This is a genomic window from Natronococcus sp. CG52 (assembly GCF_023913515.1).
Classification (GTDB): Archaea; Halobacteriota; Halobacteria; order Halobacteriales; family Natrialbaceae; genus Natronococcus; species Natronococcus zhouii.
Map to the genome: position 1 here is coordinate 2186182 of NZ_CP099391.1, position 111783 is coordinate 2297964.

Sequence of the window (111783 nt, forward strand, 5' to 3'; positions counted from 1 at the left end):
TCCGAATGGAGTTCCGGTACTGCGGTTGTTGAGAATCGGCTCGGACTGCATTTATCGATTAACTCCGGACAGTAACTAGTCGTTCGGAGTCCGGCGGTTCTCGAACGGCCGGGCGCTTCGGGAAATTGAAGGGGAATGATAAGCGGCGGACACTCGACGCACGATAGGGAGTCGTCGAGTCGGGAGCGGGTGGATAGTGGCTGGTGGGTGACGGTCGAACGACGCGGCAGGGTGTCGATCGGGTGGGTGCCTGATTTGGGGATTCCTGCCATCCATACCTAACAGGATATCTGTAAAATCATTCATTCCAAACTGTGTTGGTCCGCTTCTGAGAGTGTCATTTCGAGAGCGTGACAGCGAAACGAATCTCTCGACCGGATGGCTTCCTGATCGGGTTCGCGAGCGGTCCTGTGTTACGGATCCGAGAACGGCGAGACTGTCGTTCGGCTCGAGTCCCGTTTCGTCCGATCAGACCTCGGTTTCGGCGCAGGCGGCCAGGATCACGTCGGGGTCGTCGAGGAGCCGATTCTCCATGTAGTTGCCCTTCCCCTTGCCGGCCCACTTGCGCTCCTGATCGATGATCGAGAGGAACTCGAGTTCGGAGAGTATATCGCGGACCCGGCGGAGTTTGAGCGGGTCGGAGCTCTCTTGGGCGCAGACGCGCTGGTAGACGTCGTAGATCCCGGTGGTGCGGACGGCGGCGTCGTTGTCGTCCGCCTGCTGGACCAGAAACGCCATCGCCTCGAGTACCATCTTCGCGTGACTCGGCGACTTCGAGATGAGTTCCGCGAGCCGGCTGGTCTCCTCGCGCTCGTGTGCCTGGTCGACGCAGTCTTCGGTCACGGCGTCCATCCCCTCCTCTTCGGCGATCTCGCCGGCGAATCGGAGGATGTCGATCGCCTTACGAGCGTCGCCGTGCTCGCGCGCCGAGAGCGCCGCCACCCGCGGGATGACGCTCTCCGAAAGGACGTCCTCGTGGAAGGCATCCGAGCGAGAGGTGAGGATTTCCTGGATCTGCGTGGCGTCGTAGGGAGCGAACACGTACTCGCGTTCGCAGAGACTCGATTTGACGCGCTCGTTCAGCGACTCCTTGTACCGAACCTTGTTGCTGATTCCGATGACGCCGGCCTTGCTCGACTCGAGTTTGCCCGACTCGACGGCTCGCGAGAACTGCATCAGAACGTCGTCGTTTTCGATCTTGTCCACTTCGTCGAGGATGACGAGGACGACGTCGTACAACGCGTCGGAGATCTGCCAGAGACGCCGGTAGTACTCGGCCGTACTCAACCCCGAGTGTGGAATCGATACGTTGGTCCGGTCGCGATCGTTGAGTTGGTGGGCGATCGACTGAACGACCTGCGTCTCCGTCGAGTCCTGGAGGCAGTCGATGTAGGTGACACCGATCGTGATGTCGTTCTGGTCGGCGCGGTCGACCGCCTGGTTGGTGATAAACTTCGCACAGAGCGATTTTCCGGTACCGGTCTTCCCGTAGACGAGCACGTTGTTCGGCGTGTTCCCGGTGGTCGCCGGTTTGATCGCCGTGGCGAGATTCTCGAGTTCCGCCTGCCGGCCGATGATTCGATCACCGTCCGGCAGATGTGAGACCTGCAAGAGTTCCTTGTTCCGGAAGATCGCCGTTTCGCTCCCGAAATAATCAACCGAGTCGGACATTGCGTTGGCCGATCATTCCGCGGTACGATCTTAAAACGTTCGAACCGTGTTTCCGCTGTAAGAATTCGTGTCCGAGCGTCTCAGGCTCTCTCTCCCGTATAATACACCCCGCGTTGCCGCTGTATAGTGTGAGAGAGGACCCCTCAGTTCCGCTGTATCTCTGGAGCAGAGACCCCGGAGTGCCGCTGTATGGAACGGACGGTTTCGGTCAACCGTACTCTCGAGACACCTCACTTCCGCTGTATAGGGTCGAATTCCAGGTTCTGAGAGAGTGTACCACGGTAATCCCACCCCGGAATGCCGCTGTATCGGTCGCACACACACCCCGCGTTGCCGCTGTATGGCTCCGGTGATGGTCTCGAGTCGAACGGGAGGTGTAGACCGAGGGGTTGCACAATTATCGGCAGGCAGCGTACGGAAGAGCGGGCCAACGCTGAACGAGAGTGAGTGAGCACGCTCCTCCAGAGGGGTTTGAATTCACCTCGACTGGAAGAGCCGCGTTCGAGTCCGCTCGAACACATCTTTGTTCGAGATACTTAATGAGCTTTTACAAATCAGGTGTATTTATAAGTAACTATTACTCCGCGGTCTTACTACCCCGTCCGACCACGTCCGAAATCACGTGCCTACTGCTACACGTACTTGCCGTTCGACAGTCGCTCCGTCGGTCGAACCGCTGCTTCCGCCCCTAAACACTCAGATATCGGGTTTAGTTCCGGATGGGAGACAATCGAGTCGACGCGAGTCCCGCTCGGCGGACCCCACTTCCCCTTCGTATACAGCGGCAACGCGGGGTGTGTGCCACGGGTTTGCTAGAGGTGTTACCGAATCTGCCGGTCTGGTGCCCCTATAGTACCAACTGAAACGATTTACACCCGATCGCACGACAGGTGCGCGGTTCGGAGCAAAGCAAGCGAGAACCGCGGACAGTGCGATCGGGTGTGCATTGACTTTCAGCGGCTACTATAGAATCAGGAAGCGGCTCCGAACGGATTGGGGTCAACTGCGGTCGTCTCACGGAACTGCGGGCAATTCCTCGAGGCAGTGCCGACAGTACGTGTAGAACTGTTCGTTCTTCGTACCGCACTTTCTGCACGTGACTGGTTGGTCGATTGAATCACGCTGGGTAGCCATTACCGACGGTAGCAAATCCAGCCACATACCCCTCGGGCATACGACTGCAAGGATGCTGAATATGCCCATTATAAGCGCCCATTCGACAGTTTTCCTCACACTCTTGATTTCCCGGCTTGATTCGGCGATATCCTCAACGAGAGAGCGATATCCTCAACGATACCGCGGTAACGCACACTGGGACCAATACAGCGGCAACGCGGGGTGTGCCGGAGAAGCATTGCAGCAAGGATCGAACACGCTAGGCAGCTCACCTCGAGCGATGTGGATTAGAACGTGAAAACGGCAGGTTGTGGGGTACTCGGCGTGGGGTGGTCGCCGAGTGGGGAGCGAGCAGGGGTGGGAACGGATGGGTGACGGTCGAACGACGCGGCAGGGTGTCGATCGGGTGGCAGGGTGCCTCGGGAGGGAACTCCCGCCATCTCTGGTTAGCGGGGGAATAGTAAAAACATTCATTCCAAATTATGTTGGACCGGCGCCTCGATCGTCCCGCGTCTCTCGAGACGGCACGGAACCGCCAGCGAGCGCGCCGAGGTACCTCCCGATACTCAACAGGTGTTCGACATCTTCGTTCGCATCCCGGATTCTCGGAACGCGATTACCGTCCGCCCACAGTCATTCTCCGAGTGTTCGAGTGTCGTTTCGTTTCGCGCGCCGTCGGTGGTGACGACCGTCTCGTAAGTCCCCGGCTCGAGCAGCGTGAGAACGAGATACGCATCCGACGGGACAGTATCGGTCCGCTCGACCACCGTCTCGTCGTCGCGGGTAACGTGGACTTCGATCGAGCGCTCGTCGTCTCCGACGTTCCAGAGGTAGACGTTAGTTTCGCCGCTCTCGTCGGCCGCGTCGGCGTCGCCGATTGTGATATGCTCGAGCGGTTCGTCGGACTCCGAATCGGGAATCCCCGTCTCGTCGGCACTGTGCCCCGATTTCGACGATCCGTGTCCGTCGTCGGCGCCCGTAATCCCGATGAGTGTCCCGAGCCAGCCGGCGAGTGCGGCGAGTCCGCCACCGAGACCGAGCCAAACGAGGGTTCGTCGTTCCATATTCGTCGCCACATCGCCGTGACTGAAACGCTTTTTTCACGGGATGTGAACCGTCACAGTTCGATACTTCTGTATCCGGCTTCGGTTATCGAGTCTGATCTTCCATTCGTCCTCCGTTCTCGAGTAACCGATCGTCGTTCGTCGTGAACGGTCTACCAGACGAGCCACTCGAGTGCGAGCACGACTCCTGCCAGGAAGACGTGCTCGCCATCGACGACAAACCCGTAGAATAGCGGCCCGCGACTGCGACTTGCGAACGGAATGTAACAGCCGACGTAGCCGTGAAACGCGAACAGGGTCAAGAACGTCTCCGGAAGAGCCCCCACTGTGACGAGACCGACGACGATCGCCGCGGCGAGAAGATTGGCGGCCTGCGTGACGATCCGGGTCCGTCGCGGACCGTACCTGGTCGGGACGGTCGGAATCCCTTCCGCGCGATCGCCGACGATATCCTTGATATCGAAGATCACCGCGGCGATCGTGATCATCGCGGCGACGTACGCGGCCAGAAACTGGATCTCGAGCGTCCAGAGCCGGCCGTAGTAGATCCCGACACCGAGCGGAATCAGCCCCCAGGCCAGCCCGACGAACAGGTTCTTCACGAGAAAGACGCGTTTGATCCCACCTAGCGAGTAGACGACGGCGACGACCGGCGGAATCAACAGGAAGCCGGCACCTGGCAGCGAGAGGGCGACGGCTGCGCCGACCGTGGCGAGGTAGAGCCCGGCGCCGATCGCCAGCCAGTACCGGCCGTACCGTTTGATGAACGCTGCCCGCTGGGGGACGTTCTCCTCATCTTCCTCGAGGTCGGTGAATCGATTGACGGTGTAGACGAACAGCGTGACGGCGAAGACGATGAAAAACGGCACCGGATCGAGCGGGAAACCGGCGAGGACGACCGTCGTAATCACGACGCTCGCGGCGGCCAGCGAGATGAAGAGGTTACTGTGGACGAGCAGCCGAAGCCCTGCTGCGAGCGACGACAGCCAGCGCCGTCGCCGCCGCGCCGCGATCGAGTTCGTCACCACGTCACCGCCTCCACCGGTGCGAGCGGGGTTCGAACAACGGTGCGAACCGGGACGAGGGAGACTCGGGTCTCCTCCGCGATCAGATCGCGCTGACGGCCCCTCCGCTGAGAGCCACAGCGTTCGCGACTATCGACGCCGACGATTCCGGGGAGCACCGCTTGCCACTGGCTTGGAACTGTACGGAGTCAAGCGCTTCGGTGAGTGCGTCGTGACACTCGCGAGTGGCAACTCGTCGTGACACAGTTACCGCTCGCGAGCGCGATATATCGGGAGAATTCACGAAGGCGTGGTTACGGCGGGTGGCGTGGTTATGACGGGCGGCGAGCTGCTACTGGTACTGTGACTCTCTGCGGGCCTGATACATCAGCTCCCACACCGCGTCCTCGATCGACTCGGGGTTCTCTTCCTCGAGTTTCTTGTACAGGGACTCGGAGACGGTGACTTCGGGCATCACGTACTCGTATACCAGCGTTCCTAATAAAAGTACCCTAATACGAAACTGAGTTAATTTCCGCTCGAGCGCGGAGCGGCCGGCTATCGGGCGGAAGCGATGATTCTGCGCGGAGTCGCCGTCGCGCCGGCGAGAACGCGGCAAGCGCTGCCACGTGACGAACCGAAACTGGCAGGATTTAAGCAACGGCGGGACACCCGTTTGAATTGCTATGAAATTGCACGAGTACCAGGCGAAGCAGGTCTTCGCCGACGCCGGGATTCCGACGCCGGAGTCGCAACTCGCCTCCGACGTCGACGGCGTACTGACCGCGGCCCGGGAGATCGGTTATCCCGTCGCGGTCAAGGCGCAGGTACAGGTCGGCGGCCGGGGGAAAGCTGGCGGAATCGAACTCGTCGACGACGACGACGAAGCCCGCGAGGCGGCCGAGTCGATCATCGGGATGGATCTCAAGGGCTACCGCGTCGACCAGGTTCTCGTCGAGGGGGCCGTCGACTTCGTCGACGAACTCTACGTCGGGATCACGATGGACCGCGGCGAGGGCAAACCCGTCGCGATGGTCTCGACCAAGGGTGGCGTCAACATCGAGGAAGTCGCCGAGGAGGACCCCGACGCCATCGCGCGCGAGCACATCGATCCCTCCTTCGGGATGCACCCCTACCAGGCGCGCAAGGCCGTCTACGACGCAGGTGTCGACGGTGCCGTCGCGCGCGACGTCTCGAACGTCCTCATGACCCTCTACGATCTCTGGGAGAACCGCGACGGCTCCGACGCCGAGATCAACCCGCTGATGGTCACGGGCGACGACGAGGTCATTGCGGCCGACGCCGTGATGAACATCGACGAGGACGCGCTGTTCCGCCAGCCCGAACTCGCCGAGATGGAGGCCGAAGCGGCCGGCAGTGGCGACGAACTCGAGCAAAAGGCCGACGAGTACGGCTTCGACTACGTCCGCCTCGAGGGCAACACGGGTATCATCGGCAACGGCGCGGGCCTCGTGATGACCACGCTCGACCTCGTCGACCACTACGGCGGCGAACCCGCCAACTTCCTCGACGTCGGTGGCGGCGCGAAGGCCGAACGCATCGCGAACGCGCTCGATATGGTCTTCTCGGACGACAACGTCGACAGCGTCGTCTTCAACATCTTCGGCGGGATCACGCGCGGCGACGAGGTCGCCCGCGGGATCAACGAGGCGCTCGAGCAGTTCGACGAGATCCCGAAGCCGGTCGTCGTCCGACTGGCCGGGACCAACTGGGAGGAAGGCATGGAGATTCTGAACGAGGACCTCGTGACGGTCGAACAGACCCTCGAGGACGCGGTCCAGCGTGCTGTCGAGTACGCTGAGGAGGTGAACGACCAATGAGCGTACTAGTCGACGACGACACGCGCGTCGTGGTACAGGGCATCACCGGCGGGGAAGGGAAGTTCCACGCCGAGCAGATGATGGAGTACGGCACCAACATCGTGGCCGGCGCGGTCCCCGGCAAGGGCGGCCAGGAAGTCGAGGGTGTCCCCGTCTACGACACGGTTCACGAAGCCGTCGACGAAGAGAACGCCGACACGTCCGTGATCTTCGTCCCGCCGGCGTTCGCCGGCGACGCCGTCTTCGAGGCGCTCGACACCGACCTCGATCTCGCAGTCGCGATCACGGAGGGCATTCCGACCCAGGACATGGCCCGGGTCAACAAGCGCCTCTCCGAGACCGACACGCGACTCATCGGTCCGAACTGTCCCGGCCTCATCACGCCCGGCGAGGCCAAACTCGGCATCCTTCCCGGCAACATCTTCGCCGAGGGGAACGTCGGTCTGGTCTCCCGCTCCGGGACGCTGACCTACCAGGTCGTCGACAGCCTGACCAACCGCGGCATCGGCCAGACCACCGCGATCGGCATCGGCGGCGACCCGATTATCGGGACGGACTTCGTCGACGCCCTCGAACTGTTCGAGAACGACGACGATACCGACGCGATCGTCATGTGCGGCGAGATCGGCGGCGAGGACGAGGAGGAAGCCGCTGCGTTCATCGACGAAAACGTCGACACGCCCGTCGCCGGCTTCATCGCCGGCCGCACGGCCCCGCCAGGAAAGCGGATGGGCCACGCGGGTGCGATCGTCTCCGGTTCCGGAACCGGCACCGCGGAGAGCAAGATCAGCGCGCTCAACGACGCCGGCGTCCCCGTCGGCGACACCCCCGAAGAAGTCGCCGACCATATCGAAGAGTTCCTCGGGTAACGACGCCGTCACCCTCACGCGGGCGAGGGTCGTCGGATCGACGTTAGACATCCCCGAGTTTCGTTTTATTCGAGATCGACCAGAAGCGACGCGAAAGCGGCCAGCGGTCGATCGACGGTTCGATCGAAACCGTACTGGAGCACCCGATCGGGTGTACGGCCGTTCGAGCGAGAGCCAAGAGCGGCGGACGAGCAGTTTCCGGGCGGGAAATCATACGTCAGCGCGTCGTCGACGAGAGACAACCATGCCGGTTACCCTCGAGTGCGACGCCTGTGGCCACCGCCACACGATTCCGGAGCGGCCGGACGATCCGGACGGCGGGGGCACGGTCTGTCCGGAGTGTGGCGCCAAGCCGTACACGGTTCGCCGGGACGGGCTCACCTGGCACTCCGAATCGTAGCTCGCGGATCGGTACCCTCTATAGTAGCCGCTGAAAGTCAGTGCACACCCGATCGCACGACGGGAGCGCGGGTCGGAGCGAGCGAAGCAAGCGAGAACCGCGGACAGTGCGATCGGCGTGGAAACCGTTCCAGTTGGTACTATAGAAGCCGTACTTCCGGGTAGGTGCCGGACAAGCGTCGGTACCGCGGTCGTCCGTCTCGGTCATGTCCGCGTCACCCACTCCGGAAAGACCGTTACGAGAGACCGAGTTTCGACCGTAGCCAGCCCAGAATCCCGGTCGATCGCTCCTCGTCAACGTCCTCCGTGGTCGCGAGTTCGGACTCGGTGGGGACGACGAGCGAGTTCTCTCTCGAGGCCGCCTCAGACTCGACGGAAGCGAGATCGAGGGGGCCGGACCCGACGGAACCGGACTCGCTCGAGGCCGCGTCGTCGCGCTCGGCGGCGGGGTCCGCCTGTTCGGTGTTGTCACGTGAGACCGCCGCCTCGGTCTCGGCCCGTTCGCGGGAGCTGCGGGCCGCCGGCTCGTCAGCGCCGGTCGTCACCTCGAGTGTCTCGCCCATCGTTTCCGACTCCTCGCTGGCCGGCCCGTCTCCGGCGAGCGACGCATCGGCTGACGGTTCCAGCGGCGCGTCGCCGGTGTCGACCCAGCGGAACTCCTCGCCTTCGGTCCGGTCCGGAAGCAAGAGCGCCTCGAGCGCGTCCTCGTCGACGAGCAGCGCCGCGTCGAGTGCCGTCTCGTCCGTCGGCGGCTCCGACTCGTCCGCGCTCGCGATGATTTCGGTCGGTCGATCGTCGGCGAGAACCGCGTCGGCGTCGGCCGCACTATCGGTTTTGAGTCGATCGAAGACGGCCGTCGCCGTCTCGTCGTCGCATTTGTTGCCGCTCGCCTCCCAGGATGGATCGCGGCCGACCGGCCGCTCGTCGAGCGGTTCCTCGGCGACCGGCCCGAACAGTTCGTCGAGACTGGAGCCGACCTCGAGTCCACCGTCGCCCGCGGTGTCGTCCGTGGCACTGTCGGTCATGGTTCGTTCTTCGTCGATAGATTATCACACCCCTTTAACTTTTGGAATGTTTGATTATGCTCTGCAGTGACAAAAGTTTCGTATGAGTCTGACGGCCGTCTTCCATTCCGCTGATCGTCGCGTGTGACGATCGGTCACTTTTCCGTATTGAGGGCGTAAATTGTCAGATTGCGATTCCGAGCTGGTGAGCAGGCCGGGACTCTCGAGGGATGCCTCGGTCCCCTCCGCGGCGCGCTCATCTCCCGCGCTGTCGGCGTTAGCGGGCGTCTAGTAGAGTCTACTGCCGAAACGGTTCTCGAGAACGAGACCGTCAACGTAGCCGTCGACGAGTCACAGCCGACGAAACTCTCCCCAATCGTTATATACTCGTCAACTACCTCTTCGAATGTGGTTTACGAGACAGGCAATCCGACGATCGACGACGCACTCGAGCGAGTGCTGGCCGGCGAGCGACTCGACCGCACCGACGGCCTCGCGCTGATCGCACAGCCGGTCGAACCGCTCGCGGCGGCTGGAGCGGCCCTACGTGATCGCTTCGGTGACGGGACGGTCGACGCGTGTTCGATCGTCAACGCGAAGGCGGGCAACTGCGCCGAGGACTGCGGCTTCTGTGCCCAATCGGTCCACTTCGACACCGGCATTGACACCTACGGCTTCCTCGGCCCCGAGAAGATCCTCGAGGCGGCCAAACGCGCCGAACGCGACGGTGCCCAGCGCTTCGGCATCGTCGTCGCGGAGAAGGGCGTCTCGAAAGCGAACCGCCCCGAGGAGTGGGCGGAGGTCCTCGAGTCCATCCGCCTCGTCAGAGACGAGTGCGACCTCGAGGTCGACGCCTCGCTGGGCATCCTGACCGAGGAGGAGGCCGTGATCCTCGCCGACGAGGGGATCAACCACTACAATCATAACATCGAGACCTCGCCGCGATACTTTCCCGAAATCGTTAACACGCACAGTTTCGAGGATCGGGTGAAAACGCTCGAGGTCGCCAAGGAGGCCGGCATGGACCTCTGTGCCGGCGTCATCCTCGGGATGGGCGAGACGCCGACCGATCGCGTCGACGCCGCGATCGCACTGCAGGAGATCGGCATCTCCTCGCTGCCGGTGAACGTCCTCAACCCGGTCGAGGGGACGCCACTCGCTGAACGGGACGTCGAGATCAGCACCGAAGAAATCGTCAAGACGGTCGCGGTGTACAAACTGCTCCACCCCGAGTCGCGAGTGCGCCTCACCGGCGGCCGCGAGGTCAACCTCGAGCCCGAGGAGCAGCACCTGCCGCTCGAGGCGGGCGCCGACGGCCTGCTGACGGGAGATTACCTCACGACGGAGGGCCAGTCACCCGGCGAGGACATCGAGATCATCGAACGCGCTGGCCTCGAGCCGAATCGGGACGTGAACGACTTCGATCCCGACGAGGTCAAAGCCCGTTCCAGCGCGGACGGATCGAACGAGACGGCGACCGACTCGAGCGCGAGTACAGGTCCCGAACCGAGCGACGACTGACGACCAGCGATCGAGACGACGACAACACAGCTACACATGAACGAAACGACGTTTGCGGTACTCGGCACCGGTGGTATCGGACGACGAGCGCTCGAAGTGAGCCAGCACAAGGACGCCTTGACGCCAGTCGCGGCGTGTGACCGTCACGGCACCGCGATCAACTTCGACGGACTGGACGTCGACGAACTGCTGGCGGCGACGGAGGGGAATATCGACAGCGAGCCGCGAGACAACGAAGTCTCGACGGACGGGGGAACGACGGCCGTCGAAGGCGGCGTCAAACAGCACGGCGAGGACCGGGGCGTCGTCGCCTCCGAGCAGGCACGTCCCAGCGAGGACCCCATCCGGGACGTCATCGACCGCGGCGAACAGATCGACGCCGTGCTGCTCGCGCTGCCGAACTACGAACACGACTTCATCCCGCGCGTGGCCGATCGGTTCCTCGAGGGCGGCTACTCGGGCGTGCTGATCGACGTCCTCAAGCGCTCGCGCGTGATCGACATGCTCGACGAGCGCGGCGAGGCGTTCGAGGAGCAGGGGATCACGTTCGTCTGCGGCGCCGGTGCGACGCCCGGCTTCCTCACCGGCGCCGCCGCGCTGGCGGCCCAGTCGTTCGTCGAGGTCACGGACGTCGACATCTGGTGGGGCGTCGGCCTCAAGTCGGGCTACGAGGACAACCGCGGCACCGTCCGCGAAGACCTCGCCCACCTCCCCGAGTACGATATCGAGGCCGCGCGCGACCTCTCCGACGAGGAAATCGAGGAGATCATCGACGATCAGAACGGCGTCATCGAGTTCGAGGACATGGAACACGCCGACGACGTCCTGCTCGAGCGCGCCGGGGTCTGCGACGCCGAAGACGTGACCGTCGGCGGGGTTCTCGACGTTCGCAGTGACGAGAAGCCGACGACCACGACCGTCTCGGTGACGGGAACGACCTTCGACGGCGAGACGGCGACGAACACGTTCCGACTCGACGACGCGACGAGCATGGAAGCCAACGTCAACGGTCCGGCGCTAGGATACCTGAAAACCGGCGTTCGTCGCAACCGCGCGGGCGAGTACGGGGTCTTCGGACCTGCCGAACTGATGCCGGGCTTCTGAGTCCGCCGTCTCGTCGGCACCCACCCGGTTCCTCGCGGGGAACCGTTCCCGACGACGATGCACGCGGCTCGGACCGCGAGCTCGACGACAGAACCATCGGTCCGTTTCCGCCATCGCCGAACAGGGTAACATCTAGGAACGTCGGTGAAGAAATGTGCCGTTGACGACCAGCCAAATACCAGTATATGACACAGAAACCGCCGTCATCGGGCGCTCCGCATCTGGGAGATCGGAACCGTGACAGTGAAATCACACCGCTGTCACCGTTCACTCGAATGGAAGACCGCGGGTTCGATCTCGAGGGGCGACTCGACGCCCGTTCGAGGAACGACCTGAAACGATCGCTCGCACCCGTCGATCGGGTCGCAGAGCGTGGGTACTTCGCGGCGCCATCGGGCGGTGACCTGCCGGTACTCGGCGCAGAGGAGTCGCTCGTATTCGGATCGAACAACTACCTCGGATTCACCGACGACCAGCGCGTCCAGGACGCAGCGCGGCAGGCCGCCGCTACCGTTGGAACGGGCGCGGGCGCGAGTCGACTCGTTACGGGCGATACGCTCGTTCACCAGGACCTCGAGCGTGTGCTCGCCGAAACGAAGCGGACGGACCGCGCGCTCGCGTTCTCCTCCGGCTACGCCGTCAACGTCGGGACGATCGCGGCGATGGAGCCGGACGTCGTCTTCTCGGACGAACTGAACCACGCGAGCATCATCGACGGCTGCCGCCTCTCGAACGCGGAGACGGTCGTCTACGATCACTGTGACGCGGCGAGCCTGCGGGAGAAGCTGGCGGCTCGAGCCGATCGAGACGGCGCTGCCGAGGAGTCGTGGCTGATCGTCACGGACTCCGTGTTCAGCATGGACGGAACCGTCGCTCCCCTGAACGCGATCTGTGACGCCGCAGAGGCGTTCGGCGCCTGGGTGATGGTCGACGAAGCCCACGCGACCGGCCTCTACGCGGACGGCGGCGGAGTCGTACAGGCCGAGGGCCTCGAGGACCGGATTCAGATCCAGATGGGAACGCTCTCGAAGGCGCTGGCGAGCCAGGGCGGCTACGTCGCGGGAAGCGACACCCTGATCGAGTATCTGGTCAACGACGCGCGTTCGTTCGTCTTCTCGACCGGTCTCACGCCGCCGGCCGCCGCGGCCGCCAGCGAGTCACTTCACCTCGCCCGGCACAGCGACGCTCGCGAGCGCCTCTGGGAGAACGTCGCTCACCTCCGGGACGGCCTCGAGTCGATGGGGTTCGAGGTGCTCGGGGACTCCCAGATCCTCCCCGTTCTCGTCGGCGACCGTCGCGACGCGCTCGCCCTCGCCGCCGGCATCCGGGATCGGGACGTGGTCGCACCGGCGATCCGTCCGCCGACCGTTCCCGAGGGAACCTGCCGGCTTCGCGTCACGCCGATGGCGACGCACGATCAGGCGGACATCATCGCCTGCCTCGAGGCGTTCCGGACGGTCGGCGAGGAGGTCGGATTGCTGTGAGCGACGCACCGCCGATTGCCGTCGTCGGTACCGGGACCGGCGTCGGGAAGACCGTCGTCACCGCCGGTCTCACGTCGTGGTTTCGCGAGACCGGTCTCGACGCGCGAGCGATCAAACCCGCCCAGACCGGCTTCCCGCCGGACGACGACGCGGGATTCGTCGCCGAGGCCTGCGAGGACCCTGCGGCGGCGACGTGTCTCAGATATCTCGAGCCACCGCTCGCGCCTCGGGTTGCGGCCGAGCGGATGGACGAACGGCTCGAGTACGATGTCTTCCTCGAGGAGTGTCGACGCGAACTCGAACGCGCGCCCGTCTCGATCGTCGAGGGTATCGGCGGCCTGCGAGTCCCGCTGGCGGGCGAACACGAGGTGCTCGATCTGGTCGCCGACCTCTCGGCGGTCGCGGTCGTCGTCACGCGCTCCGGACTCGGAACGCTGAACCACACCGCGCTTACGGTCGACGCGCTCGAACGTCGCGGCATCGACGTTCACGGAATCGTCTGCAACGAGTACCAGGGGGCGTCGGTCGCCGAGCGAACGAACCCGCCGGAACTCGAGCGAATGACGGGACATCAGGTCGAGACGGTCCCGTCCCTCTCGAGCGACGATCCACGGGAACTCGCCGCGGGCGTTCGTAATGCACTATCGTCCTTCTGTAGTCGACTCGGAGAATACTAGTTTCTCGGTCAGGCCGGCGGGGCCGGCGACTCGTCCTCGAATGCGGGTTCGCCGTCGGCCGCTGGGTTACCCGTCTCCGCCGAATCCTCGACGAGATACGCGACGATCTCCGACTTCCGGTGGCTCACCTCGAGGTGTACGCGGAGGTCCGTGCGTTCCTCGTACGTCTCCGAACAGAGAGGGCAGTCGTGTGTACTCATGGTTGTTGGTCACCAACGAGTGTCGTCATCACACACCGACGTAGTAGTGTCGGTCAGTCTAGTTGTAGACAGGTCTCGACACGGTAACACGCAGTTCCGATACCTGTCAGCGCCGACGAACGGCGGTTCGTCTCAAAGGAAATCGGAGAGGCCCGACTGGTCGTCGTCCGCTTCCTCCACCGTCGACGCGGATTCCGCCGCCGCGTCGTCCGCCTCGGGGTCCGTGCTCGAGGCCTCGAGGGGTTGCTGGCCGCTATCCGCGGCCGTCTCGGTCTCGTCGTCGCTCGAGTCGTCGTCGCTGCCGCCGTCATCGCCGCCGTTGCTATCGCCGTTGCCGGACTCGCCCCCGAAGAAGGCGCTTCCGGAGTGTTCGACCGCTTCCTCCTCCCGGCGTTCCTCGGCGTCCTCGACGATCGACTGGATCTTGTTGGTGTCCTTTCCGCTGCCGGTGACGAACGACACCTCCGCCTCGTCGAGTTCGTAGATTGCGGCCATGCGCACGGTGAGATCGCGGTTCTTGCAGTGGTAAGTCATCGCCGAGAGGAACGGCAGGATCTCCCGGCGGGCCGTCGCGACGCTCGTCCCGTCGCGCTCGGCGATGCGCTCGGCGATGGCGTCGCGCGTGTTCCGCGTCCCCTTGGTGCGACCGAGCTTCGACCAGTAACTCGGCGGTCCGTAGCGGGTCCAGCCGCCCTTCGATCCCCGTCGCGAGGCGGCGACGCCGGCGGTCATGTTGTCCGTCGCGTACCGCCAGTAGGAGTAGTCCTGCGTGGCGCGAACCCGACCGAGCCAGCGGTCGGCGTTCGAGAGGAACTCGTAGGCGTCGGCCAGTTCCTCGCCCTCGTAATCCTTCGGGACGTTGTCCTCGATCCAGTTGAGCAGGTCGTCGGGCGTCTCGTCGACGTCGTAAGAGGATCGAAGAGCGCCCTCGGCGTCCTCCTCCTTGATGAGCGCGTCGAGGAAGTCGAAGATCCCCTCCGTCGTGTCGCGCTCGCTCGTGACGACGTCGTCGACGGTCAGCCGTTCCGCCTCCTCGGCGACCGCCTGGAGGTCGTTGACCGCCGACCGGAGGTCGCCGCTCGTGTTCTCGGCGATCTTCTCGAGGGCTTCCTCCTCGAACTCGACGCCCTCGCGACGGCAGATGTCCCGGAGCACGGGGACGATCGAGCGCTTCGAGACGTCGCGGAACTCGATCGTCTCGCAGGCGCTGCGCAGCGACTGGCTCATATCGTAGAACTCGTTCGCGACCAGGACGATCGGCTGATTCGCATCTTTGACGACGCGGGTAACCTCTCGCGAGCCGCCGTAGTCCGCGTTGCCGTGGAAGTTGTCCGCCTCGTCGAGGATGACCAGTCGTCGACCGGCGCCGCCCGCGGTGAGCGTGCCGCTCTTCGAAGCCTCGCCTGCGATGCGTTCGATCACGTCGGCCCCACGGCTGTCGCTCGCGTTGAGTTCCATCACGGGCCAGCCCATGTCGTTCGCCAGCGCGTGCGTCGCGGAGGTCTTTCCGACTCCGGGACTGCCGTGGACGATCACCGAGTCACGGTGGTCCTCCCAGGTTTCGGCCCACTCCTTCAACTTGTCGCGGGCCTTGTTGTTTCCGCGCACCTCCGACAGCGTGGTCGGGCGGTACGTCTCGGTCCAGTCGCTCATTGACGAATCGTTGGGGTGAGTCGCGTTTAGTGGTTGCGGAGCGTCACTCCTCGGTAACCGTTTTCGGCTCGGGATTCCGTCTCGGATGGAAAACGACCAAAATGAAGGACTGGAAAAACGTACCCGGAACACGAAAACGAGGCTGTGCGAGAGATAACGAGACCAAAATGAGTGATGGACAGAACACTACCGCGGCAGCCGGACCATCGGATCAGCAGTTGCGGTATGCTGCCGGAGCCGTCGCACTCCTCGTCGCGGGCCTTCACCTATTTCATCCACAGTACGGCCTCGAGCGACTGGTAATTCTGCTCTCGACGGACCCGTCGCTGCTCGTCGCCCACCCGCGTCCGGTCGCGTTCGTCCTCTCGGCAGTCGCGATCGTCGTCGGCATCTACCTGGTGCTGTTCGGTGTGCTGGTACGACCGATCTACCTCGTCGGAATGGTCCTCATGGTGACGTACGTCGCCGGCTACTTCGCGTGGCACTTCACCGGACACGGCGGATTCTTGCCCGGACGCATACCGCAGTACCACGGGCTGGGACCGTACGAAACCGTCGTCGCTCACCTCAGGGGTGATCCCTGGGCGCGGGCGGCGATCGTTCTCGAGAGCGTGTTACTCGTCCTCCTCGCGGTTCTCTATCGCCGGGTGTCGTAAACGGTACCGCGATCGGCGGTCTACTGCGATCGTATTCGACGGATGAACGACCGAACGGACGCGATGGTCAACGGCGCGCTGATGGTGACCGGCGCGGCGGCGGTCGTCGATACCATCGTCTTTCACTGGGTGCTCGAGTGACACCGGTCGATCGAGAGTGCACCCGCCCCCGAACTCCTCCCCCTCGAGGGCGGCGTGGTCCTCGTCGACGGGATCCTGTTCGCGATCGGCGCGGTGCGCGAACGGCGAGCGAGAAGCCGCTAAGGACGTGGTGAACCGCCTCGGGGTCGAGCCCCGAGGCACTCGCCCTGCTCAACCTATAGAACACCGCTCGCATCTCTCGTCGTGCCGGCGGAGCCGCTAACTGACTCGAGCTCGAACCGAACCCATGAACGTCGCGATCGTCACCGTCGGCGACGAACTGCTCGCCGGCACGACGACCAACACCAACGCCTCGTGGCTGGCCGAGCGGCTCACCGAGCGCGGAACGACCGTCGAGCGCATTCTAACGATCCCCGACCATCACGACCTCATCGCTGAGTACGTCGCCCGCTGGAGCGACGAGTTCGACGCTGTGATCGTCACCGGCGGTCTCGGCGGGACGCCCGACGACGTGACCCTCGAGGCGGTCGCCGACGGCCTCGAGCGCGACCTCGTCGTTCACGAGCGGATCCGCGACCGTCTGGTCGGCAAAGCGCGCGCGTTTCGCGAGGAGAACCCCGACCTCGTCGCGGAGTACGACCTCCAGATCGATCTCGACGCGGCCGCCTCGATCCCCGAGGGAGCGACCCCGATCGTCGTCGACGAGGCGTGGGCGCCGGGCTGTACCGTCGAAAACGTTCACGTCTTCGCCGGCATCCCCGAGGAGATGCGGGCGATGTTCCGCGAGGTGGCCGAGGAGTTCGCGGGTGAATCGACGACGCGGACGCTGTACACGCCCGCACCGGAGGGCGCGCTCACCGACGTCCTCGAGGGCGTGACCGACGAGTTCGACGTCGCCGTCGGGAGCTACCCGCGGAGCGAGGACCGACCGGGTCGAATCCGCCTCGTCGGTGCGGACGCGGAGACGCTCGACGCCGCGGCGGCCTGGATCGACGCGCGGATTACGACGGTCGAGTCGCCGGCGAGCGAGCCGTCCGACTGAGCGCAGTTCTGGCAGGAGTTCGAACGGAGTTCGGACCGGGCGTTCGCCACGGACGGTTTCCTCGAAGGATCGCCTCTCGAGCCGACGCGCTTTCTACCAGCGGGAACCGCGACTCCGGTAGCTACTTGGGCCGACCACACAACCGTCGCACATGGGCGGTCGTGGACCGAAGCGGGAACTCGCAGAGAAGATCGCGGGAGAGATCACGCTGAGTGACGACCCCGGGGCGACGTTACGCAAGTGGCGGACGGACTTCGACGTCTCCCAGACCGACCTGGCGAACGAACTGGACGTCTCCTCCTCGGTGATCTCCGACTACGAGAGCGGACGGCGGGAGAGCCCCGGGATCGGCGTCGTCGGCCGACTCGTAGAGGGCCTCCTCTCCATCGACGAGCGCCGCGGCGGCGACCGGATCCGCCAGTACGGTCGCGTCCTCTCGGCCGGCTTCGAGAGCGACGTCGTCTACGACCTGCGGGAGTACGCGACGTCGATGCCGCTGGTCAAACTCTACGACGATATCGATGCAACCGAGGTCACGACCGGAACCACGGATCGAATCAGCGGACACACGGTGATCGACAGCATCGGCGCCATCACCCGGCTCTCGAGCGAGGAGTTCTTTCGGCTGTACGGACAGAGCACGAACCGCGCTCTGGTCTTTACCGGCGTCACGCGCGGTGAGGCGGTCGCGGTCGCGCTGCGGGTCGTCAATCCGACGCCGAACGCCGTCATCCTCCACGGCATCGAGGAAGAAGACCTCTGGGAGCACGCCGCCGACCTGGCGCGGATCGACGGCTACTCGCTCGCCGTCACGACCGCGCCGCTCGAGGACATGCTCGACCACCTCGTCACGATCGAGTGACGAAGCGCACTCCCGAATACGTATGACGGACGATAGCACGCGTCGGAAGGATCGCTGGACGCTCGCGCTGACGCTCGTTTTCACCGCGTCGCTCGCCGTCGTCTACGCCGTCGACGAGCCGGCGCTCTGGCTGTTCTGGGCCGTCCTCACGGTCGTCGTTACGGGAACGTCGATGGCACTGCTCAATCGGGAGACGCCGCAGGAATCCTGAGCGCGCTCAGGCGATCTGGTCTTCGTACTCGTCGGCCGAGAGCAGGTTCTCGAGTTCGGTTTCGTCGGCGCCCTCGATCTCGAGCATCCAGCCCTCGCCGAACGGGTCGTCGTTGACGAGCTCGGGCGCGTCGAACAGTTCTTCGTTGATCGCGACGACCTCGCCGCCGACCGGCGCGTAGAGGTCGGATACCGCCTTTATCGATTCGATGACGCCGAACTCCTCTTCCTGGGCGACCGACTCGCCCTCGTCGGGGAGTTCGACGAAGACGACGTCGCCGAGTTCGTCCTGCGCGAAGTCGGAGATGCCGACGCGGATGACCCCGTCGGTCTCGAGTGCCCATTCGTGCGATTCCAGATACCGTCGATCGTCGGGTGTATCGAAGCTCATTGTTATTCTGTCTCGATGAACGGCGTGGTTTCAACTCTTGCCTTTTTCGACTGGCCGCGAACGACGACCTGTAGCGTCGTTCCCGGATCGGCGTACTCGACGGGGACGTACCCGAGCCCGATCGGTTTCTCGAGGGTCGGACTCATCGTTCCGCTCGTGACGGTGCCGACCACCCGGCCCTCGGTGTTCGTGATGTCGTAGCCGTGACGCGGAACGCCGCGGTCGATCAACTGGAAGCCGACGAGTTGCTCCTCGACGCCCGCCTCCTCGGCCGCCGCCAGCGCGTCTCGGCCGACGAACTCGGTGTCCAGATCGACCGTGAAGCCGATCCCTGCCTCGTACGGCGTCCGGGGGTCGGACTCGGCGTCGAAGTCCTGGCCTGCCAGCAGGAGTCCGGCCTCGATCCGAAGCGTGTCGCGGGCGCCGAGCCCGCAGGGCTGGCAGTCGAAGCGCGACCAGACCGTCTCGGCCGCCGACCGCGGCACGATGAGTTCGAAGCCGTCCTCGCCGGTGTACCCCGTTCGGGCGGTCCAGCACTCGGTATCGGCGACGGTCGCGTACGCCGCCTCGAACCGGCTCAACGCCGTCGGCGATCCGTCGGCGACCTGCTCGAGGAGGTCCGAAGCGTTCGGACCCTGGACGGCGAACATCGCGTACTCGTCGGTCTGGTTGTCGATAGTTGCCTCGAGATCCCACTCGTTGCGGTAGCTGATCCACCGCTCGTGGGTCGCCTCGTCGGTACCGGCGTTCGGAACGAAGAGATAGGTCGGATGGCCGGCCTCATCGGGAAGCCGGTAAATGACCGTGTCGTCGATGATGACTCCCTCCTCGTCGGTGATCGTCGCGTACTGCGAGTCACCGACGCCGAGGCGACTCACGTCGTTCGAGGTGAGCCGTTGCATCAACGTCGCGGCATCCGGTCCGGTGACGTGGATCTGGCCCATGTGCGAGACGTCGAAGATGCCGACGTCCTCGCGAACGGCCCGGTGTTCCGCCTGGATCGAGTCGAACTCGACGGGCATGTCCCAGCCACCGAACTCCGTAAACTTCGCTCCACGCTCGTCGTGGATCCCACGTAACGGCGGCGTCTGAAGCGGCATAGTCGGCTTGACACTCCGGGGGTAGTAATGTCTTTTCGTCGCTGGTGGCCGAATTCACTCGACGGCGGCGACCGTTCCGACGAAACGGCAAAAAACGAGCGGAGTGGTCGTCGGATCTAGCCGGCGTACTCGGTGATCGTCAGCGTGTACTCGCCGCTGCCGTCGTAGGAGTCGACGAGAATGTGGAGGTCGGCCCGCGTGTCGGGATCCTCGATGACGATCTCCTCGTCGCTGCCCCACGTGTAGGAGATGTGGTCGTAGTCGCTGGTCGTCGGACACTCGTCACGCTCGTTGGCGTAGAGGTCGAACGTAGCGTCGCTTGGCCCCTCGAGGTCGATGACGACCTTCCCTGGATCGGCGAACTCCCACGCGTACGCCCAGCAGTCGCTGTCCCAGGAACCGGCGAGGGAGTCGGTGACCGTGGTGGTCTCTTCGCCGTCCGGGTCGTCCGGGTCGTCCGGATCGTCCGGATTCTCGTCGGGAGCGGTATTGACGGCATTGTCGGCGTCGACCCGACCGTGGCCCTGTTCCTCGTCGGAGAGGCCGACGTCGACGGCGGTATTCTGCAGGTGCTCGCGGAGCTGCACGTTCGAGAGCCCCGAGTGCGCCGAGAGCGCGAGGCCGGCGACGCCGGCGGCGACCGGCGACGCCATCGACGTCCCGGAGAACTCGTCGTAGTCGTCCCAGGGAATCGCCGAGAGCACGTTGCTGCCGGGCGCGGCGAGTTCGATCTCGGGCCCGAGGTTCGAGAACGAGGAGAGGGACTCGTTCTCGTCGAGCGAGGAGACGGCCACGACCGTATCGTACGCCGCCGGGTAGGAGACGCTACCGCCGTAATCGTTGCCGGCCGCCGCGACCAGCAGGGAGCCCGCGTCGTACGCGTACTGGCAGGCGTCGTCCATCGTGCTCGAGTAGCCGCCACCGCCGAGAGACATGTTGATGACCTCGGCACCCTGGTCGGCCGACCACTGGATGGCGTCGGCGATGTCCGACAGCGAACCGCCGCCGCTGTCATCCAGCGCTCGGGCCGACAGCATCGAACAGTCCGAGATGCCGGCGTGACCCGTTCCGTTGTCGGTTCCGCCGGCTGCGATGCCGCCGACGTGCGTCCCGTGGTTTTCGTCTGCGCTCGCCGGATACGGGTCGTCGCTGTTGCCGGCGAAGTCGTAGCCGTAGTTCGAGACGCTCCCGTCCATGTTCTCCTCAAGGTTCGGGTGGTCGTACTGGATCCCCTGATCGATGATCGAGATCGTGACACCCGGGTCGCCGAGGGTCGTCTCCCAGGCACCCTCACAGTTGACCTGCTGTGGGGCGTACTGGTCGCCGTACCGCGGATCGTTCGGCGTGTAGAACGCCTCGACCGTCGCGTTGTCCTCGGCGTAGGCGATGTCTCGATCCTCCAGGACGTTTTCCTTGAAGTTCTCCTTCGCCCGGTCGTCGGCGTTTTCGGGGAACTTCACCGCCACGTAGCCGAGCGTCTCGTTCGCGTGGACGATCTCCGCATTGTTCGGGATCTTCGGCTCGACGGTCCCCTCGGCGTTCGAGACCGAGTCGTCGACGCCGACGAGAATTTCGTCCTTCCGCGGACCCGGTTCTCGGCCCGGTGTTGCCGTCGTGACACCGCTGAGACCGAAGAACGCACCCAGTGCGCCGGCCGCTTGCAGTACTGTTCGCCGATTCGCGTGCGGAATGCCATCTTCTGCCATGGTCCGAATATTCGGATGTCGGGAATGTATTAAATACTTATGGAACAAGGTACAATTTATTCTCCAGAGACAAATATGAGAGAGTATACTAGTATGAATTGCTCTATGTACGTCGTGGTAGGAACGGTTGCTTCTCGAGGGGCTCTCTCTTACAGAGTAAACTGATATAATGTTTTTCTGTGATTGCAATTCTTGCCAAGAGCTATAAACGCCGGCATTCGAGCTCGACGGAGGCGCCTGTTTCAGACCGAATAAACTCCTTCGTGGCCAACACTCCTTCCGAACAGAAATGGCCGATAGTAACTCAACCGAGAGTGTCGTATCGTACAGGCGACCGGAGTTGGCACGTAACTCCCGTCGAACTCGAGCGCTCCCCTCCCGCGGCGTTTCGTCACACCTTTTTCCGGATGCGCGAAAGCACAGCCATGTTCGACCGACTTCGGGGCCAGTTCGGCGACGAAAACGACGCATCAACGGTCGGTCTCTTCGTCGACGGGCCGAACGTCTTTCGCGACGAGTTCGACGTCGATCTGAACGACCTCCGGACTGCCGCCGAGGACCTCGGCCGGGTCGGCGTCCTCCGGCTGTACCTCGACGAGCACGCGACCCCCGGGCTCATCCAGGCGGCGGAGGCGCGCGGCTTCGAGGTGATCGTTACCAGCGGCGACGTCGACGTCAAACTCGCCGTCGACGCGACCGCACTGGTCGGCGACGGGAGTATCAACCGGCTGGCGATCGCGTCCCGAGACACCGATTTCAAGCCCGTTCTCGAGCACGCCGGCAGAGCTGGCGTCGAGACGGTCGCTATCGCGCCGGGTACCCACGGTCGCTCCGACGCGCTCCGCAACGCTGCCGACCGGACGCTGACGCTGGGAGACTGAGGCGGGGAGCGAGCGGGCGACGGCCGACACCTCGCGAGCGACGGAGTCGGTGACTTTTCACCTGCGGCGTCCCCACTTCGGTGTATGATCGACGACGAGACGCCGGTTCTCGACAACCACCTCCACCTCGATCCGGACAACAACCGCGGGATCGACGCCGTGCGCGACTTCGCTAACATGGGCGGGACGCACATGCTCGTGGTGAACAAACCATCCTGGCATCTCGGGGTCGAAGCCGACGCCGGCGACGATTTCCGTGCCGTATTCGAGCGCACGATCGAGATCGTCGCCGATGCCTCGGACGAACTCGAGGGACGGGCCTGGCCCGTTCTCGGCGTTCATCCGGGGCTGATCTCGCGGCTCGTCGAAGAGCGCGACTACGCGCCCGACGAGGCCCGGGAGATCATGCAGGGCGGGATCGACGTCGCCGCGGAGTACGTCGAGTCGGGCGACGCGCTGGCGCTGAAGTCCGGACGTCCGCACTACGAGATCGACGGCGACGTCTGGGACGCCTCGAACGCGGTGATGCGCCGCGCGTTCGAGCGCGGTGCGGAGCTGGACTGTGCCGTCCAGCTCCACGCCGAAGCCAGCGAGGACCTGACCGAGGTGACCGACTGGGCCGAGGAAGTAGGGTTACCCGCACACCGCGTCGTCAAACACTACGCGGGCGGCCGACTCGAGGGACCGATTCCGAGCGTCATCAGCGAGAAGGACGGGCTCGAACTCGCGGCCGAGCGCGGCGAGCCGTTCCTGATGGAGACCGACTACATCGACGATCCGGACCGTCCCGGGGCCGTTCTCGGTCCGAAGACGGTGCCCCGTCGGGTCGCGTGGCTGCTCGAGAACGGTCACGAGGAGGCCGTCCGGAACGCCCACGTCGAGACCCCGAAACGAGTGTACGAAATCGATACCGAAACGACGCTCGAGCGCGTCTGAAACGGCTCGTGCGGGCACAGTCGCGTCGACGTACAGGTAGAGAAAGGCATTTCAAGCGGCCGGTGTAGGTGTCTGTATGAGCAATCCCCCTACCGAGTACTACTCGGAGGAACGCTGGCAGAACTGGATCGATCGCATCAAAGACGAAGACATCGATCCGGAAGACGAATCGTCGGCGCGTCTCCTGTTGAACCTGCAGGACGACACCGCGATCGCGATCGCGAAGATCGTCGCCGCGTACGACGACGGCGAACTCGACCAGGAGGAGGCGCTCGCGGAGATAGAGGACGTCCGCAAGGTCGTCCTGGGCGAGGTCGACATCGAGGACGAGGAGAAGCTGATTCTCGTCGACGGCGTCCAGACGAGCCTGGTTTGCGTCTTCTTCGCGTCAGAGGAGTACATCGCCAACGGTCCCGCGGAGGAAGGGAACGTCGGCGACTACCTCGGCGCGGCGGCGAACGCGGAGGCCGAAGAGGACCTCGACGCGGCCCTCGGCTACGCCGCCCAGGCCGGCACGCTCATCATCGACGGCGAGGAACTCGACATGAGCGTCGCCGAGGACCTCGAGTACGGTCTCGTTACCGAGTGGATCAACGGCCTCGACAGCCTCCAGAGCGCGATGAGCGATCCGGAGGTCGTCGAGGAAGACGAATAACGTCGGACGCTCTCACGTTCTCGACCCCGGACGTCGATCGACAACTGATTCGGTCGTCGTGCGCCGACTCGACCGCTCTAAGAGACGGATAACTGTCACGTTCCCGGGAGCTCGAGCGCTCGATACGAATTTCGTCGATCGTCGAAAGCTCGAACGACAATATCATATAGATCGGACAATATTCGCATACCATGACCACCGTCGGTATCGACGCCGTCGAGATATGGACCGGGAATCTCAAACTCGACCTGCCCGGCACTTTCGCACCCGAGAAGGGCGAGGATCCCGAGAAGTACACGAAAGGGCTCGGTCTCAACGCCAGTTCGTTTCCCGACAGCTACGAGGACATCGTCACGATGGGGGCGAACGCTGCCTATCGGCTGATGGACCGAAAGGGGCTCGAGCCGAGCGATATCGGCCGCATCGACGTCGCGACCGAGAGCGCGTTCGACAACTCGAAGCCGGTTTCGACGTACATCGCCGGCTGTCTCGAGCAGGTCTACGAGAACGACTTCCACCACGCCAACAAGGGCGAGCGGAAGTTCGCCTGCATCGCGGGAACCCAGAGTCTGGACGACGCCTACAACTGGATCCGCGCGGGCCGCAACCGCGGTCGCGGTGCGCTCGTGATCGCGACCGATACGGCGCTGTACGCTCGCGGTGACGCCGGCGAGGCGACACAGGGCGCCGGTGCCGTTGCGATGCACATCTCCGAGGATCCGGACCTCGTCGAACTCTCCGCCGAACAGGGGTACGGCTCGGCCGACGAGACGGACTTCCTCAAGCCCAACCAGCAGTTCCCTTCGGTCGACGGCAAGCGCTCGGTGCAGGTGTATCTCGCCCGCATGCGCGAGGCCCTCGAGGACTACGAGAGCGTCGCGGGCGACGTCCACCCGGACGACGTCGCGTTCGCCCCGTTCCACACCCCGTTCCCGGGAATGGTTCGGAAGGCGGCGATGCTCGCGTACCGACACATCACGCGCGACACCGCGATCGAGGAGACGCTCGCCGAGGAGATCGGTCGCCAGCCTCGAGCCGAGGCGTTCGACGACGAGGAGTCGTTCCACGACGCCGTCCGCGAGTACATGGACGCGCTCAAGGAGACGGACCGCTACCAGGAGTGGTACGCCGAGACGATCGATCCGACGCTGACGATCGCGCGCGAGGTCGGTAACTGGTACACCGGCTCCGTTCACATCGCTCGCGTAAGCGCGATGAAACACGCCTTCGAAAACGGTCGCGACCTGACCGGCGAGCAGTTACTGGTCGGCTCCTACGGCAGCGGCGCCCAGGCGGAGATCCACGCGGAAACCGTCCAGGACACCTGGGCCGAGGAGATCGAGGCGCTGAACATCGACGGCCAGCTCGAGGCGCGCTACGATCTCAGCTGGGAGGACTACGAGGAGGTCCACGACGCCCACAACCACGAGATGGACGTCGACGTCGAGGAGTTCACGACCCCCGACGAGGAGTTCGTCTTCGACGGCTGGGGCCGCATGGGCGAGCGCAAGTACCGGTTCGTCGAGTAGCGATTTTTGGCGAGCGAGACATCGTACGTCTCGCGGCACTCGCAAACGCGAAGCGTTTGCAAGATCGATTTTTGCGAGCGAGTGCCGAGGCCGAGCGAGGAAAACGGTGCGTCTGTGTGGGCAGCGCGGAAGTCCCGATACGTCGAACGAATGCTCTACATAAACCGGGACCAGATCGATTCCCGTTCGACATCGCTCAGAATCGAGTGCATCTCCTCGAGATCAGTTTTGTCGGAACTCGGTGACTCGGCGTTCGACTCGTCTTGCGGATTGTGTCTGTAATCAGTCTCTCCGAACGGCTCCAGTTCGAGATCTGCGACCATCTCCGGAGGACTGATCGAATCGATCAGTCGCAGAATCGACTTATTTACTCCTTTCATGGCTCGTCGCATCCGACGGAGTTCCGCCAGTCGTTGCCGGGTTTCCTCCGAAAGATCTTCTTCGGAGAGGGCTGTACCCGGCTCGACGTCCAGATCAGACGGATCGATAACGATGTGTACATTTCCGATATCGTCGAAGTGAATCCGCTCTCTGTGCTCTCGCAATCGATTGATCCGATCGATAGTATCGTACAACTCGAATAACGAACGGCGAATTTCGGGTGAGAGTCGTAGAAACATGCCGGTGTGTTTTAATTGTCCGAACGCGGCGGTGGAGAGAGAGCTGGGGAACGAGACCACGTATCGAATCTCAATCTTCGTTCCCGGCGGCACCTCAATTGGTAGATCGACCTGCTGTTGCTGTAAGTCTCCCGCGAGGAGGCTGGAAAGTTCCCGTATCCGTTCAGTGTTCTGTTCAAGTTCCGTCTGGATTGCCCGGAGGGATTGAATCTCCTGCCACTGGTTCCGCAAATAAAACGTGAGAAAGACGGCGAACAGCGCGGTAACCACTCCGGCAAGAATCGAAACGACTGACTCCGTCTCCACCATATGCTAGTCAATCGGGATCGGCATACATATGCTTCGAGACCGACACCAGGGATGAACTGCTCTGGTACGGGCAGCAGGTACATGGCGCTTGCGCTACTCCGTAGCACATGGTCACGGAACGGTATCGTTTCGAGTGCCGCGACGTCGCGGATTGCGACGTGGTGGTCTACAGCGAGTTCAAGGAATCGATATACGAGGCTGCAAGATCCCACCTGAAAGACGTACATGGACGAGATGCGTCTGACGAAGACGTCGCACCGTATATTAAGGAGCTTTGATGGGTTTCCGCGCATGCGTGCAGTCTGGCGACGCTCCTGGTCACTGGTTATTCACTCGCCGGTGTGACCGCCACGTTACAGTTACGCTGACTATCAAAGTTTTACCGAATTCGGGCCGGTAAGCGTCCTTCCTGTACCCACCGCTTCGGGTGCCGATCCTCTCAAATACGGAGGGTTTCGATGGAGCCTGCAAACCGTATTTTTCAGCTGCAGTACTCTCTGCGCGCTGCATCCACCTTCTCTATTCAGCGCGCCGTTTTTAGCAGAGACTGGGTGGATTACGATCCGCAGCGTTACATCGTTCACCCGCACTGAACGGCAGGGTCTCACCCTCGGCTACGTCTCGAGGACCCGATAGCAGCCACTGAAAGTCGGTGCACATCCGATCGCACGACGGGAGCGCGGTTCGGAGCGAGCCAAGCAAGCGAGAACCGCGGACAGTGCGATCGGCGTGGAAACCGTTTCAGTTGGTACTATAGCAGCACCTCCCGAACAGGTACGGGAGTCACGACGACGACACCGCCAGCGAGGGGAGAAAGGGACCGAACACGTCTCGAGGCGAAACCGATTACCTTCTCGGGCCGATAGCTCGAGCAACGACAACCGGTCGCCAACCGCGCTCGACACTGATCACACATGGACCCGCTCACACTCTTCGGCATCGACGTGGCGCTCTTCCTCGTCATCGGCCTGCTGGCCGGAGCCCACTGTATCGGGATGTGTGGGCCGCTGGTCACCGTCTACGCGAGCCGGATGGACGGCGGGTCGACGACCGGGAAGCGCGACGCACATCTGACGACCTACGAGGTTCGCCAGCACGCGCTGTTCAACCTCGGACGGACGGCGAGTTACACGCTCCTAGGTGCGGTCTTCGGCGCGCTCGGCGGACTCCTGTTCGTGACGACCGAATCGCTGACGCCGGTCGTCGAACCGATTCGTGGTGGCGTCGGGCTCGCCGTCGGCGGGTTCGTCATCGCGACGGGCGTCTACTACCTGTTCGGGCGGACGACCGGCGGCGTCCACCTGCCCGGTCTCGAGCGCCTCACCGGCTGGCTCATGACACACGTCGATCGGCTCGCGAACGGCCCCGGAATCGTCGGCCTCGGCGCAGTCCACGGCCTGCTGCCCTGTCCGGTTCTCTACCCGGCGTTTCTGTACGCGTTCGCGACCGGCTCCCCGACCGGCGGTGCCCTCGCGCTGGCCGCACTCGGTATCGGGACGGTCCCTGCCGTCTTCGTCTACGGAACCGTGATCGACGCGGTGGACGTCGTCCACCGGCGTCGCGTCCACCGACTGCTCGGCGTCGCGTTCGTCGTCCTCGGCTACGTCCTCTTCGCGCACGGACTGATGAGTATCGGCGTCCACCTGCCGCACCCGGAGCTCCCGTTCTACGACGGGATCGACGTCCCGAGCGGCCACGATAACCACTGAGCACGATGACTGGCAACCAACCGACCGACGCCGGCTGTACGCTCTGCGAGCTCCCCGTCGAGGGCAGCGACGTCACCGACGACGATGGCAACCGCTTCTGCTGTGTGGGCTGTCGCGACGTCCACGACGCGCTCGGCGACGTCGACACCCTCGAGGCCGAGGACGTGCGTCGCAGGCGAGCGAACGCCGAACCGGAACGGACCGTGCCCGACGACCACGAGACGACGTTCCTCGAGGTCGACGGGATGCACTGTGCGACCTGCGAGGCGTTCATCGAGTCGGCCGCGACCGCGACCGAGGGCGTCAGCGACGCGAGCTCGAGTTACGTCACCGACACGGTGCGCATCGACCACGATCCGGACACCGTCTCGACGGACGAGCTCCAGGAGGCGATCAGCGGGCTCGGCTACAGCGCCTACTCGCGCGACGACTCGTTCAGCCGTCGCAAGGCCGACAACTGGATGATGGGCCGGGTCATCGTCGGCGTGCTCATGGGGATGATGGTAATGATGCAGTACTTGCTCATCATCTATCCCACCTACTTCGGCGGGCTGTTCTACGACGAGCGGACGACCGAGTTCTTCACGCAGGCGCTGGCGAGCGACCTCGCGACGCCGTTCTATCTCGCGATCGCCGCGCTCACCACGATCGTGCTGGGCGTGACCGGCAAGCCGATCCTGCAGGGCGCCTACGTCGGCGTCAAGACGCGTTCGCCGAACATGGACCTGCTCGTGGCGATCGCGGCCGTCAGCGCGTACCTCTACAGCACGCTGTCGGTCGCCGTCGGCGGCGACCACATCTACTACGACGTGACCGTCGCCATCATCGTCATCGTCTCCGTCGGGAACTACTACGAGTCCACGATCAAAGACCGAGCGACGGAGCGGCTCTCGGATCTCACCTCCGTCCAGATCGACGAGGCCCGACGCGTCCGCACGGACGGCAGTCACGAGGAGGTCGTCGTCGACGATCTCGAGCCCGACGATCGCGTCCTGGTGCGGGCCGGCGAGCGCGTTCCCGTCGACGGCGAGGTCGTCGACGGTGAGGTCGCCGTCGACGAGGCGGTTATCACCGGCGAGTCTCTCCCCGTCGGCAAGACCGTCGGGGACGCCGTCGTCGGCGGCTCGATGGTCACCGACGGGGCCGTCACCGTCCGCGTCGGCGAGGACGCCACGAGCAGCCTCGATCGCGTCACCGAACTCGTCTGGGACCTCCAGAGCGGCACGCACGGGATCCAGAAGCTCGCGGACAAACTGGCAACGATCTTCGTCCCACTCGTACTCGTACTCTCGATCGCCGTCACGAGCGTCTACCTCGCGCTCGGAACCGGTGTCACCGCCGCCCTGCTCGTCGGTCTGACCGTCCTGATCGTCTCCTGTCCGTGCGCGCTCGGGCTGGCGACACCGCTCGCGGTCGCCGCGGGGATTCGGGACGCGCTCGAGCGCTCGATCGTCGTCTTCGACGACAGCGTCTTCGAGCGGATTCGCGACGCCGACACCGTCGTCTTCGACAAGACCGGCACGCTGACGACCGGGGAGATGATCGTCGTCGACGCCGATCTCTCCGAGGAGTTGCTCGAGCGGGCGGCGCTGCTCGAGCGGCGCTCGTCCCATCCGGTCGGCCAGGCTATCGCCGCCGAGCGGCCGGTCGCCGACGGCGGTGCGGTCGAACCCGCGTCGGAGACGGATCCGGCGGCGATCGAGGAGGGGAGCGAGGGTGCCGAGGCTGACGGTGACGACGCCGTCGACTCGTTCGAAAGTCACCGCAACGGCGTCAGCGGCATCGTCGACGGCGAGGAGATCGTCGTCGGCCACCCGGACCTGTTCCGCGACCGCGGCTGGACGGTCCCCGACGAAATCGCCGGGAAAATCGACGAAAGCCGCGAGACCGGCCGAGTGCCGGTCGCGGTCGGACGCGACGGAACTGCCGAGGGAGTCATCGTCGTCGGCGACGACCTCCGCGAGGGGTGGGCGGAGACGCTGTCGGCGATCGCAGCGACCGACACCGACGTGGTCGTCCTCACCGGCGACGACGCTCGCGCGGCGAGTCGGTTCCGGGAGGAGCCGTCGATCGATCGGGTGTTCGCGGGCGTCCCGCCGGAGGGCAAGGCCGAGACCGTCGAGCGGCTCAAGCGCACGGGCCGCACGGTCATGATCGGCGACGGGACGAACGACGCACCGGCGCTGGCGGCCGCCGATCTGGGCATCGCACTCGGCGGCGGGACCGCGATGGCCGCGGACGCGGCCGACGTCGCGCTCGTCGACGACGACCTCTCCTCGGTCGACACCGTCTTCGAACTCGCGCGAGCGACCGACCGTCGCGTGAAGGGCAACATCGGCTGGGCCTTTTGCTACAACGGCATCGCGATTCCGCTCGCAATAACGGGACTGCTCAACCCGCTGTTCGCCGCGCTCGCGATGGGAGCGAGCAGCCTGCTCGTCGTCACGAACTCCTCCCGGCCGCTGCTCGAGGACTGAGCGCGTTCGACGGTCCAGTCGTTTTACCGCGGCGGCGACCGCGGTCGCGTCACCGACCGAGCCGACGATATTTCAGCCATGAAATAGTTAGTTCTGGACCGCCTATATCGAGTCATGTCTACTCGTCCGTCCCTGTCGGAGTGGCTCTCCGACCGACTCGGGTTGGCCGCGCTCACAGTGGTGAGCGTTCTCCTCGCGCTGCTCATCGTCCTGCCGTACCTCCAGTACGTGCTGCTCGGGGTGATCTTCGCGTACATCCTCATGCCCGTCCAGCGCCGCCTCGAGAACTACATGCGATCGATGACCGCCGCGCTCGTGCTCGTCGTCGTCGCCATCCTGACGATCCTGCTGCCGGTCATGTACGTCCTCACCGTCGCGTTCGGCCAGGCACTCGAGGTCGCCATAGCCGTCCAGGACGGCACGCTCAACGTCGAGGACATCGAACAGCGGATCGCGGAGACGGGGTACACCGTCGATCTCCAGGATACGTACAGTACCTACCAGGACCCGATCGCGACCGGGTTGCAGGGGCTCGCGACCGGCGCGATCGAGTTCGTCGGCGGGGTCCCGGCGATCCTCATCGGTCTGACGGTGACGGTGTTCGTTCTCTTCGCCCTCCTGCGAGACGGTGATCAGCTCGTGAACTGGATCCGGTACGTCCTCCCGCTCGAGGACCACGTCCAGCGCGAACTGCTCCGCGAACTCGACCAGCTCATGTGGGCGTCGGTCGTCGGCAACGTCGCAGTCGCGATTATCCAGGCCGTGCTGCTCGGCGTCGGGCTGGTGGCACTCGGCGTGCCGGCCGTCGTCCTCCTCACGGTCGGGGCGTTCGTCGCCGCGTTGCTCCCGCTGATCGGCGTCTTCGCCGTCTGGATGCCGATATCGCTCTACCTACTGGCTGTCGGTCAGCTCGTCCCCGCAGTGATCCTCGTCGGCTACGGCCTGCTCGTCAGCGCCTCGGACACGTACCTCCGGCCCGCCCTCATCGGCCGGACGAGCGCGTTCAACTCCGCGATCATCGTCGTCGGGATCTTCGGCGGCCTCGTCGTCTTCGGCGCGGTCGGCCTCTTCATCGGCCCGGTCGTTCTCGGCGGCGCGAAGATCACCCTCGACCTGTTCGCTCGAGAGTGGATGGCGAGCCAGGGGGCCCTTCCCGTCGCCCCCGAACCGGCAGCGGATCCCGCCGCCGATACGGCCGACGACACGGGAATCACTGACGAGTCGGCGACGCCCGACACCCCGACGGAGCAGCAGTCAGAGGCCGACGCGGACGTGAACGCGAACACGAGTGTCGACGAGATGGCCGGTACCGGCGCCGAAGACGCGGGAGCCGACGGCGAGCGCGCGGTCGATACCGGCGGAAACACTCCCGCCGACGGGACGGACACTACCGAATCCGACGGCACTGAATCCGACACCGACACCGATTTGACGCGCTGATCGAGACCACGGCGTGAACTGAACCCAGTGACCGCGTTCCGCGCGTCGACCTCACGAGCGAAGAGGTGCGTTCATTATCCCCTATCCGTAACTACCTCGTATCGTGTCTCGGAACGAAGCCCGTGCTCGGCGCGAGTCCGACCAGCGAGCACCGGTCGACCGAGGCCCCCTCTAGCCATGAACGGATTACACGCCACGGGGAGCCCGTACGCTCCTCACACGGACGACGAACGCGCGGCGATGCTCGAGGCGGTCGACATCGATGCGGTCGAGGACCTCTTCGACATCCCCGCTGACGTCCGGTTCGACGACGAGTTCGGGATCGACGCGCGAACAGAACGAGAGACGCGCCGGCTGGTACGCTCACTATTGGGTCGCAACGACGACCTGACGGAACTGCTCGGTCGCGGCCACTACGGCTACTACGTGCCCTCCCTGGTCGATCACCTAGCGGACCGCTCGGAGTTTCTCACCTCCTACACGCAGTACCAGCCCGAGGTCTCCCAGGGATTCCTCCAGGCGCTGTTCGAGTACCAGTCCCTGCTGGTCGAACTGACCGGACTCGAGGTCGCCAACTGTTCGATGTACGACGCGGCGACGGCGCTCGGCGAGGCCGCGACGCTCGCCGAGCGCGTTCGGAGTACGAGCGGCCACCGCGTCCTCGTCCCTGATCTCTTGCTCGAGGGGCGGCGTAGTACGCTCGAGAACTACGTCGCCGGCACGGACCTCGAGGTCGAAACGTACCCGACAGACGACGCGAACGTCGACCTCGACGCGCTCGCGGACGCCGTCGACGAGGACACAGTGATGGTGTACGCCGAGAACCCGACCGTCCGCGGAACGATCGAGGGGGGACTCGAGCGCGTCGGCGATCTCGCTCACGAGGCCGACGCGCTGTTCGTCCTCGGCTCCGATCCAGTCGCGCTCTCCCTGCTCCAGCGGCCCGCCGACGTCGGCGCCGACGCGGTCGTCGGCGACGCGAGCGTGCTCGGCCTGCCGACGAGCTACGGGATGGGTCTCGGACTCTTCGCCTGCCGCGAGGACTACCTGCGACAGGTCCCCGGCCGACTGGTCGGTGCGAGCGAAGACGCGACCGACCGACGGGCGTACACGTTGACGCTGCAGACCCGCGAGCAGCACATCCGACGGGAACGGGCGACGAGTAACATCTGCACGAACCAGGCCTGGGTCGCGCTGCGGACCGCGATGCACGCTGCATACCTCGGCCCGGACGGCATGGTCGACCTCGCGAAGCGCGGGGTGATGCGCGCGGAAGACCTCGCCGACCGGCTGGACGAGATCGTCGGCGTCACCGCGCCGATCCACGACCGGCATCACTTCCGAGAGTTCGTCGCCCACGTCGACCAGCCCGCGCGGGCCGTCGCCGACGATCTCGAGCAACTCGGCTTCGCGGTCCACGTCCTCGGTGAACACGAGATCCAGGTGTGCGTTGCAGGCGTCCCCGACGAGCAGATCGACCCGTTCGTCGACGCGTTCGCGGAGGTGGCACGATGACCGACGACGCTCGAAACCACGACGGAGACGACGCAGGAGACGGTCGAGTGCGATACGACCAGGCCCGTTACGTCGAGGATGGCCAGTACGAGCCGCTGCTCTCGGAGAAGGACCGGACCACGGTCGAAATCGGTGACAGCGACGATTCGCCGCTGCCTGAGGACCTCACCCGGGACTCCCTCGAACTGCCGGGGCTCTCCGAACCCGAACTGGCCCGCCACTACACCCGACTCTCCCAGATGGTCTACGGGATCGACAGCGGCCCCTATCCGCTGGGCTCGTGTACGATGAAGTACAACCCGAAGTTCACCGAGGACGTCGCGGCGCTACCGAAGGCGGCCGTCCACCCCGACCGCTCGGAGCGGTCGATCCAGGGCACCCTCGAGCTTCTGTACCGGCTGCAGGACTACCTCGGCCGGATCGGCGGGATGGACGCGGTGACGCTCCAGCCGCCCGCCGGCGCGGCCGGCGAGTTCGTCGGAATCCGCGTCGCCGCAGCCTACCACGAACACAACGGCGAGGGCCACCGTAACGAGGTGATCGTCCCCGAGAGCGCCCACGGGACGAACTTTGCGACCGCCGCGCTGGGCGGCTACGACGTCGTCTCCCTGCCCAGCGACGACGGCGGGCGGGTCGACCTCGAGGCGCTCGAGGCCGCTCTCTCGGAGAACACGGCGGCGCTCATGTTGACAAATCCGAACACGCTCGGGCTGTTCGAGCGCGATATCACCGAAATCGCCGAGATGGTCCACGACGTCGGCGGGTTGCTCTACTACGACGGCGCCAACCTCAACGCGCTGCTCGGCCGCGCCCGACCCGGCGACATGGGGTTCGACGTGATGCACTACAACGTCCACAAGACGTTCGCGACGCCCCACGGCGGCGGCGGCCCCGGTGCCGGCCCCGTCGGCGTCGCCGACGAACTCGCGCCGTTCCTGCCGGCGCCTCGCGTTCGGAAGAACGGCCCCGGCGGAAGCGAGCCGACGTACGAACTGTTCGATCCCGACCACACAATCGGCAAGGTCCACGGCTACCAGGGCAACTGGCTCGTCCTCGTAAAGGCGTTCGCCTACATCGCGCGACTGGGTGACGACGGCCTCAACGACGCCAGCGCGAAGGCGGTGCTCAACGCGAACTACCTCGCGAGCCAGATCGGCTACGACGTCCCCTACGAGCCGTTCCACCACGAGTTCGTCGCCAGCGCGGGCGACCAGGACGCGGCCGACGTCGCAAAGCGGATGCTCGACTACGGCGTCCACCCGCCGACGACCAAGTGGCCCGAGATCGTTCCCGAGGCGCTGATGACGGAGCCGACGGAGGTCGAGAGCAAGAAGACGCTCGATCGACTCGCCGCCGCGTTCAACGCCGTCGCGGAGGAGGACGACGAGACGCTCGAAGCCGCGCCCGAACGGACGACCGCTCGCCGGATCGACCAGACCAGCGCGGCGCGCAACCCGCAGCTGTCCTGGCACGCGCTCGAGGACGAGTCGTAGCGACCCGTCGTCTCGAAGGGTTAGTTGTAGGCCGACGGCCAACCCGCTGTGAACTGGACTGGTTGGCCAGTAGCTACCGTTCACCTGTTCTCGATCTTTGGCTGATACTACAGCCGACCGAATCGACATTCGGATACGCTGTCGGATTTCAACAGCGCCGGGCTACCGATTGTGGCTATCGTGCCCGCTTTCGAGGTGCTCGAGCAGCGCCGGATGGAGCGGTCCGTTCGATCCGAGCAGTGCTGCCCGACCGTCGTCGTCCTCGAGGTCGAAGACGAACGGCTCGCCGCGTTCGTCGGTGATCGTCGCCCCGGCGGCCCCGGCGATCACTAGTCCGGCGGCGATATCCCACGGGTAGGTATCGTACTCCCAGGTTGCGTCGGCGCTGCCGCTCGCGAGATAACAGAGATTGAGCGCGGCCGAACCGAGCCGGCGGACGCCGCGAGACTCCTGGTAGAACTGCGAGAGGAAGGAGCCGTCGGGGTCGTACCCCGAGATGAGCATGCTCTCGTCGAGCCGGTTGCGGTCGGTGGTCTCGATCGGCTCGCCGTCTCGACGGGCGCCCCGTCCGGCGATCGCGGTGAACAGCTCGTCCGTTTCGGGGACGTAGACGACGCCCATGACGGGCTCTCCGTCCTCGAGCAGAGCGATCGAGATCGAGTAGTTGGGGTTGCCGTGGGCGAAGTTCCCGGTCCCGTCGAGGGGGTCGACGACCCAGGTGTAGCCGTCCTCGCGAATTCGGCGGGGCTGTTCCTCGGAGACGATTCCGTGGTCGGGAAACTCGTTGTCGATGACGGTCGTGATGATCCGGTTCGCCTGGTGGTCGGCCTCGGTGACGATGTCGGATTTGTCGCTCTTGACCGCAATCGACTCGACCTGGCCGTGGAGTTCCCGGAGGGGCTCGCCGGCGGCTTCGGCCGCCTCCGTGGCGATCGTGAGCGCGTGCTTGAGGGTATCGGGCTCTCCGGCTTCGGAATCGGCGTTGCCCTCGCTCGGCGGATTCACGGGCACGCGCGGCGGCTCGTCCACCCCGCGAATGTTCCAGCCGAGTTTCCTCGAGATCGCGGTGAAAAAGTGATCGTCGTAGCTGGTGCGTACGATGTGGGCGAGTTTGTCGGCACCGGTTACCAAGATCTCCTCGCCGGTCTCGAGGATCACGTGGGCCCGCCCGCCGTCGACGAGGAGACTCGCGGGTCCGCGGGTGACGATCCGGAGCTCCGTCTCGGGTGAGACCACGATCGGTCGCACCCCCAGCTGGTGGGTGTGTAACGGAACGAGCTGAAGCGTGTGGTTGTTCGCCGGGTAGTGGATGGGGCCGTTGGCCGACAGCGAGACGCCGGTCGATCCGGTCGGCGTCGAGACGGCGAGCCCCGTCCCCTCGAACTCGCCGACGTACTCGTCGTCGGCGTAGACGTCGAGTCGCGTGATCTTTCGATCCGTCGGGTTCTCCGGCGGGACGTGTTCGACCATGACGTCGTTGATCCCCGTCGCGTCGATCCTGGGCCCCCGGACCGCCACCTGCTGGCGGCTGTCGACCGTCGCCCGACCGCGGATCACCTCGTCGAGTGCGGCCTCTAGATCTTCCGGTTCCACGCGGGCGAGAAACGAGAGCGTTCCGGTATTGACTCCCAGCTGCGGGACGTTGCGGGGAGCGAACGTCTTGATCCCCTCGAGAAAGGTGCCGTCGCCGCCGACCGTGACGCCCAGCGTCGCCCGATTCTCGTCGTAGACGTCGTCGATGTCGTCGCCTACGTCGACCGTCGACAGACCGATGCCGCGGTCGTCGGTCCAGGCTTCGAGGCGTGCGACGACGTCGTCGCTGTCGGGACTGACGATCGCGACGATCTCGTCCGTCGTCGCGAGCCTACGTCCTTGCATTGGTCGATTCGTCGGACCGGCCGACTATGGATCTTGGTGTTCGATCCGCGAAGAGAGGGTGACCCGCCCGTGGCTCGAGCGACGGAACGTCAAAGGCGAAGAAGTCGATCAGTGAACTGCGCTCGTCGGCGTATCCGGCCGATTCAGGCGCTAGCTTCGCTCGAGTCGATGCCGTCGATCTGGACGAAGCCGTAGTCGCAGTCCGGACAGTGCCACTTGATCTTCGTGCCGAGGTGCAGCGTCGTGCTCGCGGCGCGGTAGAACGTCTTCCCGTCGCCGCAGTTCGGACACTCGTGATCGAGTTCCAGAGCCATATCGTAGGCTATCGTACGAGGCGTGTTTAACGTACTGATTTCTGCCCCGCTCCGCGGGTTGTCCGTCCCAAACGCGTCCGATTCGAGCCCGGTTCCAAACCACGATCGACGCCGAAGTTAAGTAATCACCCTCCGTCGATTCCGCTATGACGATCTACACCGGACGCGGTGACGACGGCGAGACCGATCTGCGGGATATGACTCGCGTCTCGAAGACGGATCCCCGAATTGAGGCCTACGGTACCGTCGACGAACTCAACGCGCTCGTCGGAACCGTGCGCCCGACGGGCCACGACGACGTCGACGAACGGCTGCGGACGATCCAGAATCACCTCCACGTCGTGCAGGCGGACTTCGCCAATCCGGATCCCGACGAGGACGACCCCGCGATCCGCGCCGACCACGTCGAGACGATCGAGGACTGGATCGACGAGTACGACGAGGAACTCGAACCGCTGACGTCGTTCATCCTGCCGACGGGCAGCGACCGCGGCGCGCGGCTTCACCACGCTCGCGCCGTCTGTCGCCGCGCCGAGCGACGGGCCGTCGGCCTCGCGGGTGCGGAACAGATCAACGAGGAGGCGGTCCAGTACCTCAATCGGCTCTCCGACGGCCTGTTTACGTTCGCTCGCGTGATCAACCAGCGCGACGGCGAGCGCGAGGAGGAGCCCCGGTACTGACCGCTCCACCGGACGTTCTACCGCTACTTCGCCGACCTACTCCTCGAGGCCGAGTCCGACGAGCGATCGATCGAGCACGTCCGCGTATCCCGATGACGTGAGCTTCAGAGTGGGAACTCCCAGAAACGTCAGCGTCTGGAGGGTCAGTAACGGGCGTTCGATATCGGTCCCGAGTTCGCGGAGCGCGTCCTCGAGCGCCCTGAACTCCTCGGCGACCTTCTCGAGGGGTGCTTCTGCGGCAGTCGCGCCGACGGGCATCGCGAGGTCGGCGACGACCGACCCGTCCCGAGCGATAGCGAAACCGCCGCCCATCGACGCGACGTGCTCGGCGGCGACGACGGCGTCGTCGGTGTCGGCCGCCACGGTGAGTAATCCGGGCACCTCCCACGTGCCGGTCGTGGCGACGGCACCCGTCTCGAGCCCGAACCCGGAGAGAAAGCCCGTGAACCCGCGATCGTCGGTTCCGGGAGCGCGGTCGATCAGCGTCGCCGTGAGCGCGTCGTGCTCCGGCGCCGGAACGAACCGATCGGTCTCGGCGTCGATTCCCGGTTCAGCGGTCGTCCCGGTCGTCACGAGCCCCCGCTCGACCGCCATCGCGCGAACGCTATCGGTCCGTACGGATTCGCGAGGGACAGTGAACCGCTCGCGCTCGAGGTCGACCGAAACGGTATCGTAGACGTAGTCGGGGTAGGGATCCGTTCGCGGCTCGATCGCTGGAGCGCCGTCGTCGACGACGACCGATCCCTCGGAGACGACGGTGTCGACGGCGATCGTCTCGAGGTCGTCGACGACGACGAGATCCGCCATCGCGCCCGGTGCGACGACGCCGCGATCCTCGAGTCCGAAGTGCTCGGCGGTGTTTCGCGTCGCGGCGTCGATCGCGTCCGCGGCGGGGACACCGGCGTCGATCGTCCGGCGAACGACCTCGTGCATACCGAACCCGTCCTTGAGTTCGACGGGCCAGACGCCGTCGGTCGAGAGCGAGACGCTTCCGCGATCGAGATCGGGGAGGGCGTCGACGAGGGCTTCGAGATCGTCCCGGATCGTGCCGCAGCGACCGACGACGTGGATCCCGTTCGTCGCACGCTCGCGAATGCCCTCGGCTGCAATCGCCTCGTGGTCGTTGTCCGCGACCGTCGCGAACGCCCGCAGGGCCTCGCCGCGACAGCCCGCACCGTGACCGACAATTCGAGTGTTCGCCTCCCGTGCTCGTTCGTACAGCGCCTCGAGGGGCGCGCTCCGGCCGACGACGTGGATCCAGTCGATCTCGCCGACGCCGACGACGCGCTCGTGCTCGAGCAGCGCGGCGAGCGCATCGAGTTCGTCCTCGTCGCCCCTCGCGGGTTCGAAGGTGTCGACGAACCACTGCGGCGGTACCGTGAGATAGGTCGTAAGCGGTCCGTCCGCGGTCCGCTCGAGCGTCGTCTCGACGCCGCGACTCCCGAACAGGAGTCCGAGACCGGAGGTTTCCGTGACGATCGACGTCGTTCCGGCGGTGAGCAGGGAAGGAACGGCGCGCTCCGGGATGAGTTGGATATCCGCGTGCGTGTGCGCATCGATAAATCCGGGCAGGACGTACTGGCCGGCCGCCGAGACGACGGTCGTCTCCGGGCCGACGACCGACGTCGCATCCTCGAGCAGCGCTGCGATGCTGTCGTCGACGACAGCGACGTCCCGCTCGAGGAACTCGCGTCGATTGGAACAGTAGACTCGTCCGTCGGTGACCACCAGGTCCGCCGTCGCGTCGTCGCGCTCGAGGGCGATCGGCTGTAACTCGTTCATGGACACTCATTCACACGCAGGCTCGTATGTCGTCCGGTCGGCGTTCTCACTCGTCGGCTCGTACCGATCAGTCCGTTCCGCGACCGAGTTCTGTTGCTTACGAAAGAACTATTATCGATGAATGCTATTTGGTACCGAAGACCATGAATAACCACTTCAAGGACAGTCGATACCATCTCGCTCGAGCCGCCGAACACGCGAAATGGGGCGTTATGACGGAAGTCGAACGGTCCAAGGCCCGCGTTCGGACGATGGCGGGACCTGAACCGGAGCCGAACCGTCTCCAGCGCGTTCGGGCAGCCGTGGCCGCTCGAGAGCAGGTGGCTACAGCGCGCGCTCGGCGGGCAGTCGGGGAGGTTCGGAAGGTCGTGTCAGGATCGCGAGACCGCTCGAGTGAGCGGGAGCAGTCCACCTGACGGTGAAAGGAAGTCTTAAGTTGAACGCACGGATAGCACCCATTGCGGGTTGGTGATCTAGTCCGGTTATGATACCTCCTTCACACGGAGGAAGTCGGCAGTTCAAATCTGCCCCAACCCACTCGGATTCCTACTCCTGACGAATTACGGGACGGCAGAGAGGTCCTTATGTATCCTCTCAGACTCCCGAGACGGCATTTCACCAGGTTCACTATGTTGGCCCTCCGCTGTGACGCGATTACGCTCAAAGGATGGACCTGCCATTGACAAATAGTTACTCGTCTCTCCCGTCAGCGTGCGTCAGGTCTCGACCTCGAGTTGGCCCATTGACATTCATCTGCTCGAGAAGCATTCTCACTTGCCGTAGAATCGGAATCGCCCTACAGGGCAGCGTCATTGGTCTGCTCAAGATAAAATGGCATGAGCGGCATTCTACTCGCTCTCACCGAGAAAGGGTCCAACCGAGTCAATCAGAAACAGATATTCTTTTAAAATTGATGAACTGAGGTTGAAACATGAGTTTCGGTATTGAGACGAGTACTATGATCCTTGCCAGTGCGACTCTCTTCGGAGCAGTTGTTGGTTCTATTCTACCGAGGTATCTAAATCGCAGAAGTGAACGAAAGCATCTCAGACGTGGATTAAAGAAGGAAATAAAACTAAATACGGGTCACAATTGGGGCATTGACTTTATTCGTGAAACACAGCCAGAGAATCTTGGACCGACAGCAGTTTTTGAGGCGAATGCTGACAAGATTGGTCAGTTAACGGAGGGAGAAGTCAATGCAATCGTTGAATTCTATGGCTATTTGCATAATTCGGAGACGCTACTCACAGACGCAGTTGGAAGTAGTGCTCCTCCAACAAAGGAAACGCTTGAAGTTACCTTAGAGGACCTTGGTGAGGCACGTCAAGAAGCGATCGATGCTATCGAAAAGGAACTCTAAGAAGTACTACTGGTCGTGATTTGAGGATTCATTGATCCAGTCCCGCCAGTTCTCGAGCCGATGTTCTTCGTCGGGTTCACCAAGGACGCCGAGTTCATCGAGTTCATCGAGAATCGACATATCGTATTGGGAGATTTCGTTGAGGAGCGCTGCCCTCTCCTCTCTTCCATCAATGATCTGGCTGATCGCGGCCTCGTTCTCGGCGTAATCGGACGCCTTCGAGATTATATGCAGTTTCACCGCGACTTGGTGCGCGAGTTCCTCGTCGAGCGAATCGTATCCGGCCCAGTAGCGACTCAAAATCGCCTCTGAGACGTCATCGACGAACGCCTGACCGTCATCGTCGAGCGACTCGTAGTAGTGCTCGAGGTCGGCATTGAGCCCGTGAGTCGTTCGATTCTGATTCCCCTCTGGCGCTCCCGTCGTACACCCTCCATGGTACATGCAACGACCCTCACCGAGATGATCCGTCCCCAGTCCAGCCCCGAGCGAGCAGTATCCGCCAAAGAGAGCGTCCCCATCGTCGTCCCTGACTACCGAAGCGTCATCCTTCATCTTCGTCTTGCCGTTGCAGTCTTCACCAGAATCGATCTTCGGAACGTCGCTCAACTTCTCTCCGATCAGCTCGTCCTCATCCTCGTGACTCATACCATCACCTCCGACGAATCAGGTATGAGTTTGAACGCTGAAACGAGGGGAGCCCGTACAGATTGAGGGTTAGAGAGGGGTACTGGGACTGATTTACTGGGAACTGGGCCTAATAGACTCGAAGGCATCTCGACATTGGTTGATTCACTGAAGGCCATCCTATTGGGAAACTCGTCTACTGGGAACCTGACAATCAGAGCATTATACTCTCGAGAGTACTCATCGGTTAGAAGAACACCTGGATATCGCCGACTTCCCTCGAGTGAACGAACTCCGACTCAATCAGTTTCTCCCGGGCTTCATCCTCGCTGAGGTCGAATTCATCGGCGACCTCCTCAACTGAGACGATGGGAGAATCCTTCCCTTCGATGAGTTCCTTGTAGCCTGTGTTCTTCTTTACCCAGACTGCTATCTCGTCGCCGTACCGCGTAGCGTTCATCAGATCGCGATCCTTCTGCGAAGACATTAGGAGTCACCTCCCTCATCGCTGGAGCGCTGACCGGCAACGGGAATGTTCGAATTGTCATCGTCGAATTCATCGACGTTCGTGTATCCGATGAAGATCTGACTGCTGTCCTGTCTCTCCCGACGACGTTCTGCCTGCTCCTCGCGGCGGCGCTTTTCCTTCTCCCGTAACTTCTTCATCTCCCGATTGAACTTCCCGTTCGTCACTTTCCACGGCTCGGATACTTCGCACTCCTTCGTAACCGTCGTTGACTCGCCTTTGCCGCTCGGTGCCGGTATCTCGACTTTTCGAGTGGTCGTATACGACCCGTCCCGGTTGGCCTTGACGTTGACCGTCGTCGCTTTCTCCTCGAACGCTGCGAGGAGTTCCCTCTTGTCCTCAGCACTCATCGAGTTTAGGGTCGAATCACTGTAGTCGACGTACTCTCTGATCTGCCGATTGAGCGCTTTCTTCTGATTCGTTACCGGGATTCCGTTCACCTTGACCTCTTTCTCCTCGAGTCCGGGCGTCATGTCAATAGGAACGAGTCGACGACCCATCAGAGTACCGGGAGAATTGCCTGAATAAACCAGATACAGACGCTCTCGCGGCAGTTCAGAAGATTTTCTCGGCGCTCATCTCGAGCGTAGCCGTCTCGAACTCGCTCCGAGAGATCTGACCGCCATGCGCCTGCATATGGTGGGTACGAACCGGCCCTATCTCGAGATAGCGAGCATCGCATTCGGGGCATACAAAGACGGTCGGCGTCGTACTCATGCCATCGTTTCGGCGAACTTACCCTTAAGCAGTCTGGATCGAGTGAGCCGCCATAGACGCAGCCCCATGCCATTCTCCTACTGGTCGATGATTCCCGCTGCTCTAATTATCAATCTGCTCTCACTGGCAATATGGCCGCCTCACTGGCAAAGAGGGACTCGAAGGAGCCCGGAACGCCCGGACTCCCGAATCAGACGGAAGTATGGGAGACCCCATTTCGACGACGAGACGGTCTGTCTCGACTACGATGCTGACGGCCTCAGTATCCCGAAGCCGGGCCAGCAGCGCGTCAGGGGTCATCTGAGGCGTCCTGCCTCAGACAGAGAATAATTCGGGAGCAATCCGGATTAGGATACCGGCATTCAGACACTTTCGACCTCGACGGTTGGATTGGTAAAGCGATAACTGGTTATCTAAATCCGCAGTACAGCCCCGGATGACCCAAAAATATTGACTCGAGTAACTTGATGGGTCATGGAGAGAAAGAATAGACAGAGGACAAACAAATGCCCTACGCTGACCTCGACACAATCAAAATTCCACAGAAAACGAAGTACCAGGTCCGAGATACCAAAGACGAACTCGAACTGACATACAAGGAGTTCCTTGAGATAGCAGCCGCCGAGTTGGACGAGGAAGCCATTGAATCGTACGAGGAAGACCAATGAAGAATACGACCAAGTACGCTATCTGCGTGACGGGCTGCGGGGCCATGATCGCGTACACGGCTCCTCAGATCGTTCCACAGTTCGCATTCAGCGTCTTAGCGGTCGTCGGCGTCCTCGCATGGCTTGAGACGGCATTAGGCGATCTCGAGGATACAGAGAAAACTGGGAGTTAGACAATGAAATGCAAGGTGAAGCACGGGAGATGGGCGCTCCCGTACAGCAGTAGCGTACTCGTGGAGTGTCGAGCAGGCGGATCCAGGAGGAACCCGAATCCAATGCGGAACTCAGGAGGTGGCCAAGTTCCATGTCAGAAATAGAGAGTCAACCAAATAACGCTACCGGACCGAGCGAGCCGGAGGCGAACGGAGACGAACGAATAACCCGGAAGCAGTTAACCGAGATAACCCGTCGACTAGTCAAACACAATCTCAACGACGATGACTGGTGGGGCGATATGGTCGCGCGAGGAGAGCAGAACCTCCGTGACTGGCAGGGAGAAGGCGAGACACAGGCTTTTAACGACATTATGGGCCTTCTCTGTGGGGGAACTGGAACAATTGACGGGCTCTATAGAGATGACTCGAACGAGAAGCAGTACAAAGTCGACGCTGAGGCACTATGGTTGCTCTATGGGATTATGCGATATGTCGGAGAAAATCCCGAAGATGCCGCGAAACTGGCCTACATTGTCTACTATCACTATTGCGAGGAGAGTGATGGCGATCGAAGATTCGTAAACTGGCCTGAGCGGTATCGGCAAGAGCAACTTCTCGGGGCAATCGATAACTTCGACCGTAATCGTTGGATCCACTGGCATCGGCGTAACCATCCCGATGGCCGAGATAAAGACGACTGGGAGTACTGGAGTGGTGACTATGGTAGCGTCGGGTATGACCTCGTACTGGCAATGGTCGATATCGGTTGCGGATTGGCTGATCGAGAACTCGCCAGTCAAACCTACGATCTTGACCTTCCCGAGTTGAGCGATATAAGAGATACTCTCTCTATTAGTCAATCTAATCTATTCCATAAGATACCACCCGGGGGGTCCTCCGGTCGGTCTTGCGATTCGAGTGATTGTGGATATCCGTCGACGCAAACTGTACAGGAGGCCGTCGTCGAAGCAGATGAGTCGACTGGTGGTGATCCGTTGGACTCCAGTTCAGTCAAAACGATTCGGCAACGTCTCCAGCGGAAAGGCGCTCTCAAGGTTGCAGAACTCAAGAAAGGAGTCGACTATCGTATATACCCCGCATCCCTCCCCGACCCGCAAGAAGCCAACCGAGTATGGTTCGAGGGTAAAGAGTACGAACCGGACGTCTCCGAGGAGGACGACGCCGAGAGCGACGATGGTGAGCAAGAGACTGAGGCGAAGATCATGACCGACGGAGGAACGAGACAGACGGAAGCAAGGGAAGATCTCGAGCGAATACGGCAGGCGAAGAACGGTGAGGCGGATACGAATGACGGCCCCGAGATCTACACTTGCCCGGTCTCAAACTGTTCCCGCGTCATTATCGACGACCCATCTAATCTCAGACACCACGTGAGGCAGTTGAGCGACGACGACCATGCCGGACTCGAACTCACTGAAGACCTCGATATCGTTGAGTGCTCCGAGACTGCCGAGAGCCGCGATGAGACCGAGTCGTCAAACGAGGAGAATGATTCCCTTGCGACAGAGCAAGAATCGAGTGAGCAGCCGCTCAGCGAGCAGGCATATCTCGCGACATGGGGGCCGGGAACGACGACTGATCCGAGTCCATCGATGGTATCGGGGAGTGCAGCAGCGGTCGACTGGTAGCGTACACCGCTGACGCCTCGAAGATGTTTCGCTAACAGGCAATAGCGAAAACCCCTCTTTCAATAAGGGTTTGAATTGTACTCCGATACGGTCTCAGACATGAGTAGCGCCACTGACGTCGAGACGCGCGACCCTAACGACTTGACGCCCCATCCGAAGAACGACGAGATATACGGAGATGGTGCCCCGGATTGGTTCGTAGAGAGTATTGAGAATAAGGGCATCCGCGAGCCCATCGTCATCACAGAGGAGAGTAATTTCGATGACAGCGAGGTGATTATCAGCGGTCACCGCCGCCATGATGCCGCAATGAAAGCCGGACTCGAGGAGGTCCCGGTTAGGTTCGAGGAGTACGAAACAGCGGCTGAGGAACTTGAGGCGTTGGTCGATTACAACCAGCAGCGAGAAAAGAACTTCAGCCAAAAGATACGAGAAGCCCTCGAACTCGAGTCTGTAGAGCGTTCTCGGGCGAAAGGGCGTCAAGGAACTCGAACTGACCTCGACCAAAATTTTGGAGGAAGTCAATTCGGGACGTCCGCCGAGAAAGTCGCAGAGATGGTTGGCTTCGGAAATCCCGAAACGTACAGACAGGCACGGAAGGTCTGGGTCAAGAAAGAGGAGGGATACGACTGGGCAGAGGAGCTAGTCGAATCGCTGGACGAGGGCAAAGAATCCGTATACGGGGCCTTTCAGGAGGTCGAAAAGCGAGAGCAGTGGGCGGAGAACCGCGAAGCCGTCGAATGGGAAGAACTTGAAGGATTGGAATACGTCTATACTCCTGCTGACCTTGTACGCCTGTTCGATGAACTCCAGAGTGAATCCAAGGAAAATGACTGGTGGGCTACGGTCGACTCGTTGTATGCCGAATTGGCGGATAGACACGAAGATCTCGATGGTGGATTCCATTTTGCCGTTGACCGTGGGAAGTATGAAGTATTTCAGGCGTTCCTCTACCTGCTCGAAAAAGAGGGTAAAGTGACGTTCGACGGAGACACTTCGAGTCCTGAACCGTCGTCCTTGGTCGATAAGAAACCGGATGCTGAAACCCTCGAAGAACTGTACTGGGATGAAGATATGCGCCGAGGAGAAATCGGACTACGGTATAACGTTCATCCGCTACTCGTTGGCATCTGGATGTACGAGGAGGATATCCCAAGGAAACGAGGAGGCTTGAACGAGAGTACTCAGGAACGGATCGATGAGCAACGAGGAGATGCCGAGAATACCGATTCTTCGTAGGCGGCACTCACGCGCCGTATGAGCAGCGATAATATTTAGCAGACTACCACGCTGCCTCTGATGGAGAAATTGTTCTCACGGCATTCTCATTCGTCTGACGCGATTCTGACCCTGCTACTTGATGATAGGCGTGCTTGATTCCGGTATTGTTTCTCGGAGGGACACCGACCAGTACATTCGTCACTATTTTGATGGCTGGATATCACCTATGACGTATGTCCGCTAAGGAGGCCAAATTTCACGGGATTCTCTACACCCGACTTCTCGACTATATCGACGAGAACGAGACGCTATTCGAGGAGCCAGTGTCAGAAAAGACGACCGAATCTGGGTTCGCTGATATCTACATTCCCAGTGCACTGAACGGCGAAGTCGTGATCGAGGTCAAGCGGGACGATATCTATCCTCGAGAGCACGAAGTCGTAAAGCAGGCGCGAGGATACGCAGATGAGTTAGATGCCGAGTTCTACGCCACCTGCAACTCAAACGACCTCTTTCTGTACCACGATCAAGGGGAGATCGAGATGCAGGACGTCGACTTCTACTACTTCAACCTCCGCGAGGTCCAACTCGAGGAGGCTATCCCGCAACTACTTGGCGTCGTCGAGCACGTCCACGAGGAGCAGTCGCTACCGGATCAGTCAGAGCGTGAGCGAGTTGTCGGGGTCCTGCGCTCATTCCATTCGTCGATTTGGCCGTCGTATGCAGCACTCGCCGAGAAAAAGCACGGTCGAAACGAACGCTTCACCCAACAGTTCGACGAATGGGTAGCAGAGAACGATTACGGTAGTCTCGATGAGGATGAGCAGTTCGAGATTGCAGGTAAGCAGTACGCCTATCTACTCACCAACAAGGTCCTGTTCTACGAGGTCGTCAGGGAAAAGACGAAACCCCAGTACGATCCTGAAGTTGGAGATACGGTAGTTGAGATAGAGACGGAGAGTGGTTTTGAACTCGACTCGCTACACGAGCATACGACGCTCTCGAACCTCGAAAATCATCTTCAGAACCAGTTCGAGACCATCATTGAGGAGATCGACTACGAACCAATCTTCAACAGTGGAAGCAGTCTATTCGCCGATTTCCCGCAGAACAAGAAGACACTGCGAACGCTGGAGGACTTTCTCTCGAACATTGAAGCGGAGGAGATCGTTGCGCTGGACGAGGACCTCCTCGGAGAAATTTATGAGGAACTCATTCCGATAGATGAACGAAAGGCCCTCGGTCAATTCTACACCCATCCCAAGATCGCCGAAACAATTAGCGATTGGTCGATTCAGCCGAAGGAGGATGGTCACCCTCGTGTGCTCGATCCAGCGTCAGGGAGCGGAACCTTCACCGTTGAAGCGTACAAGCAAGTCGCGGATATGGCACCAACCGCGTCCCATCAGGAGATTGTCGACCATCTCGTTGCCGTCGATATCAACCGCTTCCCGCTCCATCTGACGGCGCTCAACGTCGCCAGTCAGAACATTTCAGAGCGGACTGACCGGCTTCACCTGTTCCACGATAGTTTCTTCAATATTGACCCAGAGACGGCGTTCTTGGAGACGTCGAGGGTCGACGGTGGAGAGCAGGAGGTACTGGGAACCTTCGACGCTGTAATCGGGAATCCGCCATATATCGATCAGGGGAGCCTCTATCCGACCAAGGAGCATTTCCGAAGCCATCTGAAAGAGTTCGGAAGTGGTAAATCGCCGTATCACGACGGAAACAAGCGTCTGAGTAAGCGATCTGACGCCTACGTCTACTTCGTGACTCATGGGACTCAGTTCCTCGATGACGGCGGTCGTCTCGGGTTCATTATTCCGACGAAGTGGATGATGACGGGCTACGGTGAGGACTTCCAAGAGTTCGTCTTCAGTGAGTATAAACTCGAGGCAGTCGTCGGCTTTGGCGCTCGTGCATTTGAAGATGCGTTCGTAGACGGCGCGCTAATCCTACTCGAGAAATGCGAGGATGAGGAAGAACGCCGGCAGAACACGACCAAGTTCATCCAGATTCGGGATTCGATGGAAGTCGAGGACATACTCGATACGGTCAACTTCGACTACGGGCTGGACACTGACCGGGAAATCCTCGTCCAGAACCGAGAGGCCTACCGAACAGTGGCAGTCAATCAGGGGACGTTGATGGACAAGGAGACAAAGAAGGTTCGATACTATCTGACGGCCCCGAAAGCCTTCATTGAACTTCTGGAGAACCCGAATATGGTACAACTCGACGAGCTGTTGTCCGACTGCCGCTATGGTCTGAAATCCGGCGCAAACGGCTTCTTCTATATCGAGGAGGAGAATCTCGAGCAGATCGGAATCGATGATCGATTCGTGACGCCACTGGTGAAATGGATTAAGCAGATGGAGAAGGGGGTCCCACTGACGGAGGAAACGACAGACCTCTACGTCTTCCATCTTCACGACTATATCGAGGAAGTACGTACGCGTGATGATGTACGCGGTGGTGACCTTGAGCAGCGAGTAAAGAATGCGCTCAAGCAGGATGGATACGAACGAGCGCTCGCTTACATCAAAGAAGGTGAAGCACAAGGATACAACGAGAACCGTACCTGTGCTACACGTGAGGTCTGGTTTGACTTAGGAGACGTCGAACCTGCGGACATCGTTCACCCAAAGGGATTCAAGTATCGGGTCTTCGCCAGCCGGAACGAGGGACTCATCGTCAATGATAGACTGTACTGCCTCGACGTCAAGTCGGAGGTCGACGAGTACGCTCTCCTCGGATACCTGAACTCGACAGTGTATCAGGCAGTCGTAGAGACTTGGGGGCGTAACGAAGGGCGTGGAATGCTGGAGATGATGACCTACGAGACGCAGCAAGTTCCCGCTCTGAATCTACCAGAGATGTCAGAGGAGGTCGTCGAAGAATTGCGGGATGCATACATCGCTTTCGAGAACGGGGAGGAAGGCGCACAAGACCGGCTCGACGAGTTGGTATTATCAGCAGCCGGGATTGAGACTAGCGTTGAGGACTTCCAAGAGTTGACTATGGGTGTGACGAACCGGAGAAACGAGAAAGGTATGTCGTCCGAGATAATGGTCGAGGACGTGGATACTCTGGAGGAACTCGGAACTCATACATTCGAGATCGGCGGTGGACCCGATGAGCAGGAGGCCAACTCTGAACTCTCCGAGTTTATGTGATGCCAGAGGTCGTCAACGTCGTCGCTGCTGGCAATGTAGGACGGGAACTCGAGATTCGCGCCGTCGGTGAGGATATCGATGCGACGGAGGTCAAGGGTGCGAGTGACGAGTATCAGACGCCAACGCTCTACCTACGCGATCAGGAAGACAGTCCGCTCGTAACCGTCTACGAGTCTGGGTCTTACCATATCTCGGGCGCAACGTCCATTGAGGAGGCAGAGAAAGCGCAGAACTGGCTAATAGACTCGTTGGAGTCTCTCGACATTAGAGGTTTAAACCCGACGTTCGAGGTCAAGAATGTCGTTGTAGTAGGCGACCTTGAGCAGAGCGTAGACTTGAACGAGTTAGTAGTACGATTTGGGTTTGAGCAGACCGAGTACGAACCCGAGCAATTTCCGGGACTGGTATACCGTCCGTCCGACATTCAAGCAGTGCTCCTCATCTTCGCATCTGGACGAGTAGTAATTCCCGGCTCATCAGACGTCGAGACTGGGTTCGCAGCGTTCGAGATGCTCCGAGATCGACTGAACGAATACGACTAACCTCGAGTAACCCGATCTCGTCAAAGCGGGTAGGACGCGATTTGAGGGACGAAAAGTCGGCACTCGAGGCGCTCCGATGCTTTCCGCTGCTCCAGGATCGAAATTCGTTCTACGAGCATTCTCGAGCCGTAGAAAGCAACTCGACGATTAGCGCCCTTCGGAGCCGACCTGAATCAGAAAGATAGCAGCTGCGAGGACGAGAGTTAGACCGATAGCGGGGACTAGTGCCTGTACGATCGACTCCATCCCCGCATTGAACGCAGCGGTCATGTCGTACTCGGGGTTAGTCATGTTCCGAGTCATCGCGAGGACAATGAACACTGCAGGGAGGAGTCCGATGAGCGTGATAATCGCGCCAGCGTCCTCGAATGCCTGTGCGAATCCCATACTCGAGATTACTACGAGTCAACAGATAAGTCATTCTCCAAAATTGCCTCGTTCTCGGTTTGTCTCACTGCTGAATACCTGCTATTCCATCGACGAGATCCAGTAACCGATACTGATGTTCGTTAGAAAAGCATTTACTTATACAGTGACTTGTTGCTGCTATGCCAAAGGCAAAATATCGATTTGGGGAGGTCGAAACTACGGAGGGGATTCCGCCGATGGACGCCATCGCGGAGGAGATTGATGGAATCTACGGATACGAGGGGGAGAAGCGGGGTGTTTCTGTCGAATCATCTGAAGACGAGTACGTAGTTGGCGATGACTACATCTTCGCTCGGTTTGTTCAGGAGGTCACCGAGGAACGACGAGAGATCGAAGAAGGGGAAGTCGTGATTGGCGAGGGTAACATCGCTCGGATTATGCGTTTCCTCCTTACTCGAGACGGTGACTATGCGTACGAGTCCACTTCTGGCGTCTACGATGATGATGCCCTCGAGTATTTCATCGGGGAGGATTCATTCGAGATCGGCTTCGAGTGTAACCGCTACAACCGATTCACGCGAGAACAGATGTGGGACTTCTACGAGAGCGCATTCCGCGTTCGGGGCATGAAACTCGAGGAGATCGCCGAACTCGATAGGGATGAAGCAGACGTTGACTCGGACGTCGAGGAGCATGTCGAGGACGCTGGTGAAGATACGATCCGGGCCGAGTTCAGTACGGGCTCTCGGGACAATAATCTCAAATCGCCCGATATCGTTGACGGATTCGCGCAGCAATCCGAGATCGACTACATTCGTATGAAGGATTCGGAGGGGCAGATCAACGAGGCGTATCAGAGCGGTCGATACGTCTACAGTTACCCTGCGGATCTTAGTCTGGAGGAGCAAGCAGAACGAACGAGACAGGTGCTCTCGGACGTGAAGTCTGGACTCGTTCAGGAAGACGAGGATTAGCGACGATCTCGTGAGCGGCACTCAGCCGCTCGTCATGCCGATTAGTTAGAAGGCAGACCATTCCCTCAGTGAATCTCGTCGGATCGCAGAGGACGGGAATGAAGCGGCCTCAAATCGCAGTGGAAATGAGGGGGTCGTCTCGAGTCAGATGTTCTCCAAGTACCCCTTCCGAAGTTCCCGCTTCTCTGTCTCTGAACGGGCGTCATAGTGTTTGTCCAAGACCTCGACGCTGACATTGACCCGGTCAGCGGTGATCTCCTTGGGGACGTCTGCGTTCAGATGAGCAGTGATCGCGCTCCGTCGAATCGGATGGGGACTGACGCTCGAAGGGCACTTGCTTGCGTGGTCGAATGTACTCGCTTCACACTCCTCGAGATCTCGATCATGGGGACACTCGCCCGTATAGTGGCAGGGTCGAGTCAGAGTATAGATGTGCTTCTGGATCTGGGACTTGTAGACGCGACCACTTTTGGTCGAGAATAGCGGCTCGCGTCCATGGTCGTCTTCGACCTCGCAGCGTTTCATCTGAATATAGTCGTCGAGTACTTCGCAGACTTCCGCTTTCAGATTGACCTCGCGCTCGCCGCTCTGCTTGTTCTTGAGTCGAGTGCCCTGCTCCGGGCGATGGCGAACCTCGAGATATTGCTCATCGGGATGGTAGTCGTCGAGATCGAGCGAGTGAACGCTCCCAGTACGCATGCCAGTGTGCCAGAGCACGTAGAATAGGGCATGGCGGAGCGTCGCGTATTCAAACTTCGTCAGGTAGTCGAGTATCTCATCGGCCGTCTCCGAGTCGATAGCGATGTCTCGGGCGTTCTCACCGGGGTCGATGTCCGGCATCATCACGCTCTCCGCTGTCCCCTTCTCGACGAAATCGAGCTTCTCACAGAAGCGTAAGAAGACTCGAAAGGTGCTGAGTTGGTTCGAGAGCGTGACTGAATTGACGTCTCCCTCGTCTCGACGGTAGACCTTGTACTCGTAGATACGCCTCCCGGTCATCTCGCTCATATCGTCGAACTCGTACTCGTCGCACCACTCGAGGAAGCGCTTGAGATGGTACTTGTGGTTTCTGTACGTCGACTTGGTGACCTCGGCCTTGCGATCTTTCAGGTAGAGGTCGATCGCTTCATCTGGCGCGATTGATTCGGGCATGGTTTTCATCTCCGAATCGCGCCACAGCGGGGCTCTCCGACTGAATCACGGAGGAAGTCGGCAGTTCAAATCTGCCCCAACCCATTTTTGAGCGACAAATTACGAGGAGCGAAGCGACGAGTACGTCGCCCAAAAATTGTTACGGCAAATAGAAGAGGCGCGCGCAGCGCAAGTGAAAACGTCTCGGCGTAGTTCAAATCTGCTCAATCCGTTCGTCCTATACACGGTTACTCTCGGGACGTCTCTGACAGCACTATTACGGTAACGGGATTTACATTCTGCCTTTCGAATGCTTTTCTAACTCCGAAGCAGGTCGCCGTCACGACTCCTCGAGTGTCGACGTTTTCGCCGGCCCCTCCCGAAGCGCCGTCGCGGACACGTCTCGATGTCCCTGGACGAAGGCGACGCCACGATCGGATTCGTTGGCGGTTTTGTCGCTCTGAACCGGGCTCTCGAGGGAAAATCCAGCCTCAGCGTCGAGAAAGACCACCTTCTGTTCGCTGCCGTACCGATCAGCGTCAGCGTCCCGGAGTTGCTGGACAGCGGCGACTAACTCGTCTTTCTGACGAGGTGTGAGGAACCCCGCGTTCGCTACTGCGTCCTCGGTGAGTTCGACGCTCTCGAGGGAAGCGACCAGGGACTCACTCGAGGGAATTCCGTAGACGAAATCCGAGACTGGTCGCTCATCGGAGTCCATCCGGACTCAACTGGAGGCGACGAGGATCGATTTCCGTCCCTTTTCACAGGTACTAACTACCGGATGAAAAGACTGTCCACCGCGAGTAACCTCGTTGTTTTAAACTTGTACGCATAACGGTCTCAGATGGGGACGTCAGATGAACAAATTGACGACATGATTGACATTTTGCTGATCGAACCGAATCCCGGAGACAGCCGCCTCTTCACGGAGAATTTCAACGACGCAAAACTTCTGAATACAATTCACACCGTCTCCGACGCGGAATCGGCTCTCGATTTCCTGTATCAACGGAACGACCACTCGGACAAACCTCGTCCCGATATCGTCTTACTCGAGCCTCAGTTGCCTGGAAAAAATGGTATGGACGTATTATCGGAACTGAAAAACGAATCGGCTCTGAGTGAAATCCCGGTCATCGTGCTCACGAGTTCGGAGGTGGGAGAAGATATCATCCAGTCGTACGGGATCGATGCCGATTCCTATATTCAGAAACCGGTCGAGCCCGACGAGTTCGTTGAGTTCGTCCAGTCTATCGAGGACTTCTGGTTCGCTATCGTTCAGAAGTCACCGTAGTGATCATCATCTGCTCGCTCTATCCGATTACTGAACTGGGGTATCGGAACCATCTCTGAGTAAGCTCGTTTTATCAGCACTGAGCGGTTACCGCTATGGCTCCCTCGTCCGCTTTCTATTCGTAACGTTCTGTTACAGAGAGACGTAGATCCTCGGTCAATCCTGATTCTCGTTCCGAATTGGTGACGGACTGAACGCTCTATTATGAACAAACTGAGTAGTGGAGTGGCAAAGCCACCCCACGAGAGCGCACCCGCTGGTGGATGCGAAGAGTTGCAGTATGAGTGGAGGCGGCGAATCGGATTTCCCAGAGGCTCGCGCACTCCAGTACTGACCGAAACGCAGGCAGGCTTATCTTCCGTGTTCGGGATGGGTACGGGAGGAACCCCGCCGCTGTGGCCGCCGTAACGCCGATTCACGGAATCGAACCGTGATCATGCCAATATCGGTGGCTTGTGACCGTGTGTATGTGTAGTCCAGTTTGCGTCCGGACCCGTTCGCGGGTACTGTTGATCCGAATGCGGTTATGATTGTGTGGCTCGATCAGTTAGTGCTCGCGGGCTCAATGCCTCGTTGCCTTGGCACGTACACCCCGAGTCTATCGAACTCGTCTTCTACGAGTGATCTCGGTGGTATCTCTTTTCCAGGTGGGTTTCGAGCTTAGATGCGTTCAGCTCTTACCCCGTGATGCGTGGCTGCCCGGCACGTGCTCTTTCGAACAGCCGGTACACCAGTGGCATCCATTCGTAGTTCCTCTCGTACTATACGAACGTTCCCGTCAGATACCGTAACACCCCCAATAGATAGCAGCCGACCTGTCTCACGACGGTCTAAACCCAGCTCACGACCTCCTTTAATAGGCGAACAACCTCACCCTTGCCCGCTTCTGCACGGGCAGGATGGAGGGAACCGACATCGAGGTAGCAAGCCACTCGGTCGATATGTGCTCTTGCGAGTGACGACTCTGTTATCCCTAAGGTAGCTTTTCTGTCAGCAATTTCCCGCATCAAGCAGGATAATTGGTTCGCTAGACCACGCTTTCGCGTCAGCGTCCGTCGTTGTGCCGGACACTGTCAGGCTTCCGTATGCTCTTGCGCTCTTTCCCGAGTCTCCGACTCGGGTGAGGAAACCTTGGGGCGCGCTCGATATCTTTTCAAGCGCGTACCGCCCCAGTCAAACTGCCCGGCTACCAGTGTCCTCCGCCAGGAGTGAGAGTCGCAGTCACCATCGGGTAGTATTTCAATGATGGCTCGGTGAGCGCGCGCGGCTACCTGTGTAATGCCTCCTACCTATGCTGCACAATGGCGACCACGTCTCAGTGACAGCCTGCAGTAAAGCTCTATAGGGTCTTCGCTTCCCCTTGGGGGTCTCCAGACTCCGCACTGGAAAGTACAGTTCACCGGGCCCAACGTTGGGACAGTGGCGCTCTCGTTGATCCATTCATGCAAGCCGCTACTAAAGCGGCAAGGTACTACGCTACCTTAAGAGGGTCATAGTTACCCCCGCCGTTAACGGGTCCTTCGTCCCCTTGTAAGGGGTGTTCAGATACCCGCACTGGGCAGGATTCAGTGACCGTACGAGTCTTTGCAGATTTGCGGTCACCTATGTTGTTACTAGACAGTCGGAGCGCCCGAGTCACTGCGACCTGCCTCTTTCCGAGGCAGGCATCCCTTCTTCCGAAGGTACGGGACTAACTTGCCGAATTCCCTAACGTCGGTTGATCCCGACAGACCTTGGCTTTCGCCGCCATGAGTACCTGTGTCGGATCTCGGTACGGACAGTGTGTTTGCCTTTTCACGGGCTCTAGGTTGACCTCTCTTGCGCTATCCAGCCATTCGTTCGCTTCGTGCCATTACGGCTTCCACGAATTTCGACTGTTCGACCGGGCGAATGCCCGGCAGAGGCGGCCCCAAAGCGTTGGCTTTGAGTACACACTGGCATAGGAATATTAACCTATTTCCCTGTTGTCAGCTTCGACTTACGGGCTGACTTAGGACCGGCTAACCCTCAGCTGATCAGCATTGCTGAGGAACCCTTACTCATTCGGCCGTCGGGGTTCACACCCGACTAACGCTGCTACTATGACCAGGATTTTCGTTACTGAACGGTCCACACGATCTCTCGACCGTGCTTCCGCCCGAACAGAACGCCAACCTACGAGATCACCAGTTGAGTGGTGCTGCTAGGTCTCGGTGGTAGACTTGAGCCCCGATCATTTTGGGCGCCTCAAACCTCGGCCGGTAAGCTGTTACGCTTTTCTTAGAGGGTAGCTGCTTCTAAGCTCACCTCCCGGCTGTCTAGGGCTTGAGACCACCTTCGATCGCACTTAGTCTACACTTGGGGACCTTAACCCAGCTCTGGGTTGTCTCCCTCACGGTACACAGGCTTACCCCGTGCACCGGACTCCCTGCGTCAAACGACGTTCGTAAGTTTGGAGTTGGACAGGGGGGGCGCACTCCTCTCGGAGTGCGGTCCCCCAATCCGTCGCTCTACCTCACGAACTATCTCAGCAGAGGTCATGCTTCGACATGTTTCGGTTGGAACCAGCTGTTTCTGGATTCGATGGGCCTTTCACCCCTAGACGTAAGTCACGAGAGGGTATTGTAGGACACCAACTCTAACAGACTTCCACGTGCCTTTCGGCACGCTTCATCTTGCTCACGCCTAGATCATCCAGTTTCGGGTAATGCCCGTTTGACTCCCCGCGCTTGAACACGGCGGCCCTCACGCAAAGCGCTGCGGCCCTGTCGGTTTCCCTACGCCTCCCCGGATAATCCGGTTAGACTCGTCAAACAGGCATACTCCCTGGTTCGTTTTTCAAAACGTACGACGGAACACCGGCTTCCTGATCGTCCTACTATGGGTTCGCACCCAGTTCGTTTTGATCAGGACCTTGTGTGCCCCGTCGCTCTATCGCCAACTGATTTCACGCCCTATTGCACCTCCCTTCTCGGGGTGCTTTTCAGCGTTCGCTCACGCTACTTGTTCGCTATCGGTCTTGAGGAGTGTTTAGTCTTTGCAGTCGATGCCTGCAACATTCACGAGGAATATCCAATCCCCGCTACTCTGGAGCTGACTCGTCTCTTACTCTGCAACAGTACGGGACTGTCACCCTGTGTCGTACTCCGTTCCAGGAGACTTCGTGTTGTATTTCGGAGAGTGATCGTCAGTCCGAACACCACATTGCCCGTAAGGGCTTCGGTTTGGACTGTATCGCGTTCATTCGCCATTACTAACGACATCACGTTACGTTTTCTTTTCCTGTCGATACTAAGATGTTTCAATTCTCGACGTTCCCCATTGCGCGAAGCAATTGCGGTGGGGATTCCCATTCGGAGATCCCAAGTTCTTTGCCTCCGTGCGGCTCCCTTGGGCTTATCGCAGCTTGGCACGTCCTTCTTCAGCTCTCAAGCCGAGCGATCCACCAGCTGGCACAGTAGCCACGTTCGTCGGATCGGGGTTGCAACGCGGCGTTGCAACCGTAGAGTGACCCGGGAACGGGTCCAGTGGACGCCTGGACTACACGTACACACGGTCTCATTTGCACGCTTGTAGACGGCAAGCCTGCATTAACCCTTCCCAGCCACACTTGCGCGGGCTGGTGCATCGGTTCGTTCGGATTCAATCCTCGGAACCGGACCCACTTAAGGGGAACGATTCGAGGGTTTCCTCCGAGTGATGGACCCACAGGGATTCGAACCCTGGGCATCCTCCTTGCAAAGGAGGCACTCTACCACTGAGCTATGGGCCCATCCCTTCGAACCCATGATGGCTCGAAGGGAGCGAAGCATTAGCTTTGACAGTTCAAAGGTGCTCGATCGGCCAGTTGAGCGCCGATCGAACGTGGAACCGCTGTTAGGTGGGCTGGGGCAACGCCCCAGTCCCGGTCTGTGGAGGTGATCCAGCCGCAGATTCCCCTACGGCTACCTTGTTACGACTTAAGCCCCCTTGCGAAGCCCAGATTCGACCCCTATACAGGGGCCTCATCCGGACCTCACTCGGGTGCTTTGACGGGCGGTGTGTGCAAGGAGCAGGGACGTATTCACCGCGCTCTTCTGAAGCGCGATTACTACCGAATCCAGCTTCATGAGGGCGAGTTTCAGCCCTCAATCCGAACTACGATCGAGTTTCGGAGATTAGCGTCGCCTTTCGGCGTAGCATCCCACTGTCTCGACCATTGTAGCCCGCGTGTTGCCCAGCACATTCGGGGCATACTGACCTACCGTTGCCCGTTCCTTCCTCCAGTTTGGCACTGGCAGTCCTCTTAATGTACCCAACTACCACAAGGGTATTGCTGGCAATTAAGGGTGCGGGTCTCGCTCGTTGCCTGACTTAACAGGACGCCTCACGGTACGAGCTGACGGCGGCCATGCACCTCCTCTCAGTAGCTCCAGTAAGCTCATCACACTGACCTTCATTGCATACTGTCGATGCTGGTGAGATGTCCGGCGTTGAGTCCAATTAAACCGCAGGCTCCTCCGGTTGTAGTGCTCCCCCGCCAATTCCTTTAAGTTTCATCCTTGCGGACGTACTTCCCAGGCGGTCTGCTTCACGGCTTCCCTACGACACAGCACAGGCTCGTAGCCTGTGCCACATCTAGCAGACATCGTTTACAGCTCGGACTACCCGGGTATCTAATCCGGTTCGTGACCCGAGCTTTCGTCCCTCACCGTCGGATCCGTCTTTCCAGAGCGCTTTCGCCACCGGTGGTCCGTCCAGGATTACAGGATTTCACTCCTACCCCGGACGTACCCTCTGGATCTTCCGGTCCCAAGCCACGCAGTTTCCGTCGGACGCCTCTCCGTTAGGCGGAGAGATTTCCCGATGGACTTGCGCGGCCAGCTACGGACGCTTTAGGCCCAATAAGAGCGGCCATCACTCGTGCTGCCGGTATTACCGCGGCGGCTGGCACCGGTCTTGCCCAGCACTTATTCTGTGACCACCTTACGGTCACGAAAAGCGAGGGCTCTATGCCCTCGCACTTGGAGTCCCCTTATCGCACTGGCGTGCAGTGTAAAGGTTTCGCGCCTGCTGCGCCCCGTAGGGCCCGGTATCTTGTCTCAGATACCGTCTCCGGGCTCTTGCTCTCACAACCCGTACCGATTACTGGCACGGTGGGCCGTTACCCCACCGTCTACCTAATCGGCCGCAGCCACATCCTACAGCGCCGGAGCGTTTCGAGCTCACACCACTCCAGGTGGTGAGCCGTATGCGCTATTAGCCTCAGTTTCCCGAGGTTATCGCGCTCTGTAGGGTAGTTTGGCCACGTGTTACTGAGCTATCTGCTACGAGTCTAAACTCGTGCAACTAGCATGGCTAAATCGGACTCCAATAGCAATGGCCTCCGGCAGGATCAACCGGAGTGCTCTATCCCCGGCAGAGCCGGGGGGTTTGGCGGAGTATGTAATGAATACACACTCACTTGCTATGGTCCACGTTCGATGACGTGATCGACGACCGATCGAGCGTCACCGAACTGTCAAAGCTAACATCAGATCCCATCTGTACGGAAGACCGCAGGGGTGGGATCCTCATTTCCTTCGTATTACTTTGTAATCGCTGGTTGGTACTTAAGGCCTGCGAACCGCGTCGCCAAAGGTAGGTAGTACCAAGCGTTCGCAAGCACCTTTTGGCGGTTCTTCCGTCACAGTTATAACACGAAGTTCACCGCCAATCGGTTGGCGAAGGGGAAAGCGACTCTCCGAAACAGTCTGCTCGCCCACGCGGTAAGTCGGGGTTAGCAGGAGCCCAGATCCAGATGCTCGTCCTGACATCGATACTGGTCCGACTGAATTATAGTAGCTACTGAAAGTCAATGCATATCAGATCGCACGACGGGTGCGCGGGTCGGAGCGAGCGAAGCAAGCGAGAACCGCGGACAGTGTGGTCGGTGTGTAAATCGTTTTAGTTGTTACTATACCGATTTGAGTCTGGTTCGGTTCGTGCAGTCAAGGAAGTGTGTACAGCGCCACTCCTGCAATCACGGTCGAAGGCTGAGAAGTGTCGCGGTTCATTTCGGCAGTATTCCTTCCACTACCGTGAGCTCACTGACTCCGCCGATCGGCGAATCAGCACCCGTTGCGACGAGCAATGGTTCACCGCCAACTACGAAAGGCCTGGTATCCGGGCCCGGGAGTGAGAGGGTCCGTTTCGCCACGACGAGTGGGTTCGTTCTGCGAGAACCAGCCGCAGTCGGGAGCGAATTTACTACCGGTCGGAGTGTCGTAGTATCCAAAGCTTCGGCATCCGTCGCGTACGTAAACTACATTAGTAGTCTGGAACGACCGAGTGTGATACCGAGAACTCGCGATACCTTCTGTGGCACCGACTATGCGAACCCCCTCCGGCCTCGAGCCTCCTCAAGCGTCTTTCCGTCTGCGACGCTCTGGTAGCAGTATCTGACGAGCATCTCGAGACGGTACTGACCTCCTCGGCCTGCGCCGACTCGATTCCGACGTCGGATCGTCCAGAATGAAGAACGTATGATATGTCTGTGTGGATCGTGGTCAACGGAACGAGAGAATCGGTGACACCATACATGTTTGGTACGGTCTTTATTACAGACATCGGCAAGCGAATCGTAGCCGGTTCGAGAATCGCAACTCGAAGAGGGGTTCGAATAACCGTTCTGGAGAGCGAACAACGGCGCACTCTTGCGATTTTGGTCGAGGAGAAGCTGCTCTCGGCGCGTAGCCGAACAGTCCAGAACGTAGTTGCAGTATCGGAGAGTGTCTGGAATCGGTATAAGTCTCATAAAGTCATGATAAGGAAGAATAACGGCGGAATTGATTTATAATACCCCCGTGAGGATCACCGACCGATGCGACGGAAGCAAACGACACGTCGAAGCGTACTCACAGCTACAGGGACCCTTTCACTACTCGGTATCGCCGGCATCACGTCGGCGAACTCATCGTCACCGGTCGCTAACGCGCCCGTCCCGGACGATGCGGATAGTCGGACGTACCCCACAATGGGGACCAACGGCGATGCACCGACGGCGAAAATCTACGGGAACTTCAAGTGTCCGGTCACCGAGGGCTTCGTCTTCGGCAACCTCGGGCCGATTATGGAGGAGTTCGTCGTTACGGGACGGCTCAACCTCGAGTTCCACAATCTGACGTACGAACCGGGAACTACCTCGAGTTACTTCATCTCCGATAGTGACCCGCGTATCGCGGCCGTCGGGCTCGCAGTCTGGGACGAGGACCCGGACAACTACTGGCAGTTCTACTACGAGACGTTCGCGGACAGACCGTCGGGCTACGTCGATTACGACGAACTGGCGTCGCGAGTTCGGTCCGCCGACGTTTCGAACGCCGACGCGACCGTCGACCGTGCCGAGGACGGGCAGTACGACGCGGCAGTCGAGCAGATCGCTGCCACAGCTGCCACCGACGGAGTCGCGTTCACACCGCAACTGGTACTCGCGGGCGAGACGGCCGCACCACACCATGGTACGCAATCGATCCTCAACTGGATTGAAGCGCGAATCGAGGACGCGCCCGCAGAGACGAGCGAACAGGAGGAGCCGGAAGCGGACGACGATACTGAGCCCGAAGCGGAACCGGAAGACGATCCGGAGGAGTCACCGGACGACGTCGAGGAGGACGAAGAATCCGACGCTGAAACTGAAGACGACCAGTCCGGCGGCGAAAGCGAAGACCCTGATACCGAGACCGAGGAGGAATCAGCGGGCGGGGCCGACGAACGGCCCGAAGACGACGAAACCGAAGCTGAAGACGAGGATTCGAAGTCCGAATCACAACCGGACAGTGAAGAGCTCGACGACGAACCGGACGAGAAATCGGCGTACGGCTCCGCGGACGAGTCGACGAACTCGGAGGAAACCGACGGTTCGAGCGATGACGAGTCCACGCAGTTCCTCGGAAAAATGGGAACTGAGGACTGTCCGTTCCTGTAATGCTGCGTTGGCCCCACGAAGCTCCGTCGCACGGTCTGACGGGGTAGCGGTGAGACACGAATCGGTCGTCGCGGGGCGAACTCAGTTCGCCGGGAGTCGATCGTTTTCGAGCGCGGTCGTCACGCGCTCGAGCAGGTGCTCGATGCGGGATCGCTCGAGTTCCCACCAGTCGGTCGACCGCTGGTACTCGGCGAGCACGTTCTGGATTGCCTCGAGCTGGGCGTCGGTAAAGCGAAGTTCCCCGTCGTCGACCGTGTCGAACGACTGATAGAGTTCTAGCGGCGGCGAGTCGACGTCGGTTGCGTTCGTAGCGGTTTCTTCTTGCTCGATTCTGTGGAGCAACACGTGGTGGAGCGTCCAGCGTTCTTCGAGCGAGAGCGAGAGGGAAGTTGATCGGAACGGTCGGGGCCTGGATGACATATCGGTGTGTACATCGAGGCATATGGACGCACACACCATAAGGGTTGCTAGCAGTTATCAAAGTGAAGTCGACGCGTTAGCGAACAGGGGACTCGAGCCCCGCAGCTGCGTTGTAGAACGGAGACGGCCGAGAAGTCGGAAGAAGCCGTTCGTTCGCGTCAGCGTCGCGGCTCGTCGTTCGAGGCGGTCTGGAACTGCTCGCGAAACAGTTCGTACCCGTAGCCGACGGTGACGGCGACGCCGTAGCAGCCGACGAGAAACGGGATCCAGTAGACCCAGAAGGCAAGCCGTGAGGCGAAAATGTTGCCGATGGCCGTTCCGATCACGTAGATCAGGTACCCCGGGAGGGCGAGCGGCGATAGCAGCGACGTCTTGAGCCAGCCGAGCGCCAGCGGAACGACCAGCAGGAGGTAGGTGGCGATCGTCACGGGTGCCGTTAGTACGCGGCGCAGCGGGACGGTCATCGGTCGTCCTCCGTCTCGAGCAGGCCGTGGCGCTCGAGCAGGGCTGCGGTCACTACGCGCGTCATCTCGTTTTTGGTCTCGCGGTCGAGAAGGTAACTGGTCGTCTCGAAGAGGTACGTCGTAGCGTCGAGTTCGCGTGCGGCTTCGTGAAAGAGCAGCGGGCCCGAAAGGTGGCTCTCGTTCGCGACGAACCGGTGCATCGGCAGGTACCACGGGACGGCGTCGTCGTTGAGTACGGCTGCGAGTTCGTCGCCGTAGGCGTCCGGCGAGTGAAAGATCGCCTGACCGACGTACTGCTGGTGGACGCCGTAGATGCCGAGCGAACGGTGGAGATCGAGGACGACGTCCGGATCGTGTCGGTCGACCGCTTCCCAGACGCCTCGGGCGAGTTCGCTTTCCGGTTCGCCGTCGGCCGGAAAGTGGCGGTTCAGATCGCCGTCGGTCCCCTCGCGCTCGTCGTTTTCGACGGCCACGCGGTCGGTCTCGGGGACGACGACGAGCGTCCCGGCGTCGGGGTACCACTCGTCGGCGACCTCGTGTCCGACGTCGATCCCGTTGTACTCGTCTCCGTGGATGCCGCCGAAAACCATCGCAGTGGGGCCGTCCTGTGGCGCATCGATCTCGTATAGTGTCGTCTCGTGGACTGTGTCCGACAGAATCGACTCCGTGTTCGTCTCCGGTTCGTTCCCGTCGCCGGGGTGGCGGACTGCCGACACCAGTTCGTGCTCGTTCGACGACCCACTCGCCACGCCGGCGACGGCCGTACCGACGAGAACTCCGCCGGCGGCCAGAATACGACGTCGCCTCATTGTTCGTGGAGAGGACGCGCTGGTTAAAGCGCCTTCCCATCCCGGAAGAGAGTTCGTCCCCGGTGACAGATCCTCCTGAGAGATCGTTCTTGGCGGCCGCGGTTACCTCCGGAGACGGTCGCTGACACTCACAACGAACGTTTAAGAGAGCGTGTGGCGTATGGTAATGCATGGCATACAAGCTACAGTGTGACGGGTGTTCTCTCGATCGAGAGTTCGCCGACTGGGCCGACGCCAATTGGTACGCCAGTACCCACGAGGCCGAACATCCCGACCACTGGGTGAGTATCTACGAGTTCCCAGAGGTCTGAGTGTAACCGATGCGAGTGATGCCGTGTTGTCATCCCCCTGACCACCGCTGAACGCAGTGTCAGCCGAAGACGTCGAAGTGAGTAGTGTTCCGCTCGACCAGCCTCCGTCGGGCCAGAAGCAGCGTGTCCGCCTTCGCACTCGAGCGCGCCGGGATCGTGATCCCGGAACCACACGCTTTGCGGATCCAACACACCCGTTACCGCTCACGCCTGTGATCCACTGGTGGCACTCAGAACTCGTAGTGGGCGATCTCACCGGTGCCGCAGTTGGGACACGCGGACCGCTCGCACTCGAGTTTCGTCCCGCAGTGACGACACTCGTACAATCCGGGTTCGGTCCCGATGACGCGCCGAAACATGTTCACTACCCCCATCCCACTCCCTGGTTCTGTTCGAAACACTATCAATCAAATTGCCGTCATTGTTCGAACATTAATACCGTGCCGCGATGCTCACTACGTCGACGGCTCGTCGCGGCGGCCGCGCTCCAGCCCCGATTACAGGACGAAGCCGCCGATCATTGCGGCGATGAATACCGTGGCGACGATCGTCAGGATCTCGTATCGATAATCGGAGCGGCCTTCGACGTCGGGGGTTCCGAAGACGACGGCGAGGAGTCCGGCGGCGGCCACGACCAGGACGGCGATCGCGTACGCTGAGTACAGGATTCCTGGCATAACATAACACACCACGTACGATACCGTAAAGTCCCGGATCCGTCGGGAATTCGACGGTATCCGGTATCCGTTCCCCGAAAATGGGGGCATCAGCTGTCGAATCGGTCGTCGTCTCCTCGAGCGTCGACCTCGCCGCCGTCGGTCCGACGAGGATCGCGGTCCCGCTGACCGCCGGCGGCGGCCGGCGTCTCGGGAACGGGCCGTTCCTGACGTTGGCGCAGGTATCGCGCCCGCAGGACGTTGCCGTACACCGAGAGGAGCAGCCCGATAAGCAGGACCAGCATCCCGATGTTGATCCCGATCGTCCGAAGGACGCTCCCCTCGGCGAACACCAGCGTGTCCGGGATCGGATACCCGCCGTAGTCGAGGCTGGCGAGCAGAACGCTGACGATACCGACGACGACCAGCACCGCCATCACGTTCGTCGCCCACCGCCAGGAGGGTTTGAGCCGAAGGCGCTCGATTCCGGTCGTCTCGTACTCGTCGGGATCGCCGTGGAAGTTCGGCGTCTGGTCCTTCGGCAGGAACGCCTTCATCTCGACCGGGTAGAACGCGGGATGGAACCCGTGCTCGAAGGTGTGGAACATCACGCCCATCAGCATGATGATCCCGAGCAGTCCGTGGAATGCGACGAACGCCATCGCGACCGACTGGGAGTTGTAGACGTCGATCAGCCACGCCTTCCGCCAGATGAGCAGCCCCGAGATCATCAGGAGGATGAGTTCGACCGTAAAGATCCAGATCACACCCTTGCCGACGTACGACAGCAGCGGCACCTCGTCGGCCTTGTACCCCGCGAACTGGCGGGCGGCCGGGTGTCGCTCATCGACCCGGCCGAGTGCGAACTTGACATCCTGGATAAACGCCGCCACATCGGCCCGCAGATCGGGCAAGACCGAGCCGAAGTTCGCCCTGCTCGTCGAGCGCAGGAGCATGTACGGCACCCAGAACCCGGTCAGGACGATCAGCGCGAAGCCCGCGATCCGGTGAATCGCAAGCACGCCCTGGTTGCCGCCCATCAGTTCGACCATCCACCACAGTTCGGTGTTGAACGCGATGGCGTACCCCGTAAAGAAGAGAACGAACACCGTCAGGGCTAACAGCGAGTGAAACGTCGTCGTCGTCCGCGAGAACTTGCCGTGGTCGAGATTCGTCATGCTGAGTCACCACCCTCGGTCTCTGTCGTCTCCGAACGGGGCTCCCTCGAGCCCCCGTCGGTCGCCGCGGCCGGATCCGGTTTTCGGCTCGTTCCGCCGGGCGGTTGCATCCGCGCGGCGAGGCGACGGAACGCCGCCCAGTGGATGAACACGATCACGAGAATGAAGATTCCCATGACGACGTCGGCGAAGTGAACGAGCACGATCAGCCACTCGAGCATCGGTTCCGTGTTCCCGACGACCCAGCCCGCGCCGATGCCGCCGCCCTCGACGGTGGGGCGTACCCGGAGCAGGTCCTCGAAGAACGGTGCGCGACCGGAGACGAGCGCGGCGGAACCGATCGCGAGCGCGACGCCGAACGCGAGGCTGATCCAGAACGCGGCGCGATCGGAGAGCCCGTCGTCCGGATCGCGGTCCACTTCGGTGTGTTCGCCGTCGCCGGAGGGATCGGTGGGTGGTGTATCGGCGGATCCGGCACCGGTGCCGGCAGTGCTCGCACCCGATTCGTGACCGGCCGACTCGCCGGGCGGACGGTCGGTACTCGTCGGCTCGTCGCGCCTGGCGTCGGCTCGAGGGGCGTCGCTCGAGTCCCCGTCTACGGCGCCGTTTCGACCGCGGTCAGCAGGGTCGTCCGATGGTCTCTCGTCGTTCATGAGTCACTCGAAGAGTCGGGCGTCTTCCGCCCCGAAGATGATTTCCATGGCCTGTTCGTTGAAGAACGGGCCGCTGTCGCGTTTCTCGAGTTCGTCGGCAATCTCGCCGGCGCCGCCGACCAGGATCGCGTTCGTCGCACACTCCTCCGCGCAGGCGGGCCCCTTCGCGGCCTCCTGGCGCTCGCGACAGCCGGTACACTTGTCCATGATACCGCCGGTGCCGAAGATCTGGGCCGTGCCGTCGTCGCTGTCGGGGAACTGCGGCGCGCCGAACGGACAGCCCGAGAGGCAGTACTGACAGCCCACGCAGAGGTCTTCGGTCACCGTGACGAAGCCGTCGTCTTCCTTCTGCAGGGCGTCGGTCGGGCAGACCGAGACGCAGGGCGCCTCCGCGCAGTGGTAGCACTGCATCGGCAGGCTCGTCTCGCCGGGGTTCTCCCCGGCCTCGAGCTGGGCCGTCTTCTGTGCGTTCTCGCCCTGGGCGCCCGCGGTTCCCTCGAGCATCGTCGTGATGTCGATGCGCTGGTTGCTGATCTCGCGGTCCCAGGTGCGCTTGCACGCGACGACGCAGCCGCCGCAGTCGATACAGGCCTCGACGTCGGGAAAAATCCGCATCCCCTCGCCGGTGCTCATGACGCCCTGGCTCATGACGTCGCCGGACGGTTCTTCCTGTGTCATTGTGTTGTCCCTCCCTCGTACATGTCCCAGTCGCGGACGTCGTACTGCTTCTGACGCCCGAGCCCGAGTTCGTCCTGCGGGTAGTCGATGAACTCCATGCCGAGATCGTCGACCACCTCCTCCGTGGCCTTCTGGACGTGGACCACGCCGGACTTCGTCTCCTGCATCTGCGTCTCGGCGTCGAACCCGCTCGGCGTGATGATGTTCGCGCTCTCGCCGATCGCCAGCGGCTCGGTTCCCTCGGGCCACTCCTCGGAACGGCTCTGTCCGTGGAAGACGCCGCCCCAGTGGTAGGGCAAGAAGAGTTCCTCCCCGTTGACCCGGTTCGTCACCTTGGCCTTCACCAGGATCGAGCCCTTGTCGGCGGAGGTGACGACCACGTGATCGTCGCCCCCGATAACGTCGAGTTCCTCGGCCAGATCCGGGCTGATCTCCGCGTACATGTGCGGCTGGCGGTCGGCGGTGTACTTGTTGTTCCGCGTCTCGGAGCCGCCGCCCTGGTGTTCGACCTGCCGACCCGACGTCATGATCACGGTCCGGCCGCTCTCGGCGTCGCTGCCGAGTTCGGTGTGGACGGCCTCCGTCGCCTCCTGCTGGACCGAGGCGTTGTTCTGGTCCAGCCGCCAGAAATTGGTCTGTTCGCCGTTCGCCGGCCACTCCTCGACCAGGTCCGGCCGGGGGCTCTCGATCGGTTCCCGGTGGACTGGAACCGTATCGAGGAAATTCCAGACCACCGCGCGTGCGCGGCCGCGACCCGTCGGCGGATCCGGCTGCGGGTAGTCGTACTCCTCGTACGCCTCGGGATCCACTTCGACCTCGTCGCCGTACTCGTCGTCGAGCGCCTGGGCGGCGTCGTAGACCGACTGCTCCTCGTCGAGCGCGTACTCGACGGGCAAGGTCTGCGAGGAGGCGTCGACCGGATCGTCCGGCAACAGGGTCGCGTAGGCCGGGTACGACGGCACACCCTGGATCTCCTCGTCCCACCACTCGGTCTCGAACGAGCCGGCGATCAGGTCGAGGCCGTCCTCGCCGTCCCGGTCGTAGGTCTCCTCGAACGGGTACTCCTTGTCGACGTCGAGGTCCTCCCACTCCTCCCGCGTGGGGCCTCTGACCCCCCAGTTCTCGCGGAAGTCGTGACCGCCGTCGCGCGGGTCGGACTCCGTCGTCCAGATGATCGGCGAGCCGGGGTGGTCGTCGCCCCAGTGCGGCCAGGGGAGCATCCAGAAGTCGCCGTCGACCGGGAGCCCCTCGGTGTCGGCCCGCAGCGTGTCCGTGTTGAACGCCCAGTCGTACTCCGCGTGCTCCTGGAGGCGCTCGGGGGACTGCTGGTAGCCGATCGAACGAACGCCGAGGTTGATCTCCCGGAGCGCGTCCTCGTAGGAACTCTGTCCGTTGTGGATCTCCGGGCCGCTGCCCCAGTCGAAGTGTTCGCCGAAGCCCATGTGGTGGGCCAGTTCCTGAAAGATCTGGAGATCGGGTTTCGAGTTGTGCGCCGGCGGCGCGGCTCGCTCACTCCACTGGACCGACCGGTGGGAGTTCGTCACGGTCCGAACGTGCTCGTACTGACTCGAGGCCGGCAGCAGGAGGACGTTCGCGTCGTCCGGCAGGGTGCCGGCGACGGCGGGGAAGACGTCGACGACGACCAGCAGGTCGAGCGCCTCCATCGCCCGCTTCATCTTCTCCATCTCGCTGATGGAGTTCGCCGAGTGTCCCCAGAAAAACGCCATCTTCAGCGGATCCGGCTGGTAGAGGTCCGACTCGAGCAGCCGATCCTCCTGGCCGAGCGCCGCCTCGTACCAGCGGGCGACGGTCAGCCCCCGCTGGAACATCATCGAGTTCGGATCCGGATCGTCGAGCGGTGCCTCCTCGTCCAGCGGATCCTCTTCCTCCTCCTGCGGATCTTCCTCGCCCTCGTCCTCCTCTTCCTCGACGCCGACGCCGCCCTCGTCCCCGGCTTCGACCTCGGCCGGGGTCTCGAGTCCCTCCCACATCTCCTCCTCCATCACCTCGAATCGGTCGTACATCTCCTCGAAGTCCGTGCTGCCGCTGGTCCACGGGCTCTCGTCCCAGACCTCGGTCCAGTGCTCCCAGGACCCCGGCGAGTCGACGCCGTAGTAGCCGGGGAGGATACTCGCATCGACACCGAGATCCGTCGCACCCTGGACGTTCGCGTGGCCGCGCATGACCTGGAGGCCGCCGCCCTGGCGGGCCGCGCTCCCGGTCCCGAGGCTGAACAGCGCGTACGCCCGAATGTTCTGGGTACCGTTGTTGTGCTGGGTGCCGCCCATCGCCCACTCGACCTGAATTCGGGGCGCGTTCTCGATGATCAGGTCTCCGATATCCTCGAGATCGTCCGCGTCGATCCAGGTGATGTCCGCGACCGTCTCGAGGTCGTACTGGTCGATCTCGGCCTCGACATCGGGCCACCCCATCGTCCGGTTCTCGATGAACTCCTCGTCTAGTTCGTCCTGCTCCCGAACGTAGTGAAGCAATCCCATGATCAGCGCGACATCGGTCCCCGGACGCAGCCGATAGAAGTAGTCGGCGTGGGCCGACGTCTTCGTGTAGCGGGGGTCGATCGAGACGATCGTGCCGCCGCGGGCCTGCCCCTCGAGGATGTGCTGCATCGCGATCGGGTGGGACTCGGCGGGGTTCTGTCCGAGGATGATGAGCAGGTCGAAGTTGCGGTAGTCGTTGATCGTGTTCGTCATCGCGCCGAAGCCCCAGGTGTTCGCCAGCCCCGTCACCGTCGGGGAGTGACAGATCCGGGCCTGGTGGTCGACGTTGTTCGTGCCCATGAACGCCGCGAACTTGCGGCTGGCGTAGGCCGCCTCGTTGGAGTGGTGGGCGCTGCCCAGCAGCATAACGCTCTCGCGGCTGTACTCGTCGATCGTCTCCTCCCAGGTGTCCGCGATCGTTCGGTAGGCCTCGTTCCAGGAAATCTTCTGCCACTCGCCGTCGACCTTCCGCATGGGATGCTTGAGCCGCTTCGGCGAGTGTTCCGTCTCGAGGATACCGGCACCCTTCGAACAGAGCGAGCCGTTGTTGATCGGGTTCTCGAACCACGGCTCCATCGCGGTGAACGAATCGCCGTCCTTGACCGCTTTGAAGCCGCAGCCGACGGCACAGTAGTTACAGATCACCTTCGCCGTCTCCGCGTCGTCGTGAACGCCCTCCCGTTCGTCTTCGTCCTCGCCGAGCACGTGGCCGGTGATGCCGCCGCCGAGGAACAGTCCCCCGGCGAGCGCGCTGGCTTTCATGAACGACCGCCTGTCAAGGTCGATCGTGACCGGTTCGGAGTCGGCCGTCATGACGGCCGTATCACCACCTGGATCAGCGAGAGATCCACCCCGTGCAGTTTCGTGCTACTGTCAAACATACTCATGGTACTTCCTCGTTTACGACCATGAATATTTGCTTCGAGAACCTATTTGAAAATTATCTAGTAACTAGACTATTGTATAGCTATAAAACAAATTAATTAATATATACGATTAATCCGCTCATCTGGCAGACACTCACAAACTGAAGACGTAACGCTATTATCGTGCCACGGACTACCACAAGGGGATGTCCGAGAGGAGGTTCGTCCGTTCGTCCGCCGAGACGTCCAGCCGAGGTGACCGGGAGCGATGAGTGTCGACCAGCGCGCCCTCTACGACGCTCGCCTCGAACTCGTGAACTTCCTGATCGACGCGTTCGCCGACGTTCCGACCGACGAGTTCGTCGAGACGATCCTGCAGGAACTCGCTTTCCCAGAGGAGTCGGTCAGCGAGGAGCTCGATCGAGGGTTCGACCAGCTCGAGGCGTTCGTCGCCGCCAACCGGGATCGCGATCCGACGACCGTCCAGTCGGACCTCGAGCGCGAGTTCACGCGACTGTTCGTCGGGCCGCGACCGCAGGTGCTCGCCCACGAGACCTACTACCGCGAGGACACGGACTTCAGGGGGGCGGGGCGCGCGAAGGTCACGGCCAGTTACGACGCCGCCGGCTGGTCCCCGTCGGCGGAGTATCCCGAGGAGAACGATTACATCGCCGTCGAACTCGCCTTCCTCCGGTGCCTCGTCCGCCGACAGCGCAACGGCGACGAGGGGGCCTTTGGCTACCAGCGGGTCTTCCACGAGGAACACCTCTCCGAGTGGACCGACGACCTCGTCGCGGACGTTCGTGACCGATCCCAGGAACCGTTCTACGAGGCGGTCGCGACGATTCTCGAGGGGTACCTGGCGTTCGAGGAGGAAATCTCGGTGCAGATGGGCTGAGGCGGGACGGCCGCTGTCGACCGATCGCCGCGGGACGACGGTTAGTCGTCCCCGTCTTCGTCGTCGATGAACGGCGCCAGCACCTCCTCGCTGAACTCGACCTCGCCGTCGACTTCGTCGTCGTTGATGTCGTGTGGCGCCCGGTGGTCCCACACTTCCCGACCGCGCTTCGTCTCGAGGTTCGGATCCGGTCGCCAGTTCGTGTGCGTCATAGACTACTGTGTGTGAGTGACGCGCATATATTTTTGCGGTGATCCGCGAACACGTTCGCTAGCTACCGGGAGATCACTCGGGCGGCCACTCCTCGGGGGCCGGATCCGGCTCACCGAGCGCGCTGAAGGCGGCGATCGTCAGCCCGAGGAAGACCAGCATGACGAGTAGTCCCATCAACCCGCCCAGACCGTGCCGTCCGACCCAGTCGATGCTCGTCGGACTGCCCATCTGGGTCGAGATCTGCAACCCGATCAGCACGACCCAGCCGATCGCGAACAGCAGGGCGAACGTGACCAGCCCGTTGTGTTCGATCGCGGTTCGAATGCCCATGCGAGTGCGAACGACTCCCACAGTAAAAACTCCACACGGAACCGGTTCGAATGGTGACTAGTCACTTAATTTATAATTCGGCGGTCGAAACGGTTCGAGCTGCGGACAGATGCTAAAACTGTACACGGGGGTCACCGCAGACGGTAGAGCAACTAGTACGGCTACCGGGCGCGCTGTGCCGGGAGCGTGAACGTAAAGACCGACCCCTCACCGGGTTCCGACTCGACCCAGATTCGGCCGTTGTGGCGTTCGACGATCCGCCTGCAGAGGGCGAGTCCGATACCGCTGCCCGCGTGTTCGTCATGGCTGTGGAGTCGCTGGAACAGTTCGAAGATACAGTCCTGATCCTCGGACCGGATGCCGACGCCGTCGTCGTCGACCGAGATCTGCCACTTCGTGCCGCGTCGCTCCGCGGAGATGTGTATTCTGGGCCGCTCCTCGCCGCTGTACTCGATCGCGTTGTTCAGGAGGTTCTGGAAGACCTGCCGCAGTTGATCGGCGTCACCCAGGATGTGGGGCAGGGGCTCCCGTCCGATCTCGACGTCGCGTTCCTCGATTTTCATCTGCAGATCCTCGAGCGCCTCGTCCAGAACGACGTCCAGATCGGTGGGCTCCAGCGGGCTCCTCTGGGTATCGACCCGCGAGTACTCGAGCAGTCCGTCGACCATGTCTCGCATCCGGTTCGCGCCGTCGATGGCGAACTCGAGGAACTCCTCGCCGTCCTCGTCGAGATCCTCCTCGTACCGCTGTTCGATGAGTTGCAGGTAACTCGAGACCATCCGCAACGGCTCCTGGAGATCGTGGGAGGCGGCGTAGGCGAACTGCTCGAGGGATCTGTTCGACTCCTCGAGTTTCGAGATGTAGTGCATCAGCTCTCGGGACTGCTTGCGCCGAACGAGCAGGGTGTTCAGCCGCCGAAAGAGGAGGTTGCGATTGAGCGGGGCATCCACGATGTCGTCGACGAGTAGCGGGGGCTCTCGCTCGTTCGGTCCGGGCAGCGTGATCTCTCGCCGGTTGTCGTCGCGCCGGATGAGCACGACGGGGCAAAACACGGGATCACACTCCTCGACGCGCTCGAGGAGAGTGTCGCGGTACCTGGGAAACGAGTGGTCGTCGACCAGATACAGGTCGACCTCGTTGACCGACTGGTCCGTGTCGACGTCGTACTGATCGTCGAGTAGCTCCTGGACCGCGTTGCGATTTCCGTCCTCGGTGATGAGCAGTTGAACCGTGCTCACCTGATCTTCCGTTCCCATGGTGGAAGCCACATCGCTTCGATAGTCCGGTGTGAGTCGGTCATTCGTTTTGCACAGTCTTACTCGCCTTCCCTACCCGTGGTGTTCCCTGAAGAATACCGTAGAGACCCGTCAGCGGTTCACCGACGCGGATTCCGTCGGACGTGATCTCGAACTCGCGAAGCGTCTTTTCGAAGTCGCCAGTGCGCTTTTTGAGCACGCCGATGACCTTGCGGAGACTGCCGTCCCTCTCGACGTAGCTGACGAACGCGATGTTGTCGGCGATATAGCTGAGCTGATTGTCCGTCGCCTCGGAGATGCCGGTAATCTCCGAAATTTCGTTCGTGATCAGCACCGTTATTCCCTGGTTCTTCAGATACCGCGTTAGTGCGTGAAGCTTTCGGACGAGAACTCGCTCCCGGCCCTGGATCGAGATGGTGTAACCGTCGATTCCGTCGATCATCACGATGTCCGTGTCCTGCTCTTCGACCTGCTCTCTGACCATGTGGGCGAACTCCTCGCTGGAGAGCGCGAGCGGTTCGACTTCGGTCACCTGGAGGGTTCCTTGCTGGCGCATCTCCGCGACGGGAATGTCGATCGACTCGGCCCGGTGTGTGAACGTCTCGATATTCTCTTCGAACAGGTAGATGGCCGAGTTCAGCCCGTCTTTGGCGGCCTGGGTCAGCAGTTGCGTCCCGGTTGACGTCTTGCCGGCCCCCGTCGGACCGCTGATAAACGTTACCGTCCGCTGGTCGAATCCGCCCCCGAGCAGGTCGTCCAGTTCGTCGATACCGGAGTGGATTCGCTGGGATTTGAACGTCTGTTCGCGCGGTTCGGGAACGAGATGCGGAAAGATCTCGAGACCGTTCTCTCGGATCGCCATGCCGTGATCACCGCCCATCTGCCCGAGTGCGCGGTGTTTCGTCGCTTCGATCCGACGACCGCTTTCCTCGCGGGTCAGTTTGATGATGCCGTCGCTGAGCGATCGAAGCTCCGTATCGTACTCCGGTTTGGAGTTCAGTGTTGCCGTTACGAGGACGGTGATCTCGTGCTGTTTGAGAAACCGCATGAACGACAGGATCCGCTTTCGGAACTGGTACTCGTTGGCCTCGACGTACCTGAGTTGCGAGATCGGATCGAGCACGACGCGCGCCGGATCGATCTCCTTGATCGCTTCGTGGATCTCCTGTGTATACCGGTCGCGTTCGATGTCGCTCGGCTCGACCAGATCGTAGGAGTTGTCGTCCGCGAAGAAATCGGACTCGGGACCGAGATCGAGGAACTCCGCGTCGCCGATCTCGATGTTAACTGCGGAGCCGTTGGCCAGGATCTCCCGCCGAGATTCTTCCCCGTGGATGAACAGGACCGTCTCGTCGTTCCGTAGCCCCTGCTCTAAAAAGTGCATCCCAAGTAGCGTCTTCCCGGTACCGGGCTCCCCGTGAACGAGGTACATCCGGCCTTTGGCGAGCCCTCCGTTGAAAATCTCGTCCAGGCCGTTGATCCCGCTGTTTATCGGTGTAATGTTGGATGCCACGTTCGCTCACACGAAATAGGAAGTTATTAATCAATTGATTCCGGAGAAGCGATTCGTTGGCATTAGGGGTGTAGCTGTCGAATATCGCCCGTACTGATTAAATCGTTGCGGGTGATTTTCGCCGTTTCGAACTCGTCTCCGATGGCCGGTAACGGCCCGTTCGAGGGAAAGCGGATCGCCGCCTCCGTCCCCTTCGCAGTCCCTCGCGGTCTGAAGTCGCGTTACGTACACTTTTGTACGCACTACGTGTACCGTTGGCGCATGCGAGCTGCAGTCATGGAATCTCACGGCGAACTGCTCGAGATCGAGGACGTCGAGTATCCCGAACCCGGTCCGGACCAGGTGATCGTCGAGACGAAAGCCTGCGGGGTCTGCCGAAGTGACTGGCACGCCTGGCAGGGCGACTGGGGATGGGTCGGCGCACGGGCACCGCCGGGACAGATCCTCGGCCACGAGCCGGCGGGAATCGTCGCCGACGTCGGCGAGGACGTCGAGACGCTCGAGGAGGGTGATCGCGTCACCGTTCCGTTCCACCTCGCCGACGGGAGCTGTCCGCACTGTCGTGCCGGCCGAGCGAACGTCTGCGAGACGGTGATCCCGCTCGGCTTTACGAGCGTCTCACCCGGCGCGTTCGCCGAGGCGTTTCCGGTCAGAGAGGCCGACTTCAACTGCGTCAAACTTCCCGACAGCGTCGAGTTCACGGAGATGGCCGGTCTCGGCTGTCGCTTCATGACGGCGTATCACGCGCTCGCCGACCGGGCGGGGCTCCGAGCCGGCGACTGGGTCGCCATCCACGGCTGTGGGGGCGTCGGACTCTCGGCCGTTCACATCGCGAGCGCGCTCGGTGCCCACCCGATCGCCGTCGACGTTCGGGACGACAAACTCGAGCGTGCACGCGAACTCGGTGCGGTCGAAACCGTCAACGCCGCCTCCGCCGAAAATCCGGCGAACGAGGTGAAAGCCCTCGCCGACGGCGGCGCGGACGTCTCGATCGACGCGCTCGGAATCGCCGAGACGTGCCGGAACTCGATCGGCAGCCTCGGCAGGCGAGGCAGCCACGTTCAGGTCGGCCTGACGACCGGCGAGGAGGGCGGCGAGATCGCGCTGCCGGTCGACTCGATGACGATGCAGGAGATCGACTTCCACGGCTCGTTCGGAATGCCCCTCGTTCGCTACGAGGAACTGTTTCGCCTGATCGCACAGGGAACCCTCGACCCGAGCAAGATAGTCGGCGAGACGCTGTCGCTCGAGGAACTCCCGGAGACGCTCGCCTCGATGGACGACTACGAGACGATCGGCATCCCTGTGGTAACGGAGTTCGGCGACTGAGCGCCTGGACCGCCGAACTGTCGGACTGTCGGCTACAACTCAGTGAGACCGATCGCCCGGACTGTTTCGACGTATCTGACACGCAGTTCCAGTCGACGGTATCGGTTCGGAAACCCGGGTGGGGGCGGGAGCCCACCCCGGCGTGAGAGACATGAGCGTACTCGAAGCGGGGGCGAGTCCACTTCCGAGCGATCCGGGCACGAACGCACGCAATCGGCTGGTCAGCGCAGCGGTGTCTGGGCCGAACGTGTACCCGGCGGGGTTCCATCCCCGCAGATCAGGAATCGGGCGGCCACTCCATTGTTATGCGGTAGCTTGCCGACATATAGTACACGCAAACTATCGACAGGGACGGTGTAACAACGCCGTAGCACCCGGTTACGAGCGGAGTTCGGGTCGAACCGTCCCGGCAGAATCACCCCTCGAGTGCGACGCTTCGACGATCGCTCCGTCGATCAGCCCACTACGACGACAGTCCCGGAGGAGAGGAGACGCGGCTCTCGAGTACGTCCGTAGCGTCGGCCGGCACTCCGTAGCCGACGACAACATCACACCGCGGTCGAGACGGTACCGAGCAGATCACGAACCATCAGATGACGTTTCCGGAGTCCGTCAGTATCGGATTCTCCCGGTTTGACGGGGTATCGGTTGTTCGGTAACTAACCCGATCGTTTCACAGCGGGACGATCCCGCCGTAGTCCTGCGGTTATGACGTGTTTACTTGACTTTCACGACGGCACGATAGCACGCGGTCGGCCGCCCTCTCGGCTCGATCACCCGCGTCCGACCGATTGACAGGTAAGACCTTCATAGCTCAGTTCTTCCCCGAGGTTACAAGCCGGATAACTACAACCGGTCACCGCCACCACACCGATATGATCACCTGTACCAACTGCGAGACCCCCCAGTTCCTGCAGATCATCCAGAGCCGCGTCTACTTCGAGGACGGGGAGATGATCAACGAGGTCTCCGAGTCCTACGAGTGTACCCTCTGTGGCGGAACCGGCAAGTACGTCTACGACGAGGAACGAGACGAGGAGACCGTCTCTGGGGACGTCGAACTCACGACGGAGCGACCGAAGTTCGCCTGACGGTCGCCTTCCGGTGAGGGTCCCAGCGACGACTTCGGTGGCGTACCGGCTCCAGTAAGCGAACGGTGATTCACTCCGAGGCCGTCTCGTCGTCTCCCTCGGACCTGTCGACGCTCTTCTGTCTCTTCCGGCGATCGACCGCGAACTCCTCCAGTTGCGCAAGATCCTCGAGGTCCTCGTCCGGATCGACCCGCTTCTTTCTCTTGCCGTACCGCCGCCGCTCAACTGCACGGGTTCGCCGGTCGGTATCCCACTCCTCGAAGAGGCCGTACTCGGTCATCGTCTCCATGCCGGCGATCGCTGCCGAGAGCTTGATGCCGACGAGCGGAATCTCCGCGACGGAGATGATCACGTCTGCGCGAACGATGGCTCCGTCGCGGAGTAACACGTCCAGCACGTCGACGAACGTGTCCTCGTTCTTTTCTGGTTTCATGTGTCTCCGTTGCCGCCCAGTTCGGGCGCGAACGTGTACGGTGGCCACGGCCCGCTGAACCGGACCTCGAGTCCGGGCGCCGCCGCGACGTCGTCGAGCAGCGAGCCGATAGCCTCCTCGTCGTTTTCGTGGGCGAGCAGGGTGAGCCGACAGAGCGTCTCCCCCTCGTCAGTCGCCTCCGAACCGGCGACGTCGCCGATGGCCGCGCTTGGCGACCGCTCGAGCGCGTGAACCTCCCGGGTGACGTCCGCGAGCCGCTCCCGGAGGTCGTCGGTGAGCGACTCCCGGCGCGCCCGCTGGAGTTCTTTCACGCGCTGGTCGTACTGCTTCTCGAGCAGAAACGCCGCCCCCTCCTCGGAGTCGGAAATCTGCTCGTCGAGTTCGCGCAGCCGCTCGTCGCGTTCGAGCAGCGCCTCGTCGCCGATCGGCTCGGTTTCGACGACCTCGACGCGATACTCCCAGTGGTCCGCGAGTTCCGTCAGCGCTCGCTCGAGCATCTCCGACTCCTCGCGGAGCCACTCGCGGACGCCGCCGTCGTCGCCGCGGAGGATCGTGTCGAACTGGAACGGGATCGGCGTGCCGAAGGCATCGCCCGCCTCGTCGACGACGGTCTGGTGGCGGACGAGCCACCGCTTGATCTCGGTGAGGTCGGCGGAGTCGTAGATTTCGTCACACGAGTGGACGACCGCGCCGATACCGTCGACGGCGACGATCGAGACGGGTTCGCCGTCGACGCCGTCCGTCTCGAAGGTAACGTCTTCGTCAGCCTGGACGATACAGTAGAGGTACCGCCCCTCGTCGATCTCCGGACGCTCTCCCGCATCCGGATCGTCGATCTCCTCTAAGTCCTCGAGGTCGGGTTCGGGATCTCCAGTGCCGGCGGTCATTCGTTATCACCTCCGAACACGGAGTAGCCCGGCTTCCGGTGGGCTGCGGGATCGGCGTCGAGCCGTTCGATCGCGTCCGTGACCAGTCCGTCCAGATCTCCCCGGAGATCGTCGACGCCGTCCTCGATCCCCTCGTCGCGCTTGAGCTGCTCGATCTCCGCCTCGATCGTCGCCAGCTGACGTCCGAGCCGATCGATCTCCTCGTCGGAGAGGGCGTCGGACTCCATCCGGCGAACGGCCTCGCGCTCAAGCGCCTCGATCAGGATTTCGACGACCGTTATCACGAGCGTGATGAGCCCATCCCGCGCCTCTTCGCCGTCGCCGACGTCGATCGCAGTCATCGCTCGTTCTCCTCCGCGTCGGATTCGGTCGTTTCGTCGCCGTTCTCACCCTCGTTGGACTCGCCGTCCGCCTCGTCTTCGCGTTCGTCGCCCTCGGCGTCGTCACTGAGCAGGTTGAAGCCGCCGCCGATCGGCTGTTTGGGGGCGGGCGTAGCGCCGAGATGGTCGGAGATGCGGTCGACTTCGATCGTTCCGTCTTCGTCGCTTCCCTCCGTCTCGCTCTCACTGCCGTCCTCCGCCTCGGGATTGGGCGTGACGTTGACGCCGCGCGTCGCATCGATCATCGGCTTGGGTCGCTCCATCTCTGCGAGTTCGGGCTCGTCGACGGCCTCGGCGAGCCGGCGCATATCCGTTCCCTCGGGGAACTCGAGGCCGTATTTCGCTGCGGTCTCGAAGGAGGCGATGGCGGCCCGGACCTGGATGCCGAGCAGTTGCGTGTCGCCGATCGAAACGGCGATGTCCGCGTTGATGACGATCCCTTTGTCGAGCAACATCTCGACGACCTCGGCGAGGTCGGCCTTCTGTCGGCTGGGCTGGAAATCATTCGGCACGGGTCTCACCTCGGTTCGTCGCTTGCTCAGTCCGGGCGATCGGGCCCGGTACGCCTGTGCCTCGATCGAAATCGCTCGATAGTCTCGAGGCGGTCGTCACCCGGTTCTTCCGTCGGTTGTGTGTGAAATCACTCATTGTTCTGTTTTCGTCGTTCTCGTTCGATTTCGAACCGCCGGCCGTAGATGCGCTTGAGAGCCGGCGCCGTCGAGAGCTTTACCTGCTGCGGGACGGTCGAGTGACGCGCCCCGCCGCCGAGATCGCGTCTGTTCGTCGCTATCGTCGACGCTGCCGTCGGATTTCGGGATGACGGGGTCGTATCCTGGCGACGCATCTTCTCGCGGTTCGTCTCGTAGAGCTTCTCGAATTTCTCGTGGGTTACGAGCAGCGCATCCCGGAAAGCGTCGATCCCTTTCATCGCCTGCTGCTGAATGAACGTCTGGTAGGCTTCCGGATCGTTCTCGATGTCGGGTTTGTCGAACGCCTCCTTGGCGGCCTCGGTCGCGTCCATATCCGTCCCGAGAAACTCGTCGTCATCGTCGCCGCCGAGCAGGTCCGCTCCCTCGTCGGCGACCGCCGAAGCGGCCTTCTCGACCATGCCGGCGTCCTCGCTCTCGTCCGCGAGACCGTCGACTGCGTCCTCGAGTTCGCGTTTCTCCTCCCAGATATCGCCCAGATCCGTCGCGTCCCACGCGTTCAGCAGGTTGATCGCCTTGAACACCTGCGTGAAGTCGACGACGTCGCCGGCGCCCGTCTCCTCGTCCGTCAGCGCGTCCGGGATCTCACCCGTTTCGATCGCCTCGAGCAACTCGCCGCCGTCGACGGCCTCGGGAAGATCGGTCAGGTCGAGCGCCTCGATTAGCTCGGCGGTCTCCTGGGCGACCCGCGCGAGGGCGTCGATGTCGCCCAACAGCGACTCGAGGTCGTCGTTCCCGACCCCCTCGAGGTCGTCGACATCGCCGAGGGACTCCTCGACGTTGTCGAGAGCGGCCTCTGCTTCCGAAAGCAGCTCCGCAAACGTCTCGTCGTCGCCGTTCTCGTCGGTCATCGGTTCTCACCCTCCGAGGGCGTGGAGTCCGTCTCGCGTTCGGGTTCGACCGTCACGGTGAGCACGCCGTTATTGATCGTCGCGTCGACCGTTCTGTCGCGCCAGGGGACGTCGACCCGGTCGAGCTCGCTCCCGGAGACGGCGACGACGAGCGTCGAATCGTCGAATCCGACGGTGACGTCTTCCGGGTCGACTCCGGCGACGTCGGCCGTGACTACCAGTTCGTCGTCGTAGACGGACGTCGCCAGGTGATGCGAGTCCGATGGTTCTCGGCGATGGCGTCGCTTCCGCGGCCGGTCGGCGACGCCGTCGGTCTCGTCGTCAGACCGGATCGAATCGAATGAATCGCCGATAGAGCGATCGATCCCGGTGTCGACGGAGATGTCGTAGTCCATCGTCGTGCGATCGCCGCGCCGTCGTCCCGATAGCCGCCCGTCGTTGCGCTCGAGCGAGTCGAGCGCCGAGAGCAGGGTCGTGAGCCAGTGCGGCGTCTCGTCGCGGTCGTCGTCCGATTCGTTCGATCTGTCGGTTGGATTGTCGCTCATTATCGTTTCACCTCCACGCGGCCGCTCGAGAATCGCTCGTGCACTTCGCGTGCGATCTCGATCTCTTCCTCGATCTCTTCCTTGCGGCGCCGGTACTCCTCCTCGGGGCGTTCGCCGAGTTCGTACAGCAACTGGTTCTCCTTGAGGTCGTCCTCGAGTGCGTTCAGGTCGTACATCTCGTCGAGCGCGATCGAGTGAAGCGCGTCGATGATACCGACGAACGGTCGAAACAGGAGGTCATCGAGGACGAACATGGCCTACTCGCTCACCCCTGAGCACCAATCTCGACGTTGACAAAGCTGTACGGTGCGAACGGCCCCGTGTACTGGAACATGAGTTCGTCGCCGTACTCGTCTTCGAGGCCGGCGACCGCGTCGTCGAACTCCTCCTGGTCGTCCTCCTCGACGAGGTACGAACGGTTGAACACGAGCCGGTCGCTGAACAGGTCGTCCGGGACCGACTGCGCGGCGATCGGCTCGAGTTCGTCCGCGACGGCCTCCTCGATCGCCTCGCGATCGACGTCGGCGTCCTCCTCGCGAACGAGTTTGAGGCCGAGTTCGATCTTGCCCTCGATGTCGCGCAGCGCGCGCCTGAACGCCGGCTGTGCGCCGCGCAGGACGTTCTTCAGCTCCCGGTCGCCCTCGAAGGCCATCCCGAACTGCATCGGAACGATCGTCTGGCCGCCGTCGTACTCCATGATTTCCCGGAGGACGTCGTCGTGGCACTGGGCGTCTTCGTCGGTCTCCTCCGGCTCGGTCGTATCGATGTCGGAGACGACAGCCCCGTATCGGCGGTGAGTGACGGTGTAGACGCGATCGGCGCCGGCGACGGCGTCGGTTTCGAACTCGATGTCGTCGTTGGCTTCGACGACGCCGTAGACGTACTTGTGACTCACGGGCGAATCACCGTCCGTTCCGCTGTCTGTGGGCGCAACCGTACGTCTCGTCCGAACTGGATGTGTATTGATGTCATAGGAACCTCGCGGTGAGATGAGAGCTGGCCAGTCGAATGCTCGTTGACAGTAATTCGGCTGCCGCGCGCGTTACCGTAGTGCTTGCAGTAGCAGCGTCGGTTCCTTATCCGAAAACAGGTGGCGGGCTTGCAGTAGCAGCGACAGCCGTGTTACCCATCGGTGCTCAACTGCTGAATGCTATGGCAAACCAACGAAGACCCGACGCCTCGAGTCTCGCGGAAGTACTGGACCGCGTCCTCGACAAAGGCGTCGTTATCGACGTCTGGGCGCGTGTCTCGGTCGTCGGGATCGAACTGCTAACGATCGAAGCTCGTGTCGTCGTCGCCTCCGTCGACACCTTCCTCCACTACGCGGAGGAGATCGCAAAAATTGAGCAAGCGACGGCAGAAGGCGACATCGAAGACCTCGAGGAACTCGAGATCGAGCAGCGGCCGGAGTCCTCGCCACAGTCCACCTCCGAATAATCGACATGGGGGATTCGTCTTCGCGTGAGCGAAAGGTCCGCGGCCGAAAGATCCGCTCGGACCGCAGCCAGAAGAAGCGTCGGAAAGCGAAGAAAAAAGCGAAGAAGGAATTCGATCGGACCGCGAACGGAACGAAAAGCGGTGTACAGAGCGGAGGCGCGGACTCCGTTCTCAAGAGTCCCGAGGAGGTCACTCCCGACCCGTTCGTCGAGACCGACGCAGTCACGTCGCTGCGAGACCGGATCACCGGCTGGCTCGAGGCCGATCAGCCGGTTCACCTGATCGGACCGACCGGTTGCGGAAAGACGGCGCTCGCGCTCTCGGCAGCGGCCGAGCGCGGCCGACCGGTCGTCTGGATCAACGGCGACGAGGCCGTCGGCACCGCCGAGCTCGTCGGCACCCACGCCGGCGGCGAGCGCTACGAGGAGCACGACCAGTTCGTCAGCGGCGTCAACAAGAAGACCCAGATCGTCCGCGAGCGGTGGGTTGACAACCCGCTCTCGGTCGCCGTCAAGGAAGGCGCGACGCTGGTCTACAACGAGTTCTCGCGGAGCGATCCCGCGGCGCACAACGTCCTCCTCTCCGTACTCGAGGAGGGCGTCCTCGAGCGGCCGGGCAAGCGCGGCTCCGACCGGACGATCGACGTCCACCCCGAGTTCCGGCTGCTCGTGACCTCGAACGACGTCGAGTACGCCGGCGTCCACGAACAGCAGGACGCGCTGCTCGATCGGTTCGTCGGCGTCCACGTCGACTACTACGACGAGGAGACGGAACGCGCGATCGTCGCCGCCCACTCCGACGCCTCCGACGAAACCGTCGAGGAGATCGTCGGAGCGACGCGCCGACTCCGCGACGAACTCGACGTCGTCGTCGGAACTCGAGTCGCGATTACGGTCGCGGAGGGACTCACGGTCTTCGCCGAGGACGACGGCAGCGAGTTCGACGACGAGTTGCTGGCCGACGTGTTTACAGACGTTCTCGCGCCGAAGATCGCCGGCGAAGACGACGATATCGACGAGTTCCGAGAAGCAATTCGCGACGCACTCTAAGTTCCGAGAAGCAATAGACACCGACCATGGCCGAGGCAGACACGAACTCCGCAGATCAGTGCCAGGCGCTCACCGGGGACGGCGAGCGCTGTTCGCGCCCAGCACAGGACGACGGGTTCTGTTATCAACACGACGAGAGTGATCAGACCGTGAGCGACAGTCAAACAGCCGAGACGGAACAGGACGAACAGGAACAAGAGCAAGAGCAAGCCGACCAGGACGCGCAGTCCGCCGACATGGCCACGGACGAAACGACCGATCCCAGTGACGTCGATACGGACGACGTCGACGAGGACGACGACATCGCCGGCGTCCTCGCGGTCCGACAGACGGTCGAATCGACCGCCGGACAGATCGTCGGCCACGAATTCGATGGCGTCAGCGAGATTTCGCCCATGGACGAGGGCTGGCGCGCAGTCGTCGAAGTCGTCGAGCGATCGGCGGTGCCCGACACGCAGGACATCATCGGACGATACGAGATCGAACTCGGCGGAGAAGGCGTCGTCCAGGGCTACCGACGGCTCGACCGCTACCGTCGCGGAGATACGATGGCGTTCGAGTGACGGATCCCGTCACTCCGCCGACAGACAGCTCCGGCTCGCTCGAGTCACAACCCCGTCTCCCCGCGCCCACTCGTCCCGACTACCGCAGCACCCCTCGCTGACTGCCTCGCCGCTCTCCGTCGTTTCCTCGGCCACTCTCCTGCCGTCGACTGATTCCGTCCAGCGACGTCGATCTCGAAATCTCGAAGTGACCGTGCGTCGTTGACTCGTCCGTGCAACTCGTTTCCGGGATCCGCGTCTACGGCGTCGATGTCGGTCCGTCGACTCGCTGTGCGCACTACCACACCGATCGCGACGTCCTCGCGTTCAAGTTCGACTGCTGTGACCGGTACTACTCCTGTATTCGCTGTCACGACGCTGTAGCGGATCACGACGCGGAGCCGTGGCCCCGGCGCCGGTTCGCGGAGCCCTCGGTTCTCTGTGGCGCGTGCGGAACGACACTTTCCGCTCCCGAGTACCTCAAGTGTGACTACCAGTGTCCATCCTGCGGAGCACCGTTCAACCCCGGCTGTGAGGCCCACCTGGAGCACTACCTCGAGCAGTAGCGGTCGTCTCCGGATCCCGACCGGGCGAATAGGGGCTCAGTCGTCCGCCGGGGCTCGCCTCGAGGAAGTCGTGTCGCTCACCGGCTCTCCGAGCAGCGCCGTCTCGGCCTTCGGTGTGAGTTCGTTGACCATCGCCCGGCCGTCGCGTTCGCGGACGACCAGTTCGTCCTCGGCCAGCGCGGAGAGGTGGTGTGAGACGGTACTGGGGTCGCGGTTCAGTTCGTCCGCCAGCCGGCCGTTGTGCGCTCGACCGAGTTCGGCGAGCGCCTCGAGCACGTCGCGCTTGGCCGGTTCCTCGAGTGCCGCGTGGAGTTCGACGTCCGTCGCGTCGAGGTAGTACCGACGCTTGCCGTTGACCTTCACCGCCGTTACCATCCCCTCCTCATCGAGTACGCGAGCGTGGTGGCGAACGGTCGACAGCGACACGCCGCTTCGCTCGCTCACCTGCGAGAGATAGCAGCCGGGTTCGTCCTGGATCGTCGCATAGACGGCCTCGCGAACGTCGTTCTCGAGCGGATCGGAGTCGTCGTACCGGCTGTACCGAAGGATCGCCAGCAGCTCCCACGGGAGATCGGCGACCATTCGTCGAAGCTGTCGGAGCGGGAACTGGTTCGCCCAACTGGCAAGGGAGCTGCCCGTGGCTCCGGTCGCACCGGCCGCACCGGCGCTTCCGGCGGTTGCCCCGGACGCCGTGACCACACCGAGCAGTCCGATCAGGATCGCGTCCGTCGTGGTGGACGGCGTCTCACGCTCGTCAGGTGCGCTGGATCGGTCGGTCCCGTCGTCGTCAGCGGTCGTCTCGTTCGTATCCGTTCCGTCGCTGGCCGTCTCTGCCGGTGAAACGGTGGTCGTCCCGTGATTTTCCTCCGGGTCGCCGACCTCGGTATCGTCTCGGTCGATGGGCTCGCTCGAGCCCGCCGTGTTCTCGACCGTCCTGGTCGTCCCGTCGATATCGGACCCGGAAGTCACGGCCGTCGAGTATACCGTCTCCTCGACCGAGTCGACCGTCTCCTCGGTCGTGTCGTCGACGAGGTCTGTGGTCTCTCCGATCGTGTTTTCGACGGTATCGGTCGTCTCGTCTGTCGTGTTTCCAATAGTATCGGTCGTCTCTGAGGTCGTCTTCTCAACAGCCTCCGTTGTCCCTTCAGTCGTGTCTTCGACAGTACCCGTCGTCTCCTCGACCGAGTCATCGACCGTTTCGGTCGCATCTTCGGTCGTCCCTTCGATTGTTTCGGTCGCGTCGTCGACCGTGTCATCGACTGTTCCGGTCGTGTTTTCGACTGTCTCATCAGTCGTCTCGGTGACCGCCCCCTCGACGGTTTCAGTCGTGCCTCCGGCTGTGTCTTCGACAGTATCCGTCGTGTTCTCCACCGTGCCGTCGACGGTATCAGTCGCACCTTCGGTCGTCTCTTCGACTGTCTCATCAGTCGTCTCCAACGTCTCATTGACCGCCTCGTCGATGGTTTCGGTCGTATCGCCGGCTGTCTCAGCCGTGTCGTCGGTCGTTTCCTCGGCTGGTTCAGTAGACTCCGTGACCGTCTCGTTCAACTCTTCGGTCGTTTCGGACGACGTGTTCTCCGTCTCGTCGGTCGTGTCATCGACGGTTTCGATCGTGTCGTCCGTTAGATCACCAGTCTCGTTCGCCCCGTCGCTCGAGCTCTCGGTCGGCTCGGTGGCCGTCGAGCTATCCCCGTCCGAGTCCAGTTCTGTCGCACTCGAGCCGGCTTCGTCGATCGCTCCGGCGGCGAGTCCGGCGAGCGGAAGACCGAGTATCAGTACTGCGACCAGACAGGCCACGATTCGGGCCGCGAGCGACGAACGTCGTTCCATACCAGTCAAGAGAACATTACAGATACACTGTAATACGCTTTTCCGTGTATTTAACGGCAGGTTACTAACCAGTCGCTATAGCGCGCTCCGGTGACGGGACCGGAATCCAGCAAGCTATTTCCCCGTCGAGCGGCGGACTCCTGGTATGGATCCGGCGCTTGGCCCGCCCGACGCGATGGCCGAGAAACCCGACGAGCTGACGCCGATGATGCGGCAGTATTACGATCTCTGTGTGCGCTACGACGACGCGCTCGTCCTCTTTCAGGTCGGCGACTTCTACGAGACCTTCTGTGGCGCCGCTGAACGCACCGCGCGGCTGCTCGAGGTGACGCTGACCAGCCGCGAGGACAGCACCGGCGAGTATCCGATGACGGGCATCCCGATCGACAACGCCGAGTCCTACATCGAGGAGTTGCTCGAGTCCGGCTACCGCGTCGCCGTCGCGGACCAGATCGAGGAACCCGGCGAGTCACCGGGGGTCGTCGAACGCGCGGTCACGCGCGTAATCACCCCCGGAACGCTCACGGAGGACGAACTGCTCGCCAGCGACGACAACAACTTCGTGGCCGCGGTCGCCCGCGGCAGCGGCGAGGAGCACGCGGAGGCGGACGAGGAACTCGCCATCGCCCTGCTCGACGTCTCGACCGGTGACTTCCTCGCGACGAGTTCTACCTCGAGCGAAGCGATCGCCGACGAAGTGAGCCGGTTCGATCCCTCGGAGGCCGTCGTCGGACCGGACGCGTCCGTCGACCTCTTCCCCGAGACCTGCATGGTGACGCCGTTCGAGGCCGACGTGTTCGATCGTGAGCGCGCGGGCGAGACGGTATCGCGATACTTCCGCAATCCCGATGCTCTGCTCGCCAGCGACGCCGAGGTTCGGGCCTGCGGCGCGTTGCTCTCCTATGCGGAGTACGTTCGCGGCGGCGAACACGAAGGCGAGCGTGACGTAACGGCCGACACCGACATCGACGAAGACGGCACCGAACCCGGCGACGCGGGCGGCGCTCGCCTCGAGTACATCACGCACCTCACCCGGTACGACCCCCGCGAGTACCTGCTGCTCGACGCCGTCGCCCTGCGGAGTCTCGAACTATTCGAACCGCGAGCAGTCCACAGCCGCGAGGACGCGACACTCGTCGGCGTCCTCGACGAGACGGCGAGCGCGCTCGGAGGCCGAAAGCTCCGGGACTGGATCCGCCGTCCCCTGCTCGAGCCCGAACGCATCGAGGCGCGTCTCGACGCGGTCGAAGAGTTGACCGGATCGGTCCAGTGCCGCGAGCAACTCCACGAACTGCTGCGGGACGTCTACGACCTCGAGCGGCTGATCGGCCGGATCTCTCGCGAGCGAGCTAACGCGCGGGACCTGCGCTCGCTCCGGGACACGCTGGCCGTCGTTCCCGAGGTCCGCGATCGGCTCGCCGACGCCGACTGCGATCGACTCCGGCAGTTACACGCCGACCTCGATCCGCTCGCCGACGTTCGCGACCTGATCGACGGCGCCATCGTGTCGGACCCGCCGATCGAGATCACCGAGGGTGGCATCATCGCCGAGGAGTACGACGCGGACCTGGACGAACTCCGCGGGACCGCCCGGGACGGCAAACAGTGGATCGACGACCTCGAGGAGCGCGAGCGCGAGCGAACCGGCGTCGACTCGCTCAAGGTCGGCTACAACTCGGTTCACGGCTACTACATCGAGGTCACGAACCCGAATCTCGAGGCGGTACCCGAGAACTACCAGCGCCGCCAGACCCTGAAGAACTCGGAGCGGTTCGTCACGCCCGAACTCAAGGAGCGCGAGGACGAGATCGTCGGCGCGGAGGAGCGCGCGGACGAGCGCGAGTACGAACTCTTCTGTGACGTCCGCAGCGAGGTCGCCGGGGAGGTCGAACGCGTCCAGAACCTGGCTGACGCGCTCGCGACGCTCGACGCGCTCGTCTCGCTCGCGACCGTCGCCGCCCAGTACGATTACTGCCGACCGGAGATCGAATCGCGCGACGATGGCGAGGGACTCGAGATCGACGTCGATGGCGGTCGCCATCCCGTCGTCGAGCGCACTCAGGAGTCGTTCGTCCCGAACGGTGCCCGACTCGCTCCCGAGCAGCGACTGGCGGTGATCACGGGGCCGAACATGTCGGGGAAGTCGACGTACATGCGCCAGGTCGCCCAGATCGTGCTGCTGGCGCAGGTCGGCAGCTTCGTCCCCGCCCGATCGGCCCGGATCACGCCCGTCGACCGAATATTCACCCGCGTCGGCGCCAGCGACGATATCGCCGGCGGGCGCTCGACGTTCATGATCGAGATGGACGAACTCGCGACCATCCTCCGGGAGGCCGACGAGGGTTCGCTGGTCCTGCTCGACGAGGTGGGTCGAGGCACGTCGACGGCGGACGGCCTCGCCATCGCGCAGTCGATTACCGAGCACATCCACGACGCGGTCGGGGCGACGACCCTGTTCGCGACCCACCACCACCCGCTGACCGAACTCGCCGACGAGCTCGAGGCCGCGTTCACGCTCCACTTCGAGGTCGAGCAAACGGACGGCGAGGTCGTCTTCCACCACGAGATCGTCCCCGGTGCGGCGACGGGTTCCTACGGCGTGGAGGTTGCGACTGCGGCTGGCGTCCCCGAGCCGGTCGTCGAGCGCTCGCGGGAACTGGTCGCCGAGAACGCCGACGACGCGGCTATAGATGGAGAGTCGGTCGACGGCTCCGATACGGACGGGCCCGCGCCCGCCACGGCGACGGCCGACGGCGGCGAGCGAGCCGCGGGGTCACGATCACCATCGAGCCACGAGGCCAACGCTGACCTGCTAGCCGACATCACGGCCGAGCTTCGGTCCCTCGAGGTTGCTCACCTCACGCCAGTCGAGGCCCTGACGGAGCTCGATCGGCTGCAGCGGCTGCTCGAGGAGTAAGCGCCGTTAGTCGTGGCGCTGCCCGACCTTCAGGAACGCGAGGGCGGCCCCGAGAAGTGCGGTGTTTTTCAGGAAGTGGATGAGCTGCTGTTGTTTCTGTTCGGGATCCTCGAGGTTCCAGAAGTCGTGCATCACCGGGGTGGTACTGACCAGGAATCCCACGATCGCCGCGGCGGCCGCGGACGGAATCCGCCACAGCACTACGCCGAGCCCGCCGAGCAGGAGGCCCCCGCTCACTGCGGGGACGGCGATCTCCGGAAACGGCGCGTTCTTGGATTCGGCGTAGCCGATCCGCTCGTCGAGATTCCGAAGGTTATCGAGCGCGTTGAACGCGAGGATGCCACCGAAGAGGACGCGCCCGAGTCGAAACAGCGCGGTTTCGGCGAGCGGAGACCCGTCCGCGCTCGCATCGGATCGGTCAGTCGCGTCGCTGCTCCGTCGCTGTTGAATTCGAGACGAGAGTCTCATCGTTCGATGACAACGTCCCGAACGGGATAGGTGCCGACGTGGCAGTTGCATGTCTCCGGAGCCGCCACTGCAAGATTCTTCGTGGCCGGCATCGAACGCTCGAGTGAGGTCGACGAGGCGGGCGACGAGCCCGACGATCCACCGCTGGAGTTCGGTATCCGCGCTGAAACTGATGACACACTATCGGAGGTAATCACCATGACAGACTTCACCCTCACGAGTAACGCGTTCGACGACGGCGAACGGATTCCCGAAAAGCACGGCCGCGACGCGGAGAACGTCAACCCGCCGCTCGAGGTCAACGGCGTCCCCGACGAGGCCGAATCGCTGGCGCTGATCGTGGACGATCCTGACGCGGTCGAGCCCGCAGGGAAAGTTTGGGATCACTGGCTCGTCTGGAATATTCCGCCGGAGACGACGACGATTCCGGAAGACTGGGATCCCGACGATGCGATGGAAGGAACGAACGACTTCGGCGACGTCGGCTACGGCGGGCCGAGTCCGCCGGACCGAGAGCACACCTACCGGTTCAAACTCTACGCGCTGGACACCACACTCGACCTCGATTCTGACACCAGCGCCGGCGACCTCGAGTCGGCGTTGGACGGCCACGTCGTCGCACAGGCGCTGTTCCAGGGAAGGTACCCGACGGCCTGACCGACAGTCACACCGGCTCCCCGGCGGACTAACCGGTAATTGGGCACCGGCTACCCGTCCGTCGGCTCGAGCGAGACGAACTCGAGGTCGTGCCGAGCCAGCAGCCGGTCGGCCCGGTCGGTCACCGACGGCGCGACGAGCACGCCGCGAACGGCGGCGTCGGCGTGGAGATCTCGTGAAAGGGCGTCGACGTACCGCCGAAGCTGACTCACCGCGTCCGGGCCGACGCGACGGCGCTTGAGTTCGACGACGACCGATCGGCCCGCCGAATCCTCACCGTAGATGTCGACCGCGCCGGCCGGCGTATCGCGCTCGGTCGCCAACGGGGTAAAGCCGGACTCGAGCAGCGACGGCTCCTCGAGGATCCGCTGTCGAAGGTCCTCCTCGGTGCCGACGAGCGCGATTTCGTTGGGGTCCGATCCCGCGAACGTCGAGACCTGGAGCACCTGCCGAAAGGAGACGAGCAGCCGCTCGTCCGGCGTCGATCGCAGGCTCTCAATCACGAGCGCGTCGTCCTCGCAGCGGACGGCGTGCTCACAGCCCGGCGGCTGCCAGTTGACGGGCTGTTGGCCCTCGTCGGTGTGGACGAGAGCCGCGCCGTCGGGTTTGAGCATCACGTGGCGGTCGCCGGCCTCGAGTCGACTCGAGGCGCGACCGTCGTAGTCGACGGTGCAGCGACCGAAGACGGTGATCATGGCCTCGCGTTCGATCCCGTCGGCGATCGCCTCGCGGGCCGTCTCGAGGGCGGGTTGCTCGAGCGTGGTCGCCTGCGGGGGCTGGATACCGGCTGTCACTGGGGACAGATAGCCGGCTGGCGAATAAAAGGTCCCCGAACCGACGGTCGAGCGAGCTTCGAGAGATGAGGGGATCGAAAACACTTATTTTCGTCGGTCTACGCGTTCGAATACGAATGATCAACGAATACGACCGCCGTCGATTTCTCCGAATCACCGGAACGGGTACCGCAGCGGCGCTCGCCGGCTGTGCCGCGTTCAATCCGCTGAGCGACGACGGAGACGAACCCGACGACGTGTTGACGGCCGCCGTGGGTCCGGATCCGGAGGAGATCGAGGATCTCATCGAAGCGGTCGAGGAGGGAGAGATGGACGCGAGGGAGGCCCAGCAGCGCGAGCAGGAACTGATCGACGAGGCGACCGAAGCGTTCGAGGCTCGAGTCGAGGACGATTCGGATCTGACGATCGAGGAGTCGAGCGGAGACATCGGCCTCTACCAGATCGACGGTTCGGCGGAAGCGATCGTGAGCGCGCTCCGGGAAGGCGCGGTATCCTCGTTGCATCGGGCTGCAGCCTACGATCAGTTCCTCGAGCAGCAGGAACAGCAGCCTCAGCCGGAGCCGGAGCCGGAACCCGACGAGGAGGAAGGAGAGGTGGACGATGGTGAGGAGACGGACGACGGCGAGGAAGCGGACGAAGCGGATTCCGATGAAGACACCGACTCGGACGACGGCGAGGACGACACCGGCGAGGAGACGGAGGAGGACGATAGCGAGGACACCGCCGACGGCGAGGCGTGAACTGTCCGTAACGGAGGTCGATTCCCGCTCTCTATTTTCTCGGCCTACTCGACGCTGAACGGACTCTCTCGTTCGGTCCAGTTCCAGCCGGGGAGCCGTTCCTGGAAGCCGGCGGCCAGCGCCGCCTCGAGGTCGTCGACGCCCGCGTTTTCGGCGTCGTCGCCGTGGACCTGCAGATCCGCGTAGTGGAAGGTCGCCTCGCCGAGCGTTCGCAGGGGCTGCGTGCCAGCGATCGTGGCGGCCAGCTCTCGGCCGAGAATTTCGTCGACGATGAACCCCGGATAGTCGTTCGCGACGTCGAGTTCGCGGAGGATCGCGATCATCGCCGCGACGTTGACCGCCAGGTCGCCGTCGGCGAAGACGGCGTCGACCTCCTCGAGGTACGCGTCCTCGGTGACGGGATCGACGTCAGTGTCGAAGATCGAACCGAGATCGTCGCGCACGTCGTTGATGATCGGCACGACGGCGTCGGCTCGCTGTGCAACCCAATCTCGTTCGGCGACAACGCGGTCCGGTGTCAGACGCATACGTGCGTTTCGAGCGGAACTGTCCTGTGTTTTGCGAAGGCTTTTATACCACGCAAAGAATAGCCACGGGTAAGCGGGTTCTCCCTGGAATCTTCCCGCACGGACCAGGATAACCGACCTGGGAGCGTCTTCGTCGCGTACGAAGCAGCACACGATGATTTGGGGTACCAGACGGAACGTAAACCGCGTTTTCCGATGGCATCGTCGTTCAACATCGTCGGCAGTATTGCAGATGCAGCGGTCGACGATCGCCGATCGGCTGGCCGTCACTGACGATCACCCCACTCCTGCTTCGACGCCGACGGTACGGACGCTCCCTCGTCGGCGAGTTCGCGCAATCGACAACTGGCGATTATGAGCACTGTAGAGCAGCAACTCGACGATTTGAAAGCAGAGATCACGAGCGAGTTACCGAGCGATATCTCGGTTTCCTCGGTGAAATACGAAGGCCCGGAACTGGTCGTCTACACGCGCGACCCGAAGAAGTTCGCCCAGCAGGGCGACCTGATCCGGAAACTCGCGAGCAAACTCCGCAAGCGGATTACCGTCCGCCCGGATCCGAGCGTTCTCTCCCGACCCGACGAAGCGCGCGAGAAGATCATGAACGTCATCCCAGAGGAGGCCGGCGTCACCGACCTCGACTTCCACGCCGACACCGGCGAGGTCGTCATCGAGGCCGAGAAACCCGGCATGGTTATCGGCCGCCACGGGTCGACGCTCCGCGACATCACGAAAAACGTCGGCTGGACGCCCGAGGTCGTTCGAACGCCGCCGATCGAGTCCTCCACCGTCTCGAACGTTCGGAGCTACCTCAAGCAGGAACGCGACGAGCGCCGGGATATCCTGGAACGCGTCGGCCGGCAGATCCACCGCGAGGAGATGTCCGACGACGAGTACGTCCGCATCACGACGCTCGGCTGCTGTCGCGAGGTCGGACGTGCTTCGTTCATCCTCTCGACGCCCGAGACGCGGGTCCTCATCGACTGCGGTGACAAGCCCGGTGCCGAGGGCGAGGTGCCGTACCTCCACGCACCCGAGGCGCTCGGCGCGGGCGCCCAGACGATCGACGCCGTCGTCCTCACCCACGCCCACCTCGACCACTCCGCGCTCATCCCGCTTCTCTTCAAGTACGGCTACGACGGCCCGATCTACTGCACCGAACCCACGCGGGACCTGATGGGTCTCCTGACGCTCGACTACCTCGACGTCGCCGCCAAGGAAGGGCGCGCACCGCCGTACGAGTCCGAGATGGTCCGCGAAGCGATCAAACACTGCATCCCGCTCGAGTACGGCGACGTCACCGACATCGCACCCGACGTCAAACTCACCTTCCACAACGCGGGCCACATCCTCGGTTCGGCCGTCTCGCACTTCCACATCGGCGACGGCCTTTACAACGTCGCGTTCTCCGGCGACATCCACTACGAGGACACGCGCCTGTTCAACGGCGCGGTCAACGACTTCCCGCGGGTCGAGACGCTCGTTCTCGAGTCGACCTACGGTGGTCGCAACGACTACCAGACCGACCAGGCGGACTCCGAGCGCAACTTGAAGCAGGTCATCAAGGACACCTACGAGCGCGACGGGAAGGTCGTCATTCCCGCCTTCGCGGTCGGCCGCTCACAGGAGATCATGCTCGTCCTCGAAGAGGCGATGCGCTCCGGCGACATCCCCTCGATGCCGGTCCACTTAGACGGGATGATCTGGGAGGCGACCGCGATCCACACGACCTACCCCGAGTACCTGCGCGACGACCTCCGGGACCGCATCTTCCACGAGGACGAGAACCCCTTCCTCGCCGAGGAGTTCAATCACATCGACGGCGGCGAGGAGGAGCGCCAGGACGTCGCCGACGGCGGCCCGTGTATCATCCTCTCGACATCGGGGATGGTCACCGGCGGACCGATCATGTCCTGGCTCAGCCACCTCGGCCCCGATCCGAACTCGACGCTCGTCTTCGTCGGCTACCAGGCCCAGGGAACCCTCGGCCGACGCATCCAGAACGGCTGGGACGAGATCCCGACCAGCGAAGTCGGTGCCATGGGTAACAACGGCGGCGGTCGCGGCACCCTCTCGCTGAACATGGAGGTCGAGACCGTCGACGGCTTCTCCGGTCACGCCGACCGCGCCGGTCTCGAGAACTTCGTTAAGACGATGAACCCGCGTCCCGAGAAGGTGCTCTGTGTCCACGGTGACGAACGCTCCACCCAGGACCTCTCCTCCGCGCTCTACCACGACTACAACATGCGGACCTTCGCGCCGAAGAACCTCGAGACGTTCCGGTTCCTCTAACGGCGATTCGTTCGCGGCGTTCGGCGGCACCGGAATCGTCCAAACCGCTGCGTGAACTCCTCATTCGTCCGTTCAAAGCGTCATCCCGACCACGGTAGTTCTTCGTGGATTTCGGTCGGTCCTCGCGTCGGATCGTGAGTCACTCGAGAGTCCGTCGACCGTGAAACGAGTCTCCGACTGAACGGGTCCAGCCGAACGGCTCTGGAAAGCACAGCCCTTGTGTATCCAGCGTCTCCGTTTGTGATCGAATGGTTGGTGACGAGCGATCGAACGCGGAGCGCGGCTCGAGGCGAATCTCACGACGGGGACTGTCGATCGCTGCACCGGCGGTTTTCGTCGGACCCACGGCGATTTTCGCGAACCGGAGTCGAGCGGTGATCGAGCGATGATCGCAACCTGGCTCGTCTACGCGGTCCTCACGGCGACGATCTACGCCGGTATCGCCCTGCTCTCGAAGGTCGTCAGCGGCGCGTCGATCGATGATCCGATCACCCTAATGCTCTACACCTGCGCGCCGTTCTACGCGGTCTACGTCGTCGCTGGACCGCTACTCGAGTGGGGAGCGATACGCGGGGCGGGCGGAGCCTCGGCTCCGGCGGCGACAGTCCTCACGGCGGTCGCGTTCGGCGTCGTCTCGACGCTCGGCTACGGCGTCTACTACTGGGGGCTCGTCGTCGGCGACGTCTCCCGATTCGTGCCGGTCCTCGCGATCGAAACGATCTTCGTGTTGATACTGGGCGTGCTCCTGCTGGGCGAGTCGTTCCCGGCCAGCGTTTACGCGGGGATCTCGCTCGTCGTCTTCGGGGCGCTGTTCATCTCGGTCGAGCGCGGCGAGGGGTCGGTCCACCCTCGTGTCACCCCCTCGATAATCGCGATCGCAGTGCTGGCTGCGGCCGCCTTCGCCGTCCTCAACACGGGAATGAAGGCGCTCACGACGAGCCTCGGAACCGTCGAGTTGCTCTTCTGGATCAGTCTCGGGGGGCTTCTCTCGCTGGGTGCGGCGGTACCGTTCCGGACCGGCGGACGCTTCCGACCACGGCTAGACCCCGGCGCGGTGGCCGACCTCCCGACGGGCGAGACGAAACTGCCGGCTGGCACCGCCGTGTTGCTCGCCGCCGGCTTGCTGAACGCGCTCGCCCTGTTTACGTTCATCCGGGCGCTCGAGCACGGCCCGGTCTCGCTGGCCACCGCGATCACCAAACTCGACGTCATGCTCGTATTCGTCGGCGCGCTCTCGCTGTCGAAACTCGCGCCCGAACTCCTGAGCGAGCAGTTCGACCGGTTCACGCTGCTCCAGAAGGGATCCGCGTCGGCGACCATCCTCGTCGGCTGCGTGCTGATTCAACTCGGCTACTGAGTCGACGATTCACGGTACGCGAGCGACGCGACTCGAGACCGTCCGCTTCCCGTAGAAAGCCCTCCGCTCGTTCTCAGTTCCCGTCCATCGTCCCGTCGATCAGATCAGAGGGCGTAATCACGTCGAGGCCCCGGTTCTCGATGTGATCGAGAAGGTGCTCGAAGTCCTCGAGCGACATGCTGTTTTCACCCGCGTTCTCGCCCTCGACGATCGGGGGGATCCGAATTACCGTGAGCTTCCGGTACTGATCGCAGAGGTTGATGTGGCGACGAACGCCGTTGTATAGGGCGGGCCCCCAGATCACCGGCGTCGTGTGAATTCCGGTCGGTGGTGCACCGGTCGGGCAGGATCCGAACAGGAATCCCGACTCGTGATAATCCCGGACGATCGAGAGCGTGGTCGGACTCATCTGTCGCCACTCGGGAGCGAAGAAGTGTCGCGAGCCGTCCGAGAAACCGCGGTCGGTGAGAGATTCCCGGGTATTTTCGACGACCGTCCGCTGTCGATCCTCCGGCTGCTCGGTGAGGTCGGCGTCCGCTCGCGGGTACGAGCAAACGTCCCACTCCCGATCCCGAAGCTGCTGTAACTCGTCGAAATCCATCCGGTCCCCGCTGCCGACGCGCCTGGGATCGACCGGGACCGCACCGGACCATCCCCGTTCGTCTAACAGCTTCGCCGCGACGTCGAAGTGCGACCGGTGGCCGTCGTAAAACGCGAGGATCGCCTTTCCGTTGTCGACGGCTTCGGTTCGGCGGAGGTCGTCGACCAGCAGTCGAGTCGACCCGTCCTCGGGTCCGGCAGCGACGACGTTCAACTGGGTGACGTTCGAAGGGTCCGGCTCGTCCGCCGGCTTGTGTTCGTAGCCGCAGTCGAGACGGAACCAGCCGTCGTGGCCGTCCGGCACCGATCGGACGGTGGTGAGCCGTTCGTCCCGGCTCGGGGCGATGAATTCGACGATGATCCGACTCGCGGATTCCGGCTTGACCGCCATCGAGACGTCCCACGCCTCGAGATCGAGGCCGTCGGAGAAGGATATGCCCGCCCCGGCCGTCCCCTCGTCACTCTCGATGACCGCCGCCTGCGAGCCGGCCCGCACCTCGTCCGGCGCGGGTTCGATCCGTCCGGTGTGTTCCGTCCACTGATCGAGCTCCTCGAAATCGGAGATGACTTCGCCCGCCTCGATGGCGGGCCACGTTCGGTGGTTTCCGCCCCCGTCGGACCCGTTCGCTTTGCTCTTGGAGGACCCGTCGGGAAGCACCCCGAGACAACCGGCGACAGTAGTAGAGGCCACACCAAGGGTAGCCAACGCGCGCCGTCTGGAGAAATCTTGGTCCATGCTGTTCGTCCGTCTCGACTCGAGTCATTTATTGATGATCCCCTTAAACGAGATTCGACTCTCGGAGTCGCCGGTGAATCGGTTCGGCTCGCTGCAAGAGTACGTTATCGATTTCGTAACCGCGCCCCTGATGGTCGGACTCGAACCGGTGCTGAGATCAGCGATCGATCCTGCTCCGCGACTCCCCGTCCGTTCTCGATTCGGCACGCGTTTATCGAGCGGGAAACGGCGGTGACGGCGGGCGGCCCGTCGGATCGACGAGGTTTCGGAGGCGACCGAGACCGCGCGCCGCGACGGGAGCGATGGCCGCCGGTAATCTCCTCCGGTTGCGGACGCCCGCCGGAGCGATCGTCGCGGCGCTCCGGTCAGGACAGCTGCTTCGAGACCCACTCCAGGTTCGTCGCGAGCGTCGCGAGCGCGAGAGCCAGCAGCGAGATGAGGATCAGGAACGTCGAGACGACGCTCACCATCGGATCCAGCGACTGGCGCAGTTCGCTCCAGGCCAGCACCGGAATCGTCCGGGTGCCGTGACTCGAGAGGAACAGCGCCATCACGAACTCCTGGAGGCTGACGATAAAGGCGAGCAGCGCGCCGACGAAGATCCCGTGTTTCACGTTCGGCAGGACGACGTGGGCGAACGAGGAGATCGGTCCGGCGCCGAGGTCGCGGGCGGCGTCGAGTTGCTGCCAGTCGAACCGGCTGAACACCGACCGCATGACGAAGTAGACGAGCGGGGTCGCCCACAGCGCGTGGGCGAGGATGATGCTCGTGTAGGTCGCGCGGAGTCCGATCTCGTTGAAGTAGACCAGCAGCGTGATCCCGAGGATGACCGGCGGGATCAGCAGCGGCAGCAACACGAGCGGCGCGAGCAGACTCCCCAGCCGGCCGTCGTCGAGCTCCTGCCCGAACGCGGCCGTGACGCCGAGCGTCGTTGCGAGGGCCGTCGTGCCGAATCCGACGACGATGCTGTTGTCGAACGCCTGCAGCCAGAGGTCGCTCGCGAAGAACTCGCGGTACCAGACCAGCGAGTAGTTCTCGGGCGGGAACGCGAGCTGGCCGGACGCCGAGAACGACGTCACGACGACGACGACCAGCGGCAGGAGCAGGCACGCCATGATCGACAGGTAGCCGGCCCGGAACGCGACGTTCTCTACGGTTTCTCTATGCATACTCGAACTCACCTCCGAAGCGGTTGAGCGCGGCGAAGAGGAGCGCCACGCTGACGACCATCGCCAGGATCATCACGACCGACAGCGCGGTGGCAGTCGGCCACCGGAAGCCGGTCAGCATCTGCTCTTCGACCTGAATCGCGAACGTCTGGTCTCGGCCGCCGCCGAGCAGCGCGGGCGCGGCGTAGGCGCCGACGCTCCAGGCGAACGAAACTACGGCGCCGACGATGATGCCGGGCATCGCCTGCGGAACCACGACCTCGAGGAACGAACGCGGACGGCTCGCCCCGAGGTCGCGCGCGGCCTCGACGATCCCCCAGTCCATCGTCGCCATGACGCTGTAGATCGCGAGCACGGCGTAGGGCAGGACGATGTAGACCTGCCCGACGATGACGCCGGCCGTCCCGGGGACGATCTGGAGCGGCGAGGAGATGAGGTTCAGCGACAGAAGCACGTCGTTGAGCGTCCCGCTGGGCGCGAGCAGGGGTACGAACGCGTAGGTCTTGATGACCAGCGTCGTCAGGAGCGGTAGGACGACCGAGAACAGCAGCGCGGACTTGATCAGCCCCTCGGCGCGCCAGATCGCGTACGCGTACAGCAGTGCGACCGCGACGGTGATGACCGTCACGGCGAGGCCCATCAGGAACGAGTAGACGACGATACTCCTGAACAGGTCGCTCGTGAACACGTTGGCGTAGGCGCCGAGCGACCAGGTCCCCTCCGCGAACGCCGACGCCGAGGCCCCCTCCGCGACGCTGATCCGCAGGAGGATGAGAAACGGCGCGAGGAAGATCAGTAGCTCGAACGCCACGAGGGGCAACATGAGCAGGAGCGATCGCTTCGATCGCGACCGCTCCCGAAGCGGCTCCCAGACGCGCTCGAGTCCGCCGGGAAGTGACGATGCCGTATCGGACATGGTTACAGATCGACCCGCGTTCCGTCCTCGCGGAACGCGAGCACGTCGCCCCCGTTCCAGCCGATGCGGATGTCGTCGCCGGCCTCGAACGCGCCGGGATCCGCGGTGGTGCGCTCGGCGAACATCGAGGTGCCGTCGACCGACACCGAGTAGCGGACCGTCGACCCGCGGTAGATCACGTTCTCGACGGTTCCGACGGCGAAGTTCGCCGTGCTTCCGTCGGCGAGGGCCGGCTGCGATTGGTCCGCGTCGTCGGTCGCTTCGTCTCCGTCACCGCCCTCGATGGAGAGAATCTCTGGGCGAAGCGACAGCGTGAGCGACGTTCCCACCTCGAGGTCCTCCTCGGTCGCCGACGGGAGCACGATCTCGCGACCCAGTTCGGTGTCGACGTGGATCGCGTCGGCGATCGTCCGTTCGACCTCGCCCGCGACGAAGTTCGTGTCGCCGAGGAAGCCCTCGATGAATCGGTTCTTCGGCGACTCGTACACCTCGTGGGGATCGCCGATCTGGATCAGTTCTCCCTCGTGCATGATGCCGATCCGGTCGGCGAGCGTGAACGCCTCGTCCTGGTCGTGGGTCACGTGGACGAACGTCTTCTCGAACTCGTCGTGGATCTCCCGGATCTCGATCTGCATGTCCTCCCGAAGCCGTTTGTCGAGGTTCGACAGCGGTTCGTCGAGCAACAGCACTTCGGGGTTGACCGCGAGCGACCGGGCGAGTGCGACCCGTTGCTTCTGGCCGCCGCTCAGGGTGGTCGGATCCTCGTCCGCGTGATCGCCCATCTCGACGCGCTCGAGCATCTCGCGGGCCCGCTCGCGTCGGGCCTCGGTCGGAACGTCGTCCATCTTCAGCCCGAAGGCGACGTTCTCGAGCACCGTCTTGTGCGGGAACAGCGCCCAGTCCTGGAAGACCGTCGAGGTAGCGCGCTCGTAGGCCGGGCGGTCGGTGACGTCCTCGTCGCCGATCCGGATCGCGCCGCCGGACGGCGTATCGAGTCCGGCGAGCATCCGCAGCGTCGTCGACTTGCCGCTGCCGCTCGGACCGAGCAGGCAGAGCAGTTCGCCGTCCTCGATCGTCGCCGAGACCTCTTCGACGGCGAGGGTATCGCCGTATCGCTTCTCGAGACCTGAAAGCTCTATTTCTGACATCGTGCTGGATCAGGCGGTCTCGATTTCGGTGAACTCGTTGGAGAACTCGTCGTAGTACTCCGTGAGATACTCCCAGTCCGGGAACGCGATGTCCTCGACCTCCTCGCCGCTTCCCGGCAGTTCCTCGCCGAGGTCGCCCGCGTACTCCATGTTCTCGTTCGAGAACATCACGGGCAGTTCCTCGGACCACTCGCTCTGGACCTCGGCGTCCATGAGGAAGTTGAGGAACTCCTCGGCGGTGTCCCGCTTGTCGGTCCCGTCGACGACGCACCAGTGGTTCATGTAGCCGGTGTTCACGTCCGGCGTCGTGTGAGAGAGCTCCTCGAGATCGTCGATATCGAACTCCGTCTGGTCGAAGTACCACTGCGCGACGTCGATAACGTCGTTGTCGAAGTCCTGCCAGACGTCCTCGCCGGAGCTGGCCCAGCTGGTGATGTTCCACTCCCGGAGCTGGTCGAAGACCTCGTCGTGGAGTTCCTCCTCGTAGAGTTCGCCGGCGCCCTCGCGTTCATCGAGTTCGATCGCGGCGGCGTGCAGCGGGTACCACCAGAAGCCGGTGTCGACGCCGATGCCGGCGCTCCCCTCGACTTCGTCCGTCGAGAAGTCGCCCCACAAGTCCGGTTCGACGTCGAGATCGTCGCGGTAGACGAGCGTACACGGAGCGCCGTCGGCGGGCACGCCGTACTCCGCGGTGCGGAACTCCTCCTCGTCGACGTAGAAGTCGATCGCTTCGTCGAGGTTGGGGACGTTCTCCTCGCGCAGCGGCAGGAAGAGGTCCTCGTTCCGACCCGTGTGATACATCTGTCCCTCGGTGACGGTCACGTCGTAGGGCGGATCGTCGTCCGGCGCCTGCCGGATGTTCGTGAGGATCTCGTTCCAGCCGCGGTGGGTCTGAACGGTGACATCGAACTCCTCTTCGAACATCGGAACGACGGAGTTCTCGAACCGTTCGCCGTAGTTACCACTCCAAACGCTTACATGAAGCGTCTCGTCGCCACCGTTGGCGGTATCGCTTCCGAAGATTTCGGCACAGCCGGCGGTTCCAGCCGTCGATCCGGCCGCTGTCGCGGCCAACAATTTGCGACGTGAGACAGAATCAGTGGGTGGTTCGGTCGTCGAATCGTGCGCGGACTCGGCTTCGATGGTCTCTGCATCCCGTGTCGGGCCTGCAGCCATTGGTACACCGCTTTTCCTGGTTGGCGACATAAAACCGTTGTGAACTCTGGAGTGCGTCTCAACGAGGACGAGCGCCACGCTTTCCGGGAAAGTACGGTAGCGGACATCTCACACGCAGTGACTTACTGTTCACGACGAATGCGGAGGGATAGAACCCCCCGAATACCGCCGGTCACCGCGACCGTGGCTCTTCGATCGGACGCCGAACGGCGATGCGATCAGTTACCGTCTTTGTCCGCACTCGAGGCTGTTTCGTCGTCGCTCGCGTCGTCGTTTGACTCGTTCGTCTTCTCGTCCGCAGGTGACGGGTCAGTAGGGGCGTCAGCTACTCCGCGTCGGCGATCTGTTCGCCCTCCCAGCATCCCTCGTGGACGAGTTCGTCCGCGTCGAGGCGCTCTCGCCACCCCTCCTGCTGGAGGACCGGCTCGTCCGGAAACCCGCATTCGGGATAGCCCAGGCAGAGATACGCGATCGGTTTGACGTGCGGCGGAATGTCCAGCACCTCCCGAACTTCGGCAGGATAGAGGACGCTCACCCAGCCGACGCCGACGCCCTCCGCACGGGCGGCCAGCCAGAGGTTCTGGACCGCGAGACACGCCGAGTAGACGTCCGTTTGGCGCATCGAACTTCGCCCGAGCACGTGGGGCGCCCCGCGCGTCGGATCGCAGGTCACGCAGACGTTGACCGGCGACTCGCGGATTCCCTCGAGTTTCAACGCGGCGAACTCGGATCGCGTTGGCTCCTCGTACCCCTCTCGGGCGGCCGCGATAGCCCGGTCGGCGATCGACGCGATCTCCGCTTTCGTCTCGTCGTCCCGGACGATCACGAGGTCCCACGGCTGCGAGAAGCCGACGCTCGGCGCGTGGTGGGCGGCCTGAATCAGTCGCTCGAGAACGTCCTCGGGGATCGGATCGTTCCGAAACCGTCGGATATCTCGACGGGCGTAGATCGTCCTGTAGACCGCGTCTCGTTCGGCGTCCGTGAACGCAACCATAGTTTCAGACGATAAAATATACTCGTATAAAGCCGGTGGTCGGGACAACTCGCGCCGCTCGAGATCGACGCTCGTCACTCGAGCGTCTCGGCTGGGTCGACGACCTCGCCGGTCTCGGGATAGACGCCCGCCTGCTCGCAGAGATCACCCATCGGACAGGCGTCCGGATCCTCGAGACAGGTCGGCTTCCGCGCCGTGCAGTACTCGCGGCCGAACTGGATCGTCGCCGTGTGTCCGAAGCCGCACTTCGCGGCGGGCACGTCGCGCTCGAGGACCGCCCGAACCGCCTCGTGATCGGCGTCCGGTTCCGCGATGCCCAGCCGTCGATAGATCCGGTGGACGTGCGTGTCGACGGGGAAGACGCCGCCGCGACCGCCCGCGAACAGCAGGACGCAGTCCGCTGTCTTGGGTCCGACGCCGCGGACCTCGAGCAGCGTCTCGCGGACGGTGTCGGGATCCTCGTCCCTGACGAAGGCGTCGAACTCGGCGGCGGAGCCGAACTCCTCGAGCACCCACTCGGCGGCCCCGATCAGCATCTCGGACTTCTGGTTGTACAGCCCCGCGGAACTGATCGTCTCGGCGAGCGTCGACTGCTCGGCGTCGGTCAGGGATGCCGCGAGGTCGACGCTCTCGGATCGCGGCTGGTCGCTCGCACCGTCGTCGCGCTGGGACGCGCCGCCGTAGCGCTCGAGTAGCGCGTCGTGGGCCGGCTGACTCGCCTCGTCGCTCGTGTTCTGGCTCAGGATCGTCCGGACGAGACAGGTGAACGCGTCCTGTCCGCCGTAGCTCTTCTGCCAGTACAGCTCTCCGAGTCGGTCGACGACGCGCTCGGCGCGGGTGTCGGCGGTCGCCGGATCGAACCGGGCGGCGGTGCCGCCGCCGGTCTCGCCGCCGCTGATGTTGACCGACGGCTCCGGATCGTCGCTCATACGCTCGGGTTCGGGCTCGAGAAGCAAAACCGCCGCGGAGTCGGAACCGGTTCGAAGCCGGTCTCGCTCGCGACCTCACGGTTCACTCGACGGTGATCGTCACCGTCGCCTCGGCGCCGTCGGCCAGCGCGTCGATCAGGTTGCGATCGAACCCCTCGGCGGCGAACTCGGCGCCGACCACGATCGTGCGGTCGTCCACGTAGTCGCTGGTTCGACCGACCGCGCTGCGCTCGTTCGCGAACTCGAGGTCGGGATGGCCCCGCCCCGTCACCGATTCGCGGTGGCCATCGGCTTCTATCGCGACCGTGATCGTCGCGTCGGAGTCCTGGCAGGCCTCGACGAACTCGGGATCGAAGTCGGCGGGCGTCCGGTCGGCCTCGATCGCCAGAATGCAGTCCCCCGCGGGGGTGAGGTAATCGTCGGTCGTCACCTCGAACGTGCTCGCGTGTTCGGCGCTGACGTGCTCGTGACCGCGAGCGCGGATGACTTCGTTCATGAAGAACGGTTCGTTGCCGGCCGGAAAACGGGATCGAATTCCGGTCCGGAACGTCCGCCGACACCGACCGTTTCAGCGCTCGATACTGATCTTCTCAGCGACAATTCCTGGATCGTATTCTCGCGTTTCAGGGCCTGTAACGTTCGTAATCTCGGCTTTCCACCCGAACAATTATGTCCGTCTCTCTGGGACCAGATTCTATGGTTGATATTACCAGCGACCACATAACTCGCAGGGAGACCCTCCGCTACGGAGGAACCACCGCAGTCGCGTTGCTCGCCACAGGGTGTCTCGGCCAGGACGATACGGGCGAAGCCGACGAGGACGCCGAGAATAGCGAGGCAGACGCCGGAACTGGCGCCGCCGAGAACGGTGAAGAGAACGGGGAGGTCGAGAGCGTCGTCGTCGGAACGGAAGCGGGATTCCCGCCGTTCGAGATGATCGAAGACGGCGAGATCGTCGGCTTCGACGTCGATCTGACCGAAGCGATGCTCGAGGAGGCCCAGGGGTACGAGCTCGAGGAGTGGCGGGACCTGGAGTTCGGATCGCTGATCCCGGCGCTCGAGGACGGCAGCATCGACGTGATCGCCGCGGCCATGACGATCACGGAAGAGCGCGAGGAGCAGATCGCCTTCACGGATCCCTACTTCAGCGCCGACCAGTCCGTGCTGGTCGCCGAGGGCGGCGACTTCCAGCCGGAGTCGCTCGAGGACTTCGACGGACAGTCGGTCGGCGCGCAGGTCGGGACCACCGGCGAGGGCGTCGTCGAGGAGGAGTTGATCGAGGCCGGACGCATCGGAGAGGGGGATTACGCCTCGTACGACAGCTACATCCTGGCGGTCGAAGACCTGGAACGGGGGATCGTCGACGCGATCGTCATCGACGAACCGGTCGGCGACACGTTCGCCGACGAGCGAAACGTCGAAGTGGCGCTCACGCACGAAACCGGCGAGGAGTTCGGCCTCGGCGTCCGACAGGAGGACGACGACCTGCGGGAGGCCCTGAACGAGGGGCTCGAGTCGATCGAGGAGTCGAGCGAGTACGAGGAGCTCCTCTCGGAGTGGTTCGGCTGACGTGACGAGCGTTTCGGCGGTCGGCGGGGTAGCGACGCCGGTCGCGCTGTCGTGGCTCGAGCCGATCGCATTCTCCGCCTCCGAGGACTGGCTGTTCGTCCTCGACAACTACGAGTACTTACTCGCCGGGGCGGTGATCACCGTCGCGCTGACGGCGACGAGTATCGTGCTCGGGCTCCTGCTCGGTTTCCCGGCCGGAGCGATCGAGCTCTACGGCGGCCGCTTCTCGAGCGGCGTCGTCCGGAAAGTCGGCGTCGCAGTGAGGGGAACGCCCATTCTCGTGATCATGGTGTTCACGTTCTTCGTGTTCCCGCTCGAGTGGGTGTATGTGCTTCCGGCCAGCGAGCCGTTCCAGGCCGCCGTACTCGCGCTGGGCGTCCGCAGCGCCGCCTACCAGTCACAGATCTTCCGCGGCGCGCTCCAAAGCATCGACCCTGGACAGCTCGAGGCCGCCGAGTCGATCGGCATGTCCAGGCGGAAAGCGATCGGTTACGTGCTGGTCCCCCAGGCACTCCGGCGGAGCGTCCCGGGGTTCCAGAACGAGTTCACCATCGTGCTCAAGGACACCAGCATCGCTTTCGCCATCGGGCTCGGCGAACTCCTCAGACACTCCCACGACCTGATGACCCAGCAGACGACCGCGGCGCTGGAACTGTTCGTCTTCGCCAGTCTGATCTACTTCCTGCTCACGATTTCGACGAATCGCACGCTCGACTACGTGAACGATCGGTACGCGATACCGGGTGAGGGATGACATGACGGCACAACGAACCGACGATCGGCGACGATCGGAGAGCGAACCGCTGTTGCGTATCGAGAACGTCTGGAAGTCCTTCGGCAGCGAACAGGTGTTCCGCGGGATCGACCTCGCGGTTGATCGGGGCGACGTCGAGGTCCTGGTCGGCCCCTCCGGGAGTGGCAAGTCGACGCTCCTGCGTTGTATCAACCGGCTGACGGAGGTCGACGACGGCGAGATCTATCTCGACGGCGAGTGCGTGACCGCCGCCGACGCCGACGTCAACGAGTTGCGCCAGCAGGTCGGAATGGTCTTTCAGGATATCAACCTCTTCGCCCACCTGACCGCGCGCGAGAATGTCACGCTTGGACTCCGCCGCGTCCGCGGCTTCAGTAAAGGCGAGGCTCGCGAGCGAGCGGACCGGGAGCTGGAAAACGTCGGACTGAGCGATCAGGTCGACTCCTATCCGGCGCAGCTCTCGGGCGGCCAGAAACAGCGCGTCGGAATCGCCCGCGCGCTCGCCATGGATCCGAAGCTGATGCTGTTCGACGAGCCGACGAGCGCGCTCGATCCCGAACTCTCGAACAGCGTCCTCGAGGTGATGGAACAACTCGTCGAGGCAGGGATGACCATGATCGTGGTGACCCACGAGATGCGCTTCGCCAGGTCGGCCGCCGACAGCATTACGTTCCTCGAGGGCGGTCGAATCGTCGAGCGCGGCCCGCCCGAGCGGCTGTTCGAGAACCCGGAGCGAGAGCGAACCCGCGAGTTCCTCGAGAGCATCTATGGATAGTTCGACCGACGCCCGGAAGCTGACGGTGCCCGAGATTCGCGTCGGACGCGTCCTCGCCATCCTCGCTGCGGTCGCGTTCTGGGGCTGGCTCCTCACTCGATGGATCAACGACTGGGTACTCGCACGAATCGGGGTCGGACCGGGTGCCGGAGCGCACTTCCTCGAGTCCGAGCCGTTCGACGCGGCCGCCGAGCGACTCGCGGCGTCGGCGGATGCCTACGGCCCCTTCGCGGGCGTCGTCGACTGGATCGGCTCGGTCGTCGGCGGCGTCGGCGTGGCAGTCGACCTCGCGCCGGTGCTCGCGGTCGGGGCGTGGTACACGATCGTCCTGACCGTCGTGAGCATCGTCCTCGGGTTGCTCATCGCCGTTCCGCTGAGCGTAGTCCGGGTCTACGGCGGCCCGTTTCGGTGGCTCGCGCTGGGATACATCGAACTCATCAGGGGGACGCCGCTGCTCGCCCAGCTGTTCGTACTGTACTTCGGGCTCCCGCTCGCCGTCTGGCTCCACGGCGTCGAAACCGTCGGTCGGGGACCGATTCCCGATCAAGCGTTCATCATCGCCGTCGTGGGGTTTACCATCAACAGCTCCGCCTACCAGGCGGAGTACATCCGCGGCGCGCTCGAGAGCGTCGACCGCGGCCAACTCACCGCCGCGCGGTCGGTCGGGCTCTCGCAGCTCGATGGACTCCGATACGTCGTGATGCCACAGACGCTCCGGTACGCCATTCCCGCCTGGACGAACGAACTCGTCTACTTGATCAAGTACTCGTCGCTGGCGGCGTTTATCACGGTTCCCGAACTCTACTACCGGGCGTCCCGGATCGCCTCGCGAACGTTCGAACACACCGCTATCTACGCCACCATCGCGATCGTCTATCTCGCGATCGTCCTGACGGCGACGGTACTGATGAGCCGCGTCGAACGGGAGGTCGCTATCCCCGGCCTGGGTCAAGCTGAGGGGCGCTACCAGGGGAAAACCGAAGGCGAGCGGGAATAATCGAGAGCGGAACCTATCGACCGTGGGGGTTCTCCAGGTACGGGAACTCGCGGACCGACATCTCGTCGAAGTACCGCGTCTCGTCGAGGTCGTGAATCGCCCCGCTGGCGATGCGTCGGAACGTCTCCACGTAGACCGTGACGGTCGCGTTGATCGTCGTTCCGACGGCCATCTGGCCCCGGTCTTCGCTCTGGTGGGCGACCTCGTAGAGGAGCGCCGCGGCGTCGGTCTGTGGCGGCAGAGCTTCCTCGTAGGATCCCCAGAGCGGGCCGTACGGATACCGGTTGATCTTGTCGAGCTTCCCGCCGCCGCGGGCCTGCATCGCGTCCTTCGCGAGGATTCCGAGCTGGAGCGAGCGCTTCTGTGCGTCCTCGCTCAGGAAGACGTTGCCGCCTCCCTCCTCGATGTCGTCGGAGATGTCGGCGTAGGCCGGCCCCTGTGGCGCCATCACGCTCATCACGGTCTGCCAGTCCGGACCGGACTCGTCCGTCGAATCGGGATCGATGGCCGCTCCCTGGTGGTGGTGGGTGAACGCCCAGTCAGGATCGGCCTCGAGATACGACTCCGTTATCGCGCGGGTTTCGGGATTGAGACGCAGGCCGTGATTCCGAACGGTTTCCGGCGGGTCGTCGATCGTCGGCTCGAGCGGGATCTCCTCGGTCGGCAGGTTGTACGACGACCCCTCCCACCACTCCTCGCGTTCGTCCTCGATCGGCGTGAAGTCGGGGTCGACGCTGAAGTCGCGATTGAGGTCGTAGCCGCCGCCAGTGGGGTACTCGTAGAAGTAGTTCGGCTCGGAAAGGGAGTCGCCCTCCTCCCACTCGGTCGTGTTGATCCGTCGCTGGATGCGATCGCCCTCCTCCGCGAGTCCGCTGTCACCCCGGAACTCGCTCCCGTCGGGGTTCGCGTCGGGAATGATCGTCAGCGTGAGATTGTCGAGGATCCCCTCGATTTCCGGCGAGGTGCCCCGTGCGAATTGCTCGATGACCTTGACGGTGGCTTCGACGCCGGCCGGTTCGTCGCCGTGGATCCCGTTGATCATGTGGACGTTCTCATCGCCGTCGCCGAGCGTTACCTCCCAGATCGGATCGTTCCGGCCCGCCGATCGGCCTCTCTCGGCGAGTTCGACGCGATCGCTTCGGCGATCGATCCGCTGGAGCCGCTCGGCTAGCTGCTCGTTATCGAGGAACGACTCGTAGTTAACCGCGTTCTCGTTGGGTGCCCACGGACCGCCCGGTCGATACCGATCGTCGTCCGCACTGCCGACGCCGACGAGTCCCAGTGCCGAAAGCGATACACCTGTCGACTTGATGAACATCCTCCGGTCCATTGAATTAATCTCGGCCGGGCGTTATCAGTGGGCCGAAAAGTAGTCTGGGAGCCGGGACAACATCTGCAACTGACCGAAATCCATATACCGAAACAACGAAGTGACAGGTAACGTTCGGGTGGAGACGAGTCGATCGGACGGCGTCAGATCAGACTCGCGCCGTCGAACTCGCCGCGGCTGTACTCGATGTCCAGCAGGTTGAGGATCGTCGGCGTAATGTCGAAGAGGTCGGCGTCGCCGATCGACGCGTCCGGATCGTCGATGTACAGCGAGGTGTCGTCGAAGCTGTGCATCCCGTTGCGCGGTCCGGTCGTGAACACCTCGGAGTCGGCCTTGAATCCGGACTTGAGGTCGAAGCCCTTGTTCGGAATCGCGACCAGGTCCGGCGCGATGTCGTCGTGGTCGCCGCGGAAGGCCTCTTCCTTCTCGACGACGCGGTCGACGACGTTCCGCCCTTCGGGACCCTCGAGCGCCTCGAGATCCTGCTTGAGCTGGTCGCGAACCTCGTCGTACTCGTCCTCGGGGACCGATCCGCGGGGCTCGCGACCCTCGAGATTGATGTAGAAGCGGCCGGGGATGAACGAGTAGGCCTTCGTCTCGTCGGCGATGTCGCCCAGTTCCTCGGGTTCGTCCGTCCCGAACGAGAGCCAGCCCTCCTGCTGCAGCCACTCGTTGAAGTGGACCTCGTAGTCGAGGCTGGTAAAGCCGTGATCGGAGGCGACGATGAGGGTGACGTCGTCGGGAACCGCCTCGCGGAGGCGACCGATGTAGTCGTCGACCTTCTGGTAGAACTCGAGGAATTCGTCCTTGTACTGACCGTCTCGCTCGTAGTCCTTGAACAGGAAGTGATTGACCCGGTCGGTCGTCATGAAGACGCCGAAGAAGAGATCCCAGTCGTCCTCCTCGATGTAGTGTTCGAACGCCTCGAACCGGGCGTCGATCGTCTCGTGGGCGTCCTGGATGAACTCCTCTTTTTTCTCCTGGTGGCCGAGTTTCGGATTGACGTCGATCCGGTAGTCGAGCGTCTCGAGATAGTCGCGGACGTCGTCGGGATACGCGGCCTTCTCGAGGTCGGGAGAGAGGAAGCCGGAGACCATCCGCTGGACGTTTCGCTGCGGCGGGAACGTGACGGGGACGTTCATCACCGTCGCCTTGAGACCCTCCTCCTGGACGCGGTCCCAGACACGATCGGCCTGGACCTCGCGACCCATCGGAACGTAGGTGTCGTAGGTTCCGACTTCCCGATCCTGGAAGCCGTAGACGCCCGTCTCACCGGGGTTTACGCCGGTCGTCAGCGACGGCCAGCACGCGCTCGATTCGGGTGGGACGATACTCGAGATCTCGCTGGCCGTCCCGTCCGCTGCGAGCGAGGCGAAGTTCGGGAACAGATCTTCGTTCTCCGAGAGGAGACTGTACGGCACGCCGTCGACTCCGATAAACGCGACTCGGGGGTTGTCGTCGCCCCGTAATCGATCGAACAGACCCATAGAGGCCCGTAGTCCGACCGCACACAAGAAGGTTCGTTTCGCGACACTGTTTCCGAGAGCCGGTATCGACGTCGTCCGGAGTTCTCGCAGCGGCTACCAGGGTGCGGATGGATGCGTCGTTCGGGAGGCTACGTGTCCGACCGGCCCGCCGTCCGCTGGTCGGAGTCGAAGTTCGTCGGAACGACCGTCAGATGGGACATTCCGGTACCGGATTCGACCGGCTCGTCGGCCGACACGGACTCTCGTGGGGACGGGTTGGTTGCTGCCATGACGGACGTCACTACGACGGCCCACTCAATAAAATTACTCATGCTCATAATGCATGCGTTAGCGGGTCGAAGATAACTCTGGTGAATCCGGTGGAACCGATACCGAGAGAAGAGACGGTGACCCGTTATTCGAAGTGCTCTTCGTAGAGGTCCTGTGCGTGCTCGATCGCGTCGTAGGCGGCCTGCCTGTCCTCCCAGCCGAGCGTCTCGACTTCCTTGCCCTCCTCTAAGTTCTTGTAGGTCGCGAAGAACTCGTCGATCTCGTCGAGTTGCTGCTGTGGAATGTCCTCGAGGTCCTCGATGTGATCGTAGCGCGGATCCTCGCTCGGGACGGCGATCACTTTGTCGTCCTGCTCGCCGTCGTCGTCCATCTTCATGAGTGCGACGGGGCGGGCCTCGATAACGCAGCCGGGGAACGTCTGATCCTCGACGAGGACGAGCACGTCGAAGGGATCCTCGTCGTCGTAGTACGACTGCGGGATGAACCCGTAGTCAGACGGGTAGTGAACGTTCGAGTGGAGCACGCGATCGAGGACGACGCCGGGAACGTCCTTGTCGT

General features: G+C 62.6%; 108 protein-coding genes, 2 tRNA genes and 3 rRNA genes (1 of these 113 only partly in view). 51 read left to right on the forward strand and 62 right to left on the reverse strand.

Features of this window, described 5'->3' with window-relative positions:
- Positions 1-468: 468 nt before the first annotated feature.
- The 5 genes from NED97_RS11045 to NED97_RS23115 form a co-directional block, all read right to left on the reverse strand.
- The gene (locus NED97_RS11045; RefSeq protein WP_252487098.1) at positions 469-1671 is read right to left on the reverse strand and encodes a Cdc6/Cdc18 family protein; all 1203 of its coding nucleotides are present in this window, start codon (positions 1669-1671) and stop codon (positions 469-471) included.
- Positions 1672-2685: 1014 nt separating this feature from the next.
- A complete protein-coding gene (locus NED97_RS23460) occupies positions 2686-2874 on the reverse strand; it encodes a DUF7577 domain-containing protein (protein ID WP_455429873.1) in 189 nt (62 codons plus the stop codon).
- Between the two features lie 479 nt (positions 2875-3353).
- Positions 3354-3851 (reverse strand): hypothetical protein, encoded by a 498-nt coding sequence (locus NED97_RS11050; RefSeq protein WP_252487099.1) that lies wholly within the window; start codon positions 3849-3851, stop codon positions 3354-3356.
- A gap of 152 nt (positions 3852-4003) precedes the next feature.
- Positions 4004-4876: a UbiA family prenyltransferase gene (locus NED97_RS11055; RefSeq protein WP_252487100.1), complete on the reverse strand. Its 873-nt coding sequence runs from the start codon at positions 4874-4876 to the stop codon at positions 4004-4006.
- Between the two features lie 331 nt (positions 4877-5207).
- Entirely contained in the window at positions 5208-5330 is a 123-nt protein-coding gene (locus NED97_RS23115; RefSeq protein ID WP_015322074.1) for a hypothetical protein, read from the reverse strand.
- A gap of 211 nt (positions 5331-5541) precedes the next feature.
- Between NED97_RS23115 and sucC the strand changes: the two genes are divergently transcribed.
- From sucC to NED97_RS11070, 3 genes are all read left to right on the forward strand, one after another.
- Positions 5542-6696: an ADP-forming succinate--CoA ligase subunit beta gene (sucC, locus tag NED97_RS11060; RefSeq protein ID WP_252487101.1), complete on the forward strand. Its 1155-nt coding sequence runs from the start codon at positions 5542-5544 to the stop codon at positions 6694-6696.
- Positions 6693-7565: a succinate--CoA ligase subunit alpha gene (gene sucD, locus NED97_RS11065; RefSeq protein ID WP_252487102.1), complete on the forward strand. Its 873-nt coding sequence runs from the start codon at positions 6693-6695 to the stop codon at positions 7563-7565. The genes sucC and sucD overlap by 4 nt, the downstream gene beginning before the upstream one ends.
- 244 nt (positions 7566-7809) lie before the next feature.
- The gene (locus tag NED97_RS11070; protein ID WP_252487103.1) at positions 7810-7965 is read left to right on the forward strand and encodes an FmdB family zinc ribbon protein; all 156 of its coding nucleotides are present in this window, start codon (positions 7810-7812) and stop codon (positions 7963-7965) included.
- A gap of 235 nt (positions 7966-8200) precedes the next feature.
- Here NED97_RS11070 and NED97_RS11075 read toward each other — a convergent pair whose 3' ends face one another.
- Positions 8201-8989 (reverse strand): hypothetical protein, encoded by a 789-nt coding sequence (locus NED97_RS11075; protein ID WP_252487104.1) that lies wholly within the window; start codon positions 8987-8989, stop codon positions 8201-8203.
- Between the two features lie 387 nt (positions 8990-9376).
- On the opposite strand from NED97_RS11075, the gene bioB reads away from it, so the two are divergent.
- From bioB to bioD, 4 genes are all read left to right on the forward strand, one after another.
- A complete protein-coding gene (bioB, locus tag NED97_RS11080) occupies positions 9377-10489 on the forward strand; it encodes a biotin synthase BioB (RefSeq protein ID WP_252487105.1) in 1113 nt (370 codons plus the stop codon).
- A gap of 36 nt (positions 10490-10525) precedes the next feature.
- Positions 10526-11593, forward strand: coding sequence for a saccharopine dehydrogenase family protein (locus tag NED97_RS11085; protein WP_252487106.1), 1068 nt, complete (start codon positions 10526-10528; stop codon positions 11591-11593).
- Between the two features lie 275 nt (positions 11594-11868).
- On the forward strand, positions 11869-13077 hold the full coding sequence (locus tag NED97_RS11090; RefSeq protein WP_252487107.1) for an aminotransferase class I/II-fold pyridoxal phosphate-dependent enzyme: 1209 nt from the start codon (positions 11869-11871) through the stop codon (positions 13075-13077).
- The gene (bioD, locus tag NED97_RS11095) at positions 13074-13754 is read left to right on the forward strand and encodes a dethiobiotin synthase (protein ID WP_252487108.1); all 681 of its coding nucleotides are present in this window, start codon (positions 13074-13076) and stop codon (positions 13752-13754) included. The genes NED97_RS11090 and bioD overlap by 4 nt, the downstream gene beginning before the upstream one ends.
- An 8-nt stretch (positions 13755-13762) precedes the next feature.
- Here bioD and NED97_RS11100 read toward each other — a convergent pair whose 3' ends face one another.
- Both NED97_RS11100 and NED97_RS11105 read right to left on the reverse strand, forming a co-directional pair.
- The gene (locus tag NED97_RS11100) at positions 13763-13954 is read right to left on the reverse strand and encodes a hypothetical protein (protein WP_252487109.1); all 192 of its coding nucleotides are present in this window, start codon (positions 13952-13954) and stop codon (positions 13763-13765) included.
- 132 nt (positions 13955-14086) lie between these two features.
- Entirely contained in the window at positions 14087-15607 is a 1521-nt protein-coding gene (locus NED97_RS11105; protein WP_252487110.1) for a replication factor C large subunit, read from the reverse strand.
- 167 nt (positions 15608-15774) lie between these two features.
- Between NED97_RS11105 and NED97_RS11110 the strand changes: the two genes are divergently transcribed.
- The 4 genes from NED97_RS11110 to NED97_RS11125 all read left to right on the forward strand — a co-directional run bounded on the left by NED97_RS11110 (position 15775) and on the right by NED97_RS11125 (position 18480).
- Positions 15775-16263, forward strand: a complete 489-nt coding sequence (locus NED97_RS11110) for a hypothetical protein (protein WP_252487111.1) — start codon at positions 15775-15777, stop codon at positions 16261-16263.
- A 388-nt stretch (positions 16264-16651) separates the two neighbouring features.
- Positions 16652-17407 (forward strand): competence/damage-inducible protein A, encoded by a 756-nt coding sequence (locus NED97_RS11115; RefSeq protein WP_252487112.1) that lies wholly within the window; start codon positions 16652-16654, stop codon positions 17405-17407.
- Between the two features lie 151 nt (positions 17408-17558).
- Positions 17559-18269, forward strand: coding sequence for a helix-turn-helix domain-containing protein (locus tag NED97_RS11120; protein ID WP_252487113.1), 711 nt, complete (start codon positions 17559-17561; stop codon positions 18267-18269).
- Between the two features lie 22 nt (positions 18270-18291).
- Entirely contained in the window at positions 18292-18480 is a 189-nt protein-coding gene (locus NED97_RS11125) for a hypothetical protein (protein ID WP_252487114.1), read from the forward strand.
- Positions 18481-18486: 6 nt separating this feature from the next.
- On the opposite strand, the gene gcvH is transcribed toward NED97_RS11125, so the two are convergent.
- The 3 genes from gcvH to NED97_RS11140 all read right to left on the reverse strand — a co-directional run bounded on the left by gcvH (position 18487) and on the right by NED97_RS11140 (position 21676).
- Positions 18487-18870, reverse strand: a complete 384-nt coding sequence (gcvH, locus tag NED97_RS11130) for a glycine cleavage system protein GcvH (protein ID WP_252487115.1) — start codon at positions 18868-18870, stop codon at positions 18487-18489.
- A gap of 2 nt (positions 18871-18872) precedes the next feature.
- Positions 18873-19970, reverse strand: coding sequence for a glycine cleavage system aminomethyltransferase GcvT (gcvT, locus tag NED97_RS11135; protein WP_252487116.1), 1098 nt, complete (start codon positions 19968-19970; stop codon positions 18873-18875).
- Positions 19971-20086: 116 nt separating this feature from the next.
- Complete coding sequence (locus tag NED97_RS11140; protein WP_252487117.1) at positions 20087-21676, reverse strand: S8 family serine peptidase; 1590 nt, start codon at positions 21674-21676, stop codon at positions 20087-20089.
- Between the two features lie 425 nt (positions 21677-22101).
- On the opposite strand from NED97_RS11140, the gene NED97_RS11145 reads away from it, so the two are divergent.
- The 4 genes from NED97_RS11145 to hmgB all read left to right on the forward strand — a co-directional run bounded on the left by NED97_RS11145 (position 22102) and on the right by hmgB (position 25677).
- A complete protein-coding gene (locus NED97_RS11145; RefSeq protein ID WP_252487118.1) occupies positions 22102-22557 on the forward strand; it encodes an NYN domain-containing protein in 456 nt (151 codons plus the stop codon).
- A gap of 84 nt (positions 22558-22641) precedes the next feature.
- Positions 22642-23493: a TatD family hydrolase gene (locus tag NED97_RS11150; RefSeq protein WP_252487119.1), complete on the forward strand. Its 852-nt coding sequence runs from the start codon at positions 22642-22644 to the stop codon at positions 23491-23493.
- Between the two features lie 76 nt (positions 23494-23569).
- Positions 23570-24148: a DUF2150 family protein gene (locus NED97_RS11155; protein ID WP_252487120.1), complete on the forward strand. Its 579-nt coding sequence runs from the start codon at positions 23570-23572 to the stop codon at positions 24146-24148.
- Between the two features lie 191 nt (positions 24149-24339).
- Complete coding sequence (gene hmgB, locus NED97_RS11160; protein WP_252487121.1) at positions 24340-25677, forward strand: hydroxymethylglutaryl-CoA synthase; 1338 nt, start codon at positions 24340-24342, stop codon at positions 25675-25677.
- Positions 25678-25832: 155 nt separating this feature from the next.
- Here the strand turns inward: hmgB and NED97_RS11165 are convergent, their stop codons facing one another.
- Positions 25833-26606 carry a hypothetical protein gene (locus tag NED97_RS11165; protein WP_252487122.1) on the reverse strand — a complete coding sequence of 258 codons (774 nt, stop codon included), beginning with the start codon at positions 26604-26606 and terminating at the stop codon, positions 25833-25835.
- Positions 26607-26713: 107 nt separating this feature from the next.
- Here NED97_RS11165 and NED97_RS11170 point away from each other — a divergent pair, with 107 nt between their 5' ends.
- The 6 genes from NED97_RS11170 (at position 26714) to gcvPB (ending at position 35240) form a co-directional block, all read left to right on the forward strand.
- Positions 26714-26884: a DUF1059 domain-containing protein gene (locus tag NED97_RS11170; protein ID WP_252487123.1), complete on the forward strand. Its 171-nt coding sequence runs from the start codon at positions 26714-26716 to the stop codon at positions 26882-26884.
- A gap of 636 nt (positions 26885-27520) precedes the next feature.
- A complete protein-coding gene (locus tag NED97_RS11175; RefSeq protein ID WP_252487124.1) occupies positions 27521-28315 on the forward strand; it encodes a sulfite exporter TauE/SafE family protein in 795 nt (264 codons plus the stop codon).
- 5 nt (positions 28316-28320) lie between these two features.
- The gene (locus NED97_RS11180; protein WP_252487125.1) at positions 28321-30792 is read left to right on the forward strand and encodes a heavy metal translocating P-type ATPase; all 2472 of its coding nucleotides are present in this window, start codon (positions 28321-28323) and stop codon (positions 30790-30792) included.
- 114 nt (positions 30793-30906) lie between these two features.
- A complete protein-coding gene (locus NED97_RS11185; RefSeq protein WP_252487126.1) occupies positions 30907-32232 on the forward strand; it encodes an AI-2E family transporter in 1326 nt (441 codons plus the stop codon).
- Between the two features lie 177 nt (positions 32233-32409).
- Positions 32410-33747 carry an aminomethyl-transferring glycine dehydrogenase subunit GcvPA gene (gene gcvPA, locus NED97_RS11190; protein ID WP_252487127.1) on the forward strand — a complete coding sequence of 446 codons (1338 nt, stop codon included), beginning with the start codon at positions 32410-32412 and terminating at the stop codon, positions 33745-33747.
- Positions 33744-35240, forward strand: coding sequence for an aminomethyl-transferring glycine dehydrogenase subunit GcvPB (gene gcvPB, locus NED97_RS11195; protein ID WP_252487128.1), 1497 nt, complete (start codon positions 33744-33746; stop codon positions 35238-35240). Before gcvPA ends, gcvPB begins: the two co-directional genes overlap by 4 nt.
- 162 nt (positions 35241-35402) lie before the next feature.
- On the opposite strand, the gene NED97_RS11200 is transcribed toward gcvPB, so the two are convergent.
- Entirely contained in the window at positions 35403-37118 is a 1716-nt protein-coding gene (locus tag NED97_RS11200; RefSeq protein WP_252487129.1) for an NAD(+)/NADH kinase, read from the reverse strand.
- A 143-nt stretch (positions 37119-37261) separates the two neighbouring features.
- Entirely contained in the window at positions 37262-37432 is a 171-nt protein-coding gene (locus NED97_RS11205) for a DUF7838 family putative zinc beta-ribbon protein (protein WP_252487130.1), read from the reverse strand.
- A 146-nt stretch (positions 37433-37578) separates the two neighbouring features.
- Between NED97_RS11205 and NED97_RS11210 the strand changes: the two genes are divergently transcribed.
- Positions 37579-38112: a cob(I)yrinic acid a,c-diamide adenosyltransferase gene (locus NED97_RS11210; protein ID WP_252487131.1), complete on the forward strand. Its 534-nt coding sequence runs from the start codon at positions 37579-37581 to the stop codon at positions 38110-38112.
- Between the two features lie 36 nt (positions 38113-38148).
- Here NED97_RS11210 and NED97_RS11215 read toward each other — a convergent pair whose 3' ends face one another.
- Positions 38149-39894, reverse strand: a complete 1746-nt coding sequence (locus NED97_RS11215) for an adenine deaminase C-terminal domain-containing protein (protein WP_252487132.1) — start codon at positions 39892-39894, stop codon at positions 38149-38151.
- A gap of 143 nt (positions 39895-40037) precedes the next feature.
- On the opposite strand from NED97_RS11215, the gene NED97_RS23465 reads away from it, so the two are divergent.
- The 3 genes from NED97_RS23465 (at position 40038) to NED97_RS11225 (ending at position 41257) form a co-directional block, all read left to right on the forward strand.
- Positions 40038-40310, forward strand: coding sequence for a DUF7553 family protein (locus NED97_RS23465; protein ID WP_455429859.1), 273 nt, complete (start codon positions 40038-40040; stop codon positions 40308-40310).
- A gap of 46 nt (positions 40311-40356) precedes the next feature.
- Positions 40357-40431, forward strand: a tRNA-Val gene (locus tag NED97_RS11220).
- 394 nt (positions 40432-40825) lie between these two features.
- Entirely contained in the window at positions 40826-41257 is a 432-nt protein-coding gene (locus NED97_RS11225) for a hypothetical protein (protein WP_252487133.1), read from the forward strand.
- A gap of 6 nt (positions 41258-41263) precedes the next feature.
- Here NED97_RS11225 and NED97_RS11230 read toward each other — a convergent pair whose 3' ends face one another.
- The 3 genes from NED97_RS11230 to NED97_RS11240 all read right to left on the reverse strand — a co-directional run bounded on the left by NED97_RS11230 (position 41264) and on the right by NED97_RS11240 (position 42883).
- Complete coding sequence (locus NED97_RS11230; RefSeq protein WP_252487134.1) at positions 41264-41905, reverse strand: hypothetical protein; 642 nt, start codon at positions 41903-41905, stop codon at positions 41264-41266.
- Positions 41906-42131: 226 nt separating this feature from the next.
- Complete coding sequence (locus NED97_RS11235; RefSeq protein ID WP_252487135.1) at positions 42132-42371, reverse strand: hypothetical protein; 240 nt, start codon at positions 42369-42371, stop codon at positions 42132-42134.
- Positions 42371-42883 (reverse strand): hypothetical protein, encoded by a 513-nt coding sequence (locus NED97_RS11240; protein ID WP_252487136.1) that lies wholly within the window; start codon positions 42881-42883, stop codon positions 42371-42373. The genes NED97_RS11235 and NED97_RS11240 overlap by 1 nt, the downstream gene beginning before the upstream one ends.
- Before the next feature lie 750 nt (positions 42884-43633).
- On the opposite strand from NED97_RS11240, the gene NED97_RS11245 reads away from it, so the two are divergent.
- The 6 genes from NED97_RS11245 to NED97_RS11270 all read left to right on the forward strand — a co-directional run bounded on the left by NED97_RS11245 (position 43634) and on the right by NED97_RS11270 (position 50541).
- Positions 43634-43795 carry a hypothetical protein gene (locus NED97_RS11245; RefSeq protein ID WP_252487137.1) on the forward strand — a complete coding sequence of 54 codons (162 nt, stop codon included), beginning with the start codon at positions 43634-43636 and terminating at the stop codon, positions 43793-43795.
- A complete protein-coding gene (locus tag NED97_RS11250; protein WP_252487138.1) occupies positions 43792-43968 on the forward strand; it encodes a hypothetical protein in 177 nt (58 codons plus the stop codon). The genes NED97_RS11245 and NED97_RS11250 overlap by 4 nt, the downstream gene beginning before the upstream one ends.
- A gap of 131 nt (positions 43969-44099) precedes the next feature.
- The gene (locus NED97_RS11255; protein ID WP_252487139.1) at positions 44100-45599 is read left to right on the forward strand and encodes a hypothetical protein; all 1500 of its coding nucleotides are present in this window, start codon (positions 44100-44102) and stop codon (positions 45597-45599) included.
- Positions 45600-45698: 99 nt separating this feature from the next.
- Entirely contained in the window at positions 45699-46838 is a 1140-nt protein-coding gene (locus tag NED97_RS11260; RefSeq protein ID WP_252487140.1) for a ParB/RepB/Spo0J family partition protein, read from the forward strand.
- Between the two features lie 215 nt (positions 46839-47053).
- The gene (locus tag NED97_RS11265; protein WP_252487141.1) at positions 47054-49999 is read left to right on the forward strand and encodes an N-6 DNA methylase; all 2946 of its coding nucleotides are present in this window, start codon (positions 47054-47056) and stop codon (positions 49997-49999) included.
- On the forward strand, positions 49999-50541 hold the full coding sequence (locus NED97_RS11270; RefSeq protein WP_252487142.1) for a TATA-box-binding protein: 543 nt from the start codon (positions 49999-50001) through the stop codon (positions 50539-50541). The genes NED97_RS11265 and NED97_RS11270 overlap by 1 nt, the downstream gene beginning before the upstream one ends.
- Positions 50542-50688: 147 nt before the next feature.
- Here the strand turns inward: NED97_RS11270 and NED97_RS11275 are convergent, their stop codons facing one another.
- Positions 50689-50928 carry a hypothetical protein gene (locus NED97_RS11275; protein ID WP_252487143.1) on the reverse strand — a complete coding sequence of 80 codons (240 nt, stop codon included), beginning with the start codon at positions 50926-50928 and terminating at the stop codon, positions 50689-50691.
- Between the two features lie 161 nt (positions 50929-51089).
- Between NED97_RS11275 and NED97_RS11280 the strand changes: the two genes are divergently transcribed.
- Positions 51090-51884, forward strand: a complete 795-nt coding sequence (locus tag NED97_RS11280; protein ID WP_252487144.1) for a hypothetical protein — start codon at positions 51090-51092, stop codon at positions 51882-51884.
- Positions 51885-52028: 144 nt separating this feature from the next.
- On the opposite strand, the gene NED97_RS11285 is transcribed toward NED97_RS11280, so the two are convergent.
- Both NED97_RS11285 and NED97_RS11290 read right to left on the reverse strand, forming a co-directional pair.
- Positions 52029-53036 carry a tyrosine-type recombinase/integrase gene (locus NED97_RS11285; RefSeq protein ID WP_252487145.1) on the reverse strand — a complete coding sequence of 336 codons (1008 nt, stop codon included), beginning with the start codon at positions 53034-53036 and terminating at the stop codon, positions 52029-52031.
- 319 nt (positions 53037-53355) lie between these two features.
- On the reverse strand, positions 53356-53733 hold the full coding sequence (locus tag NED97_RS11290) for a hypothetical protein (protein WP_252487146.1): 378 nt from the start codon (positions 53731-53733) through the stop codon (positions 53356-53358).
- 126 nt (positions 53734-53859) lie between these two features.
- Between NED97_RS11290 and NED97_RS11295 the strand changes: the two genes are divergently transcribed.
- Positions 53860-54309 carry a response regulator gene (locus tag NED97_RS11295; protein WP_252487147.1) on the forward strand — a complete coding sequence of 150 codons (450 nt, stop codon included), beginning with the start codon at positions 53860-53862 and terminating at the stop codon, positions 54307-54309.
- Between the two features lie 285 nt (positions 54310-54594).
- Here the strand turns inward: NED97_RS11295 and rrf are convergent.
- The 4 genes from rrf to NED97_RS11315 form a co-directional block, all read right to left on the reverse strand.
- Positions 54595-54716, reverse strand: a 5S ribosomal RNA gene (gene rrf, locus NED97_RS11300).
- Between the two features lie 122 nt (positions 54717-54838).
- Positions 54839-57758: ribosomal RNA gene (locus NED97_RS11305) — 23S ribosomal RNA — on the reverse strand.
- A 230-nt stretch (positions 57759-57988) separates the two neighbouring features.
- Positions 57989-58060: transfer RNA gene (locus tag NED97_RS11310), tRNA-Ala, on the reverse strand.
- Positions 58061-58200: 140 nt separating this feature from the next.
- Positions 58201-59673: ribosomal RNA gene (locus NED97_RS11315) — 16S ribosomal RNA — on the reverse strand.
- Together the 16S, 23S and 5S rRNA genes with 1 tRNA gene alongside form the textbook arrangement of a ribosomal RNA operon.
- Positions 59674-61282: 1609 nt before the next feature.
- Between NED97_RS11315 and NED97_RS11320 the strand changes: the two genes are divergently transcribed.
- Entirely contained in the window at positions 61283-62233 is a 951-nt protein-coding gene (locus NED97_RS11320) for a DsbA family protein (protein ID WP_252487148.1), read from the forward strand.
- A gap of 81 nt (positions 62234-62314) precedes the next feature.
- On the opposite strand, the gene NED97_RS11325 is transcribed toward NED97_RS11320, so the two are convergent.
- The 3 genes from NED97_RS11325 to NED97_RS11335 all read right to left on the reverse strand — a co-directional run bounded on the left by NED97_RS11325 (position 62315) and on the right by NED97_RS11335 (position 63926).
- A complete protein-coding gene (locus tag NED97_RS11325; RefSeq protein ID WP_252487149.1) occupies positions 62315-62653 on the reverse strand; it encodes a DUF7853 family protein in 339 nt (112 codons plus the stop codon).
- Positions 62654-62811: 158 nt separating this feature from the next.
- Positions 62812-63117 (reverse strand): hypothetical protein, encoded by a 306-nt coding sequence (locus NED97_RS11330; protein WP_252487150.1) that lies wholly within the window; start codon positions 63115-63117, stop codon positions 62812-62814.
- The gene (locus NED97_RS11335) at positions 63114-63926 is read right to left on the reverse strand and encodes a succinylglutamate desuccinylase/aspartoacylase family protein (RefSeq protein WP_252487151.1); all 813 of its coding nucleotides are present in this window, start codon (positions 63924-63926) and stop codon (positions 63114-63116) included. The genes NED97_RS11330 and NED97_RS11335 overlap by 4 nt, the downstream gene beginning before the upstream one ends.
- A gap of 170 nt (positions 63927-64096) precedes the next feature.
- Between NED97_RS11335 and NED97_RS11340 the strand changes: the two genes are divergently transcribed.
- Complete coding sequence (locus NED97_RS11340; protein WP_252487152.1) at positions 64097-64237, forward strand: hypothetical protein; 141 nt, start codon at positions 64097-64099, stop codon at positions 64235-64237.
- Between the two features lie 230 nt (positions 64238-64467).
- Here the strand turns inward: NED97_RS11340 and NED97_RS23120 are convergent, their stop codons facing one another.
- The 6 genes from NED97_RS23120 to NED97_RS11365 form a co-directional block, all read right to left on the reverse strand.
- The gene (locus NED97_RS23120) at positions 64468-64596 is read right to left on the reverse strand and encodes a hypothetical protein (protein WP_256493256.1); all 129 of its coding nucleotides are present in this window, start codon (positions 64594-64596) and stop codon (positions 64468-64470) included.
- 138 nt (positions 64597-64734) lie between these two features.
- Positions 64735-64914, reverse strand: coding sequence for a hypothetical protein (locus tag NED97_RS11345; RefSeq protein ID WP_252487153.1), 180 nt, complete (start codon positions 64912-64914; stop codon positions 64735-64737).
- A gap of 89 nt (positions 64915-65003) precedes the next feature.
- Positions 65004-66071: a cytochrome b/b6 domain-containing protein gene (locus NED97_RS11350; protein ID WP_252487154.1), complete on the reverse strand. Its 1068-nt coding sequence runs from the start codon at positions 66069-66071 to the stop codon at positions 65004-65006.
- Positions 66068-66724, reverse strand: a complete 657-nt coding sequence (locus NED97_RS11355) for a hypothetical protein (RefSeq protein WP_252487155.1) — start codon at positions 66722-66724, stop codon at positions 66068-66070. Before NED97_RS11355 ends, NED97_RS11350 begins: the two co-directional genes overlap by 4 nt.
- Positions 66725-66727: 3 nt before the next feature.
- Positions 66728-67402 (reverse strand): 4Fe-4S dicluster domain-containing protein, encoded by a 675-nt coding sequence (locus NED97_RS11360; protein WP_252487156.1) that lies wholly within the window; start codon positions 67400-67402, stop codon positions 66728-66730.
- A complete protein-coding gene (locus tag NED97_RS11365; protein ID WP_252487157.1) occupies positions 67399-70713 on the reverse strand; it encodes a molybdopterin-dependent oxidoreductase in 3315 nt (1104 codons plus the stop codon). Before NED97_RS11365 ends, NED97_RS11360 begins: the two co-directional genes overlap by 4 nt.
- Before the next feature lie 321 nt (positions 70714-71034).
- On the opposite strand from NED97_RS11365, the gene NED97_RS11370 reads away from it, so the two are divergent.
- Complete coding sequence (locus NED97_RS11370; RefSeq protein ID WP_252487158.1) at positions 71035-71664, forward strand: TorD/DmsD family molecular chaperone; 630 nt, start codon at positions 71035-71037, stop codon at positions 71662-71664.
- 41 nt (positions 71665-71705) lie between these two features.
- On the opposite strand, the gene NED97_RS11375 is transcribed toward NED97_RS11370, so the two are convergent.
- From NED97_RS11375 to NED97_RS11390, 4 genes are all read right to left on the reverse strand, one after another.
- Positions 71706-71876 carry a hypothetical protein gene (locus NED97_RS11375; RefSeq protein ID WP_252487159.1) on the reverse strand — a complete coding sequence of 57 codons (171 nt, stop codon included), beginning with the start codon at positions 71874-71876 and terminating at the stop codon, positions 71706-71708.
- Between the two features lie 73 nt (positions 71877-71949).
- Positions 71950-72207 carry a hypothetical protein gene (locus NED97_RS11380; RefSeq protein ID WP_252487160.1) on the reverse strand — a complete coding sequence of 86 codons (258 nt, stop codon included), beginning with the start codon at positions 72205-72207 and terminating at the stop codon, positions 71950-71952.
- Positions 72208-72368: 161 nt separating this feature from the next.
- The gene (locus NED97_RS11385; RefSeq protein ID WP_252487161.1) at positions 72369-73463 is read right to left on the reverse strand and encodes a sensor histidine kinase; all 1095 of its coding nucleotides are present in this window, start codon (positions 73461-73463) and stop codon (positions 72369-72371) included.
- 40 nt (positions 73464-73503) lie between these two features.
- Positions 73504-74955 carry an ATPase domain-containing protein gene (locus tag NED97_RS11390; RefSeq protein ID WP_407075227.1) on the reverse strand — a complete coding sequence of 484 codons (1452 nt, stop codon included), beginning with the start codon at positions 74953-74955 and terminating at the stop codon, positions 73504-73506.
- A 282-nt stretch (positions 74956-75237) separates the two neighbouring features.
- On the opposite strand from NED97_RS11390, the gene NED97_RS11395 reads away from it, so the two are divergent.
- A complete protein-coding gene (locus NED97_RS11395; RefSeq protein WP_252487163.1) occupies positions 75238-76305 on the forward strand; it encodes a zinc-dependent alcohol dehydrogenase family protein in 1068 nt (355 codons plus the stop codon).
- 875 nt (positions 76306-77180) lie between these two features.
- Positions 77181-77396: a hypothetical protein gene (locus NED97_RS11400; RefSeq protein WP_252487164.1), complete on the forward strand. Its 216-nt coding sequence runs from the start codon at positions 77181-77183 to the stop codon at positions 77394-77396.
- A gap of 70 nt (positions 77397-77466) precedes the next feature.
- Here the strand turns inward: NED97_RS11400 and gvpM are convergent, their stop codons facing one another.
- The 8 genes from gvpM to NED97_RS11440 all read right to left on the reverse strand — a co-directional run bounded on the left by gvpM (position 77467) and on the right by NED97_RS11440 (position 82094).
- Positions 77467-77829, reverse strand: coding sequence for a gas vesicle protein GvpM (gene gvpM / locus NED97_RS11405; RefSeq protein ID WP_252487165.1), 363 nt, complete (start codon positions 77827-77829; stop codon positions 77467-77469).
- Complete coding sequence (gene gvpL / locus NED97_RS11410; RefSeq protein WP_252487166.1) at positions 77826-78716, reverse strand: gas vesicle protein GvpL; 891 nt, start codon at positions 78714-78716, stop codon at positions 77826-77828. The genes gvpM and gvpL overlap by 4 nt, the downstream gene beginning before the upstream one ends.
- Positions 78713-79057, reverse strand: coding sequence for a gas vesicle protein K (locus NED97_RS11415; protein WP_252487167.1), 345 nt, complete (start codon positions 79055-79057; stop codon positions 78713-78715). The genes gvpL and NED97_RS11415 overlap by 4 nt, the downstream gene beginning before the upstream one ends.
- Positions 79054-79608, reverse strand: coding sequence for a gas vesicle protein GvpJ (gene gvpJ / locus NED97_RS11420; protein ID WP_382206688.1), 555 nt, complete (start codon positions 79606-79608; stop codon positions 79054-79056). Before gvpJ ends, NED97_RS11415 begins: the two co-directional genes overlap by 4 nt.
- Positions 79609-79736: 128 nt before the next feature.
- Positions 79737-80654 carry a hypothetical protein gene (locus NED97_RS11425; protein WP_252487169.1) on the reverse strand — a complete coding sequence of 306 codons (918 nt, stop codon included), beginning with the start codon at positions 80652-80654 and terminating at the stop codon, positions 79737-79739.
- A complete protein-coding gene (locus tag NED97_RS11430; protein ID WP_252487170.1) occupies positions 80651-81199 on the reverse strand; it encodes an Hsp20/alpha crystallin family protein in 549 nt (182 codons plus the stop codon). The genes NED97_RS11425 and NED97_RS11430 overlap by 4 nt, the downstream gene beginning before the upstream one ends.
- Positions 81199-81453: a gas vesicle protein GvpF gene (gene gvpF / locus NED97_RS11435; protein WP_252487171.1), complete on the reverse strand. Its 255-nt coding sequence runs from the start codon at positions 81451-81453 to the stop codon at positions 81199-81201. Before gvpF ends, NED97_RS11430 begins: the two co-directional genes overlap by 1 nt.
- 11 nt (positions 81454-81464) lie before the next feature.
- Positions 81465-82094, reverse strand: coding sequence for a GvpL/GvpF family gas vesicle protein (locus NED97_RS11440; protein WP_252487172.1), 630 nt, complete (start codon positions 82092-82094; stop codon positions 81465-81467).
- A 257-nt stretch (positions 82095-82351) separates the two neighbouring features.
- Between NED97_RS11440 and gvpA the strand changes: the two genes are divergently transcribed.
- The 4 genes from gvpA to NED97_RS11460 all read left to right on the forward strand — a co-directional run bounded on the left by gvpA (position 82352) and on the right by NED97_RS11460 (position 84793).
- Positions 82352-82636, forward strand: a complete 285-nt coding sequence (gene gvpA / locus NED97_RS11445) for a gas vesicle protein GvpA (protein ID WP_252487173.1) — start codon at positions 82352-82354, stop codon at positions 82634-82636.
- 5 nt (positions 82637-82641) lie between these two features.
- A complete protein-coding gene (gene gvpN, locus NED97_RS11450) occupies positions 82642-83685 on the forward strand; it encodes a gas vesicle protein GvpN (RefSeq protein WP_252487174.1) in 1044 nt (347 codons plus the stop codon).
- Between the two features lie 26 nt (positions 83686-83711).
- A complete protein-coding gene (gene gvpO, locus NED97_RS11455; protein ID WP_252487175.1) occupies positions 83712-84248 on the forward strand; it encodes a gas vesicle protein GvpO, halophile-type in 537 nt (178 codons plus the stop codon).
- Between the two features lie 212 nt (positions 84249-84460).
- A complete protein-coding gene (locus NED97_RS11460; RefSeq protein ID WP_252487176.1) occupies positions 84461-84793 on the forward strand; it encodes a CHY zinc finger protein in 333 nt (110 codons plus the stop codon).
- 36 nt (positions 84794-84829) lie between these two features.
- Here NED97_RS11460 and NED97_RS11465 read toward each other — a convergent pair whose 3' ends face one another.
- On the reverse strand, positions 84830-86623 hold the full coding sequence (locus NED97_RS11465) for a winged helix-turn-helix transcriptional regulator (RefSeq protein ID WP_252487177.1): 1794 nt from the start codon (positions 86621-86623) through the stop codon (positions 84830-84832).
- A gap of 145 nt (positions 86624-86768) precedes the next feature.
- On the opposite strand from NED97_RS11465, the gene mutS reads away from it, so the two are divergent.
- Positions 86769-89540, forward strand: coding sequence for a DNA mismatch repair protein MutS (gene mutS, locus NED97_RS11470; protein WP_252487178.1), 2772 nt, complete (start codon positions 86769-86771; stop codon positions 89538-89540).
- Between the two features lie 6 nt (positions 89541-89546).
- On the opposite strand, the gene NED97_RS11475 is transcribed toward mutS, so the two are convergent.
- Positions 89547-90008 (reverse strand): DoxX family membrane protein, encoded by a 462-nt coding sequence (locus tag NED97_RS11475; RefSeq protein WP_252487179.1) that lies wholly within the window; start codon positions 90006-90008, stop codon positions 89547-89549.
- Between the two features lie 198 nt (positions 90009-90206).
- Between NED97_RS11475 and NED97_RS11480 the strand changes: the two genes are divergently transcribed.
- On the forward strand, positions 90207-90665 hold the full coding sequence (locus NED97_RS11480; protein WP_252487180.1) for a YbhB/YbcL family Raf kinase inhibitor-like protein: 459 nt from the start codon (positions 90207-90209) through the stop codon (positions 90663-90665).
- 50 nt (positions 90666-90715) lie between these two features.
- On the opposite strand, the gene nucS is transcribed toward NED97_RS11480, so the two are convergent.
- Positions 90716-91459: an endonuclease NucS gene (nucS, locus tag NED97_RS11485; RefSeq protein WP_252487181.1), complete on the reverse strand. Its 744-nt coding sequence runs from the start codon at positions 91457-91459 to the stop codon at positions 90716-90718.
- A gap of 116 nt (positions 91460-91575) precedes the next feature.
- On the opposite strand from nucS, the gene NED97_RS11490 reads away from it, so the two are divergent.
- A complete protein-coding gene (locus tag NED97_RS11490; protein WP_252487182.1) occupies positions 91576-92199 on the forward strand; it encodes a hypothetical protein in 624 nt (207 codons plus the stop codon).
- Between the two features lie 44 nt (positions 92200-92243).
- Here the strand turns inward: NED97_RS11490 and NED97_RS11495 are convergent, their stop codons facing one another.
- Entirely contained in the window at positions 92244-92726 is a 483-nt protein-coding gene (locus tag NED97_RS11495; protein ID WP_252487183.1) for a hypothetical protein, read from the reverse strand.
- Positions 92727-93080: 354 nt separating this feature from the next.
- Here NED97_RS11495 and NED97_RS11500 point away from each other — a divergent pair, with 354 nt between their 5' ends.
- On the forward strand, positions 93081-95018 hold the full coding sequence (locus NED97_RS11500; RefSeq protein ID WP_252487184.1) for a beta-CASP ribonuclease aCPSF1: 1938 nt from the start codon (positions 93081-93083) through the stop codon (positions 95016-95018).
- Positions 95019-95403: 385 nt separating this feature from the next.
- The gene (locus tag NED97_RS11505; RefSeq protein WP_252487185.1) at positions 95404-96375 is read left to right on the forward strand and encodes an EamA family transporter; all 972 of its coding nucleotides are present in this window, start codon (positions 95404-95406) and stop codon (positions 96373-96375) included.
- Positions 96376-96448: 73 nt separating this feature from the next.
- Here NED97_RS11505 and NED97_RS11510 read toward each other — a convergent pair whose 3' ends face one another.
- From NED97_RS11510 to NED97_RS11545, 8 genes are all read right to left on the reverse strand, one after another.
- Complete coding sequence (locus NED97_RS11510) at positions 96449-97666, reverse strand: polysaccharide deacetylase family protein (protein WP_252487186.1); 1218 nt, start codon at positions 97664-97666, stop codon at positions 96449-96451.
- A 410-nt stretch (positions 97667-98076) separates the two neighbouring features.
- Positions 98077-98880: an ABC transporter permease gene (locus tag NED97_RS11515; RefSeq protein ID WP_252487187.1), complete on the reverse strand. Its 804-nt coding sequence runs from the start codon at positions 98878-98880 to the stop codon at positions 98077-98079.
- Positions 98873-99796 (reverse strand): ABC transporter permease, encoded by a 924-nt coding sequence (locus tag NED97_RS11520; RefSeq protein WP_252487188.1) that lies wholly within the window; start codon positions 99794-99796, stop codon positions 98873-98875. Before NED97_RS11520 ends, NED97_RS11515 begins: the two co-directional genes overlap by 8 nt.
- 2 nt (positions 99797-99798) lie before the next feature.
- Complete coding sequence (locus tag NED97_RS11525) at positions 99799-100944, reverse strand: ABC transporter ATP-binding protein (protein ID WP_252487189.1); 1146 nt, start codon at positions 100942-100944, stop codon at positions 99799-99801.
- Between the two features lie 9 nt (positions 100945-100953).
- Positions 100954-102120 (reverse strand): ABC transporter substrate-binding protein, encoded by a 1167-nt coding sequence (locus NED97_RS11530; protein ID WP_252487190.1) that lies wholly within the window; start codon positions 102118-102120, stop codon positions 100954-100956.
- A gap of 325 nt (positions 102121-102445) precedes the next feature.
- Complete coding sequence (bluB, locus tag NED97_RS11535) at positions 102446-103114, reverse strand: 5,6-dimethylbenzimidazole synthase (RefSeq protein WP_252487191.1); 669 nt, start codon at positions 103112-103114, stop codon at positions 102446-102448.
- Positions 103115-103188: 74 nt separating this feature from the next.
- On the reverse strand, positions 103189-104043 hold the full coding sequence (locus NED97_RS11540; protein WP_252487192.1) for an endonuclease III domain-containing protein: 855 nt from the start codon (positions 104041-104043) through the stop codon (positions 103189-103191).
- Positions 104044-104125: 82 nt separating this feature from the next.
- Positions 104126-104539, reverse strand: a complete 414-nt coding sequence (locus tag NED97_RS11545; RefSeq protein ID WP_252487193.1) for a DUF371 domain-containing protein — start codon at positions 104537-104539, stop codon at positions 104126-104128.
- Between the two features lie 200 nt (positions 104540-104739).
- Here NED97_RS11545 and NED97_RS11550 point away from each other — a divergent pair, with 200 nt between their 5' ends.
- From NED97_RS11550 to NED97_RS11565, 4 genes are read left to right on the forward strand one after another with little or no spacing between them, the layout of a single operon-like run.
- Entirely contained in the window at positions 104740-105612 is an 873-nt protein-coding gene (locus NED97_RS11550; RefSeq protein ID WP_252487194.1) for a transporter substrate-binding domain-containing protein, read from the forward strand.
- 46 nt (positions 105613-105658) lie between these two features.
- Positions 105659-106366 carry an amino acid ABC transporter permease gene (locus tag NED97_RS11555; protein WP_382207627.1) on the forward strand — a complete coding sequence of 236 codons (708 nt, stop codon included), beginning with the start codon at positions 105659-105661 and terminating at the stop codon, positions 106364-106366.
- Between the two features lies 1 nt (position 106367).
- Positions 106368-107141, forward strand: a complete 774-nt coding sequence (locus NED97_RS11560; RefSeq protein WP_305884776.1) for an amino acid ABC transporter ATP-binding protein — start codon at positions 106368-106370, stop codon at positions 107139-107141.
- Positions 107134-108138 (forward strand): amino acid ABC transporter permease, encoded by a 1005-nt coding sequence (locus tag NED97_RS11565; protein WP_252487196.1) that lies wholly within the window; start codon positions 107134-107136, stop codon positions 108136-108138. Before NED97_RS11560 ends, NED97_RS11565 begins: the two co-directional genes overlap by 8 nt.
- A 13-nt stretch (positions 108139-108151) precedes the next feature.
- On the opposite strand, the gene NED97_RS11570 is transcribed toward NED97_RS11565, so the two are convergent.
- The 4 genes from NED97_RS11570 to NED97_RS11585 all read right to left on the reverse strand — a co-directional run.
- On the reverse strand, positions 108152-109468 hold the full coding sequence (locus NED97_RS11570; protein WP_252487197.1) for a M14 family zinc carboxypeptidase: 1317 nt from the start codon (positions 109466-109468) through the stop codon (positions 108152-108154).
- Between the two features lie 143 nt (positions 109469-109611).
- Positions 109612-110955, reverse strand: coding sequence for an alkaline phosphatase family protein (locus NED97_RS11575; protein WP_252487198.1), 1344 nt, complete (start codon positions 110953-110955; stop codon positions 109612-109614).
- 128 nt (positions 110956-111083) lie between these two features.
- Positions 111084-111224 (reverse strand): hypothetical protein, encoded by a 141-nt coding sequence (locus NED97_RS11580; protein ID WP_252487199.1) that lies wholly within the window; start codon positions 111222-111224, stop codon positions 111084-111086.
- Positions 111225-111349: 125 nt separating this feature from the next.
- On the reverse strand, positions 111350-111783 hold the 3' portion of the coding sequence (locus NED97_RS11585; protein WP_252487200.1) for an inorganic diphosphatase. Its footprint extends 100 nt past the window's final position; 434 of the gene's 534 nt are visible here — the last part of the coding sequence; its start codon lies beyond the right edge, outside the window — the gene reads right to left on this strand; its stop codon occupies positions 111350-111352.

Excerpts from the sequence above, each read along its gene's own strand:
- gvpO (WP_252487175.1), top strand. The coding sequence starts at position 83,712 with ATGGCCGAGGCAGACACGAACTCCGCAGATCAGTGCCAGGCGCTCACC.
- NED97_RS23120 (WP_256493256.1), bottom strand. The coding sequence starts at position 64,596 with ATGTTTCGGCGCGTCATCGGGACCGAACCCGGATTGTACGAGTGTCGT.
- NED97_RS11125 (WP_252487114.1), top strand. The coding sequence starts at position 18,292 with ATGACGGACGATAGCACGCGTCGGAAGGATCGCTGGACGCTCGCGCTG.
- gvpL (WP_252487166.1), bottom strand. The coding sequence starts at position 78,716 with ATGACCGCCGGCACTGGAGATCCCGAACCCGACCTCGAGGACTTAGAG.
- NED97_RS11150 (WP_252487119.1), top strand. The coding sequence starts at position 22,642 with ATGATCGACGACGAGACGCCGGTTCTCGACAACCACCTCCACCTCGAT.
- NED97_RS11565 (WP_252487196.1), top strand. The coding sequence starts at position 107,134 with ATGGATAGTTCGACCGACGCCCGGAAGCTGACGGTGCCCGAGATTCGC.
- NED97_RS11265 (WP_252487141.1), top strand. The coding sequence starts at position 47,054 with ATGTCCGCTAAGGAGGCCAAATTTCACGGGATTCTCTACACCCGACTT.
- NED97_RS11330 (WP_252487150.1), bottom strand. The coding sequence starts at position 63,117 with ATGACCGTCCCGCTGCGCCGCGTACTAACGGCACCCGTGACGATCGCC.
- NED97_RS11170 (WP_252487123.1), top strand. The coding sequence starts at position 26,714 with ATGGTCACGGAACGGTATCGTTTCGAGTGCCGCGACGTCGCGGATTGC.
- gcvH (WP_252487115.1), bottom strand. The coding sequence starts at position 18,870 with ATGAGCTTCGATACACCCGACGATCGACGGTATCTGGAATCGCACGAA.
- NED97_RS11560 (WP_305884776.1), top strand. The coding sequence starts at position 106,368 with ATGACGGCACAACGAACCGACGATCGGCGACGATCGGAGAGCGAACCG.
- NED97_RS11355 (WP_252487155.1), bottom strand. The coding sequence starts at position 66,724 with ATGAACGACGAGAGACCATCGGACGACCCTGCTGACCGCGGTCGAAAC.
- NED97_RS23115 (WP_015322074.1), bottom strand. The coding sequence starts at position 5,330 with ATGCCCGAAGTCACCGTCTCCGAGTCCCTGTACAAGAAACTCGAGGAA.
- gcvPB (WP_252487128.1), top strand. The coding sequence starts at position 33,744 with ATGACCGACGACGCTCGAAACCACGACGGAGACGACGCAGGAGACGGT.
- NED97_RS11380 (WP_252487160.1), bottom strand. The coding sequence starts at position 72,207 with ATGGGCATTCGAACCGCGATCGAACACAACGGGCTGGTCACGTTCGCC.
- NED97_RS11425 (WP_252487169.1), bottom strand. The coding sequence starts at position 80,654 with ATGACCGACGAGAACGGCGACGACGAGACGTTTGCGGAGCTGCTTTCG.
- NED97_RS11280 (WP_252487144.1), top strand. The coding sequence starts at position 51,090 with ATGCCAAAGGCAAAATATCGATTTGGGGAGGTCGAAACTACGGAGGGG.
- NED97_RS11395 (WP_252487163.1), top strand. The coding sequence starts at position 75,238 with ATGCGAGCTGCAGTCATGGAATCTCACGGCGAACTGCTCGAGATCGAG.
- gvpN (WP_252487174.1), top strand. The coding sequence starts at position 82,642 with ATGGGGGATTCGTCTTCGCGTGAGCGAAAGGTCCGCGGCCGAAAGATC.
- NED97_RS11120 (WP_252487113.1), top strand. The coding sequence starts at position 17,559 with ATGGGCGGTCGTGGACCGAAGCGGGAACTCGCAGAGAAGATCGCGGGA.
- sucC (WP_252487101.1), top strand. The coding sequence starts at position 5,542 with ATGAAATTGCACGAGTACCAGGCGAAGCAGGTCTTCGCCGACGCCGGG.
- NED97_RS11520 (WP_252487188.1), bottom strand. The coding sequence starts at position 99,796 with ATGTCCGATACGGCATCGTCACTTCCCGGCGGACTCGAGCGCGTCTGG.
- mutS (WP_252487178.1), top strand. The coding sequence starts at position 86,769 with ATGGATCCGGCGCTTGGCCCGCCCGACGCGATGGCCGAGAAACCCGAC.
- NED97_RS11370 (WP_252487158.1), top strand. The coding sequence starts at position 71,035 with ATGAGTGTCGACCAGCGCGCCCTCTACGACGCTCGCCTCGAACTCGTG.
- NED97_RS11325 (WP_252487149.1), bottom strand. The coding sequence starts at position 62,653 with ATGTCATCCAGGCCCCGACCGTTCCGATCAACTTCCCTCTCGCTCTCG.
- gvpM (WP_252487165.1), bottom strand. The coding sequence starts at position 77,829 with ATGAAACCAGAAAAGAACGAGGACACGTTCGTCGACGTGCTGGACGTG.
- NED97_RS11335 (WP_252487151.1), bottom strand. The coding sequence starts at position 63,926 with ATGAGGCGACGTCGTATTCTGGCCGCCGGCGGAGTTCTCGTCGGTACG.
- NED97_RS23465 (WP_455429859.1), top strand. The coding sequence starts at position 40,038 with ATGAATAACCACTTCAAGGACAGTCGATACCATCTCGCTCGAGCCGCC.
- NED97_RS11480 (WP_252487180.1), top strand. The coding sequence starts at position 90,207 with ATGACAGACTTCACCCTCACGAGTAACGCGTTCGACGACGGCGAACGG.
- NED97_RS11145 (WP_252487118.1), top strand. The coding sequence starts at position 22,102 with ATGTTCGACCGACTTCGGGGCCAGTTCGGCGACGAAAACGACGCATCA.
- NED97_RS11165 (WP_252487122.1), bottom strand. The coding sequence starts at position 26,606 with ATGGTGGAGACGGAGTCAGTCGTTTCGATTCTTGCCGGAGTGGTTACC.
- NED97_RS11290 (WP_252487146.1), bottom strand. The coding sequence starts at position 53,733 with ATGGACTCCGATGAGCGACCAGTCTCGGATTTCGTCTACGGAATTCCC.
- NED97_RS11085 (WP_252487106.1), top strand. The coding sequence starts at position 10,526 with ATGAACGAAACGACGTTTGCGGTACTCGGCACCGGTGGTATCGGACGA.
- hmgB (WP_252487121.1), top strand. The coding sequence starts at position 24,340 with ATGACCACCGTCGGTATCGACGCCGTCGAGATATGGACCGGGAATCTC.
- NED97_RS11205 (WP_252487130.1), bottom strand. The coding sequence starts at position 37,432 with ATGGCTCTGGAACTCGATCACGAGTGTCCGAACTGCGGCGACGGGAAG.
- NED97_RS11415 (WP_252487167.1), bottom strand. The coding sequence starts at position 79,057 with ATGACTGCGATCGACGTCGGCGACGGCGAAGAGGCGCGGGATGGGCTC.
- NED97_RS11185 (WP_252487126.1), top strand. The coding sequence starts at position 30,907 with ATGTCTACTCGTCCGTCCCTGTCGGAGTGGCTCTCCGACCGACTCGGG.
- NED97_RS11180 (WP_252487125.1), top strand. The coding sequence starts at position 28,321 with ATGACTGGCAACCAACCGACCGACGCCGGCTGTACGCTCTGCGAGCTC.
- NED97_RS11505 (WP_252487185.1), top strand. The coding sequence starts at position 95,404 with ATGATCGCAACCTGGCTCGTCTACGCGGTCCTCACGGCGACGATCTAC.
- NED97_RS11465 (WP_252487177.1), bottom strand. The coding sequence starts at position 86,623 with ATGGAACGACGTTCGTCGCTCGCGGCCCGAATCGTGGCCTGTCTGGTC.
- NED97_RS11070 (WP_252487103.1), top strand. The coding sequence starts at position 7,810 with ATGCCGGTTACCCTCGAGTGCGACGCCTGTGGCCACCGCCACACGATT.
- NED97_RS11255 (WP_252487139.1), top strand. The coding sequence starts at position 44,100 with ATGTCAGAAATAGAGAGTCAACCAAATAACGCTACCGGACCGAGCGAG.
- gvpF (WP_252487171.1), bottom strand. The coding sequence starts at position 81,453 with ATGTTCGTCCTCGATGACCTCCTGTTTCGACCGTTCGTCGGTATCATC.
- NED97_RS11175 (WP_252487124.1), top strand. The coding sequence starts at position 27,521 with ATGGACCCGCTCACACTCTTCGGCATCGACGTGGCGCTCTTCCTCGTC.
- NED97_RS11385 (WP_252487161.1), bottom strand. The coding sequence starts at position 73,463 with ATGGGAACGGAAGATCAGGTGAGCACGGTTCAACTGCTCATCACCGAG.
- NED97_RS11200 (WP_252487129.1), bottom strand. The coding sequence starts at position 37,118 with ATGCAAGGACGTAGGCTCGCGACGACGGACGAGATCGTCGCGATCGTC.
- NED97_RS11210 (WP_252487131.1), top strand. The coding sequence starts at position 37,579 with ATGACGATCTACACCGGACGCGGTGACGACGGCGAGACCGATCTGCGG.
- NED97_RS11115 (WP_252487112.1), top strand. The coding sequence starts at position 16,652 with ATGAACGTCGCGATCGTCACCGTCGGCGACGAACTGCTCGCCGGCACG.
- NED97_RS11340 (WP_252487152.1), top strand. The coding sequence starts at position 64,097 with ATGGCATACAAGCTACAGTGTGACGGGTGTTCTCTCGATCGAGAGTTC.
- NED97_RS11550 (WP_252487194.1), top strand. The coding sequence starts at position 104,740 with ATGGTTGATATTACCAGCGACCACATAACTCGCAGGGAGACCCTCCGC.
- NED97_RS11110 (WP_252487111.1), top strand. The coding sequence starts at position 15,775 with ATGAGTGATGGACAGAACACTACCGCGGCAGCCGGACCATCGGATCAG.
- NED97_RS11215 (WP_252487132.1), bottom strand. The coding sequence starts at position 39,894 with ATGAACGAGTTACAGCCGATCGCCCTCGAGCGCGACGACGCGACGGCG.
- NED97_RS11475 (WP_252487179.1), bottom strand. The coding sequence starts at position 90,008 with ATGAGACTCTCGTCTCGAATTCAACAGCGACGGAGCAGCGACGCGACT.
- NED97_RS11050 (WP_252487099.1), bottom strand. The coding sequence starts at position 3,851 with ATGGAACGACGAACCCTCGTTTGGCTCGGTCTCGGTGGCGGACTCGCC.
- NED97_RS11295 (WP_252487147.1), top strand. The coding sequence starts at position 53,860 with ATGGGGACGTCAGATGAACAAATTGACGACATGATTGACATTTTGCTG.
- NED97_RS11575 (WP_252487198.1), bottom strand. The coding sequence starts at position 110,955 with ATGGGTCTGTTCGATCGATTACGGGGCGACGACAACCCCCGAGTCGCG.
- gvpA (WP_252487173.1), top strand. The coding sequence starts at position 82,352 with ATGGCAAACCAACGAAGACCCGACGCCTCGAGTCTCGCGGAAGTACTG.
- NED97_RS11100 (WP_252487109.1), bottom strand. The coding sequence starts at position 13,954 with ATGAGTACACACGACTGCCCTCTCTGTTCGGAGACGTACGAGGAACGC.
- NED97_RS11490 (WP_252487182.1), top strand. The coding sequence starts at position 91,576 with ATGATCAACGAATACGACCGCCGTCGATTTCTCCGAATCACCGGAACG.
- NED97_RS11045 (WP_252487098.1), bottom strand. The coding sequence starts at position 1,671 with ATGTCCGACTCGGTTGATTATTTCGGGAGCGAAACGGCGATCTTCCGG.
- sucD (WP_252487102.1), top strand. The coding sequence starts at position 6,693 with ATGAGCGTACTAGTCGACGACGACACGCGCGTCGTGGTACAGGGCATC.
- NED97_RS11530 (WP_252487190.1), bottom strand. The coding sequence starts at position 102,120 with ATGGCTGCAGGCCCGACACGGGATGCAGAGACCATCGAAGCCGAGTCC.
- NED97_RS11140 (WP_252487117.1), bottom strand. The coding sequence starts at position 21,676 with ATGGCAGAAGATGGCATTCCGCACGCGAATCGGCGAACAGTACTGCAA.
- NED97_RS11495 (WP_252487183.1), bottom strand. The coding sequence starts at position 92,726 with ATGCGTCTGACACCGGACCGCGTTGTCGCCGAACGAGATTGGGTTGCA.
- NED97_RS11345 (WP_252487153.1), bottom strand. The coding sequence starts at position 64,914 with ATGCCAGGAATCCTGTACTCAGCGTACGCGATCGCCGTCCTGGTCGTG.
- NED97_RS11320 (WP_252487148.1), top strand. The coding sequence starts at position 61,283 with ATGGGGACCAACGGCGATGCACCGACGGCGAAAATCTACGGGAACTTC.
- NED97_RS11515 (WP_252487187.1), bottom strand. The coding sequence starts at position 98,880 with ATGCATAGAGAAACCGTAGAGAACGTCGCGTTCCGGGCCGGCTACCTG.
- NED97_RS11540 (WP_252487192.1), bottom strand. The coding sequence starts at position 104,043 with ATGAGCGACGATCCGGAGCCGTCGGTCAACATCAGCGGCGGCGAGACC.
- NED97_RS11360 (WP_252487156.1), bottom strand. The coding sequence starts at position 67,402 with ATGACACAGGAAGAACCGTCCGGCGACGTCATGAGCCAGGGCGTCATG.
- NED97_RS11245 (WP_252487137.1), top strand. The coding sequence starts at position 43,634 with ATGCCCTACGCTGACCTCGACACAATCAAAATTCCACAGAAAACGAAG.
- NED97_RS11250 (WP_252487138.1), top strand. The coding sequence starts at position 43,792 with ATGAAGAATACGACCAAGTACGCTATCTGCGTGACGGGCTGCGGGGCC.
- NED97_RS11230 (WP_252487134.1), bottom strand. The coding sequence starts at position 41,905 with ATGAGTCACGAGGATGAGGACGAGCTGATCGGAGAGAAGTTGAGCGAC.
- NED97_RS11235 (WP_252487135.1), bottom strand. The coding sequence starts at position 42,371 with ATGTCTTCGCAGAAGGATCGCGATCTGATGAACGCTACGCGGTACGGC.
- NED97_RS23460 (WP_455429873.1), bottom strand. The coding sequence starts at position 2,874 with ATGGGCATATTCAGCATCCTTGCAGTCGTATGCCCGAGGGGTATGTGG.
- gcvPA (WP_252487127.1), top strand. The coding sequence starts at position 32,410 with ATGAACGGATTACACGCCACGGGGAGCCCGTACGCTCCTCACACGGAC.
- NED97_RS11545 (WP_252487193.1), bottom strand. The coding sequence starts at position 104,539 with ATGAACGAAGTCATCCGCGCTCGCGGTCACGAGCACGTCAGCGCCGAA.
- NED97_RS11270 (WP_252487142.1), top strand. The coding sequence starts at position 49,999 with ATGCCAGAGGTCGTCAACGTCGTCGCTGCTGGCAATGTAGGACGGGAA.
- NED97_RS11375 (WP_252487159.1), bottom strand. The coding sequence starts at position 71,876 with ATGACGCACACGAACTGGCGACCGGATCCGAACCTCGAGACGAAGCGC.
- NED97_RS11155 (WP_252487120.1), top strand. The coding sequence starts at position 23,570 with ATGAGCAATCCCCCTACCGAGTACTACTCGGAGGAACGCTGGCAGAAC.
- NED97_RS11365 (WP_252487157.1), bottom strand. The coding sequence starts at position 70,713 with ATGACGGCCGACTCCGAACCGGTCACGATCGACCTTGACAGGCGGTCG.
- NED97_RS11400 (WP_252487164.1), top strand. The coding sequence starts at position 77,181 with ATGATCACCTGTACCAACTGCGAGACCCCCCAGTTCCTGCAGATCATC.
- NED97_RS11285 (WP_252487145.1), bottom strand. The coding sequence starts at position 53,036 with ATGCCCGAATCAATCGCGCCAGATGAAGCGATCGACCTCTACCTGAAA.
- NED97_RS11570 (WP_252487197.1), bottom strand. The coding sequence starts at position 109,468 with ATGGACCGGAGGATGTTCATCAAGTCGACAGGTGTATCGCTTTCGGCA.
- NED97_RS11240 (WP_252487136.1), bottom strand. The coding sequence starts at position 42,883 with ATGACGCCCGGACTCGAGGAGAAAGAGGTCAAGGTGAACGGAATCCCG.
- NED97_RS11580 (WP_252487199.1), bottom strand. The coding sequence starts at position 111,224 with ATGGCAGCAACCAACCCGTCCCCACGAGAGTCCGTGTCGGCCGACGAG.
- NED97_RS11275 (WP_252487143.1), bottom strand. The coding sequence starts at position 50,928 with ATGGGATTCGCACAGGCATTCGAGGACGCTGGCGCGATTATCACGCTC.
- NED97_RS11350 (WP_252487154.1), bottom strand. The coding sequence starts at position 66,071 with ATGACGAATCTCGACCACGGCAAGTTCTCGCGGACGACGACGACGTTT.
- NED97_RS11075 (WP_252487104.1), bottom strand. The coding sequence starts at position 8,989 with ATGACCGACAGTGCCACGGACGACACCGCGGGCGACGGTGGACTCGAG.
- NED97_RS11430 (WP_252487170.1), bottom strand. The coding sequence starts at position 81,199 with ATGAGCGACAATCCAACCGACAGATCGAACGAATCGGACGACGACCGC.
- NED97_RS11525 (WP_252487189.1), bottom strand. The coding sequence starts at position 100,944 with ATGTCAGAAATAGAGCTTTCAGGTCTCGAGAAGCGATACGGCGATACC.
- NED97_RS11260 (WP_252487140.1), top strand. The coding sequence starts at position 45,699 with ATGAGTAGCGCCACTGACGTCGAGACGCGCGACCCTAACGACTTGACG.
- NED97_RS11105 (WP_252487110.1), bottom strand. The coding sequence starts at position 15,607 with ATGAGCGACTGGACCGAGACGTACCGCCCGACCACGCTGTCGGAGGTG.
- NED97_RS11090 (WP_252487107.1), top strand. The coding sequence starts at position 11,869 with ATGGAAGACCGCGGGTTCGATCTCGAGGGGCGACTCGACGCCCGTTCG.
- NED97_RS11500 (WP_252487184.1), top strand. The coding sequence starts at position 93,081 with ATGAGCACTGTAGAGCAGCAACTCGACGATTTGAAAGCAGAGATCACG.
- NED97_RS11225 (WP_252487133.1), top strand. The coding sequence starts at position 40,826 with ATGAGTTTCGGTATTGAGACGAGTACTATGATCCTTGCCAGTGCGACT.
- bluB (WP_252487191.1), bottom strand. The coding sequence starts at position 103,114 with ATGGTTGCGTTCACGGACGCCGAACGAGACGCGGTCTACAGGACGATC.
- gcvT (WP_252487116.1), bottom strand. The coding sequence starts at position 19,970 with ATGCCGCTTCAGACGCCGCCGTTACGTGGGATCCACGACGAGCGTGGA.